Raw genomic sequence first — 115,343 nt, forward strand, 5'->3', positions numbered from 1 at the left:
AGCAACTACGATTAATTTTCTCATCTTATCACCTAAGCCTTTGCATCAGGCAGTCATTGTCCCCGTCGGGTGCAGCTCATCAATCATGGCAAGATATTCTGACATCAGGAAATCCGGGATAGATTAAATATCCTATCCGGTTCAGCCGAATATTAGTTGAGCATTCTGACTCGGTTAAAATAAGAGATGGCATCACACATTATTTATTAACGACACAACGAAATACATACTGCGGACCAACACCATATTTTTCATAGTCACCATCAACTTCTTCTGGGAGTGGTGAAGCAGATTGTCTAAACATAGTCAATGCGTACTGTCTGTCGCCGCCAACATTCCCACGCAACACTTTCTCGGTCCCTTGCTCTGGTCCCTGAGGATTCTTTACCGGAGAGTTGGAGTAATAATCTGCTGCATACCAGTCATTGGTCCATTCTGAACCACTCAATCCCATATCATACAGCCCTAAGGGATTTGATGGGTATTTACCTACTGGATAAATGGGAAGCCCCATCCCGTCAGTGTATTTATTCAGTTCATCCTGGCTTGGGACATTTTTTCCTGGTGAAAACTCACCATTGTTAGTAGCAAACGGAAGATACTGACCTCTGGACCTTGCTGCAAACTCCCATTGCGCCTCTGTCGGCAAATCAATTTTTTTACCGGATTTTTTACCTAACCACTGACAATAATCTTTTGCCTGTTGCCAGATAACACCTGCAGGATAATCCCCCTTTAGCAGAGAAGGATGACGTTTTGCCAGTATATCCACAGGTGGATTTTTTTTATCTGTTACTTTCAAATAAACATTAAAATCATCGTTAGTGACTTTATATTTTGATATCGAAAAACCACTTAAAATAACCTTATGTAAAGTTTTATCATCCTGTTGTATGCTGAAAGGTAATTTTTGACCAACTAATGGACCAAAATCACCCATTAAAAACTCACCACCCTGAACGGGGACCATATTAGAGACCGATTTATCCACAAGTGCTTTAGCTGCTTTTTCACTCCCGGTGGTATTTCCCTGATCGCACCCGGTCAGTAAACCGGCAGCAACGGAAGCAACTACGATTAATTTTCTCATCTTATCACCTCAGCCATTGCATCAGGCAGTCATTGTACCCGACGGATGCTGGTCGTCGATCATGGCAAGATATTCTGACATCAGGATATCCGGAATAGGTCTAAATGGTTCATCCGGGCCAACGGAAACCGGAAGGTTATTATGCAATAAGGTGAGCTTTTCGCCATAATTGGTATAGAAAAACAATTTTCGTTCTCCAATGACTAAAAACTTAATCACATCTTTTTCATTCAATTCTTTAGTACCTTTCTTCTCCCCTGGCGACAACGTCAAATGCTGCATGACATTGTTATAATCTGCCTGACTTTGTATCCACTTCAGCGCCATAAACACCGCTTGTTTTCGTCTCTTTAAAGGACCAAGCTTCCAGCTGTTAATGGAAAAAAAATCATTATTCTGATTGCGAGGGTCAAGCCAGTCCATCCAGTCCCTGTCAATTAATGTGGCAATCACTGCCCCTTTTGTTTCTGGAGGAGTATATTTTAGCTGATCCGGATTAGACAAAATACTGCTCATCAAATCCACACGTTTATTTTCTTCCAGAAGATCTACTCTTAAGCTGTCCAATATATCCACAACTTGATTATATCTTTTCTCCAGTGCTTGTATTCCTTCTGCTGCTATAATTATTGGGATTGCACATAATCCTCTAAAAGCATTCTCTCCCATCATATCTTCTAACTTCTGATAATCCACATTCCTTAGCATAAACATAAAACTCTTCATAAAAGCCGCAAAGCTGCTGCCATCAACTTCAAAACCGACTTCCCCTTTGGCTCCCACTCCCCAACATAAAGCCGCTTTACAGTAAATACGAAAACGTCCCTGAATATAGGTGATATAAAAAACCCCACTTCCCCCAGCGCCTGCCTGCACCGTCATCCCTGCTTCCAGTTTGGCTATCGCGGCAAACTTCTTCTCTTTATTGACAATGGGTTTGTTATCTTTCTCAACACCTTTAGCTACTGGCGTATCATCAGGATGCGGGTCAAACCACTCAATGGCACCACTGATATTACCTCCCGCCTGAGCACCAACAAAAACACCAATTTCATCTCCCCCCTGTGCTTCAGGTATTGTTGAGGTCTTTAAATTCACCTGCTGCTGTCCTGGTAACGGTGGGGCAGTCAGGGTTGCAGGACGGCCTTTAATGCCATAGCCCTTTCCCATTTCTCCACTCCAGTCTACTGTCACCCCTAATTCAATTGCAGCACTGGCACCAACGCTACCTGACAATACCAGTTTCATGGCAAAACGCAGCGCTCCCATATTACAGACACCATCCGGTGTCTGTGGAGTCACTTTTTTCGCCGGAAATAAAAGGCTGACACCTAACCTGTCCGGCAGGTACAGGGCCGTTTCGGCCTTCGCCTCCCCCAGTGCAAAACTGGCATGACCTTCTATTTTGCCCTCCAGTTTTTTTTCTGACGGATTATATTCCGCTGATGCACCCCCTCCATGGCTGTAGCGCATCAGTTGAGCCTGCGCGCTAATATCAACATACTGGTGATAAACAGATTCGTCGACTTTACCATCCCCCTTTGGCCAGGTCAGAGATTTGTTCATTTCCTCTGCCCAGTGACTGACAATAACATTCGTATCGTCAACAAGATCGAATTTCAGTGAAACAGGTACGTTACTTAGTTGTTTTTTTAGTTCCGCTGTATCTATTTTTCCCTGACGTATGGTTTTATTAACCTGATTACCATTCGCATCCTGAGAAACAATAGTTTTGTTTTTATATTTTATGAAACCGGCTTCACCACTTTCTTTATCAACTTCGCTGAGCTTATATGTTCGCCACTGGTGTTTTATTTTATCGGAACGCACATAAGTTTTCTTGAACCCTTTCATTGTGTTATTTTTAAGCGGAATAAGTTCCATTATACCAATGGCAGTATCTTTCATTTTATCATTAAGCAATTCCCCCTCCGGAGGATTCGCTGTTAGTGACATAAGCTCTTTCCGCAAAGCCTGATTTGCTTTGTTTAAGGCTTCATAGGCTTTAGTGATTTCACTTTCAAATTTTCTTGCTGGCACTCTGCCTGCCTGAGTGATTGCTTCAAAATTAATATCATCAAGATTTTTTTGCGCCTGTTTCTGAGTTTCAAGCAAGCCAGACAGAAAATCATGCTCCTGTTCGATAATTTTAGTATCTGAAGCCTCCAGAAAAAGCAATGTTGCGCTACCTGGGTGAAAATAACATTCTGGGCCATATTTTCCTTTTACAACCGTTCCCGTCCCTTGTACCGATGTTTTACTTTTCTCTTCTCCGGTAGCCATATGCTATTCCTTCATTCTTTAAAGTAATTCTATATGCAGGGCATCAGGCAGGGCAGTATAAACTGCAACAGTTTTACCTTCCGCATCGGTCCTGCCTTCAAATACTTTACCTTCACCGGTTGTTATCCTGTACCGGGTAAAAGGTAAAATCTCCCCGGACTCTTCATCTTTTGCAGTAAAAAACTCACTGAAACCGACGGGAAGCTCAGGTTTGTTTGCATCATAATCAGCTGCGCCCATTTTCTGCACATTGGCCGATTTCAGCAGAATATTCCCCGGGCAGCCCAGCTCGATATTGCCACCACTTAGCCTGATATACGCTCCCGCACAGTTCACCACCAGTTCCTCCGCCGCCGTGATTTCCACTCGCCCTTCCACGCTGGTCACGGTGATATCCTTTTTCGCCGTCGCCTCCAGCGCATCATCCTGCGCCTGGATTTCCATCTTTCCCTTCGCCGCAAACAGCTTCATCCCCGCCTTTCGCGCCAGCAGGCTGACGGCTTCTCCCGCCGCCACCGTAAAACGTTTCAGCGCACTGATGTCCGTATTCTGCTGTGACACAATCCCCACGCTGGCGCTACCCGAAGACAACCGTACCGCCTGCGGACTGCTGATGCTCACGCCCTGCGGCGCATTCAGCACTATCCCCGGCTGCGCCAGCTCTTTCAGCGCATCGTTCAGCGTCTGCTGGTTGCCGGTATCCGATGGCAGGGCCTGAGCCGATTCCGCTGCCGACGCCAGGCTTTTCGCAATACCCAGGGCATTTTCAAGCTGCGCAATCGCCTCCTCCATTGCCAGCATCCTGTCGCCTGCCGAAGGCTGTTTATCCGCACTGATAAACACCCCCTCACCGCCCCGGATGCTCACCCATTTATCCGTACGCAGTTCCGCCCCCTCGCCCCGCAACTCCCTCTGCGCATTCACGTTATGCCCCAGGTTCAGCTGCGTCTTGCCGCCGTAATCGGTGCTGAGCTTGATATGCTCCTCGCCGCGCTTATCCTCCATTCGCAGCTTATTATTGGCCGGAGTACGAATCACATTGCGGGTGCTGTTTTTCTCCGTCACAGGATCGACATGCCGCGAGTCGTGCAGCGCATGCGCAATATACGGCCGGTCAGGGTCGCCTTCGTGGAAAGCAATCGCCACCTCCGTGCCCTGGATCAGCGGGAAGTGAAAGCCGTACACGTCGCCGCCGTAGGGTTTGGCGAGACGCACCGGCATGCTTTCCTGACCCTGCCCTTTCTCCTCTCTGTCAGCGTCAAATTTCACCCGGTACAGGCCGGACGCATCCTGCCAGGCGTAGATATCATTCGCCTTCGCGCTGGTCACCCGCGCCGTCATGGTGCCAGTCACCTTCGGGCGCGGCAGCAGCGGCGGACGCCAGCACAATGTTTCGCTGTAGGGCACCGCCAGCAGGGTCACCCGCAGCGCCTCCCGGCGGCTGGCGGTAAAACCGGTGCCGGTGATTAACAGCGGATCCTGCACGGGCGCAGGCAGGGTCGATGGGAGGCTGTCGGTAACGGTCAGCACCTGGGCCGGCGCCAGCCAGGCTGCAGTACTGCTCGCGGTAATAAGCGTCTGGTGAGCCAGAAAACGCTCATGGTCGAGGCGGGCATAGAAGTTGGCGGTCTCCGTCTGCGGGTCGATTTTATCGCCACGCTCCCAGTGGCGAAGCTTATAGTGGTATACCTCACCGTAAGTGATGCCTTCACCATTTCCCCGGGTCATATCCGCTGTCGCCGACTGGAGAACGCTCTGCGCATCGCGGGGGTTATAATCCCGGGTAGTGACGTTCGCCTCTACGACGTTGTGGGTGATGTTCAGACCCCATATCGATTCCGCACCGCTGTCGCTCATCCCGGACGGGCTGTTTACAGGGAGTGTTTTATCGAACATCAGCGCCCGCTGCGCGTCGGCGAAGTGGACCACTTCGCTCTGGGCCTCTTCCTGCAGGGTGAAGAAATAAAATATCCCCACCTCTGCCAGCAGGCGCTGGATAAACGCCAGGTCGCTCTCCTGATACTGATTAATTTGCTCACGCCGCGAATAGTGTTGCTTGAGATTAAACTCATACTCCCAGTCATGCAGGTGATGTTCCTGCAATACCTGCTCCACCACCTCCGGTACCGATTTGTTGACGAAAAAACGGTGGCTGCGAAACTGTTTATCCAGCAGGAAGAGAAACGGCTGGAGGGTTATCTGATAGGTCGACTGATCTTCAGAACGATTGACGCGCCGGAAGGTGGTAATCACACCATGGACGCGTTTGCAGTCCGCCAGCTGCTGCAGTGCGCCGCCGCCCATTGTCAGCATGGCGGGTTTGCTCAGGAGCTGTGCGGCATCGATGTTTTTCTCTGCGCTGGTAAACGTAATGGTGTAATAATAAAGTTCACTCAGCTTTTCTGCACCACTGAATTCTTCCACATCCAGCGATGCGGTACATGAAGGAATATCCAGCTGGTAACGGTTAAGGGTGGTGCCGGTAATCATTGAAAAGGTATCCATTATATTCCTGTTTTACTCCGCAGTAATGACCACCAAAAATCAATTAACAGGACGCCCTGTTTAATTTTGTTTAATGATAATCATCTCATTCATCATAAATATATTTATGTGCATAGCGATACCTCAGATACCCCACCAGGAGTTTCATAACTAAAAGGAAACCCCAGAGATATTTATATTCACTGACTGAGAAATAAAAAAAGCAGCCAGAAACCGGAACCTTCAACGTTTATCGCCGCCAGCATTTCTCTGGCACTGTCCTTAGCGCTATCTATGCTGAGCGCCTTTATCCCCTCTTTCCTGCGCTTCATCCCCGCAGAGGCCCCGCTTTGCCGACAAGATTGACTGGCTGCAGGCACGCTACCGCCCATCGCTGTTTCCTGTTTATCAGGAACCCGTAGCGCACAGGGTCAGGCAGGCATAATGTTGTTGTTCAACCTCCGCGATCGGGGTCGCGGATTACTCGGTTTCGTTTTTTAAGGCGTCAGCCCCGGCTCCTGACGTATTAGCCGTGCCCGGCGTCAGACAGGCGTCCTTCTGCGGGACCAGACTGATCTCCACCCGGCGATTTTGCGCCCGCCCCTCTGGCGTCTCGTTGCTGGCGACAGGACGACTTGCGCCGTAGCCCTGCACCGCAAAACAGCTCTCCGGCACATCGCCGGTATCGCGCATCCAGTCGCGGACCGCCTCGGCACGCTTCAGGGAGAGTTGTTGATTGGATTTATCGTTGCCGATGCTGTCGGTATGGCCTGCCATCACGATCAGCCAGCCGGGTTTGGCCTTAATGCCCAGCAGCGAGTTCACCAGCAGCTTTGTCGAACCCGGTTTCAGCGTCGATTTGCCGGTATCGAACAGCGCCATGCTATCGAGGCGGATCGTCTGCGGCCCCTGCACAACCTGCTTAATGACCGGACGCACCGGCGGGGGCGGCGCCCAGTCATTGATAGCGGCTTCCACGAAGGGGATCAGCCGCATCCCCTGATACAGCCCCAGCCGGTAACGCAACGGCTCTCCCCGGCGCAGCCAGTCATCCAGCTGGCGGCTGTCGGCACGCAGACGCTGCTGCGCCTGCAGCTTCGGCGTCGGCGGCGTGCCGCTGAGGCGGTGATACACCGCCAGATGATCGCCGACGCTGCGCACCAGGCGCTGGTTGTTGATAAAGGAAGCCAGCATCGCCAGCGCCAGAAAGAGGAAGCCCACGCCAGCGGCAAGACCGGCATCGCGCATCCGGCGGCTGACCCCGTGGCGGTGCGGCAGTGACGACAGAAGAAGATCCGGCAGCGGGTGAGGACCTGGCGCCGCGGCGTTGCCCGGGGAGAGCGTGGTGATCCCGGCGATTTGCTGTTGCCAGAGGTTATTTGCCACCGCTACCACCGGTGTCAGGCAGATGCCCGCGGCACACAGGTTCAGCGGAGGAAGTTCCGCCTGCCGGGCGCGGAATGGCCGGAAAAGAGCGTTTTCGGCCAAGGTCAGAATGCTCTCCAGCCACAGCGTCTGATACAGGCGTGAGGCAGGGCTGCCCTCCCGCTGCCACTCGGCAACCGACTGGGGCGCTTGTCCTTTCTGCTGCACCTGGAGACCAGGCCTCTCCGGCGTGACGGTAAACCAGCGGCTTTCCCCTGCCTGGCCGCCAGGCGGCGTCACCCAGAACACGCTCCACACCGGCGGCAGACCGTTTAGCCAGGTTCGGCACTGAACGATACTCCGTCGCCAGTCGCGCAGCGACTGCGCCAGTTGCTCCCCGGTGGGGTGGTGCTCCGGTACCACTGCCAGCAGCACGGAAACCTGCGATACCAGCGCCGGACGCGCCGCCGCCAGGTACTGCGCCAGCAGCGGCAACTGCTCCGCGCTGTCTCCCCGTAGATACCAGCCGTGACGGGTTTCGCAGTGCGCCGAACGCCCGGGAAACAGACTGTCGGTATCCCCGCAGACCAGAACCACCGCCCCCTGAAAATCCTCGGGCGGCAGGACGATTTCCGATCGCTGACGGCTGACTGCCCGGCGACGCTGACGCCAGAGCGCCGCGCCGCCCGCCAGCAGGATGCACAGACTGAAGATCACCTGGTTGCCGATGGACAGCGGCCAGAAGCCCAGCACCAGCCACAGGGCCTGGATGACGGTCAGTAGCGTAAGCAGACGACGGGCGTTATCACGCATCTCTTATCCCTGCCCTGCTATCTTCGCCACCATCTGTGACAGCACGGCGGAGAAGGTCAACCACAGCGCGGCCAGCGCCACAATGCCAACCGCCCAGCCGCACCAGTACATCCGCCGTCCGCTGCGCAGCCGGGAGGCACGAACCACCACCACCGGCGCCTCCTGGGTCAGGCTGAACGGCGGGACCCGCGCGCCAAGCGCATGCGCCACGTCCTCACGCCGTTCGTCATCCTGGGCGCGGTACTGCCCGACAAACCCCAGTTGCAAAGTACGATAGAAACAAGTCAGCACTGCCGCATCCGCCGTGGGCTCTCGCAGCAGCTGGCGGATCCGTTCCCAGAGCTCTTCCCCGGCGTTGAGAGTGCTGAAAAAACGCGCCTGCAGCGGATCCTTGCGCCACCTGCGGTAGCCATCATCCTGACTGGCGCGGTTGAGGACGCTCTCATCCAGCAGCGCGCAGTAGGCATAGAGCATCTGCTCAGCGCTGGTGTCACTGACTCCCGCCGCCGTCAGCGCCTCGCGCGCCTCGGTCACCCATCGACAGGCCTGACGATAGAGCGCCTCGCCATCGGTCACCGGCTGGCCGCAGCGTAACTGGCTGACCATCAGCCAGCCCGGGTAAAAAGTTTTGTTGATCAGATCGCTTTCAGGGGTATTCATGAGCGCAGTACCGCAAAGAGTTCAAGTTTCACGTCGCCAAGCGATTCCGGGGTATAGAAGGTGCAGTTGCCGGCCTCCAGCATCGCGCGGGCGGCATCGGTGGAGAGATCCAGAGCGAAATATTGGTTTTCCAGACGTAGCGGAATGGCCGCCGGCACGTGGCTCAGCGGTTTGATCGCGATGCCGCTGAGGGCAATGTTGACGACCTCGGCGACATCATCATGACTACCCGCCTTACAGAGCTGCGGAAAGCGGCTCTGTAGCTGGTGAGGGGGGAGTGAAGAGCGCACCGACAGATAAAAATCCGCCCCCTCGCGCAGCCGCGCATCGTGCAGCCTGCCCCGCCAGATCTCCCGGTCGGCTCCCTGCTCCAGAGCGATGGCGATCACCCTTGAGGGCAGGCTGACTTCGAGCAGCGTATCCAGCAGGGCAAACAGCGGCGGGAATACCTGCTCCGGCGAGGCATGCCGGTAGCGGGGGATAGCTTCCAGATGATGTTCAAGGGAGAAGGTCATCAGACTGCCGGCCAGCCTGGTCAGTTCGCGATAGAGCAGCTCCGGATGGCGCGAAGGGTCCTGATGCAGCTCGCTGAGCACCGGCTCGGCGCTGTTCAGCGCGTTGAGCAGCCAGAACAGGGAAACATCCGCCACGGCAAAATCAGCCATCCGCGCATTGCTTTCACGGCGCATGGCCATCAGGCGTCTGCGTCGGGCCTGCAGGCGATGTAACAGCTCACCCAGCTCGCTGACCAGCGTCGGGCTTGCCGCCAGCGACAGCAGCGGCGGGATGAATTCCGGGTCAACGATCCACTGCCCCTGGGCATCGCGCACCAGACGCGCTACCGGGCAGGTAAGGAAGGCCGCATTTTCCTCGGTGGAGAGACGCAGCGTCAGCGCGTGCCGCAGAACGGCCAGCTCGCTGCGTTCATGGCCGGCCAGCTCCTGCACGGTCACCTGCTCGGCGCGCCAGCGGCGCGGGCGGGCGCTCTCCTGGCCGTCATCAAGATTGCCGCCGCTGGCGCTGAGCAGCGGCAGAGCAAGCACAACCTCCACGCTGTCCAGCATCACGCCCGAGACATCACGGACCGGTGGCAGAGTATCCGCCAGCTCGGTGTCAATCAGCGTTCCGTCGGCGAAACGCACGATCAGCCGGGTGGCGTTGAGCCGGGAAAGGGTGAGCGCGCTGGCGTCAAACTCCGCGCGCAATACCCCCCACGGGTGGGCGAGCGCCATGCGGGAGACCGTATCGGCGACGTGCGCATCCCAGCGAGCCTGTTGCTGAAACTGCTGCGGGACCAGAAAAGCCCCGTCGCGCCATAATGGGCGGAAAATCTTCATTGCACCTCCTGTGCCTTTCGCTTTCATCTGTTTGCAGACAGGACCAAATGCCGCGGCGGATATCCTTCATCCGCCGTACGTTCGCCTCAGCCTCTGCCTTTGCTCTGGCCTGTTCATCACTAGCGGTTTTTCTCCCGAACGTCGTTCGGCTCGATTTATTGCCTGCCGCTTCAGGGAAAGGAAATATCAACTCTGCCAGCGAGGGTTTAGAAGTCAGATGGTATTCTTTGTACAAGGGAGGTTTATCATAAAGCGAAAAAGCCAGGGGAGGTAACGCCTGGCCCTAAATAATATCTGAATTCAACCTACGGCTGCTTTTATGGCTCTTGTTTAATCCATTGAGAAGGAATATTCCATAAGCTATCGTTTTATTATTTCCCCATTGAATGTTAATTAGCGAATTAGTCTCTCCGTCAGGCTTATTTATATTGATCTTAAATATAAATAATAATAAAAATATCATCGCAATCGATATACCTTCATTAGCGCCGAGGCCAAAGCGTTCCCCAGCATCAGAGAGATGCCCGGAGGAGTGCCCCGCCCCACCCGGCCATTGCCAGGCGCTGAATTACGCCGTATTTTGGTTTTCCGCTCCGCTGTGGGCGGGTATCAGGGCGAACGAGAGAGAGAAAATGAAACCGCTATTTGTCTATGGGACGCTCTGTCCCGGTCGCAGCAATGCGCACATTCTGGAGGCGATCGGGGGCGAGTGGCGTCCCGGCTACGTCACCGGCACCTTTTACGCGCGCGGCTGGGGCGCAGCCGCCGATTTTCCGGGGATCGTCCTCGACGCTCACGGCCCGCGGGTCAACGGCTATCTGTTCCTGTCCGATCGGCTGGCGGCGCACTGGCCCATGCTGGACGACTTTGAGGAGGGGTACGATCGGGTGCCGGTGGAGGTGAGCACCGACGATGGACAACAGGTCAGCGCCTGGATTTATCAGCTTCAGCCCCGGGAGTAATCCCCGCCGCGAACGCGCTGTACAATACAGCAGCCCAGCGCGTTCACGGCTTTGCGGTCAGTCCGCCAGGCTTTCCGCCACTGGAGTCAGCAGCGCCTTCTTCTCAGCCCAGCAGGCAACGTTATCGAGCACCAGTTGCGCCATCGCCGCGCGGGTACTCCAGGTGGCGCTGGCCATATGCGGTGTGACGACCACATTACTGCGCTGCAGCAGCCCGGCCGGTACCGCCGGTTCATGGCTGAAGACATCCAGCCCCGCCCCGGCGATAATCCCGTTCTCCAGCGCGGCAACCAGCGCGGGCTCATCAATCACGCTGCCGCGCGAGATATTGATGAGGATCCCTTTCTCCCCCAGCGCCGCCAGCACCGGCTGGTTAATGAGCTCCTGGTTTGCCGCCGTTCCCGGCGTGCAGATAACCAGAAAATCACTCTCCGCGGCCAGGGTCAGCAGATCTTCCCGCCAGGCATAATTTAGCGCCGGGAGACGCTTGCGGTCATGATAAGCAATCTGCATGGCGAACCCCTCGCAGCGCCGGGCGATGGCCTGGCCGATGCGCCCCATGCCCACGATGCCGACCCGCGAACCGGAGACTTTTTGCGTCCACGGAAAACCGCCCGCCGCCCACTCGCCCGCTTCGATAAACTTGTGGGCGGCGACGATCTGCCGCGAGGTCGCCAGCATCAGGCCCAGCGCCAGATCCGCCACATCGTCGGTTAACACCCCGGCGTATGGCTGACCCGCACCTGGTGCTCAGCGGCCGCCTGCACATCCACGCCGTCATAGCCGACGCCAAAGACGGCGATCAGCTCCAGCGCGGGCAGGCTGGCGATCAGCTCTCGCGTCACGGTGGCTTCGCCGTTGGTGATGAGCATGGTAAAGGTGCCAGCCAGCGCGCGAAAGTCGGCATCGGTGAGTGCTGTCAGCTCCACGAGGTGATAGCGTCGCGCCAGTTCCGCGGTCAGGGCATCCGGGAGCGAAGCCTGTTTTAACACGTTCAGTTTCATAGCTTATCTTCTTTCAGAGTGTGGAAGGCGGAGGGTTTCTGGCCGCTCCGGGAGACGATGATGCCGATAACTCCGCCGAGGGCCAGCGCCACGGCGACGATCAGCAGTCCGGAGTGATAGCTGTTGGTCAGGTCCTTAATCTTCCCGAGCAGCGGCGGCAAGCCTAAGCCGACAAAATTGGCGATGGTGTTGATAAATGCAATGGAGGCCGCGGCCGCCACGCCCGCCAGCTTCTCGGTGGTCACCGCCCAGAACACCGGCGTTAGCGCGAAATTAAAGCCCACGGTGAGCACCAGCAGCAGATAGGCAACCAGCAGGTTGCCGGCATAGATGGCGACAGCCAGCGAGAGACCGGCCAGAATCAGCGGCAGCCCCATATGCCACGCCCGCTCGCCGGTCAGATCCGAATGACGGCCATTGAGGTACATAAACAGGCAGGCGAAAATAAACGGCACCGCGGACAGCAGACTAATAATCACATCGCTCTGCTCGCTGACCATACTTTTGAGGATCAGCGGTAAGAAAAGCGTGATACCAATGGAGCCGAACGCCTGCAGAAACCAGACCAGACTCAGCAGGAGTACCACTTTATTTTTCAGCGCACTGAACCAGGAGGCGTGTTGATTGACTACCGCGCCGCGGTTATCAGCGGCAATCTGCGCCGTCAGCCAGCCTTTCTCCGCCTCAGAGAGCCAGGCCGCCTTTTGCGGGCTGGAAGGTAGCAGCCAGAGCACCAGCGCCCCCAGCACGATGGCGGGAACCCCTTCAATGGCGAACAGCCAGCGCCAGCCGGCAACATCGGCAATGCCATGCATATTTAAAATCAGCCCCGAGACGGGCAGCCCGATGATCGACGCCAGCACCGATCCCATATAAAAGAACGACATCGCCCGCGCCCGGTTGCGCTTCGGAAACCAGCAGGAGATATAGTAAATAATCCCTGGGGTGAATCCCGCCTCCGCCATGCCGAGTAAAAAACGCATAATATAGAGCTGGGTCGGCGTCTGGACGAACGCCATGCCGGCGCTCACCATTCCCCAGGTGATCATTATTCTGGCGATCCAGATCCGCGCCCCCACCCGGGTCATGATCAGGTTGCTGGGAATTTCGAAAATAATATAGGAAATATAAAACATGCCGACCCCAAGGCCGTACATGCTGGCCGTTAATCCCAGATCGGCGTTCATTTGCAGCGCGGCAATGGAAATATTGGTTTTATCAAGATTGGCGACAAAATAGCAGATAATAATAAAGGGGATGATTTTGCTGTTCAGCTTTTTTAATGTAGAAGTACAGAGTTCAATGCTCATAATAATAACCCCATGACTTTGCCTCGGGCAGGGGAAGACCGCCCGCGCCAGGCAAAGATTGATATTAAGAATCGCAGCAGGTATTAACCGGGGACTACCACTCGGCGACCACGCCATCGGCAAGGCGCCAGACGGGGTTCCGCCAGTCAGGAGCGCGTCGGCTCATCTCAATCACTTTCTCTTCGTCGATATCGACCCCCAGCCCCGGCTTCATTAACGGCTTAAAGTACCCCCCCTCCATATTGAAATCGGCTTTGTTTTTCACGAAGTCGAGTAACTCGGCGCCCTGGTTATAGTGGATCCCCATGCTCTGCTCCTGGAAGACAGCGTTGTAGGAAACAAAGTCCACGTGCAGACAGGCGGCCAGCGCGATGGGCCCTAACGGGCAGTGCGGAGCCAGCGACACGTCCGCCGCTTCCGCCATACCGGCGATTTTGAAGCATTCGGTGATGCCGCCAGCGTGAGAGAGATCGGGCTGCAAAATAGCCAGGCCGCCGGCCTCCAGCACCCGCTTGAACTCAAAGCGCGAGAACATGCGCTCGCCGGCGGCCAGCGGGATCGCGGTTTGCGCCGCCAGCCGCGGGTAGTACTCCGCCTGCTCGGCCAGCACCGGCTCTTCGATAAACAGCGGCCGATAGGGTTCCAGCTCTTTAATCAGCAGTTTCGCCATCGGCGCGCTGACGCGGCCATGAAAATCGAGGCCAAATTCAATGTCGTTGCCAAATGCTTCGCGGATTTGCGCCACCGTGTTCACCGCCGCATCCACCGTGCGCGAACTGTCAATCATCCCCATTTCCTGACAGCCGTTGAGTTTGAAGGTATCAAACCCCATCCCGCGCAGCGTCTTAATCCCGGCAATGACCTCGGCAGGCCTGTCTCCTCCTACCCAGCTGTAGGCTTTGATTTTATCGCGCACCAGGCCGCCCAGCAGCTGCCAGACCGGCGCATTTAACGCCTTCCCTTTGATGTCCCACAGCGCCTGGTCAATACCGGCGATCGCGCTCATCAGGATCGGTCCGCCGCGATAAAAGCCGGCGCGGTACATGACCTGCCACAGATCGTTGATCCGCGCCGGATCCTGGCCAATCAGATAGTCCCCCAGCTCATGTACCGCCGCCTCCACGGTGCGCACCCGGCCTTCGACGATCGGCTCGCCCCAGCCGACTATCCCCTCGTCGGTTTCAATCTTGAGGAACATCCAGCGCGGGGGTAAACGCCAGGTGGTCAGTTTGGTTATTTTCATTTCACAGCCTCTTGATACGCCCTAACAAATGCGGCGGCCTGCTCTGCGGTCCGCGTTACCGGCTGACCGGCGCGATAGAGATCGCTGCCCAGCCCTGCGCCCGCACAACCGGCCTCGATCCATTGCGCCAGGTTTTCCGGCGTGACGCCGCCGACGGCAAATACCGGCACCGACGCGGGCAAAACCGCTTTCAGCGCCCTGATATAGTCGGGGCCAAACGCCGAAGAGGGAAAAATCTTCAGCGCCTGCGCCCCGGCTTCCAGCGCGGTAAACGCCTCGCTTGCCGTCGCGCAGCCGGCGCAGACGGTCATCCCGTGCCCAACGGCCCGGCGGATCACCGCCGGCTGCACATTGGGGGTCACCACCAGCCGCGCCCCAAGCTGCGCCAGCCGATCGACCTGCGCTTCCTGCAGCACCGTTCCGGCGCCAATCAGCGCCTGCGCGCCGTAGGCCCCGACCACGGCCGGGATGCTCTGCTGCCATTGCGGTGAATTGAGCGGGATCTCCACGGTGTCGAACCCGGCGGCGATCGCCGCGCCGACGTGCGCCAGCGCCTCGTCAGGGGTGATGCCGCGCAGAATAGCGATCAGCGGAAGTGAGGTTTGCCACTGCATGTACGATGCTCCTTATACCAGCCAGAAAGGCATCGTCGCCCGACACTGTCGTCACCTGGCGGCCCAGCAGCTGAAATGCCTGCTGATAGCGCGCGGAGAGGGACGGGCCGGCAACGATCGCGATAGCCTGTTCGTCGGCAATGAAGGCGCGCATGCTGGCCACCTCCGCGCCAATTAACAGGCCGGATAGATACTCGCTCACCTGCTCCCGGGCCAGCGCCCCCAACAGGTGCGCGGCGCGGGTCTCAAAAAGCTGTGGCAACACCGCGGGCGCGGCCAGGCCGCGCGCCAGCCCGGCGTGAAACGCCGCCGGCGCAGCCTGCTGCTCGGGTAATCCCGCACCGATCAGGGAGTGCGTCAGCAGCAGATGGTGCAGTTCGCCGGTCATCACCGTGCGAAAGTCCTCAATCCGCCGGCCGTCGGTTTTGACCCATTTGCAATGGGTGCCGGGCATGACGTACACCGCCGCAGGGGCCAGCAGGCGTGCGCCGAGGAGCTGTGTCTCTTCGCCGCGCATGACGTTGTGGTGGTCTTCGCGGGAAGTGCAAAGCCCGGGGACAATCCAGATCCCTTCATCTACGGCGGTCAACTGGTTGCCAATGGCCGTGAAATCGGCGGGAAGCGGTAAATAGGGCGCGTTCTTCCAGCCCACGTTGCTGCCTACCATTCCCGCCATGACCACTGGGGTACGCCCCTCGCGCCAGCCATGGATTTGTGTCGCTAACACTGCTGCCGGCGATTGACCGTTCAGGCGGGCGATCCCCGCCGCCGACTGTCGGCTGTCGAGGCAGCGTTCGCCCTCAAACAGCCAGGCGCGAAAATTGGTCGATCCCCAGTCAACAGCGATGTAGCGAGATGTCATGTGATTTCCTTCAGTCTTCGTGTCGAGCTGGCGATCATGGTGAGCGCCGCCTGCTCTGCCGCGTTGCTGTCCTGATGGCGAATCGCATCGAACAGCGTTTTATGTTCCTGGAGCGTTTGCGGCATGTTGGCCTCATCCCCCATCCAGGTCCGTTCAAATATCGCGCGCTGCAGCGAGCTAATCGCCACGCTGAGCTGCTGCAGCACCGGGTTATGCACTGACGCCAGCACCGCTTCGTGATAGCGAATGTCGGCTTCATTAAAGGCATCGCGCTGCTGGTTGTTGGCGATCATGTCATTCAGCGCCGCCTCAATCTGCGCCAGATCGCTGGAGGTGGCCCGCTCTGCCGCCCAGCGGGCTATCGCCGGCTCCACCAGATTACGCACTTCGCTCATCGCCGCGATGAGCCCCGGGTCTTCATCCTGTTCCAGCGCCCATTGCAATACGTCGCTGTCGAGGAAATTCCACTGGCTGCGCGGCGCGACGAAGGCGCCGCGATAGCGTTTCATCTCAATCAAGCGCTTCGCCTCCAGCGAGCGAAAGACTTCGCGGATGATGTTGCGGGAGGTGGCAAACTCCTCGCACAGGTCAGCCTCCGCCGGCAGCGCCGCGCCGGGAAGATATTTGCCGCTCACAATCTGGCGGCCCAGGGTCACCATCAGCCGATCGGTTTTAGTCAGGTTCATAGCGTGTCCTTAACGGGGTTATGCCCGGTTACTTTACTCCGTTCAGCGCGTTTCCACCCAGTCTGGTAGTACAAACGTGAACCTGTTCATCCTTGCCTGTGACACATAGTAGTACTATTAATAAAAATTGTACTACAATCAAGATCACAAAAAAGACAATCCATCACAAAAAAGGATCGTCGACATGCCAAAAATGGTGGCGACGATCCTTCGCCGGGGACGGGAAAGATGGGCCTGCGAGGCTGGGTTAACCCGGCTTCGGCGGGGGGCTGTCAGGCTAATCGGGGTAACGAACAGTGGGTAGTCTGGCGTCGTTTCGGCCAATGCAGGTATACTGGGCAGATGTTTCCTCAGTTTCAGACACGCAGATGACAAAACTCACCTTACAAGAGCAGATGCTCAAAGCCGGCCTGGTCAGCAGCAAAAAAATGGCTAAAGTCCAGAGGACGGCGAAAAAATCCCGCGTTCAGGCCCGTGAGGCCCGGGAAGCGGTGGAAGAAAATAAAAAAGCTCAACTGGAGCGCGATAAGCAGCTCAGCGAGCAGCAAAAGCAGGCGGTGCTGGCGAAAGAGTATAAAGCGCAGGTGAAGCAGCTGATCGAGATGAACCGCATTACGGTCGCCCGGGGCGATATCGGCTTTAACTTCACCGATAATAATCTGATCAAAAAAATCATGGTCGACAAGACCACCCAGACCCAGCTGATTAACGGCCGTCTGGCGATTGCCCGCCTGGCGGTGGATAACAAGCCCGAAGGTGAATACGCGATTATTCCGGCGGTGGTGGCCGAGAAAATCGCCCAGCGCGACGCCAGCAGCATCGTGTTGCACAGCGCCCTGAGTCAGGATGAGCAGGATGAAGACGATCCGTACGCCGACTTTAAGGTGCCCGACGATCTGATGTGGTAACCCCGGGCTTTCTCGCCGCGGGCGATCAGAACGGGCTCGCCTGCTGGATATGCATCGGCTCATGGCTGACGGGGTGGACAAAGCGCAGTTCGCTGGCGTGCAGCATCAGCCGCGGAGCCTGTTCCGTGCCGGGCAGCTCCCGGCCACCGTACAAATCGCAGCCAAGGATCGGATAGCCCAGCAGCTGGCAGTGGATGCGCAGCTGATGGGTGCGCCCGGTCTCCGGGGTAAGCGCCACCCGGGTTAACGCCAGCACCCTCTCCCCATCCCGTGACTGATACAGGCGGTCAATGACCCGATAGCGCGAACGCGCCGGTTTGCCGTGCCGGGCGCAGAGCGACATGCGCGGGAAACGGGCCGGATCTTTGGCGATTGCCGCCTCCACGATCCCCTCGTCTTCCGCCAGGTGGCCGCACAGCAGCGCCGTATAGACCTTTGCCACCGTGCGCTGGCTGAACTGCTGACACAGCAAGGCGTTAACGTCTTTGTTGCGGGCCACCACCATCAGACCGGAGGTACCGAAGTCCAGGCGGTGCACCAGGGTGCAGCCCGGAAAGCGCTGAACCAGCCGGTGATGCACGGAGTCAAGGTTGCGCGAATCTTTGCCCGACAGGCTCAGCAGCCCGGTGGGTTTATTGATCAACAGCAGGTGTTCGTCCTGATACAAGAGGGTGATCTGTTCGCGGCACGGCGGCGCGACAAAGGTATCGATAATGGTGGACATCAGGCGGCCCGAAGAAGGAGTGGCTGGCGATAGTACCCCATTTTGGCCGCCGGCACGATGCTGGCGCACAATCCGCCCTCGCGGCGGCGTCATTTATCACCCACACTTATCGCAAAGGCATGGCCTGCACAGGCAATGTGCTTTACACTGCGCGCTGCAAAATTTGTGTTAACCAACGAGTAATACGGTAATGGCGATGAACGGAACAATCACAACGTGGTTTAAAGATAAAGGTTTTGGATTTATCAAAGATGAAAACGGCGAAAATCGTTATTTTCACGTGATTAAGGTCGCCAATCCTGATCTTATCAAGAAAGACGCGGCGGTGACTTTCGAACCTACCACCAACAATAAAGGGCTGTCGGCCTACGCGGTGAAGGTCATTCCGGAGAGCAAATATATCTATATCGCCGGCGAGCGGCTGAAGCTGACCTCCATCAAATCCTATGTGGTGTACCATGAGGAGGAGCCGGTCGAGACCCGCGTCGATAAAGAAAACGCGGTGCTGTCGGTCGGGCTGCTGATGAACAGCATCCGGCCAAAATCCACAGTGCAGCCGGGAGAGATGCGTTCGGTGAAAAAGCTGGCGATCACCACCTTTCAGGGGACAACCCTGATCTTCTCGGAAGACGAAATCGATATCGATGCCACGGTAAAACTGCTTAAGGTGTAAGCCCCGGCGCGCGGTTTCCCGCGCGCCCGAAGACCTGCCCGATAGACTACCCGCCATCGCCCCTCGCCGGACGGGGCGATGGCGCCAGACAGCCGATAAGGATGCCGCCGCCATGCCCGTGAATTTTGACTTCAACGATCTCTACGCCTTTCGCGCCCTGATGGAATATGGCAGTTTCCGGCTGGCGGCCGAATCCATCTGCCTGTCGCAGTCGGCCCTTAGCCGACGCATCGAAAAGCTGGAGACGGCGCTGGGCAACCGGCTGTTCGAACGTACCACCCGGCGGGTGACCCTCACGCTGTATGGGCAAAATTTTGCCGAACGTTCGGAGCAACTGCTGGCCCATGTCGAGACGGTGCTGGCGGATATCAGCCAGGTCAGCAAGGCGCGCACCGGGCTGGTGACGGTGGCGACGGTGCCCTCCGCCGCCTACTACTTTATGCCGGAAATCATCCGCAGCTTTCAGGCGCGTTATCCCCAGGTGCGCATCCGGTTGATTGACAGCAGCGTCGGGAATGTGATTGAGGCCGTCAGCAGCGGACAGGCTGACTTTGGCCTCTGTTTTGCCAAAAACCTGCCAGCCAGTCTCGAATTCACCCCACTGGCCGACGACCGCTATGTGGCCGCCTGTCGGTACGATCATCCGCTGGCGCGCAAGACGCACCTCAGCTGGCAGGCGTATTTTGAACAGGATTATATTGGCCTGGATCGGGTCTCGGGCAACCGGACGCTGCTCGACCGGGAGCTGGCGCATCTGACGCCGGCGCGGCCAAGTATCTGCGAAACCCGCCACGTCACCACGATGCTGGGGATGGTGGAAGCGGGCATCGGCATTGCCGCCGTGCCCGCGATGTCGATGCCCGCCGGGGAGCATTCCGTTCTCCGCGCTGTGCCGCTCACTGACCCGGTGGTCACGCGCACGGTAGGCCTGATCCGCCTCAGCGGCCGTATTCAGTCCTACGTGGCGGCAGAGCTGGAGAAGCTGATTATTGAACAGTATCCTTCTGGCTGACCGGCGTGGTGGCGGCCACGCTTCGCATGCCGGTGGCGTGGATGGTCTCCTGCGCCGCCGGTGAGGCCAGATACGCCAGCAGCGCCTTGCCTTCCTGCGGGTGGTCGGCGCTGATAGTCACCGCCCCGGCAAAGCGGGTGATGTACTGCAGGTTATCCGGCAGTTCGCCAACGAAGGTCACGCCGGGTACCGGCAGCAGTTCGCTCACCTGCTGAAAACCGATCGCATACCGTCCCTTCGCCACTTCCGAGGCTACCGGAATGCGCTCCACCATCTGCGCTTTGCTCTGCATCGCGTCATCAATGCCCAGGGTGTGGAACAGCGTCGAGCTAACATAGCGTCCGCTGGCGCTGTCGGAGTACGCGACCGACGGCGCCGCCAGCAGCGTCGCCCGCAGCTGGTCTGCGCTATGGATAGCCGGCAGCGGCGCCCCCGCCTTCACCACCACGCCGATCGGCGAGTCGGCCAGCTCCCGACGCGAACCCGGTTGCGTACGGCCCGCTTTTTCGAGGCTGGTTAGCGCATCCCCGACCATAATCACCACGTCCGCGTGTTCGCCCCGCGCCAGGCGGTTAGGGATCGCCTGCGGCGTTTTCCCCATCGACGGGCCGGGGATCACCACGAGGTGGTTGCCGGTTTGTTTTTCCCACGCCGGGGCCAGCTTTTCCAGCGCCGCTTTGAAGCCGCCGGAGATCATCACGGTGACCTCTGCGGCCAGCGCGCTGCCGCCGGTGGCGGCCAGCAGCAGCGTGGCCAGCAGTGTTCCTGTCGTTTTACGCATCATCTTCTCCCTGATTAACGTGCCGTCTGCAGCGCAACGGCGCTACGGCGATAGAGGTAGCAAGTGGCCAGCAGGCCGCAGATGGCGGCAAAGCTCATCCAGTAGCCGGGAGACGCTTTATCACCGGTATACTCGATCAGCGCCGTGGAAATCACCGGCGTGAAGCCGCCAAATACCGCGGTCGCCAGGCTGTAAGCCAGCGAGAAACCTGCCACGCGCACTTCGGCGGGCATAATTTCGGTCAGCGCCGGGATCATCGCCCCGTTGTACATGCCGTAGATAAACGACAGCCACAGCAGCACGCTCAGCATCATCAAAAAGCTCGGCGCGTTCGCCAGCAGGGTCAGTGCAGGCCAGGCGGTAGCCAGCGCCAGCAGGGTCATGGCAATCAGCACCGGCCGGCGGCCAAAGCGGTCAGACAGCGCCCCGCCCACCGGCAGCCAGAAGAAGTTGGAAATCGCCACCAGCAGCGTAACCAGCAGGCTGTCAGAGGCGCTGAGCATCAGCACCTTTTTACCAAAGGTCGGCGCATAGACGGTGATCAAGTAGAACGCGGTGGTGGTCATCGCCACCATCATCATCCCGGCGATAACCACCTGCCAGTTCGCCAGCAGCGTGGCGAACACCTGGCGCATCGCCAGATGATGGCGGCGGGCGGTAAACTCCTGGGTCTCCTCCAGCTTACGGCGCAGGATGAAAATGAACGGAACGATCAGGCAGCCGAAGACGAACGGAATGCGCCAGCCCCAGTCGCTGATGGCGCTCTGCTCCAGCACCGCGTTGAGGGCAAAGCCCATCGCGGCCGCCACCATGATGGCAACCTGCTGACTGCCCGACTGCCAGCTGGTGTAAAAGCCTTTGCGGCCCGGCGTGGCGATCTCGGCCAGATAGACCGACACCCCGCCCAGCTCGGCGCCAGCGGAAAAGCCCTGCAGCAGACGGCCGATCAGCACCAGCAGCGGCGCCCACAGGCCAATGGTCTGGTAAGAGGGGATCAGCACGATCAGGAAGGTGCCGGTGGCCATGATCGACAGGGTGACGATCAGTCCCTTGCGCCGCCCCACCTTGTCGATGTAGGCGCCAAGCACGATAGCGCCGATGGGGCGCATCAAAAAGCCGGCGCCAAAGACCGCGAAGGTCATCATCAGCGAGGCGAATTCACTGCTCGCCGGAAAAAAGGTATGTGCGATGTAGGTGGCATAAAACCCGAACAGGAAAAAGTCGAACTGTTCGAGAAAGTTACCGGACGTGACGCGCAGGATGGCGCCGATCCGGTCACGGGTACTCATCAGTGAGGTTGTCGAATGCATGCAGGTCTCCAGTTTGTTATCCACGCGTTGTCGCGCGCCTGTTGCTGAAGACTGAAACAGAACCGGGAACGAAATAAGCGTAATAAACGCATCCATTAATGCATTTTACGCATGAATAACATTTAACTAATTAACATTACTTTTGCATACAATCATTTAACACATCCCGTGCTAACCACGCCGCGGGTGACGGCGCAAAAGTCAGTTTTCCGTTTTGTGACCGAGGCCAGGGTACGTCGCCGCGGGTTGACGGCATAAAAACCCTGGCCTGAGGTGAGGATACACGCTGCCGGCCGCAAAGCGCGTCAGGAAGCGGAAGCGGCGGACTCCCCCACCAGCGTCTGCAACAGAGCGATCAGCCAGCGGGTAGCCTCGCGTTTCCCGCTGCGTTGGTGGGCGTAAATCTTGACGTCAAACGGCGGAACCGGAAACGGCAGCGGGAAAATGGTCAGCCGGGCGGCGCGGGCCATCGTCTCCGCCGCTCGCCGGGGCAGCGCCATCAACAGGTCGCTCTGCTCAATAATGAAGGGCGCGCTCAGCATCGAGGGGGTTTTCATCGCCACCTGCCGCGAATAGCCCTGCCGCTCCAGCTCACAGTCCAGCACCCCCTGCTGCTCATTCCACGGGGTCACCACCAGATGACGGGCCGCAAGGTAGGCGTCCAGGGTCAGCGCCGTCCGGTCGGCCTGGCTGATGACCACATATTCGTCCCGCAGCCAGTTAATCTCCTCAAGATCGGGATGGGCTGGCTCGTCAGGGGTATTGAACCCGAGGGCCAGGTCGACCTCGCCCGCCAGCAGCTCGGTCAGCGCCGGGCTGTGGGGCAGATAACGGAGTTCAAACCGCAGCCCGGGCGCCTCACGCTGCAGGTGGTGCATCAGCGTCGGAAAGACGCAGAACGCGGTGAAATCGGTGATCGCAATCTGCATGCAGTCGGTGCTGGCGGCCGGCACAAACGCCGCCGGCGGCGTCAGCTCCTGGTTGAGAAACTTCAGCGCCGAAGCAATAGAGGGCGCCAGCTGGCTGGCATAGACGCTGGGACACATCCGGTGGCCTTCGCGATAGAACAGCGGATCGTTGAGGGCGCTGCGCAGCCGGGAAAGCGCATGGCTCAGCGCCGAGGTGCTCATTGCCAGCTCTTCCGCCGCCAGGCGCACCGAGCGGGAGCGATAGACCGCGTCAAAGACTGGCAGCAGGTTGAGGTCAATCCGGCGCAGGACAGGATGCATAATATTCATCGTTTGCTGATTTCATTGCACTTAATTCTTTTCACAATACCGCTTATCCTCAGGGTCAGCAATTTTGCTCTCTTTTGACTATTGATACAGGACGCCCCATGAGCATCACGATCCGCCAGGCCACCCCGGACGACGCCACCGCTATTTACGACATGATTTATGAACTCGCGGTCTACGAGAAAGCCCCTGAAGAGGTGGTGACGACGGCAGAGGAGATCAGAGAGACGCTGTTTGCCAGCGGCAGCAAAACCGAAGCGCTGATCTGCGAGGTGGCGGGCAAAGCGGTGGGCTACGCGGTGTTCTTCACCAGCTATTCCACCTGGCTTGGACGCAATGGTATCTATATGGAGGATCTGTACGTCACCCCCGACTTTCGCGGGATAGGCGCCGGAAAAGCGCTGCTGAAAACCATCGCGCAATATGCTGTACAGCGTCAGTGCGGGCGTCTGGAGTGGAGCGTGCTCGACTGGAACCAGCCGGCGATTGATTTCTATCTGAGCATTGGCGCGCAGCCGCAGGATGAGTGGGTGCGTTATCGACTCACGGGCGATGCGCTGCGGGCCTTTGCGGAGTAAAGCGGCTCGCCAGCAGGTCGGCGCCTAGCGTCGACCTGCTGGCCGCGGATCAGGCTTCGACCGCGCTATTCTGCAGCTGCGGACCGGCCAGCGCCAGACGCGCGCCCGCTTCGGTATCGCTGTACTGCTTAAAGTTATCCATAAACAGCTGAGCCAGGCTCTCGGCCTTCTCTTGCCACTTATCCGCTGAGCTCCAGCCATTACGCGGATCCAGCACCGCGCTGTCTACCCCTGGAATGCTCTGCGGGATCGCAAGACCGAACACCGGGATGGTCTCATCGCGCAGCGGGCCGGTAGTGCCGTTGAGGATCGCGCTAATGATGCTGCGGGTATCGCGCAGCGACAGGCGTTTGCCCTCGCCGTTCCAGCCGGTGTTGACCAGCCAGGCTTCCGCACCGGATTCCGCCATCTTCGCCGCCAGGACGCTGGCGTACTGGGTTGGGTGAAGCAGCAGGAACGCCGCGCCATAGCAGGCGGAGAAGGTCGGCGTCGGCTGGGTAATGCCGCGCTCGGTACCCGCCAGCTTCGAGGTGAAACCCGACAGGAAATGGTACTGCATCTGCTCGGTGGTCAGACGGGAGACCGGCGGCAGGACGCCAAACGCATCGGCGGCAAGGAAAATCACCTTCGACGGATGGCCCGCGCGGGACACCGGCTTGACGATATTGTCGATATGCGACAGCGGATAGGAGACGCGGGTGTTTTCGGTTTTGCTGCCGTCGGCATAATCCACGCTACCGTCGGCGCGCACCACCACGTTTTCCAGCAGCGCATTGCGGCGGATGGCGCCATAAATCTCCGGCTCCGCCTGCGGGTCGAGATTGATGGTCTTGGCGTAGCAGCCGCCTTCAAAGTTAAACACGCCGTCATCGTCCCAGCCGTGCTCGTCATCGCCAATCAGCTGACGATGCGGATCGGTCGACAGGGTGGTTTTACCGGTACCGGAGAGGCCGAAGAACAGCGCCACATCCCCTGCTTCGCCACGGTTGGCCGAGCAGTGCATCGACGCGATGCCTTTCTGCGGCAGCAGGTAGTTCATGACCGAGAACAGCCCTTTCTTCATTTCGCCGCCGTACCAGGTGCCGCCGATGAGCTGAATACGCTCGCTGAGATTAAAGGCGACGAAGTTCTCGGAGTTCATCCCCTGCGCCTGCCAGTTGGCATTGGTGCAGCCCGCGCCGTTGAGCACCACGAAGTCTGGCGTAAAGCTGGCCAGCTCGTCGGCGCTCGGCACGATAAACATGTTTTTGACAAAGTGGGCCTGCCACGCCACCTCGGTGACGAAGCGTACGCCAAGACGGGTGTCCGGGCTGGCGCCGCACCAGGCGTCGATGACGTACAGTTTTTTGCCGCTCAGCTGGCCCGCGACCAGGCTTTTCAGGCTGCGCCACACGTCTGGCGATAACGGTTTGTTGTCATTGCGGCCGAGGCCTGAGTCTGCCCACCAGACGGTATCACGCGTCTGTTCGTCGCGGACGATGTATTTATCGCGCGGTGAACGGCCGGTGAAGATCCCGGTATCAACAGCCACAGCGCCAGAGTCGGTCATCACGCCGCGGGCCGCGCCGGTCAGTTCAGGAGCGGTTTCATGTGCAATAAGCAAATCGTAATCAGGGTTGTAAAAGAATTCGCCGCTTGCATTAATCCCCAGCTCCTGCAGAGCCATTTTAACTGATTCAATTTGTTGTGACATGGAACTCCTGACAAACTATTTAAGGTAAGAGGCCTGGGTTATTCATTGCTTTCGTCATCGTCGCCGGCGATTTAATAAGATAAGTCCTGGACAATAAAATAAAGCAATAAATAACCGTGAGTCGCGATTTCATATCGTGCTCATGTAGGGTCGCCGATATGCATTCATAAATCTCAACTTTCCAAAAAATGTTAACACCTGTCGATAATTATGTTAATTGCATAGTTTCTATGCGCTATGCTAAAATTGCATAGCCTTTATTGCGTTTTTGAGGACTGGATCGGTGTTGGCAAATCTGGAAGTAAAATGGCTGTATGATGTGATTGCCCTTGAGGAGTCGCGCAGCTTTACCCTGGCGGCTAAAGCCCGCAACATCTCTCAGTCCTCGTTCAGTCGACGCATCCAGTCGCTGGAGGCCTCCCTCGGATTCAGCATCTTCGATCGTAGCGCCAACCCCCTGCAATTGACCAACCGCGGGAAAATTTTTGTCGGCTATGCGCGAAATATGCTCGATGACATGGATTTTCAGATCAGTCGTATTAAGGGTTTAAATAACACGACCCAGAAAATAAGAATCGACGCGGCCCCTTCGCTGTCGGTGTTATTACTGCCGGAAATCATCGCCGGTTACACCGACCGTAAAAATAAGACTTTTCATGTTGAATCGATTAACGTCAACGACGCCGTATTTAACCTGAAAGAGGGAAAAAGCGATTTTATCCTCTCCTTCTATAATGAAGAATTAATGAACTATCCGTTTATTAATCATAAAATTTTTGATTCTTACCTGCACCTGGTCTCCCCCTGCGACGAACATGGCCGCCCGCTGTTTCATTTACATCGCGGCGTGCTGCCGCTGATGAAATACGCCAACGACAGCTATATGGGGCGCCAGGTGAACCAGGTGATCGACCGTACGCCGGAGATCACCTTCTCCCTTACGTTTGTCTCTTCCATGAGCGAGTTGCTCAAGCGCATGATCCTCAATGGCGACGGCGTGGGCTGGCTGCCGCAATACTCTATTCAGCGCGAGCTGGACGAAGGCCGACTGACGATCCTCGATGACCGCCTGTCGCTGCCGATCGGCGCCTGGCTCTACCGCTCCGGCTCGCGGCTTAACCAGGCCGCCGAACGTTTCTGGCAGCACATTAAAACCCGTAACGAACCGCGGGAATAACCCCCTCAGCCGCTGATCCCCAGATATGCCTTACGCACCTCCGGGTCGTTGAGCAGCGCCTGGCCGCTGCCGCTCAGGCGGATCTGGCCGTTCACCATCACATAGGCGCGGTCCGACAGGTTAAGGGCATGGCGGGCATTCTGCTCCACCAGAAACAGCGTCATCCCCTGGGCCGTCAGCTCGCGCAGGATCTGAAAAATCTGCTTCACCACCAGCGGCGCCAGCCCCAGGCTTGGCTCATCCAGCAGCAGCAGGCGCGGTCGGCTCATCAGCGCCCGGGCGATGGCCAGCATCTGCTGCTCGCCGCCGGAGAGGGTCATCGCCCGCTGTCCCCGCCGTTCTTCCAGCCGGGGGAACAGCTGATACATCCGCGCCTTGTCTTCGGCCTGATAGCGGTTGCCAATGGCAATGGTCCCCATCAGCAGGTTCTCCTCGACGGTCATATCGGGAAAGATGCGCCGCCCTTCCGGGGCCTGGGCGATGCCGTTGCTGGCGATAAAGTGGGTCGATTTCCGGCTGATCGCCTCCCCGCGATAGAAAATCTCCCCGCCGGCAATGCGCGGCTGGCCGAAGACCGACATCAGCAGCGTTGATTTACCGGCGCCGTTGGCGCCGATCAGCGCCACCGTCTCTCCCTCGTTGACGGTGAGGGAGACCTGCTTCAGGGCCTGGATCGGCCCGTAGAAGACATCCACCTCATTAAAGGCAAGCAATGGCTGGCTCATCGGCGCGTCTCCTCTTCCTCAGCGCCAAGATAGGCGGCAATCACGCTGGCGTTAGCCTGGATCGCCTGCGGCACGCCGCGGGCGATGACGTCCCCGTGATCGAGGACGATGATATGATCCGAAATCTCCATCACCATCCCCATATCATGCTCGATCAGTAGCACCGTGATGCCGTGCTGCTGGCGCAGAAAGCGAATAATCCGGCTCAGCGCCTGGGTTTCCACCGGGTTGAGGCCGGCGGCCGGCTCGTCCAGACAGATCATCTCCGGGCGGGTACACATGGCGCGGGCGATCTCCAGCCGCCGCTGCTGTCCATAGGAGAGGGTCCCCGCCAGACGGTTGGCGCAGTCCACCATCTCCACCACCTCCAGCCAGTAAAAAGCGCGATCCAGCGCCTGACTCTCCGCCTGCCGATACCCACGAGTATTGAGGATCCCGGCCAGCAGATGGCGGTTAACCTGGGTATGCTGGGCCACCAGCAGGTTCTCAATCACCGACATCTCGCGGAATAAACGTATATTCTGGAAGGTGCGCGCCAGGCCAGCGCGGTTCACCAGATGGGTGCCACCGAACATCTTGTAATAGATCCGCCGCCCCAGCTGCGCCGGGTGGAGAAAATCGTCCGGGTGAAGCTTCTGCCCCAGCACCTGAATGACATCGGTAACCTTTTCCCGCGCCCGCAGCACGATGCTCCCCCCCGTCGCCCGGTAAAAACCGGTCAGGCAGTTAAACACCGTGGTCTTGCCCGCGCCGTTGGGGCCGATCAGGGCGGTGATCGACCCCCGCTCCACCTCCAGATTGACATCATTCAGCGCTTTGATGCCGCCGAAATGCATCATCAGATGCTCAACGCGTAAGATGCTGTCGGTCATGGCGCGACTCCTTTTCGCAACGCAACCCCGCTGCGGCTGGTGCGCACCAGGCCGCGCGGCCGCCAGATCATCATCACCACCATCAGCACGCCGAACAGCAGCACCCGATATTCGTCAAAACCGCGCAGCAGCTCCGGGGTGACCGTCAGGACAAACGCCGCCAGCACCACTCCCAGGGTGGAGCCCATTCCCCCGAGCACCACAATCGCCAGGATCAGCGCCGACTCAAAAAAGGTGAACGACGTCGGGTTAACAAACCCCTGATAGCTGGCGAAGAACACCCCGGCGATGCCGGCGGTCGACGCGCCGAGCATAAACGCCGAGAGCTTCACCAGCACGTGGTTGAGCCCCATCGCCCGACAGGCGATCTCATCCTCGCGCAGCGCCTCCCAGGCGCGGCCGATGGGCATCCGCGTCAGACGATGTTTCACCAGCAGCACCAGCATCACCACCAGGCACAGCACGGCGTAGAGAAAGATGAATTTCAGGTTGGGGTTGTAGCTGACGTGGAAAAACTCATGGATGGGGATGCCGCCATCCCTGGCCCGGCGGGTAAACTCGAGGCCAAACAGCGTGGGCGACGGCACCGGTACGCCGTTGGGCCCCCCGGTGAAGCTCACCCAGTTGTTAAGCACCAGGCGAATGATTTCGCCAAAGCCGAGGGTGACGATGGCCAGGTAGTCGCCATGCATGCGCAGCACCGGAAAGCCCAGCAACGCCCCGGCGAGGGCCGCCATCACCGCCCCCAGCGGCAGCATCGCCCAGAAGCCGAGGCCCAGGTACTGGTAGCCCAGCGCCAGGCCGTAGGCGCCGATGGCGTAGAACGCCACATAGCCCAGATCGAGCAGGCCCGCGAGGCCCACCACAATGTTCAGCCCCAGGCCGAGCAGAACGTAGATCAGGCCGAGGATCGCCACGGTCAGCAGGTATTTGCTGGCGAGAAATGGAAAGGCAATGGCCAGGACCGCCAGCAGCGGCATTATCCAGCGCAGCCGCGAGCGGTATCCCGGCGGCCGGACGTACACCCCGTCATCCGCCCCCTCAAAGCGGGCAATAAAGGCTTTTCCCCGACGGCTCTGCAGCAGCAGGCTGAGCGCCAGCCTGCCGGCCATCACCACCGCCACGAGGATCGCCACCCGCCCGGGCGCGAGGGTAAAACCATACCCTTTGAGCACCACGCCGACGATCGGGCCAAAGACAATTAACGCGCAAAGACCGGCCAGCACGCTGTCGATCAGCGCGCTTTTGATATCCCGCGCAGGCTGGCGCGTAAATTCACCCATAAAGCCTCCTTAGACCTTGGCCACCAGCGGACGTCCCAGCAGCCCCTGCGGGCGAAAAATCAGGATCGCCACCAGCAGCGCAAAGGAAAAGACATCTTTGTAATCCGAATTCACCAGCCCGGCGAACTGGGCTTCGGCCACCCCGAGCAGCAGTCCGCCTAGCATCGCGCCAGGCAGCGAGCCGATCCCGCCCAGCACCGCGGCGGTGAAGGCTTTGATGCCGATAATAAATCCGATATAGAAGTCGAAGGTGCCGTAGTTCATGGTCACCAGCACGCCGGCCAGACCGGCCATCGCCGCGCCGATGACAAACACCAGGGAGATCACCCGGTCGGTATTGATGCCAAGGATCGCCGCCATACGCCGGTCCTGCTGGGTAGCGCGACAGATGCGCCCCAGCCGGGTGTACTGGATAATCCAGGTCAGGGTCAGCATCCCCACCAGCGCCGCGACGAGAATAAACACCTTGGTCCAGGTGATCTGCACCACCCCATCGCCCACCGTCATGCGCAGCGCGCCGCTGAGCAGCGTCGGGATCCCCTGCTGGTTCGGCCCCTGGCTCAGCTGGACATAGTTCTGCAGGATCAGCGACATCCCGATAGCCGAGATCAGCGGCGCCAGTCGCGTCGAGTTGCGCAGCGGCCGGTAGGCGATGCGCTCGATCGCCCAGCCGTATACGCCAGTGACCACGATGGTGAACACCAGGGTGGCGAAAATCAGCAGCGGAAAGGAGTGGATCCCGAAGAAAGAGAGCAGCGCCAGGCCGATGGCGCACAGATAGGCGGAGACCATATACACCTCGCCGTGGGCGAAGTTGATCATGCCGATGATCCCATACACCATGGTGTAGCCGATGGCGATTAAGCCGTACACTGCGCCCAGCGTCAGCCCATTGATCAGTTGTTGCAGAAAAAACGCCGTCATAGCCCCTCCAGCCGCCAGGCAGACGGCCGCCGGGTTCCGTTCCCGGTCGACCGCCGTGATGTGACGATTCGCAAGTCAAAAGGACAGAGCGTCCTCAGGTCGTGGCCGATCAGAGCTGATGATATTTGCCCTTGTCGTCCCACTGATAGACCACGTAGTCGGACACCTTGAGGTCGCCTTTGCCATCCCAGGCTTTCTTGCCCATCACCGTATCGACGTCGTGGCTCTTCAGCCAGTCGCTGGCTTTGGCGTTATCGGTACCCACGGCGTTCCAGGCCGCGGCAATGGCCTGAATGGAGGCGTAGGCGTAGAGGGTATAGCCTTCTGGTTCAAAGCCGCTGGCGCGGAACTTCTCGATCACCGCTTTGCCTTCCGGGAGGGTGCGCGGGTCCTGACCAAAGGTCATCAGCACGCCGTTGGTGAACTGCGGCCCGCCGGCGGCCGTCACCAGCTCCTCGGTGACGATACAGTCGCCGGAGAAGAATTTAGCCTGCACCCCCTGCTCGCGCATCTGACGCACCAGCGGGCCCGCTTCCGGATGACAGCCGCCAAAGTAGACCACGTCCGGCTTGAGGGCGCCGATCTTGGTCACCAGGGCGTTAAAGTCTTTTTCACCGCGGGAGAGGCCTTCGTACAACACTTCTTTGGTGCCCCGCTTCGCCAGCGCCGCGCGGGTGGCATCGGCCAGCCCCTGACCATAGGTGTCTTTATCGTGGATGACGGCAATTTTCTTCGCCTTCAGCACATCCAGCATATAGTTGGCGGCAATCGCCCCCTGCTGATCGTCACGACCACACATGCGGAAAAGATCCTTCATGCCGCGCTCGGTGATCTGCGGGTTGGTCGAGCCGGGGGTAATGGTCAGGATCCCGGCTTCGTCATATACCTCGGAGGCCGGCATCGTTGAGGAAGAGCAAAAGTGCCCCACCACGGCGGAGACTTTCGCTTCGTCCACCAGCCGGTTGGCCACCGCCACCGCCTGCTTCGGTTCGCACGCGTCATCCCCCTGCACCAGCACAATCTTTTCGCCTTTGATGCCACCGGCGGCATTGATATCGGCCACCGCCTGTGAAGCCCCCTTCCAGTACTGGGCGCCGTAGGTGGCGTTGGGTCCGGTAAAGGGCCCGGCGACGCCGATCTTCACGTCTGCCTGGGCGTAAAAGGCCATGCTCATACAACCTGCTATCACAACATGAAGCGTCATTGTTTTCAGTTTCAAAGACATTCGGATATTCCTCAGCGATGTAAAGCCTGGCGTCATGGAATGACGCAGAAAATATCACTTACCGTGTGGTGCCGACGTTGGCGCAGCGCCAGGACGGCCAGGGTGGAAGAAGCAAAAATCCCGCCAGGTAGAGAGGTCGCGCCGGAGCGCGGACGCCCCGGTCAGTGCGCACGCGACGGCAACCCGTGCCGCATCCGGCAAGGGCGCATTCCCTTTCAGGTCAGGAGATCGGTTGCCATCACGTGGCGAGCCGGACAACGCGGTATCCGTACCGGCCCGTGAGCTAAACATAGATGCAGTTAGCGGTCGCTGCGCGCCAGCGTGGTGCAAAAATGCGAATATGATCAACAGTGGTGATTATTTTGTTGCGGTAATGTGAAGATGATAACAGGAGAGCCCGTTAAAGGCTCTCCTGTGGCCTGGCGGCCGCTCAGAGTTGACTGGTGAACGTTCGGGAGATCACATCCTGCTGCTGCTCGCGGGTCAGCGCGTTAAAGCGGACCGCATAGCCGGAGACGCGGATCGTCAGATTCGGATACTGCTCCGGGTGTTCTATCGCATCGAGCAGCTTTTCCCGGTTCAGCACATTGACGTTAAGATGCTGTCCCCCCTCCACCGTCTCCTCGTGGTGGAAGTAGCCGTCCAGCAGCCCCACCAGGTTGTTTTCCTGCGCCGACGGGGCTTTGCCGAGAGCCGCCGGCACGATGGAGAAGGTATACGAGATGCCATCTTTGGCGTAGGTAAACGGCAGTTTCGCCACCGAGGTCAGCGACGCCACCGCCCCTTTGCGGTCGCGGCCATGCATCGGATTGGCCCCCGGGGCGAACGGCGTCCCCGCCCGACGTCCGTCCGGCGTATTGCCGGTTTTCTGTCCGTATACCACGTTGGAGGTGATGGTCAGGATCGACTGGGTCGGCACCGCCTGGCGCCAGGTGGGGAGCGCCTGAATTTTGCGCATAAAGCGCTCCACCAGGTCGCAGGCGATGGCATCGACCCGATCGTCGTTGTTGCCGTACTGCGGATAATCGCCCTCAATGACAAAGTCCACCGCCAGCCCGTGGTGATCGCGCACCGGCTTCACCCGGGCGTACTTTATCGCCGACAGCGAATCCGCCGCCACCGACAGGCCGGCGATGCCGCAGGCCATCGTGCGGTAAACGTCGCGGTCGTGCAGGGCCATCAGCGCCGCCTCGTAGCTGTACTTATCATGCATACAATGGATGATGTTCAGCGCGCTGATGTACTGCACCGCCAGCCAGTCCATAAAGTGGTCGAGGCTGGCCATCACGGTGTCATAGTCCAGCACCTCATCACGCAGAGGGTCGGTTTTCGGCCCCACCTGGATCTTCAGTTTCTCATCCACCCCGCCGTTAATCGCGTAGAGCAGCGTTTTGGCGAGATTGGCGCGGGCGCCGAAGAACTGCATCTGCTTGCCGATCACCATCGGGCTGACGCAGCAGGCGATGGCGTAGTCGTCGCTGTGAAAATCGCTGCGCATCAGATCGTCGTTCTCATACTGCAGCGACGAGGTGGCGATAGAGACCCGGGCGGCATATTTTTTAAACGCCACCGGCAGCGCCTGCGACCAGAGCACGGTCAGGTTCGGCTCCGGCGCCGGCCCCATGGTGTGCAGGGTATGCAGGTAACGGAAGGTGGTTTTACTGACCAGGGTGCGGCCATCCAGCCCCATACCGCCCAGCACCTCCGTCGCCCAGATGGGATCCCCGGAGAACAGCGTGTCAAATTCCGGGGTGCGCAGGAAACGCACCATGCGGATCTTCATGATGAAGTGGTCAATGAGCTCCTGGGCCTGCTGTTCATTGAGCCGACCCGCCCGCAGATCGCGTTCGATATAGATGTCGAGGAAGGTGGCCGTGCGCCCCAGCGACATGGCGCCGCCGTTCTGCGACTTCACCGCCGCCAGGTAGGCGAAGTACAGCCACTGCACCGCCTCCCGGGCAGTGCGCGCCGGGTGGGCGATATCGCAGCCGTAGCGGGCCGCCATCTCCTGCATCTGCTGCAGCGCGCGCCGCTGTTCGGCCAGCTCTTCGCGCAGGCGCAGGGTGGCCTCCAGCGCCTCGCCGCGCTCAAGGGCTGGCTGCAGGTCGGCAAACTGCAGCTCACGTTCGCGAATCAGATAGCGGATGCCGTACAGCGCCACGCGGCGGTAATCGCCGATGATCCGTCCGCGGCCATAGCCGTCCGGCAGCCCGGTCAGCACCCCCGACTTGCGACAGCGCAGCATATCCGGGGAATAGACGTCAAATACCCCCTGATTGTGGGTCTTGCGCAGCGCCGTAAACTGATACTCAAAGGCGGGATCCATTTCGCGGCCATAGGCCTCGAAGGCGCTTTTGATCATATTGATGCCGCCAAAAGGATGCAGGGCGCGCTTCAGCGGCTGGTCCGTTTGCAGGCCGACGATCTTTTCCAGCGGCTGGTTGATATAGCCCGCCGCGTGGGCGGTGATGGAGGTGGCGACATTGGTGTCGAAATCCACCGGCGCATGGGTGGCGTTCTCGACGCGGATCCCGGCCATCACCTGCTCCCAGAGGGCGGTGGTCGCTGGCGTCGCGTCGGCGAGGAAAGACTCATCGCCCTCGTAAGGGGTGTAGTTATGCTGAATAAAATCGCGGACGTCGATCTGCGTTTGCCACGCCGTACCGCGAAAGCCCTGCCAGGCGTCGGCGTATTGTGCGTCGTGGGTGTCGATATCTACTTTCATGAACATCGTCTCTCTACAGAATAAAAAGTCAGGCCAGCGCCGCCGCCGTGTGGATCCGACCTAAGCGGATCGCATCGAGGGCAATCATGCGCTCTTCATTGGTAGGAATAACCGCGCAGCGCACCCGGCTGACGTCGGCGGAGATCAGGCGCTCGCCGGCCGAATTCGGCTGCTGGTTGCGGGCGACGTCCATCTCAAGGCCAAAGACCGCCAGCCGCTCGCTCACCAGCCGACGGATCAGCACCGAGTTCTCGCCAATCCCGCCGGTGAAAATAATGCCGTCGAGACGCTGCAGCGCGGCGGCGTGACCGGCAATATGACGGGCGATGCGATGGACAAAGGTTTTAATCGCCAGGCGGGCGCGGGCATGACCCTCATGCCACGCCTGCTCCAGCACCCGCAGGTCGGAGGAAAGGCCGGAGATCCCCAGCAGACCGGAGGCGGTGTTGGCCACCCGCTCCAGGTCGCTGAGGGTCTGCCGGGTTTCCCCGGCAATCCACGCCATGGCGCCGAAGTCGACATCGCCGCTGCGGGTGCCCATCATCAGCCCCTCCAGCGGCGTCATCCCCATCGAGGTGTCCACGCTGCGGCCGTTGCGCACCGCGCAGATCGAGGCGCCATTGCCCAGGTGGGCGATCACCAGGCCGCTCTCCTGCTCCGGCAACCCGAGCAGCGCCAGGGCGCGCCGGGACACATAGCGGTGCGAGGTACCGTGGAAACCGTAGCGGCGTACCCCGAGGTTCTGGTAATACTCCCACGGCAGACCATAGAGAAAGGCTTCCGGGGCCAGGGTCTGGTGAAAGCTGGTATCAAAGACCGCCACCTGCATCACTTGCGGGAACAGCCGCTGCGCCGAGGCGATGCCGCTGAGGCTGGCGTAGTTATGCAGCGGGGCCAGGGATGATACCTGGCGAATGTTATTGATAACCTCCTCGCTAATAATGACCGACTCGGTGAAGAGGTCGCCGCCGTGGGCGACGCGGTGGCCAATCAGGGCCACGCTGTCGATAAGGTCGCGTTGGGCTAATGCTCCGGCAATCGCCTGCAGGGCGCCTTCATAGCCGCGCGGCGCCAGCGCCACCGGCTCGCCGCCGTTGAGCGAGAGAAACGCCCGTTCCGCGTTGATGCCCTCGGCCACGCCGTTCAGCAGGCAGTCGCAGCTGGCGGCGTCCAGTACGGAAAATTTGATCGACGACGAGCCGCAGTTGATCACCAGTACTACCGGAAATTCAGTCATGTTGTACTCCGCGTGGCCTGAGCCGGATTAGAACAGTTTGTAAACGATGTTGAGGATGGTCAGCAGACCAATGGCGGTCACAAAGAGGTTATCGAGACGGCCACGGTATTTGGCCAGCGAAGGCGCTTTACGAATGGCGTACATCGGCAGCAGGCACAGCAGCGAGGCGATAATCGGCGCGCCCATGGCCTCAATCAGGTCGAGGATATTGGGGTTGGCATACGCCACCACCCAGGTCGAGCCCATGATGAACACCATGCTCAGGGTATTGAGCTTGCCGCTGGAGACCCGGGTTTTATCCCCTTTATAGCCGAAGCGCAGGATCAGACCGTTCAGCCCCTCGAGGGTGCCGAGATAGTGGCCGAAGAACGATTTGAAGATGGCCACCAGGGCGATGATCGACGCGCCATACTCCAGCAGGGTGGCAAACGTGGATTTGGTGCCCGACATCGAGGCAAAGTGGTTCGCCAGATAGGAGAGCACCGGGATATTTTGCGCCTTGGCGTCCGCCATGTTCTGCGGCGAGAGGGTAAACAGGCAGCTGAAGGCGAAGAACATCACCACCGCCACCATCAGCATGCTGGCCCGGGAGATGATCTGTGAGCATTTGCGTTCGGTATACTCCCGGCCAAACTGCGCTTCATACTCTTCGCGTTTGGAGACCACAAATGAGGAGACGATCGGCGAGAAGTTAAAGGAGAACACCATGATGGAGATGCCCAGCCATACCGTCACCAGAATGCCGTCGTGACCGGTTAAGGCGATATCGCTGAGGTTGACCTGGTCAATCACCGCGCTATTCCAGTAAGGGATCAGGGACAGGGAGATCACCACCAGGCTGGCGATAAACGGCCACACCAGATAGCTCATCACCTTGACCATCAGGTCTTTACCAAACCAGATGACAAACGCCATCAGCAGCAGCAGGAGCAGCGCCACCACCCCGCGGTTGAGGGCCGGCATCTGCAGCTGGTTCTCCCAGAAGGTCATAAAGGTATTGGTGATCGTGACGCCATAAATCCACAGCAGCGGGCAAATGGCGAAGAAGTACAGAAAGGTGATCACCACCCCGCCGGTTTTGCCAAAATGCTCTTCCACCGTTTCGGTGATATTGCCGGAGGGGTTAGCCCCCGACAGGCATAGCCGGGCCAGCGCCCGATGGCAATAAAAGGCGATGGGATAGGCCAGCACCAGCATCACCAGGATCGGGATCAGCCCGCCGAAGCCAGCGCGAATAGGGAAAAACAGCACCCCGGCGCCGATAGCGGTGCCAAACAGGCCCAGGGTCCAGGTGGTGTCAGATTTACGCCAGGACGAAAGGCTTGTCTGGCTGGATGCAATGCTCTCAGTCGTACTCATATCCTGTCCTCACTTATGTATTGAATTAAGCGTCAACAAAACCCGTAATTTGCGATACCCGCGAGAGATCGATATTGCCCCCGGAAATCAGGCTGACCGTTTTGCGGTTCTGGATATAGCTGTCTAGTTTGCCGCTTAATAACGCGGCGCAGGCCAACGCCCCGGCCCCTTCGGTGATCACTTTATTGCGCTGAATTAAGGCGACCATGCTCTGGCGAATGTCGTCCTCACTGACCAGGACGATGTCATCCACCAGCTGGCGGGCGATTTCATAAGTCAGTTTCCCTGGCCGGGCGACATCGCAACCATCGGCTAAGGTGCCGGCGTGGCGATGGCTGGTGATCTCCCCGGCATACCAGGAGGCGGCCATCCCGTGAACATTTTCTGACTGCACGCCAATAATGCGGATCGTCGGGTTAATGGATTTAATCGCAATCGCGATGCCGGCAATTAATCCCCCGCCGCCAATCGGCACGATGACATTATCCACGTCATACAGATCTTCTAATATTTCGAGACCAATCGTTCCCTGCCCGGCAATAACCTGCGGGTCGTCATAGGGGGGAATAAAAATACGGCCCTCAAGTTCAACAATATCGCTGGCTTTGGCGAGGGTATCGTTAAAGTTATCGCCATGCAGGACTACCTCTGCCGAATAATCGCAGGTGGCGGCGACTTTTGATTTCGGCGCCCCTTTCGGCATCACCACTTTCCCGTCAATGCCGAGCATGGCGCAGGAGAGCGAGACGCCCTGGGCGTGGTTGCCCGCCGAACAGGCCACCACCCCTTTGCGTTTTTCCGCCGCGGTTAAACCGCAGAGCTTATTAAACGCGCCGCGAATTTTAAATGAGCCCGTGCGCTGCATATTTTCGAATTTAAGGAATATTTCCCCCTGGCAGCGTTCGCTAAAATAATTCGAGCGGGGCATGCCCGTTTTATATATTTTTCCCGCCAGGCGTTGCTTCGCCTCGAGAATATCGTCAATGGATACCGGAAGATCGTAGGTAATATGCATGATGGCCTCTGTATCTTAATATAAAGTCAATGACCGGGCGTCATCCTGCTGATAACAGCGAGGACGTGTGTTGGGTTATTTAATCAATATCAGTCAGGCAATTTCTATTGGCTGCCAGTGGCGGTTTCCCTGCCCCGAAGAGTACTGTTTCGCCATCTCCACCAGCGACGCCGCCGCGGTTTTAAGCCGGTAATTCTTCGACCATACCGCCGCATAGCGCGCCACCGGCAAGGCCTCTTTAATGGGGATGGTGACAAACTGGCTCGAGCCGAACGGCGTGGTCATGTCGCAGGGGATCACCGTCAGAAAATCGGCATTGAGTACCAGGTTATAGATCGTCACCACCGAATCGGTATTGACGATATTTTCGCGGCGGATGCCGCTGCGCTGCAGGGTGGCCAGCAGTTCGCTGTAATAGCCCATATTGGTCTCCGGCAGCACCCACTGCTCATGCTGGAGCGAGGCCAGACGGACGGTGCCATTGCCGATCCGCGCCCGGTTCGCCACCAGCACAAACTCAGACTCAAACAGCGGCTCGACGTGCAGGTCCTGCAGTTTCATCTCATCGCTCAGCGTCCCGATGGCGAAGTCGAGACGCCCGTCGCGGATCGCCGGTAAAAAAGCGGAGAGCTGCGCTTCATACATTGAGACCCGCGCCTTCGGGAAGGTCATTTTAAACTGATGCACCATCTCCGACATAAAGGTAAACCCGACCAGCGAAGGGAAACCAAAGGAGACATCCACCACCGCGCTGTTGGTCAGAGCATTCATTTCATTGACCATATTTTTCATTTCACGGGTGATCGCTTCTGACCAGTTGAGAAATACCTGCCCGGCCTCGGTGAGCGAGACGCCGGTATTTCGCCGGACGATTAATTCGCTGCCAAAATAACTTTCCATGTCACCAATGATTTTACTGACCGCCGGCTGAGTGAGTCCTAACGCTTTTGCTCCGGCCCCGATTGACCCACTGCGGATCACTTCCTGGAAAACCACCAGATGCTGTGTTTTAGGCAGAGAAAAAGTATTCATCGCGTCTCACTTTCATTCCTTTGTTGACGGCGGAAAGTGTAACAAATCGCGATCACCGGGTTATGTGAGAGCTCTCACAAAGGCTCCGCCGCGGCGGATGAGCAGGCGTCACAAGTCAGAATAAATAAATTAAAATCAATACATTACAAGCAACATGAACGCTATTTGCACGTCTTTTGCCGTGGCCGAATGCGGGGATAAAAATAATTGATGGCAATAACATCGACGGCAAAATGGCGATAAAAAATACGCCTTTTGCACGCTATTTGACCAACATTGCCAGGGTGAGAAGAAAGCCGAAAATTAAATTAATGCTATAAAGAATAAAAAGCAGACGTAATCAACGCCCTTATTTAGCGACAAGTCGGTTTGGCATCACATTTTATCTGCAGCGAGCGGGAAAAGGGCACAGGCAATATTTACATCAAAGAAACATTATATTCACAATCTGGTTTTTCTTGTGCGGCGGACGGTGCGGCTTTTTCCGCCCTATCGCAGGCGGTCATACTTTGATTAAAATCAACCCTGGTAATTTATCTTTTACGGTGGCCGCTTGAGAGTCATTTGTGTTGCCGATCACAAATCCATAAAACAACCTTCCGGCTTTTCTTCCGCCGCAACTGATTAACCAGCTTTTCACTATGCAAATGCAAATAACGTATTTGCCCTCCCCGCAGGCGCTCTGTAGTTTGAGCCAGGATCCCGGCGCCACTTTATCCGGGTCAGGACTTTATTATTCAGAGTGTTGAATTCCACCATGATTAAATTAACGCATCTTTGCAAAACCTATCCAGGCAGCGCCCAGCCGGCCATTCGCGACCTCAGTCTGGATATTGATCATGGCGAATTCTGCACCTTCGTCGGCCCGAGCGGCTGCGGAAAAACGACTATCCTGCGGATGATTAACCAGCTGGATATTCCCGACAGCGGCGACGTCTATATTCAGGGGGTCCGCCTCGCTGACGCTGATATTATCCAGATCCGCCGCCAGATCGGCTTCGTGATGCAAAGCGCTGCGCTCTTTCCCCATCGTACCGTGGCGCAAAATATCGCGACCGTGCCGCGGCTGGCGGGCTGGAGCAAAGCGCGGATCCGCGCGCGGATTGACGAACTGGTGGCGCTGATGTCGCTCGATAGTCATCTGCTGCATCGCTATCCGCATCAGCTCTCCGGCGGCCAGCAGGGGCGCGTGGCCATCGCCCGCGCTATCGCCGCCGACCCGCCCATTTTACTGATGGATGAGCCCTTCGCCGCCATCGACCCGGTGGTCCGCGAACGCCTCCAGGATGAGCTCTTGCTTCTGCAGCAGCGGCTGCAGAAAACCATTGTATTAGTAACCCACGACATCAATGAAGCGATCCGTCTCGGCGATAAAATCGCCATTTTCCAGGAAGGCGGCGTGCTGGCGCAGTTTGATACTCCCGACCGTATTCTGGCCCACCCGGCGAGCGAGTTCGTGCGCCGCTTTATCGGCCCGGAGCCCAATCTGAAGCGGCTGGGCATGATACAGGTCGGCCAGCTGCCGCGTCACGATGTCCCCCTGCTCGACGAAGCGCTGACACCGATCGCCAGTACCCATCCACCGCTGGCCAGCCCGCTGCGTCTGGTGCTTGACCGCCAGCGACGCCCGCTGCACTGGTTCGATCCGCAGCGGGGCCTCACCCTGCCGGTGGAGCGCCCACTCGCCAGCAGCCACAGCCTGCGTTTTGCCTACAGCGCGCTGCTCGACGTGGCGACCGGCGTGCTGGTGCATGTGGATGACGAAGGCCAATACCAGGGGGCGGTATCCCACACCCTGCTGCAGCAGGTGCTCGACGGCGCGGTGGGGGTGCGATCTCATGATTGACGGGAGCTGGGTTATCGATAACCACGCGATGATCGGCGATCTGCTCTGGCAGCATGCGCGGATGGTCCTGCTGGCCCTGCTGTTCGGCTCCCTGCTCACCGGCGGCCTGTTAGCGGTGACCTTACGCTGGCCCGCGACGGCGCAGCCGCTCATCACCCTGTGCGGCGTGCTCTTTACCATTCCCTCGCTGGCGCTGTTTATTTTATTGCTACCGTTTACCGGGCTGTCGCTGACCACCTCGCTAATTGGCCTGACGCTGTACTCGCTGCTGATCCTGCTGCGCAACGTGCTGGCCGGCATGGAGAAGCTGCCGCAGGCGGCGCTGGAGTCCGCGCGGGCGCTCGGCTACACCCGCGGGTTCCGCTTCTTCGATATCGAGCTGTGGCTGCTGCTGCCCTCTCTGTTTGCCGGGCTGCGCATTGCCTCGGTGACGCTGGTCGGCCTGGTCACCGTCACTGCGCTGATCGGCCAGGGCGGGCTGGGGCAGCTGCTGCTGGCGGGTTTTAATCAGGACTTTCTGACGCCGATAGTCGTTAGCCTGGTCCTGAGCCTGCTCCTGTCGCTGGTCTTTGACGGGCTGATTGCCCGTCTTGGCGACTGGCTAACGCCGTGGACCGAATGATGACTCTGCTTCTCGCCACCTTTCACTGGCTAACCCAACCGGAGCACTGGCTGGGCGACGAGGGCATCTTGCTGCGCCTCGGCCAACACCTTTATTACGTGCTGGTCAGTATGGCCGTGGCCTGCGCCATTGCCCTGCCGCTCGGCATCGCGCTGGGCTACTGGCGCAAAGGGGCCTTTGTGGTGATCAACCTGTTTAATCTCGGCCGCGCCATTCCGTCGTTAGGGCTGATTTTATTATGCATCATCGTTTTTGGCTTTAACGATATCCCGGTGCTGGCGGTGCTTATCGCGCTCTCGATCCCGCCCATCCTCACTAACACCTGGGTGGGGATTTATCACGCCGACCGCCCGCTGTGCGATGCGGCCATCGCGCTGGGCATGACCCCCTGGCAAAGCCTGTGGCAGGTGCGGATCCCCCTGGCGGCGCCGCTGATCCTCGCCGGTGTGCGCACGGCGCTGGTTCAGCTTATCGCCACGGCGGTGGTCGCGGCCTATGCCGGTCTGGGCGGGCTGGGACGTTTTCTGATCGACGGCCTCGGGCAGCGGGATATCCCGCAGGTGATCGGCGGCTCGCTGGTGGTTTCCCTGCTGGCGATAGGCGGTGAACTGCTTTTCGCCCGCTGCGCCGGCCGCCTGGTTCATCGCCGTATTGCCGCGCCTTATTAGCGTGAAACTGACATGACCCCAGCGCCTGGGGCTGATTAACCTGAAAATAAAAGAGGTATTATGAAGCAATTATTTGGCAAGGCCGTCACCGCCCGTCGATTTCGTCTCTCGCTGCTGGCCGCCGGGCTCTTCAGCCTGAGCGTTAGCACCTTTGCCGCCAGCGTCACGGTGGGCGGGGCCAATTTTACCGAAAGCTCCATTCTCGCCAACATCTACGCCAGCGCGTTAAAGAAAAACCATATCGAGGCCAACACCCGTCTCAACCTTGGCAACCGGGAAATTATTATTCCGGCGCTGCAGAGCGGTGAGATCGATATCGTTCCGGAATATCTTGGCGCCCTGCTCAATTTCTATAACGGTAAGACCGAGGCCACCAGCCAGCAGGCCGTTAGCGCTGAGCTGGCCCAGGCCCTGCCCGCCGATTTCACCCTGTTGAACCCGGCCCCGGCCACCTCGATCACCGCCTGGGCGGTACGTGCCGAGACCGCGGAGAAATACCATCTGCGCACCCTCTCCGACCTGAAGCCCGTCGCCCCGCAGTTGGTGATCGGCGGACCACCGGAGCTGGCGGTACGCGCCCTGGGCCTGCCGGGGCTGAAGCGCGTCTATGGACTTGAGTTCAAAGCGGTGAAATCGCTGGACATGGGCGGGCCGCTGACCCGGCTGGCGCTCAATTCGGGCAAAATCGACGTCGCGACGGTCGTCTCCACCCAGGGCAACCTGGCGAAGGAGAAATGGGTGGTCCTCGAGGATGATAAACATGAACAACCGAGTCAGAACGTGGTGCCGCTGGTGCGCAAAGCCAGTCTGACGCCGGAGATCAGCGCCGTGCTCAATGAGGTTTCCGGCAAGCTGGACAATGCCACGCTGATTGCCCTCAACCAGCAGGTGGATCTCCAGCATAAAGATCCGGCAGCCGTCGCCGAGCAATGGGTTAATGCCAACCTCACCCAACACTGACCGTCACCCCGCCACGGATGGCGTTCAGCCGCGAGTCCACGCTATGTCTACCCGACACATGATCCTGAACCTGTTCTTTTATAACCCGCAGGGGGATTACCGTTTCTCCTGGCGTCACCCTGACGCACCAGAAGCGGAAATATTTACCCTCAACTATTACGCCAGTCTGGCGCGCAAGGCCGAAGCGGCGACCCTCGACGCTATCTTTGTCGCCGACCATATCGCGGTGTGGGATACGGTGCCCAGCGGCCTGACCCACTATGCCAACGCCCGGCTTGAACCCCTGACGCTGCTCTCCTCCCTCGCCGCGGTGACGGAGCATATCGGCCTGATGGCCACCGCGTCGACCTCCTATAACGAACCCTATAACCTGGCGCGCTACTTTGCCTCGTTGGATTTCCTCAGCAATGGCCGGGCCAGCTGGAATGTGGTGACGTCGTGGCTGGAAGAAGAGGCGGCAAACTTCGGTCTGGAGCAGCTTCCCCGCCACGGCACCCGCTACCAGCGGGCCAGTGAATTCATCGACGTGGTCACTCGCCTGTGGGATTCCTGGGAAGATGGCGCGGCGATCTTCGATAAAGCGCACGGATTATTCGCCGATGCCGGCAAGGTGCATCACCTCGACTATCAGGGCGAGTACTTTCGCGTGCGCGGCCCGCTCAACGTCCCTCGCCCGCCGCAGGGCCATCCGCTGCTGGTGCAGGCCGGCTCTTCAGAGCCGGGAAAAGCGCTGGCCGCCGCCTGGTCTGATATGCACTTCGTGTTTATTCACTCGATCGCCGAAGGGCTGGCCTATCGCGAAGAGATGAACCAGCGGCTGCGCCAGCACGGGCGCGATCCGGCCCATTTCAAAATTATCGCCGGGGTCCTGCCGGTGGTGGTGAACTCCAGCGAGGAAAAGGCGGCCCGCCAGCAGCTTAACGAGCAGCTGATGAGCGACCAGATGGCTATCGACCTGCTCTCCTCTTATCTTCGGATGGATCTCAGCACCCTGCCACGGGACCAACCCCTGCCGCCGCTCCCCGATGAAGAGAGCTTTGATGGCATCCGCACGGCGCTGAAGCTTATCCGCCAGTACGATCCGCGGCTCACCCTGCTGGAGTTGGGGAAATTGTTATTACAGAGTTCCGATAGCTGGCTGCTGCTGGGCAGCGCCGAGGAGATTGCCGCCGCCTTAACGGAGACCTGGCAGGCGGGCGCCGCCGATGGGTTCAACCTGATGTTCCCGCTGCTGCCGGGAGACTTTGACCGCTTTGTTGACCAGGTGGTGCCGATTCTGCAGCGTAACGGCGTCATGCGCGATCGCTACCCGCCCGGCACCCTGCGTGAAAAGCTCGGTCTGCCCGCGGTGGAAAACCGCTTCACCGCGCCGTAGCCCGACGTGGCCCGCCCCGGCACAGACTGCTGGCCGGGGCATTTTACCTATAGCTGGCTGACTCCCAGCGCCGCGGCCTCATCCCGCCACGCCAGCAGCGGCGCATAGGCCTCCCGCGGCATATCGCTATAGCCGCAGATCAGCAAGGCATCGCACAGGGGACGATAGCGCGCATCGCTCACTAACTGCTGGAGCGCCTCGCGCAGGCTATTCAGCGTCGCCGCCGGAGTGGCGCCGGCGGTGATCAGCGGCAGCCCTGGCGCGGCCGGGCTCCAGCCGATCGCCACCAGGCCTGCCAGGACCTGCGGCTGATGGCGCTGCAGCAGCGCGTAGGTCACGCAGTCGATGGCGGCGATATCGGCGTTTTCCTGCTGCAGCTCGCGCAGCGACTGCCGATGGCTGCCGCTGAACACCACCTCCGAAAAAAATCGCCCCTCTCGGGAGAGCGGCGCGACCATTTTACGCAGCACGTTGTAGCCGGACTGCGAGTGCTCGGCATTGCACGCGGCCCGACGGCCAAAAAAATCCCCCAGCATCCGATGACTATCCGCTTCGCGGGCCACCAACAGGCTGCGGTAGCGGCGCCCTTCACAACCGGGCGCGGCGTAGTGGAAACAGCCCACCGTCTGCACCTCCGGCAGCTGGGTCACCAGCGGGTAGCCGCAGGTCTGGCTCAGCAACAGCGTCGGCTGGCGCCAGTGGTCCAGCAGATCCTCGGGGTCAGCCGTCGGAGGATCTCCCGTCACGGTCACGCCGCGTTCGGCCAGCAGCGACTGCACCGCCTGCCACAGGGCCTGGGTCTGTTGACGGTGGATGGCATACATCGGAAAGGTCATGCGTTCAGCCATGTTCTCCTCCCGCTTGCGCCTGCTCGCCAAAGCCCGGATGGGCGTTCACCGCCACCGCCCGGCGGCCAAAATGGCGTCGCCACTCGCCGTACCCACGCACCAGGAACCCCTGATTACGCTGCAGATAAGCCGTCTGGCGATGCAGATACAGCTGACGTAAAGCGTACCAGGGGACCCCTGGCAGGTCATGATGCACCGCATGGTAGTTGAGATTGAGGAACAGCACCCGCCAGGGGAGCCCGGCCTCGTTGATCACCGAGCGGGCCAGCGGGTCATCCGCGGCGCGGTGTTCGAGAAAAGAGCGCACTTTGGTCAGGGCCAGCGCCGGGTAGCTCACCGCCAGCACAAACCACAGTGGGGAAAAACCCTGCGCCGCCATCCAGGTCAGCAGGCCCGTCAGCAGCAACAGATGCAGACTCCACATGGCGATAGCGCGGCGGTCACCCTCGCGGAAAGCCCGCAGCGCGCGGTTCAGGGTGTGAATAATATCCATCAGCGGCGCCAGCAGCAGACGCCCCCAGAAGGTGTTGCGCAGGTGGATAAGACGGCGCTGCCAGGCTGAGAAGCGCTGCCAGCTTTCCGCCGTCACATAGTACGATTCGGGGTCGTCCTCGGGGTGCGTCAGCAGATGGTTGCGATGGTGCGCCAGGTGGCTGTCGCGGTAGATGCCATAGGGATACCAGACCGCCAGCGGCAGCGTCCCCAACAGCTGGTTAAACCATGCCAGCCGGGTGGGATGCCCATGGATAAGCTCGTGCTGTAAGGACATATACCAGGTGGTAAACCAGATCAGCAGCAGCGTGGCCGGCATCAAACCCAGCGTCTGCCAGCCCGCCACGCAGGCAAACCAGCCGCCGTAAACCGTCACAATCAGCAGCCATGTCGGCAGCTCGCTGCGCCACAGCCAGCTGCGCGCCAGCTGGCGGATCAGGATGCGCTGTTGATCATCCACATAGACAGCCGTCTTCTTTTCCGTCACTTCCGATACCTTGCCGTGTTGCCTCATTCCCTCCGAAGATGTGAGATAACACGTTAAATAACAAAGTATTTAATTTACTTAGCTTTGCCAAAAAGCGCGTTTGTATTCACCGCTTTCATCAACACCTGAAACTGCGGATTAAATTCATCAAAGATTGGCAGCGCAGCGGCGCCCAGCGCGGCGGTATCGGTGCCGGTCATCCCCATTTTGACACGCTGCGCCGGCAGGTAACGCCCGCGCACAGACTGATACAGCGGCGGCAGCCGCGCCAGCACTTTCTCCAGCAAGGGGGCGGGCATCATACCGCCCACCACCACCGTCTCGGCATCGAAGACGCACTCCAGCAAATTGATCGCCTGACGCAACGGCGCCAGGATGCTGGTGATCCACTGGTCGAAAAGCGCAGCGTCCACCGACAGCAGATCTTCCGGCAGCGCGCGATAGGGGTCGAGGCCGCAAAACTCATAGGCCGCCTGCAGCGAAACATAGCGCTCAAGGCATCCCTCATTCCCGCAATAGCAAGGGCGACCGTTCGGCGCGACCACAATATGCCCGACCTCACCGGCGTTATGGGCATGGCCGGTATACACATGACCATCGGTAAAAATACCGGCGCCCAGACCGGTGCCAATATAGAGATAGACAAAAGAGTTGAGCTGCCGCGCCACGCCGTGAAAGCGTTCGCCAATGGCGGCCACCGTGGCGTCGTTTTCGAGAGTCACCGGCAGGCCGCTGAATCGCCCGAGCTCCGCCGCTACATCGACCCCTTCCCAGCCGTTGAGCGTCGTGGGCCCCGTCGACGAGATCCCTTCCACGCCAAAGGGCCCCGGCATCACGACCCCCATCCCCAGCACCCGCGACCAGTCCAGCGTCGGCAGCGCACGGATCTCATTCAGCACCTCAGCGAGGCGGGCAAAGGTCGCACCAGGCTGGGGCTTTTGCACCAGAATGAGTCGGCGAAAATGGACCTCGCCGGCCAGATCCACCAGCACCACAATCAGCGTCTGATGATCAAGATGGATGCCAATTGACCAGGCGCTGGCGGGATTGAGGCTCACCGGCACCGCTGGCTGTCCACGGCCGCTGGCGCGCCGCGGTTGGTGGCTGGTCAGGAGATCCATCTGCTCCAGCTCCGCCACAATATTCGACACGGTCTGCGGGGTCAGCGCGGTCAGCCGCGCCAGCTCGGCGCGGGTCAGCTCGCCATGTAAACGCACCGCCTCAATGATCACCCGGCGGTTATGCACCCGGGCATGTTCAAGGTTTGTACCTGATGTTTTCATCGTTTCCCTTCCAGGCTGGACTGGTGAAATTTTAGCCGGCATCACAGATCTGACAACGACCCGCGCAGGCGGGTCTTCGCGATGGCATACCCTTTGCTACGCTTAGTGCTGGGGCCCCTCGGGAGATGTCGCCGATATTGTCGCCCTGATTAAATCAATCAAATTGATTTAATAAATCATAACCCCTTTCAGTACAGCACAGCGGAGAGCAAAGATGAAATACCACAGCGCACTACGGGTCAACGCCTGTCTGCTGGCGATGCTCGTTATCAGCGGGAGCGTCAGCGCAGCGACCCAGATTAATGCCCTGTTCATGACCCAGGCGGCCTATAGCGAAAACGACATTCGCGCGATGACCAGTGACTTCGAAAAGCAACACCCTGACGTGAAGGTCAATCTCGAATTCGTCCCCTATGAAGCGCTGCACGACAAGATCGTCGCCGCCCGCGGCGCAGGGGGTAACGGCTACGACGTGGTGCTGTTCGACGCGATCTGGCCGGCGGAGTTTAGCCGCTTCGATCTGCTGCAGGATGTCTCCTCACGGATTGCCGCCGACGAGCGCGAGAAGATTTTCCCCGGGGCGATGAATACCGTGGTGTATCAAGGCAAAACCCTCGGCATGCCGTGGATCCTCGACACCAAATATCTGTACTACAACAAAGCCATGCTGGACAAAGCGGGGATCAAAACGCCGCCTGCCAGCTGGCAGAAGGTAATGGACGACGCCAAAGTGCTTAAGGACAAAGGGATTGTTAAATATCCTCTGGTCTGGAGCTGGTCGCAAGCGGAAGCGCTGGTCTGCGATTACACCACCCTCGTCTCCGGCTTCGGCGGGAGCTTCTACCAGAACGGCAAGCTCGATTTTTCGACGCCCGCCTCGCTGAAAGCGGTCACGCTGATGAAAACCTCGCTCGATCAGGGGCTGAGCAACCCGGCATCACGTGAATATCTTGAGGAGGATGTGCGTAAGGCTTTCTCCAATGGCGACGCCGCCTTTGCGCTCAACTGGACCTATATGTACAACATGGCCAACGATCCGAAACAGAGTAAAGTCGCAGGTGATGTTGGCATTGTCCCCGCCCCAGGCGATACCCCGGATAAACCCGGCGCCGTCAACGGTTCTATGGGGCTGGGCATCGCCAAAGCCAGTCAGCATCCGGAAGAGGCCTGGCAGTATATTCACTATCTGACCTCCCAGCCGGTACAGGACAAGTATGCCAAACTGAGCTTGCCGGTGTGGAAAGCCTCGTACCAGGATCCTGCCGTTGCCAAAGGCCAGGAGAGCCTGATCGCCGCCGCCGACAAGTCGTTGAACGTGATGCTCTCTCGTCCCGAAACGGCAGATTACTCGCGCCTGTCAAACACCCTGCAACAGCAGCTTCAGTCGGTACTGCAGGGTAAAGCCACGCCCGACGTCGCCCTCAAGGCGGTCGACACCAGCGCGGCCCGTCTGCGTTAAGGAGGCATGATGCTGAGTCTGCAACGACGCGAGCATCGTCAGGCATGGGTGCTGTTAGCGCCCATGCTTATCGCGATGTTTATCCTCACCGCATGGCCGCTGGCGCGCACGCTGTGGCTGAGTTTTACCGATACCGCGCTGGCGGGAAGCGGCGAGGTGACCCACTACGTCTGGCTGGATAATTATCTTTATGCCCTGACCGACCCGGACTTTCGCGCGGCCTTCGCGCGAACGCTCTATTTCACCGTGGTCTCGGTGGCGATTGAGGGGGCGATCGGCGTACTGGTGGCGCTGTTGTTGAATCAGCGTTTTGTCGGGCGAAATGTCCTGCGGGTGCTGGTGATCCTGCCGTGGGCGTTGCCGACTATCGTCAACGCCATGATGTGGCGGCTTAACTTTAATCCCGACTACGGCAGCGTTAATGCTCTGCTCAGCCAGCTGGGGCTGATTGACAGCTATCGCAGCTGGCTGGGCTCGCCGGATTCTGCGCTGCACGCGGTGATGCTGGCGGATATCTGGAAAAACTACCCGCTGGTCACCCTGCTGGTGCTGGCCGCCCTGCAGTCTGTTCCCGACGATCTGTACGAGGCGGCGCGGCTCGACGGCGCCTCGGCCTGGCGGCGTTTTCGCGCCATTACCTTTCCGGCCATTGTGGGTCCCCTTGGCGTCGCGCTGGTGCTACGCACCATTGATGCCTTCAAAGTGTTCGACATTATCTATGTTATGACCCGCGGCGGCCCGCTCGACAGTACCAAAACGTTGAGCTTTTTTGTCTATCAGGAGTCCTTCAGCTACCTGCGCGCCGGCAGCGGCGCGGCCTACGCCATGCTGATGAGCCTGATGTGCGCCGTGCTGATAGCCCTGTATCTGTTTTTGCTGCTGCGTCAGCGGCGCCGGAGTGTTGATGATGAAGCGTAAAGGGTACATCGTACTGCGTTACCTGGCGGCGCTGGCGGTGGCGATCTCGATCCTCGCCCCGATGCTGTGGCTGTTTTTGATGAGCGTCAGCACCACCGCGGACCTCACCCGCGTCCCGCTGGAGTGGCTCCCGCGGCAGTGGGACTTCAGCCGCTATGGCCATCTGCTGTCGCTGGCCCCTGGCGAACCCGGGGCGCTGTTTCTTCCCGCGCTGGGCAACAGCCTGCTGGTGGCCGCCGGGGCGACGCTGGTGTCGTTGTTGCTGGCGATCCCCGCCGCCTTCAGCTTTTCGCGTTATCCCGGCCGCGACGGCTGGCTGTACGCCGGCCTCGGCATCTATATGGTGCCGCCCGTGGCCTTTGTGCTGCCGCTCTATTTTATTCTTGAACACTTTGGCCTGCTCAACACCCGCAGCGGGCTGGTGCTGGTCTACTGCTCGCTGATCGTGCCGTTTCTGACGTGGATGGTCAAAAACCAGTTCGATACCCTGCCGCAGGATATCGAACAGGCGGCCCGGCTTGACGGTCTGCGCATCTGGCAGGTCCTGCTGCGTATCACTCTGCCGCTGGCGAAACCGATGCTTGGCGCCGCCGCGCTGTTCGGCTGGCTGCTGGCGTGGGACGAGTTTTTCTATGCGCTACTGTTCACCAGCAACCTCGCCGCCCAAACGCTGCCGGTGACCATCGCCGGCTTCACCGCCGGCCGCGCCACCGATGACGGGCTGGTGGCGGCGGTCGGCATACTGGCTTCAGTCCCTCCGCTGTTGATTGCTATCTGGCTGCAAAAATCGCTGGTCAGCGGCCTCACCAACGGGGGAAGTAAAGGATAACTATGGATAACACCAGGACACCTGTGCTCTATATCGTGGGCAATTACAATATTGACTTAGTGATGGGAACCCTGACCCACTGGCCTGCTCAGGGGACTGAGATGATGCTCGAGCACAGCGCGCTGCGGCCCGGCGGCTCTGCCGGCAACTGCGCGCTGGCCGCCGCCGCCATGCAGCTTCCGCACTGCACGGTCGGCTGTCAGGGCGACGACGCGTTTACTCCGTGGCTGGCGGCACAGTTTCCCGGCGGCAGCGCACGCTGGCCGCAGTATCCCTGTGAAACTTCGCTGACGGTGGCGATCACCCATCCCAACAAAGAGCGCTCCTTCCTCAGCAACCATGGACATATTACCCGCCTGACCGCCGGGGATGTGTTGAGCCAGCTGCCGGCCGCCGCTGGCGAGGGCGATATCGTGTTGCTCTGCGGTTCCTTTCTCTGTACCGGGCTGCTGTCCGACTATCCGCAGCTGCTCGCCACGCTCCGCCAGCGCGGTTTTACCCTTGCCGTCGATACCGGCTGGCCGCCTCAGGGCTGGAGCGACCCGCTGCGTCATGAGGTCGACCGCTGGCTGGGCGACTGCGACTGGCTGTTGCTCAACGACGTTGAAACCCTGCAGCTGGCCGGCCACCCGACCCTCGCCGAAGCCGCCGCAGCCCTGGCGGCACGGCTCAGCGGCCGCGGCGGGTGCGTGGTAAAGCGCGGCGCCGACGGCGCGGACTGCTGGACGACCGACGGCCATCACCATGCGCCGACCCGGCCAGTCACCGTGATCGATACCATCGGCGCTGGCGACAGCTTTAACGCAGGATTCCTTGCCGCGCTGCTGAGCGGTAAACCTGCGGCAGCCGCGCTGCGCTGGGGAAATACCGTCGCCGCGCAGGCGATCGGCACCTCCCCGCGCCGCTATCCCGACTGGCATACCCTGCAACATCACCTTGAGGAGGCCACCGATGGCCAGTGTTGAACTGATCGATGTCGCCAAGCGCTACGGCAAACAGACGGTGCTCCAGCCGCTGGACCTCACCATCCCCGACGGCAGCTTTACCGTACTGGTGGGCCCTTCCGGCTGCGGCAAGTCGACCCTGCTGCGCCTGCTGGCCGGTCTCGAAACGCTTTCCGGCGGCACCATTCTGATGAACAAGCGGCCGGTCAACGATCTGGATCCGGCCGACCGCGATGTGGCGATGGTCTTTCAGAGCTACGCGCTCTACCCCCACCTGACGGTGGCGGAAAATCTCGCCTTTCATATGCAGGTCAAAAAGGTGGATAAGCAGTTACAGAAAAGCAAAGTGCAGCAGGTCGCCAGCCTGCTGGGGATTGATAAACTGCTGGCTCGCTATCCGCGAGCGCTCTCCGGCGGCCAGCGCCAGCGGGTGGCGATGGGCCGGGCCATGGTCAGAAACCCCCAGGTTTTCCTGTTCGATGAGCCGCTGTCGAACCTTGACGCCCAGCTGCGGATGGAGCTGCGCGCGGAGATCAAATCCCTTCACCAGCGCATCAATACCACCATGATCTATGTCACCCATGACCAGGTGGAGGCGATGACTCTGGCCGATCAGATTGTGGTGATGCGCGACGGGCAGATCGTCCAGCAGGGGGCGCCGCTGGCCATTTACGACCAGCCCTGCAATACCTTCGTCGCCCGCTTTATCGGCTCCCCGCCGATGAATCTCCTGCCCGGTCAGCGCGCCATGCGCGACGGCCAGCCCGGCGTCGCCTGCGGCGCGCTGTGGTTTCCGCTGGCCGAACGCTGGCATCAGGCCGTGGCGCAGCAGGGCGATGCCCCGCTGATTGTCGGTCTGCGCCCGCAGGATATTCTGCCGGATGCGCATGGCGCGCCGGCAACGGTAAACATCATGGAGGTGACGGGGGAATCCACCCTGCTGCATCTCGACTGGCAGGGTTTTCCGGTGCATGTGCAGGTTGCCGGCAGGGTGGCGGTCGCGGCGCAGCAGACGCTGGGGTTGACTCTCCGCCGCGAAAACCTGCATCTGTTTGATGCCGCCAGCGGCGAGCGGCTGGCGGAGACGCGCTAAGGGCGAAGGGAGCCGGTCATCATCCGTGTGGCCGGGCTCCGGGCGAGCTCGTGTTCCAGGGCTACTCCTCTTCCCGCTCCGCTGGGGTCCAGGTCGGCAGCGTCTGGAAGGTGTGCAACAGCCCTTCGGACCAGGCCTTGCGGATGCGGTTGAAGTAGGGATCGCTGTCGGTGATGCGATGCTGCCCGGCACTGCTCAGGCTGCCGCTGCGGTAGAGCAGCGTATCCAGCGGCAGGCCGACGGACAGATTACTGCGCAGCGTCGAGTCAATGGAGATCAACGCGCAGCACATCGCCTGCTCCAGCGGCGTATCGATGGTCAGCACCCGATCGATGATCGGCTTGCCGTACTTGCTTTCGCCGATCTGGAAATAAGGTGTGTCGCGGGTGGCTTCAATAAAGTTGCCCTCCGGATAAATATGGAACAGACGATGGGTTTCGCCGGCGATCTGGCCGCCAAGCAGCAGGTTGCAGTTGAAGTTGGTGTTACTGCAGTTCTGCTGGTTGCTGCTGTCGCGCTGGATCACCTCCAGCAGCGTTTTACCGATCAGCATCGCGGCGTCGTAGAGGGAGGTGACCTGCATCAGATTCGGCTCCTGCTGGGTACGGATGCGCGCGCTGAGCAGGCTTATCACGCTCTGGGTGGTGGCCAGGTTGCCAGCGGATTGCAGCACCAGCACCCGTTCCCCCTCCTGATGGAAAACGTGCAGCTTTTTAAAAGTGGCAATATGGTCGACGCCCGCGTTGGTGCGGGAGTCGGAAGCAAACACCAGTCCATCCGCCAGGCACATGGCCACACAGTAGGTCATTGCGGTTTTTCCCGTATTATTGCTGCTGCGCCTGCTGGCTGTGTTCGCGCACTTCAGCGTTGGTTAACATAATCTCCCCGCCGCCGCCCAGCCGGGTGCCCCGTACCGGGCAGGCGTCGAGATAATCCAGCCCGGTCGCCAGCCGCAAATGCTGATTCAGGCGACGGGTATTATTGGTGATATCAAACGACAGCCAGCGGCCGTCGAGCCAGACTTCCGCCCAGGCGTGCATCGCCACATGCTGAGCGTTATCGCTGTAAACATAGCCGCTGACGTAGCGCGCCGGGATCTCCAGCGCGCGGCAGCAGGCCAGAAAAACATGGGTATGATCCTGGCACACCCCCTTCGCGCGGGCGAAGGCGTCGGCGGCGGAGTCCTGCACCTGGGTCGCGCCGGGGGAGTATGGCATTCTTAACAGCAGATCCGCCATCAGTTGATTCAGACTTTCTTCCGCCGCATCGGGACGATAGAGGCGCTGGGCAAACTCACGGATCGCCGTATCGGCGCGGGTTAGCGGCGTACAGCGCAGAAAAACCAGCGGCGACAGCAGCTCGGCCTCTTCATCACGCGTCTCCTCCCCTTCATCGGCGATATCGACAATCCCGCTGGCGCGGATAGTGATCTCCTTGTGCGGGTTATCCAGCGTCAGCACATGCAGCACATTGCCCCAGCCGTCGGTAGTGGTCACCGCCGCCCCGTCCGGCAGGGTCAGCGTCCAGGCGGTGATGGTCTGCCGGCCGGTACTGCGCGGCGTCAGGCGCAGATACTGGGTGGAAAACTTCACTTCTTCATCGTAGCCATAGCGGGTGAGATGATCGATGACCAGTTTCATAAGGCCTCCAGATAGGTTTGTCTGATGCTGTCGGACAGCGCGTTAATTCTCGCCAGCAGGCCGTTAAGGGTGGTCTGCAGGTCCGCCTGCGCCAGGTCGTCGCGGGTGCTGAAGCGCAGGTCAACGTTGAGCTGATGGGCCAGGCGCAGCGGTTGATAGGAGCGATCGTTGGCGATCTTCTCCAGCTCGCCGACCAGATCGGCAATGCTGGCGCGCAGCGAACGCGGAATATCGTTACGCAGGATCAGCAGCTCCATCACCGTTTCGCGACTGACTGGCTGGCGATAGAGGCTGTTGTAGGCTTCGCGGGCGCTGACCGCATTGAGCAAGGTATCCAGTCGATAGTATTCCCGCACCGGATCCGGGTCGTTGGTCAGTTGTTGATCCTTAATCAGCAGCAGCTGGGTGGTGGCAAACGCACGCTCTATCAGCGTGCCGATGCCGATAAAGCTCAGCGCGTCGTTGCGCAGCAGCGTGCCAATCACCGCCCCGCGAAACAGATGCACCCGCTCTTTCACCCACTCGAAAAAGCCGTCGCTGCCGAGTTCGCCCAGCCCCTGCTGGCGCAGGGTTCGCAGCTCGATTCGGGTGGCGTTGATGCTCTCCCACACCTCGGCCGACAGACTGCCGCGCACCGCGTGCGCATTGTTCCACGCCATCTCCACGCAGCTGTAAATACTGCAGGGGTTGTTGCCATCGAGGGCAAAAAAGTTGAGCAGGTTGCTCATGGTAAAGCGGGCATGGCGCGCCTGAAACAGCTCGTGGGTCATCGACAAATTCAGCGGCAGCGCCAGATCCCGCGACTGCTGGCTGTGCCGGGGGATCATCGATAATTTCCAGGTCACGTCCAGTACCCGGGCGTAGCTTTCCGCCCGCTCGAGATAGCGGGCCATCCAGAACAATTCACTCGCCGTACGACTTAGCATGATGCGTCATCCTCCATCACCCAGGTATCCTTGGTTCCGCCGCCCTGCGACGAATTGACCACCAGCGACCCTTCGGTCAGCGCCACGCGGGTCAGGCCGCCGGGCACCAGCCGCATCTCCTGCCCGGACAGCACGTAGGGCCGTAAATCGATATGTCGCGGCGACAGACCTTCATCAACGAAGGTGGGGCAGGTCGACAGCGCGAGGGTGTCCTGGGCGATATAGTTGGCCGGATTGGCCAGCAGGCGCTGGCGGAAGGCCTCTCGCTCCTCTTTAGTCGAACGCGGGCCAACCAGCATGCCGTAACCCCCGGCGCCATGGACCTCCTTGACCACCATCAGCTCAAGGTTACTCAGCACATAGCGCAGGTCCTCTGCTTTCCGGCACTGCCAGGTGGGGATATTGCTGAGGATCGGCTGTTCGCCGAGGTAAAAGCGGATCATCTCCGGAACGTACGGGTAGATTGATTTGTCGTCGGCGACGCCGGTGCCGATAGCGTTGGCCAGCACCACGCCGCCGGCGCGATAGACTGACAGCAGCCCCGGTACGCCGAGCATGGAATCGGCGCGGAAGGCCAGCGGGTCGAGCCAGGCGTCGTCGATGCGGCGATAAATCACATCCACTCGCCGCGGCCCCTCGGTGGTCCGCATATACACCGCGCCGTTCTTAATGAACAGGTCGGCGCTCTCCACCAGCTCGACCCCCATCTGCTGCGCCAGGAAGCTGTGCTCAAAGTAGGCGCTGTTGAAGCGCCCCGGGGTCATCACCACGACGCAAGGGTCATCCACCAGCGAGCTTTCGCGCAGGGTCTGCAGGAGGTAGCTCGGGTAACGCTCCACTGGCGCAATGTGATGCTGCTCGAACATCTCCGGATAGAGGCGCATCATCATCTTACGGTTTTCGAGCATGTAGGAGACGCCGGACGGCGTACGCAGGTTATCCTCCAGCACGTAGTATTGACCGTCGTTATTGCGCACCATATCGACGCCGGTGATATGGGCATAGGTGTTGTTTGGCAGGTTGATACCCTGCATGCATGGCTGATACTGCTCGTTGGCCAGCACCTGCTCGGCCGGGATCAGCCCCGCGCGCAGAATATTCTGCTCATGATAGATGTCATAGAGGAAGGCGTTGAGCGCTTTCACCCGCTGGCGAATGCCGCGGTCAATCCGCTGCCACTCCCCGGCGGGTATGATCCGCGGCACGCTATCAAACGGGATCAGCCGCTCGGTTCCCTCATCCTCGCCGTACACGTTAAAGGTGATGCCGATACGGTGAAAAAGCAGTTCCGCTTGCGCTTTTTTCTGCCGGATAGAGAATTGATCGGTGTTGCGAAACCATTGCCACCAGGCATTATAGTGCGGCCGCTGTTCACCCTGCGCGGTCAGCATCTCGTCATAATAATGCCCGTCAGGTAGCGTAATTTTAATCATGGCTATCCCCTCCGGTTGTACTCACTTTGTGGTAATCCCGGTAAGAGATAAGCATTAATTATGCCAGGTCATCTACCGCCGCGGCGTTGTGCAAATCTGTTCTGACCTGCCGTCTGATTGTGCAAAAAATCGCCAGAACAGCCGCCCGCGCCCGGCTGCGGTTGCACCGTCGTGAGGCAGCGCTACGATTTTTGCGCCATCGTGGACGCCAGCGCCTTCAGCCAGGCGGCATAGGCCGTGGGCCAGGCGGTCGTCGGCGTTCCCGGGCGCCCCATACCAAAGCCATGGCCACCGCGGGTATAGCGGAAAAGCTGCACAGGAACCTGATGCTGGCGGCAGGCGTCAGCCATCAACAGCGTATTGTGCGGATTGGAAATCGGATCGTCCTGCGCCTGTACCAGAAAACAGGGCGGTGTGGCCGTTGTCACCCAGGTTTGTACCGACCAGGCGCGGTCGGCCGCCTCGCTCGCCTGCGGCCCCACCAGCAGACGATGGGTCGCCGTATGGCTCCAGGGCGGCAGGAGCGTGATCACCGGATAGATCAGCGCGGCGCCGTCGGCGGTGGCGGGCTGGTGGTCCAGCGCATCCTCCGGCGGGTAGCTGGCAAACGCCGGCCGACAGGCGGCCATCCCCAGCAGATGTCCCCCCGCCGAAAAACCGAGCACGCTGACCTGCGATTCCCGGGCGCGGATCAGCCGCAGGGCCCGCTGCGCATCCTGCAGCGGCGCCAGCGCACCGGCCTGCCAGCCCTCCCCCGGCAAGCGGTAGCTCAGCACATAGGCGGTATAGCCGTGCGCCGTCAGCCAGTGCGCCGCAGGCCAGGCCTCACTGCCCATCTCGATCCGCTGGTATCCGCCGCCGGCCGCCACCAGCACTCCGTGGCCAGTGGCCCGGGCGGGTTGCCAGACCGTCAGCACAGGACGAGGGATATGGCTCAGCGCACCGCGGGCGGATAACCGAGCCTCGCCCCCCGGCCCGCCTCCCCCCGGCGGTTGATCCGGCCACAGCGGCAGCGTCAGCGCCGGAGCAGTGGCCGCCGCGCCCCGCACCGCAGACAGCGCAGCGGCGCTAAACAGCAGAAATTGACGTCGATTCATGACTGGCTCCCGGGCGCGTTGGCTTGCCTGTAAACCTAACCGCTTTGCTGGTGGTTATATCAGAAAACCTGGCAGGTAAATCCTCTGTTTTCGCGCAAAATGTTACCCCTGACACGCGCAGCGGCAGATATTCGTCTAAGGTTTCTGGATGGCCAAACGTCGTGGCCCGCAGTCGATAATGATAAGGAGAACTCCCCATGACGAGTACTGATGCACATCGTCCCGCTGCTTTGCCCTGTACCCTGCGCCTGGCGATCGGCGGCGCCCTGCTCGCCCTGATGAGCCTGAATGTCCAGGCGGAAGACGGCAAAACCGCGCCGCCCCCCTCGCCGGATATTCTGCTGGGCCCGTTGTTCAATGATGTCCAGAGCGCGAAGCTCTTTGCCGATCAAAAAACCTTCGCCGACGCGATCCCTAACAGCGATCCGCTGATGATCCTTGCTGATTACCGGATGCAGAAAAACCAGGCCAGCTTTGACCTGCGCCACTTCGTCGAGCTGAACTTCACGCTGCCGAAAGAAAATGACACCTATGTGCCGCCTAAAGGGCAAACCCTGCGTCAACATATCGATGGCCTGTGGCCGGTCCTGACCCGCAGCACCGTCGAGGTGGAAAAATGGGACTCGCTGCTGCCGCTGCCTAAGCCCTACGTGGTCCCCGGCGGACGCTTTCGCGAAGTCTATTACTGGGACAGCTATTTCACCATGCTGGGTCTTGCCGAAAGCGGTCACTGGGATAAAGTCGAAGATATGGTCGCCAACTTCGCCGCGGAAATTGACACCTGGGGCCATATCCCCAACGGCAACCGCACCTATTACCTCAGCCGTTCGCAGCCCCCCTTCTTCTCCTTTATGGTGAGCCTGCTGGCGACGCACGATGGCGACCAGGTACTGAAAACCTACCAGCCGCAGCTGGAGAAGGAGTATCGCTACTGGATGGCCGGAGCGGACGCGCTGGCCCCCGGCAGCGCTGACAAACGGGCGGTGCGGATGGCGGACGGCGCGCTGCTCAACCGCTACTGGGACGATAACGACACCCCGCGCCCCGAGTCCTGGCTTGACGACGTCAAAACCGCCAAAAGCAACCCGAATCGTCCGGCAACCGAGATCTATCGCGACCTGCGCTCCGCCGCCGCCTCCGGCTGGGATTTCAGCTCCCGCTGGATGGATAATCCGCAGCAGCTCGCCACCATTCGCACCACCTCGATTGTCCCGGTCGATCTCAATGCCCTGATGTTCCATCTGGAGAAAACCCTCGCCCGCGCCAGCAAGGCATCCGGGGACAGCGCCGGCGCTACACAGTACGATGCGCTGGCTAATGCCCGCCAGCAGGCCATCGAGAAATATCTGTGGAATGATAAAGAGGGATGGTACGCCGATTACGATCTGAAAACCCACAAGGTGCGCAATCAGCTGACCGCGGCGGCGCTGTTCCCGCTGTACGTCAATGCGGCGTCACGCGAGCGGGCGACGAAAGTGGCCGCCGCCGCTGAGTCGCGGCTGCTCAAACCCGGCGGGCTGACCACCACCACCGTCAACAGCGGTCAGCAGTGGGACGCCCCGAACGGCTGGGCGCCGCTGCAGTGGGTGGCGGTCGAGGGCCTGCAAAACTACGGCCAACAAAAGATCGCCATGGAGGTCAGCTGGCGCTTCCTGAGCAACGTTCAGCATACCTATGACAGCAAGCAAAAGCTGGTGGAGAAGTATGACGTAAGCTCGACCGGGACCGGCGGCGGCGGTGGCGAATATCCGCTACAGGATGGCTTTGGCTGGACCAACGGTGTCACCCTGAAGATGCTGGATCTGATCTGCCCGCAGGAGAAACCCTGTGACGCCCTGCCCGCCACACGTCCGGCGGCGGCCCCTTCCGCGCAGAGCAAGCCAGCCGCCAACGACCCCGCGCCGGCGGCAGCGCAAAAAACCGGCTCCTGACGCTTTTCCAGCCCGTCTCTCCCCCTACCAAATTCGGTAGGGGGAGGTCATCTCCCTGCTGACAGCAGCCCCGCTCTGCGGCCCGCGGGAAGCACGTCACTCCCCCCATCGCCCTGAACCGGTCACCTTTCGCTTGATCACATAAATACAAACAATAATAATTCGCATTACTTTTTAACGAACAATGACAGATTCGTTTTTCCCGCGGCGGCGTACAGGAGTACCAGACCGCGTTGGTTCAGGATGATCTTATGAACGTGGCTATTTCCCGAAAACGCCCGAGGCTGCTGTACGCCCTCGTGGTCGCCCTTCCCCTCACCGCGCAAGCTGAAGAGACCGTGGTGGTCACTGCCAGCCCGCCGGCGTCCGCCAGCGCGCCGACTGAAGGCTACAGCGCCAGCACTTCGCTCGGGGCGACGAAAACCGACCAGCCGTTAATCACCACCGCCCAGTCGGTGTCGGTGGTCACCCGCCAGCAGATGGCGGACCAGGGGGCGAATACCATCAGCCAGGCGCTGGAATATACCCCGGGGGTCTACTCCAGCTTCGGCGGCGGCGCGACCCGGTTCGACGCCATCTCCCTGCGCGGCTACCACGGCGGCGACGTCGATAACCTGTTCCTCGACGGTATGCGCCTGATGAGCGACGGCGGCAGCCATAACGTTGTGCAAATCGACCCGTGGTTTATCGAACGCGTCGATGTGATCCGCGGCCCCTCCTCCGCGCTCTACGGGCAGAGCGTGCCGGGCGGCGTGGTCAACCTGACCTCCAAACGCCCGCAGTTTAGCCAGCAGGGCCACGTCCGCCTGACCGGCGGTACGCAAAATACCAAAGGCGCGGCCTTCGATTACACCGACGCCATCAACGAGCAGTGGGCATGGCGGCTGATCGGGATGACCCGCAGCAGCGACACGCAGTATGACCATACCCGCGAAGAGCGCTACGCGATTTCGCCTTCCCTGCTGTGGCAGCCGGACAGCGACACCTCGCTGCTGCTGCGCGCCTATCTGCAAAAAGATCCTTCCGGCGGCTACCACGGCTCTTTGCCGCTGGACGGCACCCGCTACGCACATAATGGTCGTAAGCTCTCCCCCAGCACCAACGAGGGCGATCCGGGAGATGGCTATCAGCGCCGCCAGCAGATCTACAGCTATGAGTTTGACCACCAGTTCACCGACGTCTGGTCGGTCTATTCCGCCGGGAGCTACACCCACACCAACGTCTCCCTCGATCAGGTCTACCAGGTCGGCTGGATAGATGACAGCGACATGCTGGCCCGCGGCTACAGCGGTTCGCGCGGTTCGCTGGACGGCTGGTCGACCGATAACCGCCTGCGCGCCGATTTCAATACTGGCGACCTGGCGCATACCCTGATCCTCGGCGCCGAATATCATCGCTTCCGCAACGATCTGTGGACCGGCGCCGGCGGTGCGGCGCCGCTAAACCCGTTTACCGGCTATACCGCGCAGACCGGGCATACCGTCACCTACAGCGATGACAATCATCGCCGCTACTACCAGACCGGGCTGTATCTGCAGGATGAGATGGTCTGGAACCGCTGGCATGTGGATGTTTCCGCACGCTACGACCGCATCGTTTCCCAGCAGGTCAGCGATACCTTCGGCACCTCAAACCGCCGTTCAGACGACCATATCAGCGGCCGCGCCTCGCTGTTGTACGCCCTGGATAATGGCCTTTCGCCTTATCTGAGCTACAGCCAGGCGATCACCCCGGCGATGCTGCCGGGCGCGGACGGCAAACCGCTGAAACCGACCACCGCCGAACAGGTCGAAGCCGGTCTGAAGTTCCAGCCGCCGGGCAGCCGCAACCTCTATAGCATTGCAATTTACGACCTGACGCAAAAGGATGTCGCCACCCGCGACCCGAACATCGCCACCGCCACCTATATTCCGGCGGGTAAGGTCCATTCCCAGGGCGTTGAGCTGGAAGCACACCACCAGATCACCCCGCAGCTGAGTACTATCGCCTCGTATACCTGGAATCGTCTGCGCTTCCAGGACACCAGGGACGGTACCGACAACAACACGCCGCAGCTGGCCCCGGATCAGATGGCCTCCTTCTGGGCGCGCTATCAGTTCCCGGCGGGGATCTCGGTGGGCGCTGGCGTCCGCTACATCGGCAAACAGTGGGCGGATGATGCCAACACCGCGCGGCTGCCGTCGGTCACGCTGATGGATGCCATGATGCGGGCCGACCTCGGTGTCTGGTCGCCAACGCTGAAAGGCGCTTATGTGCAGGTTAACGCCAACAATATCGGCGACCGCGAGTATATTTCCGGCTGCTACGGCACCGGCAACTGCTACTGGGGATCAGAGCGCAGCGTCATGGCCACCGTGGGCTACGATTTCTGAGGACTGCGGACGTGGCCTCCGGGAGACTCCCGGAGGCCAAACGAGGGATTACATGGCGTCCAGCGCTTTCTGCAGTTTCCAGATATAGCGCGGCGCCTGCGGTGCCGGGTGTTTTTTCACCACATGCTCGAAGAACTCATCGGCGTCGAGATCGTTAATCTCATCGATGGCGTCCTGGCGATCCGACGAGAAGGTGCGCAGCAGGGCGCCGGCACCGTTGGCATAGGAGACCACCACCGCGTAGCGCATCACCTGCGGGTCTTTGATCCCCGCCAGCGGACCGTTCTCCAGAATGCTCAGATAGGCGGCCCCCATCGAGATATTACGTTCCGGGTTTTTCAGCTCACTGACCGACGGCTCGCCGCGCCAGCCCATCCGCCGGTAGACATCGCGTCCGGAGGTCGACGGCTTGAGCTGCATCAGCCCGACGGCGCCGGATTTACTCACCACCGCTGGATTACCGCCCGACTCGATGGCGATGATCGCCGTGATCAGCTGCGGGTCCACGCCCCAGGCGGCGCCGGCTTTTTCACTGATCGGCATCCACTGCATCGCCCGCTTCACCGGGACCTCGGGGTTCCACGGCGGGTTAGTGTAATCATGTTTCGAACTACAACCGGCCAGAAAAACGACTAAAATAAGCAACCATCTCAATTTCACACATCTATCCTTATCTACCCAAACGCCATCATGCTGCAGAACGACGGCAGCGGTACGTCCCCCGCCGGCCGACAACCTGAAGGATGACGGGTGCGGACTGAAGTTAGCCACCTGGAGATGACAATCGCCATTCCAGGCGGCATCATAACCCTTTCATTCATAGCAAGGAATTATCATGTCTCAGTTTTATCTGGTCGCGCCATCGGGTTATTGCATCAACCAGCAGGCGGCAGCCCGCGGCGTCGAGCGTCTGCAGCAGGCCGGACATGAGGTGGCCCACCAGCAGGTCATTCCCCGCCGGCAGCAGCGTTTCGCCGGGACTGAACAGGAACGCCTGGCCGATATTAACCAGCTGGCCCAGCTGCCCGGGCGCAACCGTATCGTCCTCGCGGTGCGCGGCGGCTACGGCGCCAGTCGCCTGCTGCCGCATATCGACTGGCAGGGACTGATTGCCCGCCAGCAGCGCGACCCACTGCTGATTTGCGGCCACAGCGATTTCACTGCTATCCAGTCGGGCCTGCTGGCTACGGGCAACGTCATCACCTTCAGCGGGCCAATGCTCGCGGGCAACTTCGGCGCGGAGACCCTCGATCCGTTTACCGAGCACCATTTCTGGCAGGCGCTACGCCAGGCGGAATTTACCCTCGAATGGCCGGGCGAAGGGCCGAACTGCCAGGTGGAAGGCACCCTGTGGGGGGGAAATCTGGCGATGCTGACCTCGCTTATCGGCACGCCGTGGCTACCGTCGATCCGCGACGGCATCCTGGTGGTGGAGGATATCAACGAACACCCGTTCCGCGTCGAGCGCATGCTGCTTCAGCTGCTGCATAGCGGCGTGCTGGCGGCGCAGAAAGCAGTGATCTTCGGCAGCTTCACCGGCAGCGCGCCAAACGACTATGACGCGGGGTACGATTTGCCGCAGGTCTTTGATTACCTGCGCCAGCAGCTTTCCCTGCCGTTGATTAGCGGACTGGAGTTTGGCCACGAGCAGCGCACGGTGACCCTGCCGCTGGGCGCCCGCGCGCGACTGGTGAATCAGGCAGCTACCACCACTCTGACGATCAGCGGCCACCCGGTGCTGACAGAATAAATTTCCCGGACGCATAGGCGGATCCCCTGCGAATTGTTAAAATAGTGTCACTTTTAGCCATTTTTTCACGCCAGTCAGGGAGTACGTGAACATTGGACGCCGCTGCGGTCATTAGTCTGTTTATTCTGGGTTCTGTTTTAGTAACCTGCAGTATCTTATTGAGCTCCTTTTCTTCGCGCCTTGGCATCCCGATTCTGGTCATCTTTCTGGCCATCGGGATGCTGGCAGGCATTGACGGCATCGGTGGCATCCCCTTCGACAACTACCCCTTCGCCTATATGGTGAGTAACCTGGCGCTGGCGGTGATCCTGCTGGACGGCGGGATGCGCACCCAGGCCAGCTCCTTTCGTGTCGCACTGTGGCCTGCGCTGTCGCTGGCGACGGTCGGGGTACTGATCACCTCGGCGCTGACCGGGATGATGGCGGCCTGGCTGTTCAAGCTGGATATGATCGAAGGCCTGCTGATCGGCGCCATTGTCGGCTCCACCGACGCCGCGGCGGTCTTCTCGCTGCTCGGCGGCAAGGGGCTCAACGAGCGCGTCGGCTCAACGCTGGAGATTGAGTCAGGCAGTAACGACCCGATGGCCGTCTTCCTGACCATCACCCTGATCGAAATGATCCAGCAGCACCAGACCGGCCTCAGCTGGATGTTCGCCGTGCATATCATCCAGCAGTTTGGCCTCGGGATCGCCATCGGCCTCGGCGGCGGCTACCTGTTGCTGCAGATGATTAACCGCATCGTGCTGCCCGCCGGGCTCTATCCGCTGCTGGCGCTGAGCGGCGGGATCATGATTTTCGCCGTCACCACCACCCTCGACGGCAGCGGTATCCTCGCCGTCTATCTCTGCGGCTTTCTGCTGGGCAACCGGCCGATCCGCAACCGACACGGCATCCTGCAGAACTTCGACGGCCTGGCGTGGCTGGCGCAGATCGCCATGTTCCTGGTGCTGGGCCTGCTGGTGACGCCCTCCGACCTGCTGCCGATCGCCATCCCGGCGCTGCTGCTGTCGATGTGGATGATTTTCATTGCCCGCCCGCTGTCGGTGTTTGCCGGCCTGCTGCCGTTTCGCGGCTTTAACCTGCGCGAACGGGTGTTTATCAGCTGGGTTGGCCTGCGCGGCGCGGTGCCCATCATTCTCGCGGTGTTCCCGATGATGGCCGGGCTGGACAACGCCCGCTTGTTCTTCAATGTCGCCTTCTTCGTGGTGCTGGTGTCGCTGCTGCTGCAGGGCACTTCGCTGTCGTGGGCGGCGAAGAAAGCCAAAGTTGTGGTGCCGCCCATCAGCTGGCCCATCTCCCGCGTCGGGCTGGATATTCACCCGGAAAACCCGTGGGAGCAGTTTGTCTATCAGCTGGGCGCCGATAAGTGGTGCATCGGCGCGGCGCTGCGCGATCTGCATATGCCGCCGGAGACGCGGATTGCGGCACTGTTTCGCAACAATGCCCTGCTGCACCCCACCGGCAGCACCCGCCTGCGGGAAGGCGATATCCTGTGCGTCATTGGTCGGGAGCACGACCTGCCGGCGCTGGGCAAAATGTTCAGCCAGTCGCCGCCGGTGGCGCTCGATCAGCGCTTTTTCGGCGACTTTATTCTTGATGCCGAGGCCCGCTTCGCCGATGTGGCGCAAATCTACGGCCTCGATGGCGGAGAGGAGTTCCGCGAGCATCAGCAGTCGCTCGGGGAAGTGGTGCAGCAGCTGTTGGGCGCCGCGCCGGTGGTGGGCGACCAGGTGGAGTTCGCCGGGATGGTGTGGACGGTGGCAGAAAAAGAGAACGATCACGTGCTGAAGGTTGGGGTGCGGGTCGCGGAAGACGAGGCGGAGTGATCCGCTTCACAGCTTGAATTAATTTATTGATATTAATATAGTTTTTTAAAATAACGGTCCACAAAATAACCACAGCCAGTTTAATTAAACTTGCATCAATCGCCTTTAAGGCCATAGTGCCCGCCAGTAAACGATGAACTAGCCCCTCTTTTTGGGGCTTTTATTGCGTCTGCATAATGTTAATAAATATGCTATCGACCTCCTCCATATTTAAGTCGGCCATCGGAAAACCATCACAACCGTCACACCTTGCAAAAACCCATGTATAACCATGATTTTAGTGAATAAAATTTGTGACGGTTAAACCATCACAAAACGCAACAGAAACCGTCACACCTCATAAATTCAATGAGTTATAAAACAGACATGTGATGTTTTAAGACCGTCACACTGTGATGGCTTAGTGATGGTTTTAACAATGTTAATTTACCCATAAATATCATATAGATAAGACTAATTTTAAAATCTCGTGACGTTTGTGATGGTTTTCCGATGCCCCCTTAACTTTTGAAAATATCCAGATTGGCTAAAAATCACCCCGATTTGTTGGTGTAATTGTTGTGTATATGTAATATTTATATTTCCTCTGCATGGAGTCGTTGCGGGTGGGAATTACTTACACATCATGCCTGTGCAGAGCGCTTCTCGACTGGCAACATTTTTACGATGGAGGTCGCAATAAAATGCAATACTTCCAGAGCTGAAAACATGACCGCCTCCCTTGCCATGCCTGACATTACATGAATTTTTCATTCCCTGCTGTTTCCCGGGACCAACACCACGCAACCCCACGAAAGGTAATTAATCTGCCGTTAAAACATCAAGTTATGAAATTCTCATTTCTCCGTAACCGCTCCTGTTTTGCAAATTATTGAAAAACAGTGCAGAAATTGCAAAAGTTTACAGGCCGCAGAAGCCCTTCGGTGGCGCTGACTGGCGGTATAATCTGCGCGGAAATTCTTTTGCATAAATAGTGCAGGCGGGTGCGGTGTAGCGCCGTTTCCGTCTGACAAGACTTTGCGTACGCATCCCCAAGTGTATTCAATGCAATCTGAGGATATGTAAAAGTTACGAGTCCATTGCTAGCATGTATGGCGTCATATGACCTCAAGAAGAATTAACGACAAACCAGACACAGAACCCCATCGAAATGTTGAGCCAGACCTCATCTAGCATAACTCTCTGTATGGGCACTTTAATCACCGTGTGATGTAGGTATCGGATTAAAAATAAGGGCAATTTTTCGATAAATTATATCGATTTCAATGATAAGATATTGACAGGTAAACCCTGAGGGCTAAGGTAATGTTAGAGTGTTTGAACCAAATATATGTTATATACACATATATGAATCCATTTTATAGACTAAATCAATCTGCTTAAAAAGGGTCAAGGTATAACTATGGAATTCCATGAGTATCAAGCTGAAATCATTAAGGATATAAAATCTTGCCTTGAAGGGCTCCAAGTGCAGCCCATATTATTCATGGGGGCAGGTATATCACAAAGATACATGAACTCTCCTTGCTGGGAAGACCTTTTAAAGTATTTAGCGGATCTGTGCCCTCTAATAACCCGCCCATATGGTTATTACAACCAAATGCATAATGCAAATAAACCTATGATTGCAAGTGATTTTTCTGAATCATATGCTGAATGGGCGTGGGATGCAGGTAAAGATCGTTTTCCCGAGAAGTATTTCACAGGCAATAATTCTAAAGATATATATATAAAGCATTTGATATCAGAGCATTTAAATAACTTATCGAACAGCGTAAATTTTGATGAACATGAGCATAAAGAGGAAATAAATAAACTAATAAAAATAAGGCCGCATGCAGTTATAACAACAAATTATGACAATATATTAGAAAAGATTTTTGAAAACTACCAACCGATTGTTGGTCAAGATGTCGTCACGGTTAATTACACTTCCTACGGCGAGATAATGAAAATACACGGAAGTAGTAATGAGCCGGAGAGTTTGATAATAACAAATGATGACTATATTAGATTCTACAATAGAAGAAAGTATATCAGTGCAAAGCTGTTAACCTATTTCGCTGAACATCCATTATTCTTTTTTGGCTATAGCGTCAACGATGAAAATATAAAGTCAATCCTTTCGGATATAGATGAAATAATTTCACCAAACAACTCTCTTATCCCTAATATCTACTTAGTTTCTTTTGATGTGGATTGTGAAAAAACCGGATCACATCAGAAAGAGATCCTCATAGGTGTTGGAGAAAACAAATCGATAAGAATCAAGGTAATATATGCCAATAGTTTTGGTTGGGTATATGATGCACTGTCATCAAACTCACCTGAAATCAGTGTCAACCCGAAATTAATCAGAGCACTTTTGGCCAGAACCTACACCTTTGCCTCTCAGTCGCTAGTAAAGCAAGAGTTAGAGTATGATTTTGAAATGCTTAGGCAGATTGCAGAGGAAGGAAGTACCCTTCCGAAATTGTATGGAATTGCTGAGCTTAACAATGGACAAGCATTAAATGCAAACTATCCGTTTACAATGTCCGAGGTTGCAAAACTTTTAGGCCGTCAATCGTGGCATGCAGTACAAAACATAATTGATATAATCGAAGAGGAAAAAGGCTTCGATATAAAATCGAGCGATAACAACTATCACATAACAATCATGACTGGTAAGACAGGATTCCATAAATATTCACCTTTAGCACTTGAATTAATGAAAAAAGTCCTTAATGGTGATGATTACCAACTGAATCTATAAGAAATAAAATGGTTTTATGCTAAACCTGCCTAAAAATATAATTAAGCTATGTAAGGTGCATATTTCTCGTGTAATTTTCGGCTTTAGCACCTGCTGCTGCAAAAGCATTTTTGTTGGTGGGTGTACCGGTGCTGTTGTGGGTGTGCAGTGCGGTCTGTACGGCCAGTTGCCGCAGCACATCCAGCGTATCGGTAAGCAGGCTTAACACATTCAAGTCCTCGCTCCCCAGGCGGATGGAGGGCGCGAGTAATTCCTGAGCCGCCGCCACACTGCGCCGTATGCCCTGGATTTTCTCTGTAAGCGAGCCGCCCACCGCCAGATTGTCATTCTGCCCAACACTGGCGGATCTGTCTTTGCCGCAGTGGCTGGCTATGTTGCCGGTTGCCCCAGTGGTGTAATCTCCATCGGCCAGCTGCACCACGGCACCGGCCATGAGTTTAGCTGTACCCAACACGGTTGCTGTGTCGTTCGCTTTAACAACCCTTGTGCGTTCGGTTACAGATCGGTTCTCCTGTTCACTGCTGACCTTACGCTGGCTGCTTGTCTCTTCAATCGCCTAGTCAGTTTCTCTTTGCCACGATCCCGCCTGCGTTACGCGCTGGCTCACCCCGGCGCGCTGCTGTTGAAGCTGTTCACCGGGTTTGATATCAGGCAACACCTAGCCCTCTGGTAATGTCTGACATATTAGTGACTTATCAGGTCTGCCATCGGCAAAACCAATGTCAACCAGCGCCCCTTCCGGCGGGTACAGAAATACCCCCCTTCGGCCCCGGCCATCGGCACTGGCACTGGCAAAGATCGGCGGAGTGATCCGCCCCGGAATAAGTTACAGGGTCACAACCGGCACCCGCGGCGCCAGGGCGCACATCAGCTCATAGCCGACGGTGCCGCTGCTGGCCGCCACGTCGTCGATTTTAATCTCTTTGCCCCACAGCTCGACCGGCGCGCCGATCCCGGCCTGCGGACAAGGCGTTAAATCGACCGCCAGCATATCCATCGATACGCGTCCAACGGTAGTGGTGCGTACGCCATCCACCAGCACCGGCGTGCCGCTCGGCGCCACCCGCGGATAGCCATCGGCATAGCCGCAGGCGACGATGCCGATCCGCTGCTCCTGGCTGGTGCGGTACAGGCCGCCATAGCCAATCGCCTCGCCGGGGCGCAGGTTCTGCACGCCGATGATTTCGCTGCGCAGCGTCATGACCGGCTTCAGCCCGGTGTTCGCGATGTCCTGCCACTGCCCGGAAGGCGACGCGCCATACAGCACGATGCCCGGACGCACCCAGTCAAAATGCGCTTCCGGATGCCAGAGGGTCGCCGCCGAGTTGGCCAGCGAGCGCGGGCAATCCAGCCCCTCCGCCGCCTGTTCGATACGGCGCATCGGCTCGACAATCCCCTGCGGGTTCTCCGCCTCCGCGAAGTGCGACATCAGCGTCATTTCGCCGACGTTGCTTATCGCCCGCAGCTGCTGCCAGACGGTATGCACCCGCTCCGGCATAAAGCCCAGCCGGTTCATACCGCTGTTCACCTTGAGATAGATATCCAGCGGCGCGCGCAGCTTCGCCTGCTGCAGCGCCTTAATCTGCCAGTTGCTGTGGACGCTGGTGGTTAAGCGATATTGATCGAGCACCGCCAGCTCATCGGCATGGAAGAAGCCCTCCAGCAGCAGGATCGGACCTTTCCAGCCCTGCTCGCGCAGCAGGATCGCCTCTTCCAGGTTGAGCAAGGCGAAACCATCCGCCCCGCTTAACGCACTCCATACGCGCGCCACGCCGTGGCCGTAGGCGTTGGCTTTGACCACCGCCCACAGGCGCGACCCAGGGGCCGCGCGACGCACTATCTGTAAATTCTGCCGCAAGGCCAGCAGGTCGATGCTGGCCACTACCGGACGGGTCATGCAAGCTCCTTAGTTGTGTGCGCCATGCAGATGCTGCGGACGCGCCGGGGTGAACCCGGGGCTGTAGCGGGCGACCGCCAGATCGTCGTAAGGGATCGCCGGCGTGCGCCCGGAGATCAGATCGCTGATAAGCTGCCCGGAGCCGCAGGCCATGGTCCAGCCAAGCGTGCCGTGGCCGGTGTTGAGCCACAGATTTTTATACGCCGTGCGGCCGACCACCGGCGTGCCGTCCGGTGTCATCGGCCGCAGGCCGGTCCAGAACGTCGCCTGCTCCACGTGGCCGCCGCGCGGGAACAGATCGCGCACCACCATCTCCAGGGTTTCGCGACGCGGCTGCAGCAGCGCTTTGTTAAAACCGACGATCTCGGCCATGCCGCCGACGCGAATGCGCTGATCGAAGCGGGTAATAGCGATTTTGTATGTTTCATCAAGGATAGTGGAAACCGGCGCGCCGTCCTCCTGGGCAATCGGAATGGTCAATGAGTAGCCTTTCAGGGGATAGACCGGTATATCCACCAGCCCTTTAAGCATCGCCGTTGAGTAGGAGCCGAAGGCCATCACATAGGCATCGCCCTTGATAATCTCATCGCCGCATTTCACCCCGGCAATGCGATCGCCCTCCTGTAGCAGGGCGTCCACTGCGGTGTTGAAGCGGAAAGTGACCCCGGCCTGTTCCGCCATTGCCGCCAGCCGGGTGGTAAACAGCTGGCAGTCGCCGGTTTCATCATTGGGCAGGCGCAGGCCGCCGGTCAGTTTATGGCTGACTTCCGCCAGCGCCGGCTCCACCTCCGCCAGCCGCTTCGCTTCCAGCAGCTGGTACGGCACGCCGGCGTCTTCCAGCACCGCGATGTCGCGGGTGGCATTTTCATACTGTTTGGCGGTCCGGAACAGCTGCAGCGTCCCGCCCTGACGCCCTTCATACTGAATGCCGGTGGTGTCGCGCAGCGCTTTCAGGCAGTCGCGGCTGTACTCCGCCAGGCGCACCATACGGCCTTTGTTCTCCATATAGTGGCGGGTGTCGCAGTTACGCAGCATCTGCCACATCCACTTCAGCTGGAACGACGTGCCGTCAAGACCGATCGCCAGCGGCGCATGGCGCTGAAACATCCATTTGATCGCCTTCAGCGGCACCCCCGGCGCCGCCCAGGGCGCCGCATAGCCGGGAGAAATCTGCCCGGCGTTGGCCGCGCTGGTCTCCTCTGCCGGACCAGGCTGACGGTCGATAACCGTCACCTCATGACCCGCCTGACTCAAATACCACGCGCTGGCTACCCCAACCACCCCACTTCCCAGTATGACGACACGCATAGCGACTCCGTAACAGTTAAAGAACAATCATCTAATTACAAATTGATAACTCAGTTGAAAATATTATTCAACATATGCTTTATTTATGGTGACTTAACTCACAGCAAACCGCACCAGCCCTGCGCTGCGAGATTTACGATCTCATGCTGCGCTTTATTTTTACCCAGCATTAAATTCTGTAAATAAGCGCAAAAAACGGCTTTGAGATGGGGAAATCGCGAAGAAAAGAAATTGTCTGACGATACAGTTTGCCATCCGGTGTTCTATGCTTGTTTAGAGGTTTTCCGTTCAGAGAAAACCAACAACAACGAGGGCGCGCTAATGGCTACGATTGACTCCATGAACAGGGACACCACCCGTTTAAGCGATGGACCCGACTGGACGTTCGAGTTACTGGAGACCTACCTGGCCGAAGTGGACCGGGTCGCCAAGCTCTATCGTCTTGACACCTACCCGCACCAGATCGAAGTCATTACTTCCGAGCAGATGATGGACGCCTACTCCAGCGTCGGCATGCCCATCAACTATCCGCACTGGTCGTTCGGCAAGAAATTCATTGAGACCGAGCAGGCCTATAAGCACGGCCAGCAGGGCCTGGCGTATGAGATAGTCATCAACTCCAACCCCTGTATCGCCTACCTGATGGAAGAAAACACCATCACCATGCAGGCGCTGGTCATGGCGCACGCCTGCTATGGGCACAACTCATTCTTTAAAAATAACTATTTGTTTCGCAGCTGGACCGACGCCAGCTCGATCATCGATTACCTGATCTTCGCCCGCAAATACATTACCGAGTGTGAAGAGCGCTATGGTGTCGACGAAGTGGAGAAACTCCTCGACTCCTGCCACGCGCTGATGAACTACGGCGTCGACCGCTATAAACGTCCGCAAAAAATCTCCTTGCAGGAAGAGAAAGCGCGGCAGAAAAGCCGGGAAGAGTATCTGCAAAGCCAGGTGAATATGCTGTGGCGCACCCTGCCGAAGCGCGAGGAAGAAAAAGCGATTGAGTCCGCCCGTCGCTACCCTTCCGAACCGCAGGAGAACCTGCTGTACTTTATGGAGAAGAACGCCCCGCTGCTCGAATCGTGGCAGCGCGAGATCCTGCGCATCGTGCGTAAAGTCAGCCAGTATTTCTACCCGCAGAAACAGACCCAGGTGATGAACGAGGGGTGGGCCACCTTCTGGCACTACACCATCCTCAACCATCTCTATGATGAAGGGAAAGTGACGGAGCGCTTTATGCTGGAGTTTCTCCATAGTCACACTAACGTGGTGTTCCAGCCGCCGTACAACAGTCCGTGGTATAGCGGGATTAACCCCTACGCGCTGGGCTTCGCCATGTTCCAGGACATCAAGCGCATCTGTCAGTCGCCCACCGAAGAGGACAAGTACTGGTTCCCGGATATCGCCGGTTCTGACTGGCTGGAAACGTTGCATTTCGCGATGCGTGATTTCAAGGACGAGAGCTTTATCAGCCAGTTCCTGTCGCCGAAGATCATGCGCGATTTCCGCTTCTTTACCGTGCTCGACGACGATCACAACAATTATCTCGAGATCTCGGCGATCCACAACGAAGAGGGCTATCGCGAGATCCGCAACAAGCTCTCGGCGCAGTATAACCTCAGCAATCTTGAGCCGAACATCCAGGTGTGGAACGTTGACCTGCGCGGCGACCGCTCGCTAACCTTGCGCTATGTGCCGCACAACCGCGTCCCACTGGACAAAGGCCGGCGCGAAGTGCTGAAACATGTGCATCGTCTGTGGGGATTCGATGTGCTGCTGGAGCAGCAGAACGCCGACGGCAGCATTGAGCTGCTGGACCGCTGCCCGGCGCGCCCGAACGCGCTATAACATTGCGGGACGATGAAAACGACGAAGGGGGCCACTGGCCCCCTTATGTTGTTTATCGATCGCTAATATCCGGCTTAACGCATATTCATGGCTAAATCGCCGGGCAGCGATTTCTGCATCCGATGCCAGATCTCCCCGCTGTCATGGCCGTAGCGACGGACCAGCTCATACACCTGATCGTGCAGACCGCCTTCGCACACCTTCGCCAGCTGATGATAAAAGCCCAGCGCCAGGCTGCGCGCTTCCGGGCTGGAGAAATAGTGGCGGCCGATGCGGGTATACAGCCCCTTCATGCCGTTGAGGATCAGGCCGTAAATCGGGTTGCCGGAGGCAAACGCCAGACCACGGAAAATGTTGTAATCGAGGTCGGCAAAGGCGTCGGCGTGATCTTCCACTTCCCGGGCGCTGTCCAGTACCGCCAGCGCTTTATCCGGATGCTGACGGAACGCGGTGCGAATAAAAATCGTGGAAATATTGGTGCGTACGGAGAGCAGGTTATCAATCAGCTGCGGCACGCTGTCGTGATCGAGGCGCGCCAGCGTTTCGAGAATATTCAGCCCGGAGGTCTCCCAGAAGTTATTCACTTTGGTGGGCTTGCCATGCTGAATGGTCAACCAGCCGTCACGCGCCAGACGCTGCAACACTTCGCGCAGAGTGGTGCGGGTGACACCGATCAGCTCAGAAAGCTCGCGTTCAGCGGGGAGAATCGATCCAGGTGGGAAGCGGTTATTCCAGATGCTCTCAATGATATACTCTTCCGCGAAACCCGCAGGGCTCTGCGCCTTAATGACCATAATAATATTTCCATTACACATTGTTGCAATTGCACTCATCATACCAGAGCCGCTATAGCGCAGATAGCATCGCAAGTGAATTAAAAAGGGATCGCCGTTTCATTTTCCGCTTTTACTTTGCGCTTTTCCTTATCACCCGTCACCGCCGCCGCGGTGCGAAGAAAGTTGCTTCTCATTTTGCTCAACTGATACTCTTGCCAATAGTTACGCACAAAATCATGTACTAATTGACGGGGAAGGATTCTGTCGTGGAAATTTCATATGGCCGCGCGCTGTGGCGCAATTTTCTTGGCCAGTCGCCGGACTGGTACAAGCTGGCATTAATCATTTTCTTAATCGTAAACCCGCTGGTGTTTGCCGTGGCGCCGTTTGTCGCCGGCTGGCTGCTGGTGGTTGAGTTTATCTTTACCCTCGCCATGGCGCTGAAGTGCTATCCGCTGCTGCCGGGCGGCCTGCTGGCCATTGAGGCGCTGCTGATCGGCATGACCAGCCCGGCGCATGTGCGGGAAGAGATCGCCGGCAACCTTGAAGTGCTGCTCCTGCTGATCTTCATGGTCGCGGGCATCTACTTTATGAAACAACTGCTGCTGTTCGTCTTCACGCGCCTGCTGCTGGGGATCCGCAGCAAGATGCTGCTGTCGCTGGCCTTCTGCCTGGCGGCCGCTTTCCTCTCCGCCTTTCTCGATGCGCTTACCGTGGTGGCGGTGGTGATTAGCGTCGCCGTTGGGTTCTACGGCATCTACCACCGCGTCGCTTCAGCTCGCCCTGATGATAACGATCTGCTGGACGACAGCCATATCGAGCAGCACTACCGCGAGGTGCTGGAGCAATTCCGCGGCTTTCTGCGCAGCCTGATGATGCACGCCGGCGTCGGGACCGCCCTCGGCGGAGTCATGACCATGGTTGGCGAACCGCAAAATCTGATTATCGCCAAAGCGGCGGGCTGGCATTTTGGCGAGTTCTTTATCCGCATGGCGCCCGTCACCGTGCCGGTGATGGTGTGTGGGCTGTTGACCTGCCTGCTGGTCGAAAAGTATCGCCTGTTTGGCTACGGCGAACCGCTGCCGCCCACGGTACGGAAGGTGCTGCAGGACTTTGACGACCGCAGCCGCGCCCAGCGCAGCCGTCAGGAGCAGCTGCGGCTGCTGGCCCAGGCGGTGATTGGTGTCTGGCTGATCGTCGCCCTCGCCTTTCATCTGGCCGAAGTCGGGCTCATTGGCCTGTCGGTGATCATCCTCGCCACCACGTTTTCCGGGGTGACCGATGAGCACGCCATTGGCAAGGCGTTCACCGAGGCGCTGCCCTTCACCGCGCTGCTGACGGTGTTCTTTGCCATTGTGGCGGTGATCATCGACCAGCGGCTGTTCACCCCGGTCATTGAATTTGTGCTGCAGGCCTCGCCGCACGCGCAGCTGTCGCTCTTTTACCTGTTTAACGGCCTGCTGTCGTCCATTTCGGATAACGTTTTTGTCGGCACGGTCTACATTAACGAAGCGAAAACCGCCCTCGAACATGGCGTTATCAGCCTGCCGCAGTTTGAGATGCTGGCGGTGGCGATCAATACCGGCACCAACCTGCCGTCGATCGCCACCCCCAACGGCCAGGCGGCATTCCTGTTCCTGCTGACCTCCGCGCTGGCGCCGCTTATCCGACTCTCCTATGGCCGCATGGTATGGATGGCGCTGCCCTACACTCTCGTACTGACGCTGGTCGGCCTGCTGTGCGTCGAGTTCACCTTGATGCCGGTCACCAACTGGCTACTGGCGCACGGCTGGGTGACCACGCCCACGCTGCCCTGACCCGATCCTGGCCCGGATTCATCCGGGCCATTCAATAACCCGTTACGTAATATTTTCTGCCGGGCCGCTGGCGTCGGTTCGGTTTTCGTTTACACTGCCATGATTTAGCATCTTCCAGGGAAATGATTATGTTGCAATATTTAAACCAGTGCTCAAGGGGACGCGGTGCCTGGCTCCTGATGGCATTAACCGCTTTTATTCTCGAACTCGTTGCGCTGTGGTTCCAGCATGTGATGCTGCTGCAGCCGTGTGTGATGTGTATTTACGAACGCTGCGCGCTGTTCGGCATCATGGGCGCGGGGCTGGTCGGCGCCATCGCCCCCAAAACGCCGCTGCGCTATGTCGCCATGGTGATCTGGTTGTACAGCGCAATACGTGGACTGCAGCTGGCGTGGGAGCATACGATGATCCAGCTGCACCCTTCGCCGTTCCAGACCTGTGATTTCGCCGCCCGCTTCCCAACCTGGCTGCCGCTGGATAAATGGCTGCCGCAGGTTTTCGTCGCGTCCGGCGACTGTTCAGTGCGTCAGTGGCAATTCCTGTCGCTGGAGATGCCGCAATGGCTGGTCGGTATTTTTGCTGCCTATCTGCTGGTCGCCATCCTGGTGATCATTGCTCAGCCTTTCAAAGCGAAAAAACGCGATCTGTTTGGCCGCTAAGCCGCTGCGAGTACCGCACACAATGAAACGCCCTGCGGGGCGTTTTTTTATGTCTGCTGCGCATCGTTGCATCGTTTCCTGCCTGTGGTTGACCACAGCCCCTAAAAGGTGCATATTAAATACATCTTTTAAAGCCCCACAGGAGCTCACATGTCATCTTTACTGATCCCCGCAGACTGGAAAGTTAAACGCTCCACCCCGTTCTTTACTAAAGAGAACGTCCCCGCCGCCCTGCTGAGCCATCACAACACCGCGGCCGGCGTCTTCGGTCAGCTGTGCGTCATGGAGGGAACGGTCACCTATTACGGTTTTGCCAATGCGCAGGCGACGGAGCCGGAAAAGAAAGTGGTCATTCATGCCGGACAGTTTGCCACCAGTCCGCCGCAGTACTGGCACCGCGTCGAACTCAGTGACGACGCCCGCTTCAATATTCACTTCTGGGTGGCCGAAGAAACCGACGGTGAAAACGGGCTGTTTCACGCGAAGAAAGCGTGATCCGGCGCTTAACGCGCCCTGTCAGGCAGATTGAGGATATGATCCTGCCAGTCGACGACGGTGGACTCGGGCACCGCAATATGGCGAACAGAGATGCGTTCGCCATGCATCGCCGCTTTTGAGCCGGTCAGCAGCGGATGCCAGGCCGGCAGCGATTTGCCCTCCGCCAGCAGGCGATAGGCGCAGGTCGGCGGCAGCCATTCGAAGGTTGGCAGGTTTTCGCGGGTAAGCTTGATGCAGTCTGGCTCGTACTCGAAGCGACGTTCGTAGTTACGGCACTGGCAGGTTTTGATATTAAGCTGACGGCAGGCGACGTTGGTGAAGTAGATCTCATCGGTGTCTTCATCCATCAGCTTGTGCAGGCAACACTGGCCGCAGCCGTCACACAGCGATTCCCACTCCGCGTCGGTCATTTCATCCAGTGTTTTTTGTTGCCAGAAAGGTTGTTCGCTCATCGGAGTGTCCGTCGTTGCCAGTTAAGGGTGCACCTTATAACCAGTCTGGCACGCCGATGCAAGTTTTGCCGCCCCAAGAGGCGGCAAGCAGCGCTTACAGCACGCGGGTGGTGAGCGACAGGCCGTTGAAGCCAACTTCCAGTTCGTCACCGCTATGCAGCGGCCCCACCCCTTCCGGGGTGCCGGTGAGGATCACATCCCCGGCTTTGAGGGTAAAGAAGCGCGACATATAGGCGATCAGCGGCACAATCTTATGGATCATGTCGGCTGTGGTTCCCTGCTGGCGCACTTCACCGTTAATCTTCAGGCTTAACGGCGTATTCTGCGGGTCGCCGTGGAACTCAGCGGCCGGGATAAAGCCGGAGATCGGGCTGGCGTTATCGAAGCCTTTCGCCTTCTCCCACGGTTGCCCGGCCTTTTTCATCTTAGCCTGCAGGTCGCGCAGGGTGAGATCCAGCGCGACGCCATAGCCGGCGATCCCTTTCTGCACATGCTCTTCCGTCGCCTGACGCAGCGTGCTGCCGATCAGCACCGCCAGCTCGACTTCGTGGTGCACTGAGCCCAGCCCTTCAGGAAGCACCAACGGCTGACGGAGATCGCACAGCGCGGTCTCAGGTTTAATAAACAGCACCGGCTCTTCCGGCGTCGCACTGCCCATTTCCTTGATGTGTTTTGCATAATTACTGCCGACGCAAACCACTTTGCTCACTGGATAATCCAGAAGCGCACCGTGCCAGTTATGATGTTGGTACATTATTTTCCCTCGTGGGTTAATCGGATTGTTTCCCCTGTTCCGCCAGGTGTTTCTTTAGTAGATTTTCAGATGGCGGGGGAAGTTGCAGGTAATAGCCCTGCTCGCTCAACGCCTGTTTCACTTTTTCCAGGTCGGCGTTAACCAGCTTTTTGCGCCCATCCAGCGGCAGCAGCATCGCCATTTGCGGCGTGCCGAAGCCGCGCATTAGCTCGTCAGGAACGCGTGAGAAATCGTCTTTTTTTTCGACGTATAAATAGGTTTGTTCACGTTTAGTACTTCGATAGATCACACAAAACATAGTTTTACTCGGAATTAGACCCGTGGTCACTTGCCTCAATATATGAGTGACTATAACATGCCTTTTAGTCTTCGGAATATCACCGCACTTCTGCGGTTGATAAACAGCAAATTGAGTAAGGCCAGGATGTCAAATACGCCAATCGAACTTAAAGGCAGTAGCTTCACGTTATCTGTCGTTCATTTGCACGATGCAAATCCCGAGGTTATTCGTCAGGCGTTAGAAGACAAAATCGCCCAGGCTCCCGCCTTTTTACGCCATGCGCCGGTGGTGGTGAATATCGCCAGCGTGGAGGAGGAGGTCGAATGGCGCGCCATTAACGAGGCCATCGCCGCGACCGGTTTACGCATTATGGGCGTCAGCGGATGCAAAATCCCGCGCCTGAAAACCGAAATCGATCGCGCCGGGATCCCGTTATTAACCGAAGGGAAAGAGAAAGCCCCTCGTCCGGCACCGTCCGAACCCACCCCTCCGCCGCCGCCAGTTGCTAACCAGATCACAAAAACGCGTTTGATTGATCAGCCGGTACGTTCCGGTCAGCGCATTTATGCGCCACACTGTGATCTTATTGTTACAAATCATGTGAGTGCCGGTGCGGAACTTATCGCTGACGGCAATATCCATGTATATGGCATGATGCGAGGACGCGCGCTGGCAGGCGCCGGTGGCGACAGAGACGCCCAGATATTTTGTACCCACCTTGCGGCGGAGCTGGTCTCCATCGCCGGGGAATATTGGCTGAGCGATAACATCCCGGCCGAATTTTATGGCAAAGCGGCACGCCTGCGTTTAGGTGAAAGCGCTTTGACAGTTCAACCGTTGAATTAATCCCTTTTTAACAAGGAATTTCTATGGCACGCATTATTGTTGTGACTTCGGGTAAAGGGGGCGTTGGCAAGACCACCTCCAGCGCGGCCATCGCTACAGGTTTGGCCCAGAAGGGAAAGAAAACCGTCGTTATCGACTTCGACATCGGCCTGCGTAACCTCGATCTGATTATGGGCTGCGAACGTCGCGTCGTTTATGATTTCGTCAACGTCATCCAGGGCGATGCCACGTTGAACCAGGCGCTGATCAAAGATAAGCGCACGGAAAATCTCTACATTCTCCCGGCCTCTCAGACCCGGGATAAAGACGCCCTGACCCGCGAAGGCGTCGACAAAGTTCTCGAAGAACTGAAGAAAATGGACTTCGATTTCATCGTCTGTGATTCACCGGCAGGTATCGAAACCGGTGCGCTGATGGCGCTCTATTTTGCTGATGAAGCCATCATCACCACCAACCCGGAAGTCTCCTCCGTTCGCGACTCCGACCGTATCCTTGGCATTCTCGCTTCGAAATCCCGTCGTGCGGAAAATGGCGAAGAGCCGATCAAAGAGCATTTACTGCTGACCCGCTACAATCCAGGCCGCGTCAATAAAGGCGATATGCTGAGCATGGAAGACGTGCTGGAAATTCTGCGCATTAATCTGGTGGGCGTGATCCCGGAAGACCAGTCAGTTCTGCGCGCATCCAACCAGGGTGAGCCCGTGATTCTGGATGCCGCGTCGGACGCAGGCAAAGCCTATGCCGATACCGTTGAACGTCTGCTCGGAGAAGAACGCCCTTTCCGCTTCATTGAAGAAGAGAAGAAAGGATTCCTCAAACGCCTGTTCGGAGGATAAATTATGGCTTTACTCGACTTTTTTCTCTCGCGAAAAAAGAACACGGCTAATATTGCGAAAGAACGCCTGCAAATCATCGTCGCCGAGCGTCGCCGCGGCGACGCGGAGCCGCACTACCTGCCGCAGTTGCGCAAAGATATTCTGGAAGTGATCTGTAAATACGTGCAGATCGACCCGGAGATGGTCAGCGTGCAGCTGGAGCAGCGGGATGGTGATATTTCGATTCTTGAGCTGAACGTGACCCTACCCGAAACGGAAGAGTCGAAACCCTGACCTGCTGTTCCATCCCGAAAAAAAACCGGCTACGCCCTGCGCTGCCGGTTTTTTAATGGCCTGAACCAGACCGCCCGCTAGCGCGGATAGTCGTTTAACAGCGACTTCAGCCGCCCGGCCATCAGTTCGCCACGCCAGCCGGAAATCAGCTCAGGCTCACCGGCTTGCGTTTTCAACTGCCAGTGCCAGTTCAGCAACTGGTTGATCTGCCGACGCGAGGCCAGCAGTTCCGCGCTCACGCCCTTATCGGCGCTCACTTCCTGCACCAGCGCTTTAATATCTTTAAAGGCTTTACGGTAACCCGGCATGTCAATGAGGTTCTGCAGCGGCGCCGGCAGGGCCGACTCCGGCAGCGCCTGGGCTTTCTCGACCAGGCTAATCAACGTTTTGCCGTGGAAGCGAATTTCACTGCCGGACAACCCGAGGCTGTCGAGCTCGCCGAGGCTGGTGGGCATATAGCGCGCCACGCTCCACAGATGCTCTTCCCGCACCACAAAGTTCACCGCCAGGTCGCGCTCACGCGCTTTGCGCAGACGCCACTCTGCCAGCAGCTGCAGGCAGCCCAGCTGGCGGGTACGCAGCTGCCAGGCGTTGCCGATGTCGCGCCAGGCCTCGGCCGGGTCAACCACCTCCTGACGACGCTGCTGCATCAGACGACATTCGTCCAGCGCCGCCGATAGCCAGCCTGCGCGGTCGGTCTCCGCCATTAATTGGCTGGCGATCGGCAACAGGTACCAGACGTCAGCTGCGGCGTATTCACACTGACGCTCGGTCAGCGGGCGCGCCAGCCAGTCGGTGCGGGATTCACTTTTATCCAGCGCCACTCCGGAATACTCTTCCACCATGGAGGCAAAGCCCCAGGACATCGGGCGGCCGCAGAACGCCGCCAGGATCTGGGTGTCGATCAGCGGCTGCGGCATCAGGCTGAACGCGTTGAGGAAGACTTCTAAATCCTCGCTACCGGCATGCAGATATTTAGTCACATCCTGGTTGAGCAGCAGCTCACGCATCGGCGCCCAGTTGCTAATCGTCAAGGGATCGATCAGAGAGACCTGGGTGCCGTCGAACAGCTGCAGCAGGCCCAGCTGCGGATAGTAGGTACGGGTACGGACAAATTCCGTATCCAGAGCGACGGCGGAGGCCGCGCTTGCCGCTTCGCAGACAGCGCGCAGGCCATCGTCGGTGGTGATCATCTGATAGTTCAAAGCATACTCTCTTAACTTGCGCCCATAAAAAACGCCGGCGTAGCCGGCGTCAGGCGACTCATTCGTTACTTAGCCTTTATTGTCCACTTTAGCGCGCGCTTCGTCACGCAGTTCTCGCCGCAAAATTTTCCCGACGTTGGATTTCGGCAGTTCGTCACGGAATTCCACCAGCTTCGGCACTTTGTAGCCGGTGAGATGGCGGCGGCAGAACGTAATCAGCGCGTCTTCGGTTAATGCGGCCTCTTTCTTGACCACGAAAATCTTCACCGCTTCGCCGCTGCTGCCGGACGGCACGCCGATGGCCGCCACTTCGAGGACGCCGCTGTGCTGCATAACCACATCTTCGATTTCATTCGGATAGACGTTAAACCCCGACACCAGGATCATATCTTTTTTCCGGTCAACGATGCGCAGGAATCCCTCTTCATCCATCACCGCGATATCCCCGGTGTGCAACCAGCCGTCTTTGATAATCTCATCCGTCGCGTCAGGACGCTGCCAGTAGCCCAGCATCACCTGCGGCCCCTTGATACAGAGCTCGCCCGGCTGACCCGGCGCCACTTCGTTATCGTCGTCGTCCACCAGTTTGGCTTCTGTGGAAGGCACCGGCAGGCCAATACTGCCGCTGTGGTAGTCGATATCGTGCGGGTTGACGCTGACCAGCGGCGAACATTCTGTCAGGCCGTAGCCCTCCAGCAGATATTGTCCGGTCAGTTTTACCCAGCGCTCGGCCACCGCCTGCTGCACCGGCATCCCACCGCCGGCGGAGAGGTGCAGCGAGGAGAAATCAAGCTGCTGGAACTCTTTGTTGTTCAGCAAGGCGTTGAACAGGGTATTGACCCCGGTCATGGCGGTAAAGGGATATTTCGCCAGCTCCTTCACCAGCCCGGGAATGTCGCGTGGGTTGGTGATCAGCAAATTTTGCCCGCCCAGTTCGATAAACAGCAGGCAGTTCATGGTCAGGGCGAAAATGTGATACAGCGGCAGCGCCGTCACCACGAACTCTTTGCCGCGATGCAGCAGCGGGCCGTAGGTGGCATTGACCTGCTCGAGGTTCGCCAGCATGTTGCGGTGGGTCAGCATCGCCCCTTTGGCCACGCCGGTGGTGCCCCCGGTGTACTGCAGAAACGCCAGATCTTCCGCAACGATCTCCGGCTTCACGTACTGCATGCGGTAGCCATGCTGCAGCGCGCTGCGAAACGAGATGGCATCCGGCAGGTGGTACTTCGGCACCAGGCGCTTGATGTACTTGACCACGAAGTTCACAAGCGTGCCTTTGGCGGTGGAGAGCTGATCGCCCATGCGCGTCAGGATCACGTGCTTAACCTGAGTTTTCGCCACCACTTTTTCCAGGGTATGGGCAAAGTTGGAGACGATGACGATCGCCGCCGCGCCGCTGTCGTTGAGCTGATGCTCCAGTTCACGCGGGGTATACAAGGGGTTGACGTTAACCACGATCATCCCGGCGCGCAGGATGCCAAACAGAGCCACCGGATACTGCAGCAGGTTAGGCATCATCAGGGCCACGCGATCGCCCTTCTGTAATCCTAACCCCTCCTGAAGGTAAGCGGCAAAGGCGCGACTACGCTCTTCAAGCTTACGGTAGGTCATCACTTCACCCATATTGATAAACGCCGGTTGGTCGGCGTAGCGGGTGGTGGCATGCTCAAACAGTTCAACCAGGGATTGATAGCGGTCAGGGTTTATCTCCGCAGGAACATCTGCGGGATAACGGTTTAGCCAAACCTTTTTCACTGCATCACCTCTGAAATAGTTATTCGTCGTCATCACAGCCCCTGGTAAATACATTTTGTTAACATTATATTAACTCAGCGTACCAGTTTATTAATTAGGCAATGAGCAGGTTGCGAAGCGCGTCACTATTTTTTTTCTTATTCGACTGAAAACAAAGAAACAGCGGACCGGCCGCTGTTTCTTTGAACTAACATAAACAACAAAATCATTCGGTTACGACGTTTCTCACCTCAGCAGGGCCGGGGTTGTACCAGCCCCAGCCGCCATAGCCGTAACCCCAGGGGCGCGGACCCAGCATCCACGGATCGATGGGCTGCGGGGGCATCACCACCTGCTGCACCACGTTCCAGCGTTTGTAACCGATGGCGTTCATCAGCATAAATTTATACGGCGTGCTGCCCACTTTGCCGTCGACCACGCCGGCAATCGGCCCGACCACGGTGACCAGCTGGCCGCGGTAGTCGACCGGATCGAGGAAGCCGTTAACGTCGGCATAGATCCGCCCACGAGACGGTTCGCCCAGCACAGGCCGTGCGCCGCTGTCCAGCGGTACGGTGGCGATTTCTAAGCGGGTTTTACCCTGCTGGTTCTGCACATTGACCACTTTGCCGCCAAAGCGTGCTTCCTGGCCAACGTACAGCTGCGGGGCGTTCATCACCCGCACTAAATCCTGCTGCGGCGTAGGGCTGGTGCCTTTGATGGCATCCGGCACTGACACGCAGCCGCTTAGCGCAACGGCAACCGCCGCGGCTAACAGCCAGCGAACGCCCTGTTTTTGACCCGCCATGATGCGACTCCTTTTCTCAGTCTTCTTGTTACTGAGATTCACTCGCGGCCTGGAAGTTTCTTCCACGCCACCTCGTTTCGCAAATAAACCGGCTCCGCTTTCTCCACGGCCACGATTTTCCCCGCCGCCAGCAGGTAACAGGCTAACGGCAGCATATCCTCCGCCGCCGGCAGTGCAATTTCGCCGCTGCTTAAGGTCAGTCCGCTCGCTTTCGCCAGATCCGGCCACGCCTGCCAGCCGGTGCCGACGGTGGCCCATTCGCCGGAAAGCTGTGCCAGCCGTTCGGCTACCGCTTCCGGTTTGAGCACCGCTTCCGTCTCTTCGCCATGCCAGACGCCCTGCTCATCACGCTGGTACTCGGCCCAGTAGACTTCGCCCATTCGTGCGTCAATGGCCGCCAGCACGCGGGTGGCGCCGGTTTTGCGCCAGGCGCCCTGCGCCATGGTGGCCAGCGTCGAAACGCCGATCATTGGCAGCTCAGCGCCCAGCGCCAACCCCTGAGCGATACCGATGCCGATGCGCACGCCGGTAAAGCTACCCGGACCGCGGCCAAAGGCCAGCGCGTCCAGCTCGGTCAGCGTGGCGCCGCTCTCGGTGAGGACCTCCTGCACCAGCGGCAGGATACGTTGGGTATGTTCGCGGGGACAAATTTCGAAATGAGCACTAAGGGTGCCATCATTCCACAGCGCCGCGGAGCAGGCCTCTGTGGCGGTATCGATAGCCAAAATTCGCATGGGTGGTCACGCTCTCGTTACATAGTTCAGGCCTTCAGGCAGCCTGTTTTCCGGCAAACGGCCAACCCGCCGCCATACCGCCCGAAGTCTATTGGGAACCGCTAATTAACAAAATGGCGCGCAGCTTAACACATTTTAGTGCGGATTACCTTGCCGGCGGCACGGCGAGGAAGCGCACCGCCCGGCGGATATCGCGGGTCCGCGGCGCGGGCGGCAGGCTGGCCAGGAACACCGCGCCGTAGGGGCGCATCACCAGCCGGTTGTCACAGATCACCAGCACCCCGCGATCGTCGATATCGCGGATCAGGCGTCCCACCCCCTGTTTGAGGGTGATGACGGCTTCCGGCAATTGCACTTCATCGAACGGATCGCCGCCGCGCAGCCGGCAATCTTCCATGCGCGCTTTTAGCAGCGGGTCGTCCGGCGAAGTAAACGGTAGCTTATCGATGATCACCAGTGACAGCGCATCGCCGCGCACGTCGACCCCTTCCCAGAAGCTGCTGGTGGCCACCAGCAGGGCGTTGCCGGCGCTGACGAATTGCTGCAGCAGCTGGCCTTTGCTGGTTTCCCCCTGCAGCAGCACCGGTAGCGTCATGGTGGCGCGGAACTGCTCCGCCAGATCGCGCATCATGGCGTGCGAGGTACACAGCATAAAGCAGCGACCGTCGTTGGCCTCGATCAGCGGCTTGAGCATCGCCGCCAGGTGGCGCGCCGCGCCAGGCTGGTTCGGCAGCGGCAGATTGCGCGGCACGCAGAGCAGCGCCTGATGTTGATAATCAAAGGGGCTCGGCAGCAACAGGGACTGCGCCTCGTCGATCCCCAGCCGGGTAGTGAAGTGATGCAGATCGTCGTTCACTGACAGCGTCGCCGAGGTAAAGATCCAGCTCCCCGACTTCTGCGCCATCACCTCTTTAAACTTCTCGGCCACGGTCAACGGCGTCAGGGCGAGAGTAAAGTGGCGCGAGGTGCACTCATACCAGTAGCTGTAGCCCGGCTGGTTAATCTCTTTCAGCCGCTTTAAGCGCCCGCGATAGAGGGTGGCGCGCTCAAAGGCGGCATCGAGCAGCGCCGAGCGGCCCAGCGAAAGTTTGGCGACGTCATAGCATAGCTCGAGCGCGTCATCGAGCAGCAGCAGCGCGCGCTGAATGTGGCTATCCGCCAGCAGTTCGCGCAGGTTGCCGCGATAGCCGGGATCCCCCAGCTGCAGGCGAAAATCCTGCGCGCTTTGCGCCAGGCGGTCGGCGCATTTTTGCAACTGCTGGGTGTCTTTCAGTTCGGTGCGGTAGGCAATGGTGATGTCTTTCGCCAGATCCAGCAGCTGGCGGCTGGAGAGCGACTGACCAAAGTACTGACTGGCGATATCCGGCAACTGATGGGCTTCATCGAAGATCATCACTTCCGCCTCGGGGATCAGCTCGGCAAAGCCGCTCTCTTTGACCACCATATCGGCCAGGAACAGGTGATGGTTGACCACCACCACGTCGGCGTCCATCGCTTTTTTACGCGCCTTCACCACGAAGCAATCTTTATACAGTGGGCAGTCGCTGCCGAGACAGTTATCGTTGGTGCTGGTGACCAGCGGCCAGGCCTGGGAGTCTTCCGCGACGCTGGCGCAGGTGCTGATATCGCCATCCTGGGTTTGATTCGACCAGGAGCGCAGGAGGATCACATCGCTGAGGGTTTGCACCGGCAGATCGCCGCCCGCCAGCGCCTGCTGCTCAAGACGTTCGAGGCACAGGTAGTTGGAGCGCCCTTTGAGCAGCGCCAGTTTCCCGGTGAATTTGAGCGCTTTGGCGACGGTGGGCAGATCGCGGCTGTAGAGCTGATCCTGCAGCGCTTTCGAGCCGGTGGAGATAATCACCTTTTTTTTCGCCCGCAGCGCAGGCGCCAGGTAAGCGTAGGTTTTACCGGTTCCGGTCCCCGCTTCCACCACCAGCGGTCGGGAGGCCTCAATCGCTTCGCTCACCGCTTTCGCCATCTGGCGCTGCGGCTCGCGCGGCTTAAATCCCGGTATGGCTTTGGCTAGCTGGCCGTCTGCTGCAAAATCGTCGATCACATTGCCCCCTGGTTATTTGGACAGTGATTATGTCAGGGAGGACGGCGTTTCGCCAGTCCAGGTAGTGACGCGAGCGGAACATTATGGCAGTCTTGCCGCAGCCGAATGGAATGCTCAAAGAGGAAAAAGAAATGACAATTACGCGTATTGATGCCGAAGCCCGTTGGTCAGACGTGGTGATCCACAACCAGACCCTGTACTACACCGGCGTGCCGGCAAATCTTGATGCCGACGCCTTCGAGCAGACCGCCAATACCCTGGCGCAGATTGACGCGGTGCTGGAAAAACAGGGCAGCGACAAGTCGCGTATTCTTGACGCCACCATCTTCCTCGCCGATAAAAGCGACTTTGCGGCGATGAATAAAGCCTGGGACGCGTGGGTGGTGGCCGGTCACGCCCCGGTGCGCTGCACGGTGGAAGCGACGCTGATGAACCCGCAGTATAAAGTTGAGATCAAAATTATCGCCGCGGTGTAATTAGTCGTCCTCATCTTCGTCTTGATCTTCATCCTCATCTTCAAAGCGCGCGACGATCTGCTCGCCGGTATGCGTTGCGCGCAGTTCTTCCGCCACCAGGGCAATCGCCTGGCCGCTGCTCATCCCCTGGGCCATTAGCTCATGGATACGTTCGACCGCTTTTTGCTGTTGCTCGTGGCTCAGCGAAGGTAAACCTGCAAACATCTTTTACTCCTGCTACATTGTGGGGCGTAATTATTTCACGCCGTCCCCGCCTACGCCAGAGGGACGGCAACGTTCAGGATCGAGAAAGATGTTGTCCCCCGCGATTATTACCCTGCCCTGGCGCCCGGATGCGGCCGAACACTATTTTGCGCCGTTAAGCGCCCTGCCCTGGGCGATGCTGCTGCATTCCGGCTTTGCCGACCATCCGCATAACCGCTTTGATATTCTGGTAGCTGCCCCGCGCGCCACGCTGCTGACGCGCGGTGAACAGACGTGGGTCGATGACGGCGAAACCGCTTTTGTCTCCGCGGAAGATCCGCTGCAACTGCTTCAACAGCAGTTGGATCGTCAGCCGTTCACGCCGCAGCCCCATGACGATCTGCCGTTTCTTGGCGGCGCGCTGGGACTATTCGGGTACGATCTGGGCCGTCGCTTTGAGCGTCTCCCTTCGCACGCCCAGGCCGATATCGCGCTGCCGGATATGGCGGTGGGGATCTATGACTGGGCGCTGATTGTCGACCATCAGCGCCAGCAAATTTCGCTGCTCAGCTATGACGATCCGCAGCAGCGCCTGCAGTGGCTGCAGGCGCAATCCCGTCCGGCGATGAAACCTTTCGCCCTGACCTCTGCCTGGCAGTCAAATATGAGCCGCCAGCAGTACGGCGAGAAATTTCGCCAGGTGCAGGCCTATCTGCACAGCGGCGACTGCTATCAGGTCAACCTCGCCCAGCGTTTTCAGGCCCGCTACGTCGGTGATGAATGGCAGGCCTTCCGCCAGCTGAACGTTGCCAACCGCGCCCCCTTTAGCGCCTTTATTCGCCTCGAGGAAGGGGCGATTTTAAGCCTGTCGCCGGAGCGATTTATTCAGTTGCGCCAGGGAGAGATCCAGACGCGCCCGATAAAAGGTACTCTGCCGCGGCTCGATTCGCCGCAGGAAGATGCGCGGCAGGCTGAGAAGCTGGCGAACTCCCCGAAAGACCGCGCCGAGAATTTAATGATTGTCGACCTGATGCGCAACGACATCGGCCGCGTCGCCGTGCCGGGCAGCGTGCGGGTCCCCGAGCTGTTCGTGGTGGAGCCGTTCCCGGCGGTCCATCATCTGGTCAGCACCGTCACCGCCCGCTTACCGGCGACGCTGCATGCCAGCGATCTGCTGCGCGCCGCCTTCCCCGGGGGATCTATCACTGGCGCCCCGAAGGTCCGGGCGATGGAGATTATCGATGAACTGGAACCTCAGCGACGTAACGCCTGGTGCGGGAGCATTGGCTACCTGAGCTATTGCGGCAATATGGATACCAGCATCACCATTCGCACCCTGACGGCCTGGCAGGGGCAACTGTATTGCTCCGCTGGAGGCGGTATCGTCGCGGACAGCGAGGAAGATGCGGAATATCAGGAAACTTTTGATAAAGTTAATCGTATCCTGCACCAACTGGAGAACTAGACCATGGCGGACCACGCCCTCAATCTGGATGATTTTCTGTCCCGCTTCCAGCTGCTGCGCCCCCAGCCTTCGCGCCATGCGCTCAATCAGCGGCAGGCGGCGGTGCTGGTGCCGATCGTGCGCCGGCCGCAGCCCGGCCTGCTGCTGACCCAGCGTTCGCCGTTGCTGCGCAAGCACGCCGGTCAGGTCGCCTTTCCCGGCGGCGCGGTAGATAATACCGATGCGACGCTTATCGCCGCCGCCCTGCGCGAAGCCCAGGAAGAAGTCGCGATCCCCCCGGAAGCCGTCGAGGTGATCGGCGTTCTGCCGCCAGTGGACAGCGTCACCGGTTTTCAGGTGACGCCGGTGGTGGGTATTATCCCCCCCAATCTGCACTATCATGCCAGCCAGGACGAAGTCTCCGCAGTATTTGAGATGCCCCTCGCCGAAGCCCTGCGTCTGGGGCGCTACCATCCGCTCGACATCCACCGTCGGGGCAACGATCACCGCGTCTGGCTCTCCTGGTACCAGCATTATTTTGTCTGGGGAATGACCGCCGGGATCATTCGCGAGCTGGCGTTGCAGATAGGCGCTCGACCTTAGCTATACTGATTATGAGAGGGCGCTCTCACTATTAGTAAAATCGCGGTTATCCATTAGTTTAATTCATGTGAATAGTTCAACTGGCAGCGCGCTTCCCTCTTACACTATGCGCAGTTATTACATCGTTACCGCACCCGCGGTAACCCTGTCAGGAGTATTATCGTGATTAGTCTATTCGACATGTTCAAGGTGGGGATTGGTCCCTCATCTTCCCACACTGTTGGCCCGATGAAGGCCGGTAAACAGTTCGTCGATGACCTGGTCGAAAAAGGATTGCTTAATGCGGTGACCCGTGTGGCGGTTGACGTCTACGGCTCGCTGTCATTAACCGGCAAAGGCCACCATACGGACATCGCCATTATCATGGGACTGGCGGGCAATCAGCCCGATACGGTCGATATTGACGCGATCCCGGCATTTATCCGTGACGTCGAGGCGCGCGGCCGACTGCTGCTGGCCAACGGCCAGCACGAGGTCGACTTCCCGGCGGATGACGGCATGCGTTTTCGCAGCGACAACCTGCCGCTGCACGAAAACGGCATGACCATTCATGCCTGGGCCGGCGAGAAAGAGATCTACTGCAAGACCTATTACTCGATTGGCGGCGGCTTTATCGTCGATGAAGAGCACTTCGGCAAAGAAAACGCCAACGAATTGCAGGTGCCCTACCCGTTTAAATCGGCGCAGGAAATGCTGGCGTATTGTAAAGAGACCGGCCTGTCGCTCTCCGGGATGGTGATGCAAAACGAGCTGGCGCTGCACAGCAAAAAAGAGATCGAGGACTATTTCGCCAACGTCTGGCAGACCATGCGCGCCTGTATCGACCGCGGGATGAACACCGAAGGCGTGCTGCCTGGTCCGCTGCGCGTGCCGCGTCGCGCCTCGGCGCTGCGTCGTCTGCTGGTGGCCAGCGATAAGCTCTCCAGCGATCCAATGAATGTCGTTGACTGGGTCAATATGTTCGCACTGGCGGTCAATGAAGAGAACGCCGCCGGCGGTCGCGTGGTGACCGCGCCGACCAACGGCGCCTGCGGCATCGTTCCGGCGGTACTCGCCTATTACGACCACTTTATCGAATCCGTCAGCCCGGAAATTTATATCCGCTACTTTATGGCCTGCGGGGCGATCGGCGCGCTGTACAAGATGAATGCCTCCATTTCCGGGGCGGAAGTCGGCTGTCAGGGTGAAGTGGGCGTTGCCTGCTCGATGGCGGCGGCGGGCCTGGCTGAACTGCTCGGCGCCAGCCCGGAACAGGTTTGCGTGGCGGCGGAGATCGGCATGGAACACAACCTCGGCCTGACCTGCGACCCGGTCGCCGGCCAGGTGCAGGTGCCATGCATTGAACGTAACGCCATCGCCTCCGTCAAGGCAATCAACGCCGCGCGAATGGCGATGCGCCGTACCAGCGAACCGCGCGTCTCGCTCGACAAAGTGATCGAGACCATGTACGAAACCGGTAAAGACATGAACGCCAAGTACCGCGAAACCTCCCGCGGCGGCCTGGCGATTAAAGTTCAGTGTGACTAAACTGTTCGTCCCCCCCTGCGCCCGCAAAGCGCGCAGGGGGATAACCCTGGTGACTGAAATCTCCCTGATGCGCCTTCAACGGCGCATTTTCTTTTTTCTATACCTGGCGATATTCTGCCACTACAATTGCTCTATTAAATAAGCCACGCTTAACCACTCGTCCTGTCGACAGGGTGTCGCACATGCAGACTGCACAAAAAGTCATTACGGCCTATCGTCGCAAACGCATTATTGTCTGCCTGCTGGTAGCCCTGCTAACCCTGGGTACCACCTTAGCTATCCGATTTATTTCACAGCGTAGCGTAAATGAAGAGTACATTCGCACTGTCGCCAGCCAGCGGGTCACGGCGCTGGATAACATCCTGCGTCCACTGAGCGCAGAGCGGGCGACGCTACTCTCCCTGGTCGACAAACCCTGCATGGATATTCATCTCACACTGCGCAAAATGGCGGCCTCGTTGCAGACGGTCCGCTCCGTCGCGCTGGTGGCGTCAGGGATGATCTACTGTTCCAGTATCTTTGGGCAACGGCAGGCGGATCTGCACCAGCTGCAGCCCGCGCTTCCGGCTCACCACCCCTTACTGCTCTTTTCTACCGACAACTCACTGCTCAAAGGCACACCGGTGCTGATCCAGTGGTATCCAGCCTCGGAAAGCGGCTTCGACGGCGTGATGTTAATTGTCAATATCGAACTGCTGGGGACCTTAATTCTCAAAGAAAAATCGCCCCTGATCAGCGACGTCAGCCTGCAGGTCGGCGACCATTATTTTATCAGCGGCCTCGGCCTGATTGACAAAGCGCACGCCCCGCAGGCGTCAGTGATTTATCGCCAGCGCTCCACAGAATTTCCCTTTACCATCAACATTAACGGTCCGGGTGCCGCGACTATCGCGCTGGAGGAGCTGCCCGGTGAGCTGCCGCTGGCCCTCATCTTCAGCCTGTTGATGACCGGCATCGCCTGGCTGGCCACCGCCGGCAGAATGAGTTTCTCGCGAGAGATAAGTCTCGGCATCACGGCCCGGGAATTTACCCTCTGGTGCCAGCCGCTGCAGGATGCGCGCAGCGGACGCTGCTGCGGGGTTGAGATCCTGCTGCGCTGGAACAACCCCCGCCGCGGCGAGATTTCGCCCGAGGTATTTATTCCCATCGCCGAAGGGGACAATCTGATTATTCCCCTCACCCGCTATGTGATCGCCGAAACCGCCCGCCGCCTGGATGCCTTCCCCAGCGAGCCGCATTTTCATATCGCGATTAATGTCGCTGCCCGTCACTTTGCCCACGGTTTGCTGCTGCATGACCTGCACAATTACTGGTTTAGCGTCAATCCGGTACAACAGCTGGTGGTTGAACTCACCGAACGCGATGTCCTGCAGGATGGCGACCAGCACATGGCCGAACATTTGCATTTAAAAGGGGTCCAGCTGGCGATAGATGATTTTGGCACCGGTAACAGCTCGCTCTCGTGGCTGGAAAAACTGCGGCCGGACGTGCTGAAGATCGACCGCTCGTTTACCAGTTCCGTCGGGATAGACAGCGTCAATGCCACGGTGACGGATATTATTATAGCCCTCGCCGACCGTCTGAATATCGTTACCGTGGCCGAAGGGGTGGAGACGCTGGAGCAGGAAAGCTATCTCCGGGGCCACGGCGTCGATGTGCTGCAGGGATTTTATTATGCCCGGCCGATGCCGATAGAGGCGTTTCCGGCGTGGCTGGCAGACAGAGAGGGGCAGAAAAGCGAGGGGGGAGAATAGCTCGCCGGCCACAGGGGCCGACGAGCAGGGCAATTACTCTTCTTCGTCGCTCAGCGGACGGGTGACCACCGCGCGGACCAGGTCGACCCGGTAATCATTCGCTTCCACCACGGTAAACTGCAGCGGCGGTAGCGACACGGTGTCGCCAATGCGCGGGATATGGCCATTGACGGCGATCACCAACCCGGCCACCGTGGCAATATCCTCATCTTCATTGACCAGCGCATCCAGTCCAAGCGCCTGCTGCAGCGCATGCAGGTCGGTCGAGCCTTTGATCAGCCAGCCATCGCCGTCAATGACGATCTCCGGCGTCTCATCGGCATCCGGGAATTCACCGGCGATGGCTTCCAGGACGTCCAGCGGCGTCACCAGCCCCTGTACCATGCCAAACTCGTTGGTCACGATGACAAAGCTGCCGCGCGCGCGGCGCAGAACGCCGAGCAGATTGATCGGGTCCAGCGTTTCCGGGACGACAATCGCCGGGGAGGCAGAGGCCAGCGCCGCAACGTTTTCGCCCGCCTCAAGGGCCACCAGCAACTCTTTCGCCCGCACGATACCGATGATTTCATCCAGCTCTCCGCGGCAGACCGGGAACAGACTGTGCGGCGACGAGAGCAGCTGACGACGAATTTCGTCATCACTCTGTTCGGCGTCGACCCAGCTGATTTCACCGCGCGGGGTCATAATACCGCGCAGGGAGCGCTGGGCCAGCGTCAGCACGCCGTTAATCATGTAACGTTCTTCTTCGGCAAACGCCCCTTCCGGCACAGGTATGGCTGCCGGGCTGTCGGCGTCATGGCTGACGGAGGTCTGTTTCCGGCCGCCCATCAGGCGCAGGATCGCATCCGCGGTACGGGCACGCAGCGGCAGCGTCGACTGATGTCGGACAAAGTTGCGTCGCGCCACCTGGTTAAAGAACTCGATGATGATCGAGAAACCGATCGCCGCGTACAGATACCCTTTCGGAATATGGAAGCCAAACCCTTCCGCCACCAGGCTCAGGCCGATCATCAACAGGAAGCTCAGACAGAGCACCACCACCGTCGGGTGCTGGTTGACAAAGCGCGTCAATGGCTTCGACGCCAGCAGCATCATGATCATGGCGATCACCACCGCCGCCATCATCACCGGCAGATGGTTAACCATCCCGACCGCCGTGATCACCGCATCCAGAGAGAAGACGGCGTCCAGCACCACGATCTGCAGTACCACCACCCAGAAACTGGCATACCCTTTACCGTGACCGCTATCGTGCTGGCGGTTTTCCAGCCGCTCATGCAGTTCAGTCGTCGCCTTAAACAGCAAGAAGATCCCGCCGAGCAGCATGATAAGGTCGCGCCCGGAAAAGGAGAAATCAGCGATAGTAATCAGCGGCTTCGTCAGGGTCACCATCCAGGAGATCACCGACAGCAGCCCCAGGCGCATCACCAGCGCCAGCGACAGGCCGATCAGTCGCGCTTTATCGCGCTGCTTCGGCGGCAGTTTGTCCGCCAGGATGGCAATAAACACCAGGTTGTCGATACCGAGCACAATCTCCAGAACGATAAGCGTCAACAGGCCAGCCCAGATTGAGGGATCCATTAACAATTCCATGTACGACTCCGGTTAGCGGCAAGCTGAGTCATCGCCATGTCATGCATGGGCGCGACAATAGGTGCTGAGAGAAAAGCGTGATGCGTGGAGGTGGCAACCAGGTGCCAGAAAGTGAAAAGACGTCGATGACGGTCCATACTGCGGGCTATGCCCTATACTCCTGAGTAATTAAACGGAAGTTAAACATAGCAAAATATAGATCGAAATTGGAAAAAATTTACCTGAATTTGCAATAACTAAGGCTATTTTTTGCGCTGCAAAATTATTACCAGGCGATGCCTGATTAACGGATCTTCATCACATTAATTATTTTTTCACTGTCTAAAATAATTCGCGGTAGTAACTATTTTCTATCTTACACCCTAACTGAATCGATTTTGTCCTCAAGAGTGATTCAGGATGTATCAAAGCAGATGATGCATTCACGATAATAAAGGAGGTAGCAAGTGACGATTGCTATTGTAATAGGCACACATGGTTGGGCTGCAGAACAGCTGCTGAAAACAGCAGAGATGCTGTTGGGCGAGCAGGAAAACGTTGGCTGGATCGATTTCGTTCCGGGTGAAAACGCCGAAACGCTGATCGAGAAATACAAGGCCCAGTTGGCAAAACTGGATACCAGTAAAGGCGTGCTATTTCTCGTCGATACATGGGGAGGCAGCCCGTTCAACGCTGCGAGCCGCATTGTCGTCGATAAAGAGCATTACGAAGTTATCGCTGGCGTCAACATCCCGATGCTGGTGGAAACCTTCATGGCCCGCGATGATGACCCTTCGTTTGATGAACTGGTCGCCTTAGCGGTGGAGACCGGTAGCGAAGGCGTGAAAGCGCTGAAGGCCAAACCGGTGGAAAAAGCGGCTCCCGCGCCAGCCCCTGCCGCGGCGCCAAAAGCCGCCGCGCCGGCCAAACCAATGGGCCCGAACGACTACATGGTGATTGGCCTCGCGCGCATTGACGACCGCCTGATCCATGGTCAGGTCGCCACCCGCTGGACCAAAGAGACCAACGTCACCCGCATCATCGTCGTCAGCGACGAAGTGGCCGCGGATACGGTGCGCAAAACCCTGCTGACCCAGGTTGCACCACCGGGCGTCACCGCCCACGTGGTGGACGTCGCCAAAATGATCCGCGTTTACAACAACCCGATGTACGCCGGGCAGCGCGTCATGCTGCTGTTTACTAACCCGACCGACGTTGAGCGTATCGTCGAGGGCGGCGTGAAAATCACCAGCGTCAACATCGGTGGTATGGCGTTCCGCCAGGGCAAAACCCAGGTTAACAACGCGATTTCGGTCGATGCCAAAGATATTGAGGCGTTTAACAAGCTGAACGCACGCGGTATCGAGCTGGAGGCACGTAAAGTGTCCACCGACCCGAAACTGAAAATGATGGATCTGATCGCCAAGGTTGATAAATAACCCGGCCGATCGCGCCCCAGTTTTCACTTTAAGACTTAATCAACAGGAGAAGTACAATGGAGATTACCCTTCTTCAGATTGTGCTGGTGTTCATCGTCGCGTGTATTGCGGGTATGGAGTCGGTGCTTGATGAATTTCAGTTCCACCGTCCTCTGGTCGCTTGTACGCTGATCGGTGCCGTTCTCGGCGATATGAAAACCGGTATTATCATCGGCGGTACGCTGGAAATGATCGCTCTGGGTTGGATGAACATCGGTGCGGCGGTTGCACCTGATGCCGCGCTGGCGTCCATTATTTCCACCGTTCTGGTTATTGCCGGCCATCAGAGCATCGGTGCCGGTATCGCGCTGGCTATCCCGCTGGCGGCGGCAGGCCAGGTGCTGACCATTATCGTTCGTACCATCACCGTAGCCTTCCAGCACGCGGCAGATAAAGCGGCGGAGAATGGCAACCTGACCGCCCTGTCGTGGTTGCACGTCTCGTCCTTGTTCCTGCAGGCGATGCGTATCGCTATCCCGGCCGTCATCGTCGCCATTTCCGTCGGTACCAGCGAAGTCCAGGGCCTGCTGAACGCGATCCCTGAAGTGGTCACCAGCGGTCTGAACATCGCCGGCGGTATGATCGTGGTTGTCGGTTATGCGATGGTCATCAACATGATGCGCGCAGGCTACCTGATGCCGTTCTTCTACCTCGGCTTCGTCACCGCCGCCTTCACCAACTTCAACCTGGTAGCCCTGGGTGTGATTGGTGCGGTCATGGCTATCCTCTACATCCAGCTGAGCCCGAAATATAACCGCGTCGCCGGTGCGCCGGCTCAGGCGGCTGGTAACAACGATCTCGATAACGAATTGGACTAACAGGTGAGCGAAATGGTTGATATGACTAAAAATACCACCGAGAAAAAACTCACTCAGAGTGATATTCGTGGCGTGTTCATTCGTTCTAACCTGTTCCAGGGGTCATGGAACTTCGAACGTATGCAGGCGCTGGGCTTCTGCTTCTCTATGGTTCCGGCAATCCGTCGCCTGTACCCGGAGAACAATGATGCGCGTAAGCAGGCGATTAAACGTCACCTTGAGTTCTTCAACACCCATCCTTACGTTGCCGCTCCGGTACTGGGCGTAACCCTGGCGATGGAAGAGCAGCGCGCCAATGGCGCAGAGATTGACGATGGCGCCATCAACGGCATCAAAGTCGGTCTGATGGGGCCGCTGGCCGGCGTCGGCGACCCGATCTTCTGGGGTACCGTGCGTCCGGTGTTCGCGGCCTTAGGCGCTGGGATCGCGATGAGCGGTAGCCTGCTCGGTCCTCTGCTGTTCTTTATCCTGTTCAACGCAGTGCGTCTGCTGACCCGTTACTATGGCGTCGCCTATGGTTACCGCAAAGGCGTGGACATCGTTAAAGATATGGGCGGCGGTTTCCTGCAGAAACTGACTGAGGGGGCGTCAATCCTCGGCCTGTTTGTCATGGGGGCGCTGGTTAACAAGTGGACGCACGTGAATATTCCGATGGTGGTGTCAAAAATCACCGGTTCTGACGGACAGGTTCACGTCACCACGGTGCAAACCATCCTCGACCAGTTGATGCCGGGCCTGGTACCGCTGCTGTTGACCTTCGCCTGTATGTGGCTGCTGCGCAAGAAAGTTAACCCACTGTGGATCATCGTTGGCTTCTTCGTCATCGGTATCGCGGGCTACGCTGTCGGCCTGCTGGGTCTGTAATTTCCAGGTTGTACGCCGGGGGCTTGCCCCCGGCTTTTTTTTATCAGGAGGAACGCAAAGCAATGACATTCACGGACCTGGTGATCATACTGTTTATCCTTGCGCTACTGGCCTACGCGGTGTATGACCAGTTCATTATGCCGAGGCGGAACGGCCCGGTGCTGCTGGCCATTCCCCTGCTTCGCCGCAGCCGCGTTGACGGTCTGATCTTTGTCGGCCTCACCGCCATTCTGATCTATAACAACATTACCCAGCACGGCACCCCGATCACCACCTGGCTATTATCTGCCCTGGCGCTGATGGGTCTCTATTTATTCTGGATCCGTACGCCGAAAATCATTTTTAAACCGCGCGGTTTTTTCTTCGCCAACGTGTGGATAGAATATCAGCGAATTAAAGAGATGAATTTATCCGAGGACGGCGTGCTGGTGATGCAATTAGAGCAACGGCGGCTGCTTATTCGCGTACGAAATATCGACGACCTGGAGAAAATCTACAAACTTCTCGTTTCAACTCAATGAGTTATAAATATAGCCAGCGCTATATTTTCCAGTTTTTCTCTGGAAAAACATATAGCCATGGCTATATTTCCCCTGCCTCCTCTTCCCTTTTTTATTAACTATTTATTTACTTATAAATTTAAATGAAAATCGTTATCATTTGGTTATTAAAATAGCCGTCTTCTGTTATTGTTTTATATTCTAAAAATATGTTAAGGTTGCGCCCGTCGTTGGGGAGTAGCCGATTTCCTGTTTGCCAGGAAATGTACGTGTCAACATACTCGTTGCAAAACGTGGCACGTACGGGTTGAAGTGATTCAATCAGGCGAGACCATAGATACATCACTGCTGTACGTATTGCTCAGCCATTGAGCGGCTCCGCGTATATTTACTGGGGGCAGCGATGTGTCATATGGATTATCCCCGGTCAGGACACGCACATGAATTTATCCGCTACCATTCTTCTCGCCTTCGGCATGTCTATGGACGCCTTTGCAGCCTCTATCGGCAAGGGTGCCACCCTGCACAAACCTAAATTCTCAGAAGCCGTCCGCACCGGGCTGATTTTTGGCGTGATTGAAACCCTGACCCCGCTGGTCGGCTGGGGACTCGGCATGTTGGCCAGCCAGTTTGTCCTCGAGTGGAACCACTGGATTGCCTTTATTCTGCTGGTGTTTCTCGGCGGGCGAATGATCGTGGAAGGTGTTCGCGGCGACAGCGACGAGGCGTGCGACGCGCCTCGCCGTCATGGTTTCTGGCTGCTGGTCACCACCGCCTTCGCCACCAGCCTTGACGCGATGGCCGTTGGTGTGGGTCTGGCCTTCCTGCAGGTCAGCATTGTGACCACCGCACTGGCGATCGGCTGCGCGACGTTTCTTATGTCGACGCTGGGGATCATGGTCGGTCGCTTTATTGGCCCGCTGTTGGGCAAACGGGCCGAAATCCTCGGCGGTATTGTGCTGATTGGCATCGGCAGCGAAATCCTCTGGAGCCATTTCGCCGGTTAAGCCTTACGCCTCGCGCTGCCAGCAATGGATCATGAAGTCGGTCTGGCAGCCAAACGTCGCCTGCTGACGCAGCGCGGCGTGCACCTCAGGCTTAGCCCGCCACGCGAACGGCGTCATCTGCAGCAGCGCCTGCGCTTCACTTCCCGTCAGGGTCATCGGATAGGCCAGCTGCTGCTGAGCGTCCAGGCGGAATCCCGGCATCGCTTCCGTCTTCAGCTCATGCAGGCGTACCTCATCGTAAATCAGCCCTTTTAGCTCCAGCAGATGGCGGGGTCCCGGCGTGGCGGTGATCACCCATCCGCCAGGCCGCACCACCCGCGCCAGCTCTTCGGCGTTGCAGGGGGCGTAAATGCGCACTACCGCATCGAAGCTGTTATCAGAGAACGGCAGACGCTGGCTGGAGGCGACGCAAAAACTGACCTGCGGGTAGCGTTTTGCCGCCGCGCGGATCGCTGGCTTCGACACGTCCAGCCCCCAGCTATGGCTGGCGATGGTGGCAAACGCGTGGGTGTAATACCCTTCGCCACAGCCGATATCCAGTAAATCCGCAGGGGCGTAGTGCCGCAGCCGTTCGGCGATCGCCTCCCGTAGCGGCTGATAATGACCCGCATCCAGAAACGCCCGCCGGGCCTGCATCATCTCAGCGCTATCGCCGGGATCGCGCGACCGCTTGAACTGCACCGGTAGCAGATTGACGTACCCCTCTTTCGCCAGATCGAACTGGTGCCGCTGCGGGCAGGAATAGTAGTTGTCGCCGCGGCTTAACGGCGCGTGGCAAAGGGGGCAACTGTATGACATGACGGCTCCGGTGTTGCTAAAGGGCGAAAGTGTAGCGCTATTCGCCCCTGCAGACCACTGTTACAGCGCCGGCGCCAGCGGATGGCTGTCGTGCATCACGATCAGATTCTCCGCCCCTTGCGGCATGCCGTCCGGCATGACGTTCTCCAGCCGCAGGACATCCCCCATGATCTGGCTGAAGACCGGCGCGGACACCGCCCCGCCGTAATAGGAGCCATTACTCGGATCGTTCATCACCACCACCAGCGCAAACTGTGGACGACTGGCGGGCGCCACGCCGGCGGTGTAGGCCACATATTTATCGATATATTTGCCGTCCGGACCGATTTTCTTCGCCGTCCCGGTTTTTACCGCCACCCGGTAGTCGCGCACTGCCGCTTTAGTACCGCCTCCCCCCGGGAGCGCCACGCTCTCCATCATATGCTCTACGCTGTGAACGATGTTCTCCGGCATCACCCGCGTACCTATCACCGGCGGATCGATGCGGGTTATCGACAACGGTCGTTCAATACCGAAACCGCCGATAGTCGCGTAGACGTGCGCCAGCTGGAGCGGCGTCACCATTAACCCATAGCCGAAAGCGAAGGTAGCGCGATCCAGCTGCCCCCAGTAGCGACGATGCGGCATCAGCCCGGCGCTTTCCCCGGTCAATCCCAATCCGGTCGGCTCGCCGAACCCAAATGCCTGATAGGTATCAAGCAGATGCTGCACCGGCATAGCGAGCGAGAGATGCGACACGCCGGTATCACTGGATTTTTGCAGGATCCCGGTCAGACTCAGCTCCGGATAATAGCCCACATCGCGGATGCGGTGGCCGTCGAGGACAAACGGATGGGTGTCCACCACGCTATCCGGCTGGACAATCCCCTGCTGGAGCGCGGTCATGATCACCAGCGGTTTGACGGTCGACCCGGGTTCGAAGGTGTCGCTGATGGCGCGGTTGCGGAAATCATCCAGCGTCGCGCTGTCGCGATTGTTCGGATTGAAGTCCGGGTAGCTGGCCATCGCCAGAATCTCACCGGTATCAATTTTGATCAATACCGCCGCCCCGGATTCCGCCTTATTCCAGCGAACGGCATTATCCAGCGCATCTTCGGTCACCGTCTGCAGACGTTCATCAATACTCAGCTGCAAATTATGCGCCGGGACTGGCGGCACTTCGGTAATATTTTCAATAACATTGCCATGTTTATCTTTGCGCACCAGGCGTCGTCCGGGTTTGCCGGTCAGCTGGGCATTAAAGCTTTTCTCCACCCCTTCGATGCCCTGATTATCGACGTTGGTAAAGCCCAGCAGATTGGCAGCCACATGACCAGCCGGATAGAAACGTCGCGATTCATCGCGCAGATAGACGCCCGGGAGATGCAGTTTATCAATCCACTCCGCCTGCTCCGGATTGATCTGACGCGCCAGATAGAGAAAACGGGCGTGAGGATGACTTTGTACCCGTTGGGCCAGCTCCCCGAGGTTGAGATGCAGTGCTTCGGCCATTGCCTGCCAGCGAGGACCATAACCAACCCCACCCTTCTCCATGGTGGTCTGCGGGTCGATCCAGATAGCGCTGACCGGTACGCTCACCGCCAGCGGTCGTCCTTCGCGGTCGCTAATCATGCCGCGCTCCACCGCCACAGGCTCTTCGCGCAGAGAACGCATGTCTTCTTGTTTTACCAGGTTATCGGGAGAGACAATTTGCAGCCAGCCCACGCGGGCCAACAGCAGTCCCAGACAACCAAGAATGGCCACACAGAGTAACCCGAAGCGAATCGGGGTAAAGCTGGCGGCGGACTTCATTTTTTTCTTTAGCACCATAGCTCCGGCATCATTTTGCAACCATCTGATTTAACAGAAAATTAGCAAAACAGACTGCTACACAATGCTAATAAAGTTGACTATTTGCAACAAGACGCGACGGAAGGGGGTAAAATGACATGCTTTGCAATAAAAACGCAAAAGCCCCGCGCAGGCGAGGCTTTTATACAAGAAGAGTGGTCTTGTATCAGATAGCAGTTACGTTAACTGCAGCCGGACCTTTCTGGCCGTCCTGAATTTCGAACTCAACGTTCTGGCCTTCAGCCAGAGTTTTGAAGCCGTTACCCTGGATAGCGGAGAAGTGTACGAACACGTCTTTGCTGCCATCAGCCGGAGTAATGAAACCAAAACCTTTAGACTCGTTGAACCACTTAACTTGACCTTTAATCTTTGCCATTTGCAAAATTCCTTAGACTGTTTTCTTCGCCTGCTGGCGTTTACATAGATAAAACTGACACATAACTGCATGAGGCACTAATTTAAGGTTCGGCAGAGAAGCGGTATTCAACGACAACGTGTTTACTCAGGACTTCTTTACTGAAAATGCCACACATAAACAGAACTGTACCTCGTTTAACCCGAAACGTGTTATCACATACTACGTAAATAATGGCAAGCCATTTTTAAACGTGTCACGATCGTTCGCACAAATTATAAGGTAATCATTTGATCGCCTGCACATTTATGCGTCTTTGCCGCTCCTGGCAAGGCGTTATAGCATTCGCTAATATCACCTGGTTGCTGCCTCATTACTGCAACTTTTTTACCATAGCTCAACAACTTCGCTTCGTCCAGGTATGTACGTATACGAACCGCCATGCTGACGGCGCTTCGCTGAAGGCGATGAATATTGATGCGCATAATTACTCATAACAGCAGACGAAAAATCGCTAAAGCCGTACCAGTGTAGTGATAATAAAACCTGTTAGTCGTCACGCTAAAAATAGAGCTAATTCTGCACCTTAATAATGAAAAAATGATGACAGTGTCACATTCCAGGGCAATAAACGCGGCGGGAATGACTTTATTTACAGCGTGTAAAAAAGGGAATAATGCACGGGGAAAGGAATAATGGAATAAGAATAAGCTATTACTGCCAGTTATCATGCAGGTGCGCATCTTATGATGCACACCTGTGGAGGTACTTAGCGCTCTGCCACCAGGCGGATAAACTCATCCTCTCCTTTCGCCTTGCCTGCGACGGTCGGCTCGGCCACGTCCTCTTTTTCCGGCGCATTAGCTTCGCAAAGGCGACGTAACAGCGCATTCTGCCGCTTTTGCTGATCCAGCAGCGCTTGCAGCAGTTCTATCTGCTCGTTCGCCCGCGAACTGGCGCGGTTGACGAAGAACCATAACAACAGACCGACAAGCAGCAACGCGACGGATACAGCCAGCGAAGCCAGATTTAAGATCCCAGGATTTAGTAACTCACTCATTTCACCACCTCAAAGAGAAGGCGTTCATTCTACCACCCACACCGCAGAAGGAAATCAGTCGTCAGAAAAATGTCTTACCACGGGATGAATTTATTGATAGTGCAAATGCCGCTGAAAAACTGAACATCCTGGTCGCACATTACGTTAAGCATCTGAGTCCACAGCAACAGGCAGCCTGCTATGATGACTATCAGTAAAACCCACCGTAATTTTTTCACTCCACTCTCCGCATTAGTACTTTATCTCACCAGGATAACACGGCCTTCTTAAACCGCGGCTAACTGTAATACGAACGGCAAGTTTAGGAATCATCGACTTGTTTCAAAACGTGTTCGTGTCAAAATCACGGCAAGGATCATACAAATAATGAGGCATCAATGCGATTAATCATTCGTACTATTGTCGTCGTGGCTATCTTATGGATTGGCGTATTATTAAGCGGCTATGGCGTATTATTCCACAGTGAAGAAAACGTCGGTGGTCTGGGTCTTAAGTGTCAGTATCTCACCGCCCGCGGGGTCAGTACCGCACTTTATGTGCATTCCAACAGCGGTGTGATCGGCGTCAGTAACTGTCCCATTCTGCGCAAAAGCGCAACCGTGGTTGATAACGGTTAAAATCACTCCGGCGAGCGCGACAATAGCACCGCGCTCGCCGGATGTTTCAGCTACCGCGTCAGAACGGGTAGTCGTTGTATCCCATTTGCTCAGAAATCTTGCGCGCCGCCTGATGCAGCATCGCCACATACTCATGCAAACGTTCTTCTGAGAAACGTAGCGTCGGGAAAGAGATGCTCAGTCCGGCGATAACCACGCCGAAACGATCGAACACCGGTACCCCGATGCAGCGTAGTCCCTCTTCCTGCTCTTCGTTATCTTCGCCATATCCCTGCTCGCGTACGCCATCCAGCACCTTCAGCAGCGCTTCCGTGCTGGTGATGGTCCGCTCGGTGCTGCGTTTATACTCCACGCCCTCGAGGATCTGCTCCACTTCGCTGCGATCGCGCCACGCCAGCAGTACCTTACCAATCGCGGTACTGTACAGCGGATTGCGACGGCCGATACGCGAGTACATCCGCAGATTGTACATCGAGTCAATCTTGTGGATGTAGACGATGCTGTCTTCATCCAGCGCCCCGAGGTGAATAGTCTCTTTCGTCAGCCGGGAGAGTTCGCGCATCTGAATATCGGCGCTGCGTACCAGGTCGACGTTCTGCAGCGCACGAGCGCCCAGCTCGAACAGCTTGAGCGTGAGGGAGTATTTCTCTGACTCGCCTTCCTGCGCCACATAGCCCAGTGATTTCATGGTCTGTAAAAAGCGATAAACGGTGCTTTTCGACATCATGACGCGCTGGGACAGTTCGGTAATGCCAATTTCACGCTCTTCACCCAGCGCCTGTAAGATGCCAAAAACCTTCAATACCGAAGAGACAGAATCTGGCTGTTTATCCAAATCTGCACCTGCCATTTATCACCTCGCCGTAACTGTTTTATAAAATTTAGAACCGGTTTTTATTATAAATTCGCCGCCTCTGCGCCGCAATCATTCTTCTGCCACTTCGTTACAAATCTGCGACATACTGCGGAATAATCAATGCTAAACTCATCATTCAAAAAACCGTTTCATTTAAGACTTATATTCACCATGGATAAAAATTCTTCCGATGGCGTGCCGCTGCCGCAACGCTATGGCGCCATTCTGACCATCGTGCTGGGGCTGACCATGGCCGTGCTCGACGGGGCTATCGCCAACGTCGCGCTCCCGACCATCGCCAGCGATCTTAACGCCTCGCCGGCGGCGTCAATCTGGATCGTTAACGCCTACCAAATCGCCATTGTCATCGCCCTGCTACCGCTCTCTTTCCTCGGCGATATGGTCGGCTATCGCCGCATCTATAAGATAGGCCTGGTGGTGTTTATCTTTACCTCGCTGGCCTGCGCCCTGTCGCGCAGTCTCGACATGCTGACCTTCGCCCGCGTCGCCCAGGGGCTGGGCGGCGCCGCGCTGATGAGCGTGAACACCGCGTTGATCCGCCTGATTTATCCGCAGCGCTTTCTCGGCCGCGGCATGGGCATCAACTCCTTTGTCGTCGCCGTCTCTTCGGCAGCAGGCCCGACGATCGCCGCGGCGATCCTCTCCCTTGCCTCATGGCAATGGCTGTTTTTAATTAACGTTCCCCTCGGGATCGTCGCTTTTGTTCTGGCCATGCGCTTTCTGCCACCCAACAGCGCGCGCAGCAAAATCATCCGCTTCGATCTGCCGAGCGCCATCATGAACGCCCTCACCTTCGGGCTGCTGATCACTGCGCTCAGCGGGTTCGCCCAGGGACAGTCTGTTCAGCTGGTGCTGGCGGAAGTGGCCGCCATGCTGGTGGTGGGCCTTTTCTTCGTTCGCCGCCAGCTCAGCATGCCCGTCCCCCTGCTGCCGGTCGACCTGCTGCGCATCCCGCTCTTCTCACTCTCTATCTGCACCTCCATCTGCTCCTTCTGTGCGCAGATGCTGGCGATGGTCTCCCTGCCCTTCTTCCTGCAGACGATGATGGGGCGCAGCGAAGTGGAGACCGGCCTGCTGCTGACGCCGTGGCCGCTGGCGACCATGGTGATGGCGCCGCTGGCCGGTTATTTGATTGAGAAATGCCATGCAGGGCTGCTGGGGGCCATTGGGCTGCTGGTTATGGCCTGCGGCCTGTTCGGCCTGGCGCTGCTGCCCGAGTCGCCTTCCGATCTGGATATTATCTGGCGTATGGCGCTGTGCGGCGCCGGTTTCGGGCTGTTTCAGTCGCCGAATAACCACACCATTGTCGCCTCAGCTCCGAGCCATCGTAGCGGTGGCGCCAGCGGGATGCTGGGTACCGCTCGCCTGCTCGGTCAGAGCACTGGCGCGGCGCTGGTCGCCCTGCTGTTCAACCTGCTCGGCAACAGCGGCACCCATACCGCCCTGCTGCTGGCCGGCATTCTGGCGACCGTTGCCGCACTGATTAGCGGTCTGCGCGTCACCCAGCCGCGCGCGGCCTGATAAACGGCGGCAAAAAAAATCCGCAGCTTTCGGGCTGCGGATTTTTTATTTTTAGCGTCGAACCGACGGATTACTTCAGATACTCACCGCTACGCAGGGCTTCAATACGTTTATCCAGCGGCGGGTGAGTCATAAACAGCTCGCTCATGGATTTCGCTTTACCATTGATGCAGAACGCCATCATGCTGCTGGCTTCCTGTGGCTCATAGCTGGTTTTCAGACGCTGCAGGGCAGCAATCATCTTCTCGCGGCCCACCAGTCGCGCCGAGCCGGCGTCAGCGTGGAACTCGCGATGACGAGAGAACCACATGGTAATAATGCTGGCCAGAATACCGAACACCAGTTCCAGCACCGTGGCGACAGCGAAGTAGATCAGCGGGTTACCATTGCTGCTCTCCCCTTCATCTTCCCGGTTGCCGCCGAGGAAACCGGCCGCAATCTGGGCAATCACGCGCGAGATAAAGATAACGAAGGTGTTCACCACCCCCTGAATCAGCGTCATGGTCACCATATCGCCATTAGCGATATGGCTGATTTCATGGGCAATGACCGCTTCCGCTTCATCACGGCTCATGTTTTGTAGCAGCCCGGTGCTGACGGCGACCAGCGAGGCGTCGCGACGCGCGCCGGTAGCAAAAGCGTTAATATCAGGCGCGTGATAGATAGCCACCTGCGGCATGGCAATGCCCGCCTGCTGCGCCTGTTGGGCGACGGTGTGCATCAGCCAGCGTTCCGTTTCGTTGCGCGGCTGCTCGATCACTTCCCCACCCACAGACTTCAGGGCCATCCATTTCGACATCATCAGCGAAACGATAGAACCACCGAAGCCGAACAGCAGGGCCATAATCAACAGACCGGTCATGCTGCTGGATTGGATCCCCGTGAGGCTTAACACCAGCCCGAACACGACCATTACTGCCAGGTTCGTCAGCAGGAAAAGCGCGATTCGCATCATAATTTTCTTTTTACCTCAATTTAACAAAACGCACTATGCGATTACCCACATCGTATGGGTCAGGCTGCAATTTTCAACCATCAACCCCCGCTAAGTCACGATAAAAACACAACTTTACATTTTGTAGCATCTTGCTGACAGCGGCCGGGCAGGTTGACATTTTGTTAGTTGAGCTGAAAGGTGATGACAAAAGCACAAAATAAAACGGGCACCCTCTGAGGTGCCCGTTTGTTATTTATTTACTGGCTGGCGGTTCCACCGCCGGGCGCGCTTTTTCAAGATGCGCCAGGTCTACCGCGATATGGACCGTTTCATCAAGATACGGATCCGGCTCCTGGTAATCCTTCGGCAGGTCATCCAGTTTTTTCAGCAGCGGTTTGCCTTCGCGTTTCAGGCGATCGTTAATCCGCGCCAGACGAATCGCATCATCCTCTTCGTTCTCTTTCTCACGCTGGGCGTAGTTCAGAGAGACGATGTTACGCTTGTCCTTCATCGCGTTATAACGGGCAATATCCTTCATGATGTACTGGAACTCTGGATCCTGCGCGATACGCTCATCATGGCGCTTGAGCAGTTCCGGTCCAAACGGGGTCAGATCCCCGGACTTCACGTAGGTGGCTGCGTTGATGCTATCCCACGGCAGCGCGTTGTCTTCATACTGCTCGCCGGTCTCACGATCTTCATTACCGGTTGGCATCATGATATCCGGCGTCACGCCTTTACGCTGCGTACTGCCGCCGTTAATACGGTAGAACTTCTGGATGGTGTACTGGACGGAACCTAACGCCGGCCAGTCCGGACGCAGCATCTGATCGTAGATACGATTCAACGAGCGATACTGCTGTACCGTCCCTTTACCGAAGGTCGGCTCGCCAACGATCAGCGCGCGGCCATAATCCTGCATCGCCGCGGCGAAGATTTCAGACGCCGAGGCGCTAAAGCGGTCAACCAGCACCACCAGCGGCCCTTTGTAATAGACCACGCCATCGTTGTCGCTGTCTTCGCGGACCTTGCCATTGTTATCACGGACCTGCACTACCGGGCCGGACGGAATAAACAGACCCGAGAGCGATACCGCCTCGGTCAGCGCCCCGCCGCCGTTGCTGCGCAGATCAATGACGATGCTGCTGACGTTCTGTTTTTCCAGCTTCTGCAGTTGCACCTTCACATCATCGGTGAGACCAACGTAAAAGCCCGGAATATCCAGCACGCCGACTTTTTCTTTACCAACGGTTTTCACCGACATCTTCACCGCACGGTCTTCCAGACGGATCCGCTCGCGGGTCAGGGTCACGATACGCGTCTTGGCCCCTTTGCCTGCCGGCAGGATCTCAAGGCGCACTTTGCTGCCCTTCGGTCCTTTAATCAGCGCGACCACGTCATCCAGACGCCAGCCGATGACATCAACCATCGGCTTCCCGGTCTGGCCAACGCCAACGATACGGTCGCCGACGCTGATCGCTTTGCTCTTCGCGGCCGGGCCGCCCGCCACCAGCGAATTGATGACGGTGTAGTCATCATCCATTTGCAGGACAGCGCCGATCCCCTCAAGAGAGAGGCTCATCTCAGTGTTGAACTGCTCGGTATTACGTGGAGACAGGTAGTTGGTGTGCGGGTCGATTTCGCGAGCGAAGGCGGTCATCGCCAGCGAGAAGACATCTTCGCTGTTGGTTTGCGCCAGACGACGGATCGCGAACTTATAGCGACGCGTTAAGGTGTCGCGGATCTCTTTATCGTCTTTACCCGCCAGCTTCAGGCTTAACTGGTCAAACTTCACCTTGGCGTCCCACAGCGTGTTCAGCTCGGCCTCATCTTTTGGCCACGGCGCTTTGGAGCGATCAAGGTTAAAATTATCGTTGCCGGTAAAGTCCATCGGACGTTCCAGCACCTTCAGCGCATACTGATAGCGCTCAAAGCGACGCTGCTGCGCCAGGTTGTAGAGGTCGTAGAAGACGTCCAGTTTCCCGGTGCGCAGTTCGTCGCCGATTTGGTCTTTTTTGGCCGCGAACTTCGCCACATCGCTGGCCAGCAGCACATTGTGGCTGTAGTCCAGCAGGTTCAGATAACGGTCAAAAATCTTTGCCGAGAAGGCGTTGTCGAGATCAAACTGACGGTAGTGAGAACGGGTAAAGCGCGACGTCACGCGCTCGCTCACCGTCGCGTGCTGCGGCTCTTCTTTCAGCACGGGTATTTGATCTGCACGGGTTATTTCATCAACAGCGAAAGCATGGCTTGCTATTGCCAGCAGGCCCGCAAGCGCGGTGATTTTAAAAAATGTGTTCATGCCTGGCCCGGCCTCCGTTTCAGAACACCAGGTGTTCTGCGCGTACAATCATTGACATACCAGAAGTCAGCTGTACACGAACGCCATCTTTGGTGATTTCCAGAACGGTGGCGTCCATTGCGTTATTGCCTGCTTTTACCTTCAGCGCCTGGCCGACGGTCAGAACGGAAACATCCGAAACCGGAGTATGACGCTCTTCACGCGGGGCTTTGGCCGCAACAGGACGCGGTTTACGCTGTTCAGCGCCTTCTTTACGACGCGGCTGCTGAGGACGCGGTTTACGCTCGCGGCGAACCCCTTCATCCTGCTGACCTGCGGCGGCGGCGGCTTCGCGTTTTTTCGCCTGCTGGGCAGCGCGCTGCGTCTGAACGCGAGCTTTCGCTTCTTCCAGCTGCTGGCGCGCATGGGCAATGTGCTGTTCTTCCAGTTCGCCGCACGGGTTGCCGTCCAGGTCAACGCGGATAGCGCCGGCTTTCACGCCGTACAGATAACGCCAGCTGGACGTGTAGAGACGTAATGCAGCGCGAAGCTGGGTTTTGCTGAGATTCATCTCACCACCCACTCGCTCAACGAGATCCTGAAAAATACCAATTTTCAGGGGGCGCGCTTCGCCTTCAGCGCTAAAGCACTGCGGGAAACGTTCGGCCAGAAAGGCGATAACTTCTTTACTGCTATTCAACTTAGGTTGATTTTCCATGAAATTTCCTGATTACAACGGACGTAGCCAACAAGCCGCAGGCATGAACAGGCGACATTATAATGACGTCCTCGCTAAATGCTACGTTATCCGTTGATTATCCCACGACACGGGTAAAGATTTTTTGATAATCAGTGGCCGCGATAAGTTTTTCCAGTTGCTCGACCAGCGTGCGCAACCCCTGCTCATCTTCAGCTGTGAAGCGGCCATACGCCGTGCTGTCGATATCCAGCACGCCGATAATCTGGTCGTTCACGCGCAGGGGAAAGACAATTTCTGAATTACTGGCCGCATCGCAGGCAATGTGACCATCAAACGCATGCACGTCCTCTACGCGCTGGACCTGGGCTTGCGCCACCGCGGCGCCGCAGACGCCGCGGCCAACCGGAATGCGCACACAGGCCAGTTTGCCCTGGAACGGCCCCAGTACCAGGGTATCGCCTTCCAGAAGATAGAAACCGGCCCAGTTGACCTCGCTCAGCCGCTCGAACAGCAGCGCGCTGGTATTGGCGATCATCGCCAGAAAACTGGTTTCACCTGCCATTAATGCCTGGAAATCGCGGTTCAGATCCGCGTAAAATTCTGTTTTGCTCATTATATCTTCACTTGGTTGTCTTACTGCCTGATACGTACAGCCTACTAAAATAAGCATTAAATGCGCTTAGGCTCAAGATGAATTCATTCATAGGTTAAGATAGTGGGATACATTCATTCCTGTACGTAATAAATGCCGATAAAAACACCAACGATTAAACCTGCGAAGAAGTTGGTCGTGCATGCCGTCAGCACACCGCTTCCCTATGCGCATTATCAGCGCTGTACGCAGTGTGACATGCTCTTTCGCTTACCGGTGCTTAAACGCAACCAAAGCGCCTGGTGCCCACGCTGCAACGCCAAGGTGCGCGATGGGCGCGACTGGTCGCTGACGCGTTTGGGCAGCATGGCCGTTGCGATGCTGCTGCTCATGCCTTTTGCCTGGTCGGAGCCTCTGCTGCGCCTGCACCTGCTGGGCGTGCGCATCGACGCCAACGTCCTGCAAGGGATCTGGCAGATGACCGCGCAGGGTGACCCGCTTACCGCCGCCATGGTGCTGTTTTGCGCGGTGGTCGCCCCGGTGCTGCTGGTGGTCTCGATTAGCTATCTCTGGCTGGGCAACGTGCTGGGGATGAACCTGCGCCCGGTGCTGCTGATGCTCGGCAAGCTCAAAGAGTGGGTGATGCTGGATATCTATCTGGTGGGTATTGGCGTCGCCTCCATCAAGGTGCAGGATTACGCCTTTCTGCAGCCCGGCATCGGCCTGGTGGCGTTTATCTCGCTGACGCTACTGAGCATCCTGACGCTTATTCACATGAACGTCGAAGAGCTGTGGGAGCGTTTCTATCCTGAACGGCCAGCGACCCGCGCCGATAACAATTTACAGGTGTGCACCGGCTGCCACTACACCGGCTACCGCGACGCGCGTGGCCGCTGCCGACGCTGCCACTCCCCGCTGCATCATCGCCGGCCGCAGAGCCTGCAGCGCAGCTGGGCGGCGCTGATTGCCTCGCTGATATTTCTCTTACCAGCCAACCTGCTGCCGATCTCGATCATCTATGTTAACGGTGCGCGCCAGGACGATACGATCCTTTCCGGGATCATCTCCCTTGCCAGCAGCAATATCGCCATCGCCGGAGTGGTATTTATCGCCAGTATTTTGGTGCCATTCACCAAAGTTATAGTGTTATTTACCCTATTGGTCAGCATACAATTCAAGTGCGAGCAAGGCTTGCGCACCCGCATCCTGCTGCTGCGGCTGATAACCTGGATTGGCCGCTGGTCGATGTTGGATCTGTTTGTTATTTCACTCACCATGTCGCTAATCAATCGCGATCAGCTCCTCGCTTTCACCATGGGGCCGGCGGCGATTTACTTCGGCGGTGCGGTAATTTTAACTATTCTTGCAGTTGAATGGCTGGACAGCCGCTTACTTTGGGACGCACATGAGTCAGGAATCGCCCGCTTCGCAGACTGAAGCCAGAATAAAAACTAAACGCCGTATTTCGCCATTCTGGCTGTTGCCGGTTATCGCGCTGCTGATTGCCGCCTGGCTCATCTGGACCAGCTTTGACGACCGCGGATCGACGATTACCATCGATTTCCAGTCCGCTAACGGCATTGTGCCGGGGCGGACGCCTATCCGTTATCAGGGGGTCGAGGTCGGCACCGTCCAGGATATTAGCCTCAGTAAAGATCTGAGTAAGATTGAGGTTTCCGCCAGCATCAAACGCGATATGAAAGATGCGCTGCGCAAAGAGACCCAGTTCTGGCTGGTCACCCCAAAAGCCTCTCTGGCGGGGGTCTCCGGGCTGGATGCGCTGGTGGGCGGGAACTACATTGGCATGATGCCTGGCAAGGGTGAGCCCGAAGATCACTTCGTGGCCCTCGACACTCAGCCGAAATACCGCATCAACAACGGCGAGCTGATGATCCACCTGCAGGCGCCGGACCTTGGCTCCCTGAACAGCGGCTCGCTGGTCTATTTCCGCAAGATCCCGGTCGGGCGCGTGTATGATTTCACCCTGAATGCCAATAATCAGGGGGTCACCATCGATGTCCTGATCGAGCGCCGGTTTACCAACCTGGTGAAAAAAGGCAGCCGATTCTGGAACGTCTCCGGGATCAAAGCCGACGTCGGCCTGAGTGGGGCAAAAGTGCAGCTGGAGAACCTTTCTGCGCTGGTGAACGGCGCTATCGCCTTCGATTCACCTGCCGATTCGCAGGTTGCGGCGCAAAACGATGACTATCATCTGTACGAAGATCTGGCGCATAGCCAGCGCGGTGTGCTGGTCACCCTCGACCTGCCCGACGGCGATGGGCTGAAAGCAGGCTCGACGCCGCTGATGTATCAGGGGCTGGAAGTGGGTCAGTTAAGTAAGCTGAATCTTAACCCCGGCGGCAAAGTGACCGGCGAGATGACCGTCGACCCGAGCGTGGTGACGCTGCTGCGTGAGAAGACGCTGATTCAGATGAAGAAGCCGAAAATTTCCCTCGATAACCCCAGCGTCAGCGCCCTGCTCACCGGCAATACCTTTGAACTGGTACCCGGTGAAGGCGAGCCGCGCAACCACTTCTCCGTCATGCCAGCAGATAAAGCGCTGCTGGAGGAGCCCAACGTCGCCACCGTCACGCTCTCGGCGCCGGAAAGCTACGGGATTGACGGCGGCCAACCGCTGGTGCTGCACGGAGTAAAAGTCGGCCAGGTGCTGGAGCGCAAACTGACGGCCAAAGGGGTGACCTTCCAGGTCGCGATTGCCCCCGAATACCGCGATCTCATTCGCGGTGACAGTAAGTTTGTGGTTAACAGCCGTCTGGATGTCAAAGTCGGACTCGATGGCGTGCAGGTGCTGGGGGCCAGCGCCAGCGAATGGGTTAATGGCGGGATCCGGGTCATTCCGGGAGAAAAAGGCGAAATGCAGAGCAGCTACCCGCTGTACGCCAACCTCGAAAAGGCCCAGGAAAACAGCCTGAGCGAAGTGCCGACCACGACCTTAAGCCTCTCAGCCGAGACCCTGCCTGACGTTCAGGCCGGCTCGGTGGTGCTGTATCGTAAATTCGCCGTCGGCGAGATCATCGCCGTCAAACCGCGCAAAGACGCTTTCGATATCGATTTGCATATCAAGCCGGAGTACCGCTACCTGCTGAGCAACAACAGCGTCTTCTGGGCCGAAGGGGGGGCGAAGGTCAAACTTGACGGCAACGGACTCACCGTTCAGGCCTCGCCGCTGGCGCGCGCCATTAAAGGGGCGATCAGTTTCGATAACCTCAATGGCAGCAGCGCCAACGCGCGGCTGAATAACAAACGTATCCTTTACGCTTCGGAAACGGCGGCGCGCGCCGTGGGCGGCCAGATCACCCTGCACGCGTTTGACGCCGGGAAGATGGCGGCCGGGATGCCGATTCGTTATCTCGGCATCGATATCGGTCAGATCCAGTCCCTGGAGCTGATCACCGCCAAAAACGAAGTGCAGGCGAAAGCGGTGCTCTACCCGGAATACGTCGGTACCTTCGCCCGGGCCGGGACCCGCTTCTCGGTGATCACCCCGCAAATCTCCGCCGCGGGCGTCGAGCATCTGGACACCCTGTTCCAGTCCTATATTAACGTTGAGCCCGGACGCGGGCCGGCGCGCCGCGACTTTGAGATCCAGGATACGACGATCAGCGACTCACGTTATATCGACGGCCTGAACATCGTGGTGGAAGCGCCGGAGGCGGGGTCGCTTGGCATCGGTACGCCGGTCCTGTTCCGCGGCCTTGAGGTGGGGACGGTCACTGGCCTGTCGCTGGGGTCAATGTCCGATCGGGTGATGGTGAAACTGCGCATCAGCAAGCGCTACCAGTATCTGGTACGCAATAACTCGGTGTTCTGGCTGGCCTCAGGTTACAGCCTCGACTTCGGCCTGATTGGCGGCGTGGTGAAAACCGGGACCTTCAACCAGTTTATCCGCGGCGGGATCGCCTTCGCCACGCCGCCGGGGACACCGCTGGCGCCGAAGGCCCAGGATGGCAAGCACTTCCTGCTGCAGGAGAGCGAGCCGAAAGAGT

At 58.2% G+C, this 115,343-nt stretch carries 102 protein-coding genes, 8 pseudogenes and 1 riboswitch (1 of these 111 only partly in view); of the genes and pseudogenes, 44 read left to right on the forward strand and 66 right to left on the reverse strand.

The window, feature by feature from the left end; all coding sequences use genetic code 11:
* Positions 1-45: 45 nt before the first annotated feature.
* The 9 genes and pseudogenes from A1WC_RS28535 to tssK all read right to left on the reverse strand — a co-directional run.
* Positions 46-120 (reverse strand): annotated as a pseudogene (locus A1WC_RS28535) (hypothetical protein); the annotation flags it as partial.
* A gap of 79 nt (positions 121-199) precedes the next feature.
* Positions 200-1,090, reverse strand: a complete 891-nt coding sequence (locus tag A1WC_RS10085) for a formylglycine-generating enzyme family protein (RefSeq protein WP_016161339.1) — start codon at positions 1,088-1,090, stop codon at positions 200-202.
* 21 nt (positions 1,091-1,111) lie between these two features.
* A pseudogene (locus tag A1WC_RS28540) lies at positions 1,112-1,189 on the reverse strand (hypothetical protein); the annotation flags it as partial.
* Positions 1,190-1,440: 251 nt separating this feature from the next.
* Positions 1,441-2,470: pseudogene (locus A1WC_RS0125225) on the reverse strand (hypothetical protein).
* A 921-nt stretch (positions 2,471-3,391) separates the two neighbouring features.
* A complete protein-coding gene (locus A1WC_RS10080; RefSeq protein ID WP_016161341.1) occupies positions 3,392-5,878 on the reverse strand; it encodes a DUF2345 domain-containing protein in 2,487 nt (828 codons plus the stop codon).
* 150 nt (positions 5,879-6,028) lie between these two features.
* A pseudogene (locus A1WC_RS27995) lies at positions 6,029-6,153 on the reverse strand (hypothetical protein).
* 184 nt (positions 6,154-6,337) lie between these two features.
* Positions 6,338-8,035 (reverse strand): OmpA family protein, encoded by a 1,698-nt coding sequence (locus A1WC_RS10070; RefSeq protein WP_016161343.1) that lies wholly within the window; start codon positions 8,033-8,035, stop codon positions 6,338-6,340.
* A 3-nt stretch (positions 8,036-8,038) separates the two neighbouring features.
* Positions 8,039-8,695: a type VI secretion system protein TssL, short form gene (tssL, locus tag A1WC_RS10065; protein ID WP_016161344.1), complete on the reverse strand. Its 657-nt coding sequence runs from the start codon at positions 8,693-8,695 to the stop codon at positions 8,039-8,041.
* Positions 8,692-10,032 (reverse strand): type VI secretion system baseplate subunit TssK, encoded by a 1,341-nt coding sequence (gene tssK / locus A1WC_RS10060; RefSeq protein ID WP_016161345.1) that lies wholly within the window; start codon positions 10,030-10,032, stop codon positions 8,692-8,694. The genes tssL and tssK overlap by 4 nt, the downstream gene beginning before the upstream one ends.
* A 632-nt stretch (positions 10,033-10,664) precedes the next feature.
* On the opposite strand from tssK, the gene A1WC_RS10055 reads away from it, so the two are divergent.
* A complete protein-coding gene (locus A1WC_RS10055) occupies positions 10,665-10,994 on the forward strand; it encodes a gamma-glutamylcyclotransferase family protein (protein ID WP_016161346.1) in 330 nt (109 codons plus the stop codon).
* A gap of 57 nt (positions 10,995-11,051) precedes the next feature.
* On the opposite strand, the pseudogene A1WC_RS0125230 reads toward A1WC_RS10055, so the two are convergent.
* The 6 genes and pseudogenes from A1WC_RS0125230 to dgoR form a co-directional block, all read right to left on the reverse strand.
* Positions 11,052-11,998, reverse strand: a pseudogene (locus A1WC_RS0125230) (2-hydroxyacid dehydrogenase).
* Entirely contained in the window at positions 11,995-13,308 is a 1,314-nt protein-coding gene (locus A1WC_RS10050; RefSeq protein WP_016161349.1) for an MFS transporter, read from the reverse strand. The pseudogene A1WC_RS0125230 and the gene A1WC_RS10050 overlap by 4 nt, the downstream one beginning before the upstream one ends.
* 94 nt (positions 13,309-13,402) lie before the next feature.
* The gene (dgoD, locus tag A1WC_RS10045) at positions 13,403-14,551 is read right to left on the reverse strand and encodes a galactonate dehydratase (RefSeq protein ID WP_016161350.1); all 1,149 of its coding nucleotides are present in this window, start codon (positions 14,549-14,551) and stop codon (positions 13,403-13,405) included.
* A complete protein-coding gene (locus A1WC_RS10040; protein ID WP_016161351.1) occupies positions 14,548-15,165 on the reverse strand; it encodes a 2-dehydro-3-deoxy-6-phosphogalactonate aldolase in 618 nt (205 codons plus the stop codon). Before A1WC_RS10040 ends, dgoD begins: the two co-directional genes overlap by 4 nt.
* A complete protein-coding gene (locus tag A1WC_RS10035; protein ID WP_012541312.1) occupies positions 15,110-16,027 on the reverse strand; it encodes a 2-dehydro-3-deoxygalactonokinase in 918 nt (305 codons plus the stop codon). The genes A1WC_RS10040 and A1WC_RS10035 overlap by 56 nt, the downstream gene beginning before the upstream one ends.
* Positions 16,024-16,713, reverse strand: a complete 690-nt coding sequence (gene dgoR, locus A1WC_RS10030; RefSeq protein ID WP_012967805.1) for a D-galactonate utilization transcriptional regulator DgoR — start codon at positions 16,711-16,713, stop codon at positions 16,024-16,026. The genes A1WC_RS10035 and dgoR overlap by 4 nt, the downstream gene beginning before the upstream one ends.
* A 368-nt stretch (positions 16,714-17,081) precedes the next feature.
* Here dgoR and A1WC_RS10025 point away from each other — a divergent pair, with 368 nt between their 5' ends.
* The gene (locus A1WC_RS10025) at positions 17,082-17,621 is read left to right on the forward strand and encodes a DUF2058 domain-containing protein (protein ID WP_012967804.1); all 540 of its coding nucleotides are present in this window, start codon (positions 17,082-17,084) and stop codon (positions 17,619-17,621) included.
* A gap of 25 nt (positions 17,622-17,646) precedes the next feature.
* Here A1WC_RS10025 and A1WC_RS10020 read toward each other — a convergent pair whose 3' ends face one another.
* Entirely contained in the window at positions 17,647-18,345 is a 699-nt protein-coding gene (locus A1WC_RS10020) for an RluA family pseudouridine synthase (protein WP_032691208.1), read from the reverse strand.
* Between the two features lie 190 nt (positions 18,346-18,535).
* Here A1WC_RS10020 and A1WC_RS10015 point away from each other — a divergent pair, with 190 nt between their 5' ends.
* Positions 18,536-19,018: a cold-shock protein gene (locus A1WC_RS10015; RefSeq protein WP_012541308.1), complete on the forward strand. Its 483-nt coding sequence runs from the start codon at positions 18,536-18,538 to the stop codon at positions 19,016-19,018.
* 112 nt (positions 19,019-19,130) lie between these two features.
* Positions 19,131-20,030 (forward strand): LysR family transcriptional regulator, encoded by a 900-nt coding sequence (locus A1WC_RS10010; RefSeq protein WP_008804348.1) that lies wholly within the window; start codon positions 19,131-19,133, stop codon positions 20,028-20,030.
* Here A1WC_RS10010 and A1WC_RS10005 read toward each other — a convergent pair.
* The 3 genes from A1WC_RS10005 to A1WC_RS09995 all read right to left on the reverse strand — a co-directional run bounded on the left by A1WC_RS10005 (position 20,005) and on the right by A1WC_RS09995 (position 23,359).
* On the reverse strand, positions 20,005-20,814 hold the full coding sequence (locus A1WC_RS10005) for a substrate-binding domain-containing protein (RefSeq protein ID WP_008804347.1): 810 nt from the start codon (positions 20,812-20,814) through the stop codon (positions 20,005-20,007). The genes A1WC_RS10010 and A1WC_RS10005 overlap by 26 nt on opposite strands.
* Before the next feature lie 11 nt (positions 20,815-20,825).
* Positions 20,826-22,121 carry an MFS transporter gene (locus tag A1WC_RS10000; protein ID WP_032432118.1) on the reverse strand — a complete coding sequence of 432 codons (1,296 nt, stop codon included), beginning with the start codon at positions 22,119-22,121 and terminating at the stop codon, positions 20,826-20,828.
* A gap of 305 nt (positions 22,122-22,426) precedes the next feature.
* A complete protein-coding gene (locus tag A1WC_RS09995) occupies positions 22,427-23,359 on the reverse strand; it encodes a LysR family transcriptional regulator (protein WP_012541307.1) in 933 nt (310 codons plus the stop codon).
* 98 nt (positions 23,360-23,457) lie between these two features.
* On the opposite strand from A1WC_RS09995, the gene A1WC_RS09990 reads away from it, so the two are divergent.
* Entirely contained in the window at positions 23,458-23,934 is a 477-nt protein-coding gene (locus A1WC_RS09990; protein ID WP_012541306.1) for a GNAT family N-acetyltransferase, read from the forward strand.
* 49 nt (positions 23,935-23,983) lie between these two features.
* On the opposite strand, the gene pckA is transcribed toward A1WC_RS09990, so the two are convergent.
* On the reverse strand, positions 23,984-25,627 hold the full coding sequence (gene pckA, locus A1WC_RS09985; RefSeq protein WP_012967799.1) for a phosphoenolpyruvate carboxykinase (ATP): 1,644 nt from the start codon (positions 25,625-25,627) through the stop codon (positions 23,984-23,986).
* A 283-nt stretch (positions 25,628-25,910) separates the two neighbouring features.
* Here pckA and A1WC_RS09980 point away from each other — a divergent pair, with 283 nt between their 5' ends.
* Positions 25,911-26,804: a LysR substrate-binding domain-containing protein gene (locus A1WC_RS09980; protein ID WP_008804342.1), complete on the forward strand. Its 894-nt coding sequence runs from the start codon at positions 25,911-25,913 to the stop codon at positions 26,802-26,804.
* A gap of 5 nt (positions 26,805-26,809) precedes the next feature.
* Here the strand turns inward: A1WC_RS09980 and A1WC_RS09975 are convergent, their stop codons facing one another.
* From A1WC_RS09975 to A1WC_RS09955, 5 genes are all read right to left on the reverse strand, one after another.
* Complete coding sequence (locus A1WC_RS09975; RefSeq protein WP_008804341.1) at positions 26,810-27,529, reverse strand: ABC transporter ATP-binding protein; 720 nt, start codon at positions 27,527-27,529, stop codon at positions 26,810-26,812.
* Positions 27,526-28,401 carry an ABC transporter ATP-binding protein gene (locus A1WC_RS09970; RefSeq protein ID WP_008804340.1) on the reverse strand — a complete coding sequence of 292 codons (876 nt, stop codon included), beginning with the start codon at positions 28,399-28,401 and terminating at the stop codon, positions 27,526-27,528. Before A1WC_RS09970 ends, A1WC_RS09975 begins: the two co-directional genes overlap by 4 nt.
* Positions 28,398-29,684 carry a high-affinity branched-chain amino acid ABC transporter permease LivM gene (livM, locus tag A1WC_RS09965; protein ID WP_016161354.1) on the reverse strand — a complete coding sequence of 429 codons (1,287 nt, stop codon included), beginning with the start codon at positions 29,682-29,684 and terminating at the stop codon, positions 28,398-28,400. Before livM ends, A1WC_RS09970 begins: the two co-directional genes overlap by 4 nt.
* A gap of 9 nt (positions 29,685-29,693) precedes the next feature.
* Positions 29,694-30,608, reverse strand: a complete 915-nt coding sequence (locus tag A1WC_RS09960) for an ABC transporter permease subunit (protein ID WP_008804338.1) — start codon at positions 30,606-30,608, stop codon at positions 29,694-29,696.
* 109 nt (positions 30,609-30,717) lie between these two features.
* Positions 30,718-31,776: a branched-chain amino acid ABC transporter substrate-binding protein gene (locus A1WC_RS09955; protein WP_162494489.1), complete on the reverse strand. Its 1,059-nt coding sequence runs from the start codon at positions 31,774-31,776 to the stop codon at positions 30,718-30,720.
* A 289-nt stretch (positions 31,777-32,065) separates the two neighbouring features.
* Between A1WC_RS09955 and A1WC_RS28000 the strand changes: the two genes are divergently transcribed.
* On the forward strand, positions 32,066-32,212 hold the full coding sequence (locus A1WC_RS28000) for a hypothetical protein (RefSeq protein ID WP_004225356.1): 147 nt from the start codon (positions 32,066-32,068) through the stop codon (positions 32,210-32,212).
* A gap of 51 nt (positions 32,213-32,263) precedes the next feature.
* On the opposite strand, the gene pflB is transcribed toward A1WC_RS28000, so the two are convergent.
* The 5 genes from pflB to tdcA all read right to left on the reverse strand — a co-directional run bounded on the left by pflB (position 32,264) and on the right by tdcA (position 39,201).
* Positions 32,264-34,558 carry a formate C-acetyltransferase gene (pflB, locus tag A1WC_RS09950; RefSeq protein WP_016161356.1) on the reverse strand — a complete coding sequence of 765 codons (2,295 nt, stop codon included), beginning with the start codon at positions 34,556-34,558 and terminating at the stop codon, positions 32,264-32,266.
* A 28-nt stretch (positions 34,559-34,586) separates the two neighbouring features.
* Complete coding sequence (gene tdcD, locus A1WC_RS09945; protein WP_016161357.1) at positions 34,587-35,795, reverse strand: propionate kinase; 1,209 nt, start codon at positions 35,793-35,795, stop codon at positions 34,587-34,589.
* A 27-nt stretch (positions 35,796-35,822) separates the two neighbouring features.
* On the reverse strand, positions 35,823-37,154 hold the full coding sequence (gene tdcC, locus A1WC_RS09940) for a threonine/serine transporter TdcC (RefSeq protein WP_004200322.1): 1,332 nt from the start codon (positions 37,152-37,154) through the stop codon (positions 35,823-35,825).
* A gap of 25 nt (positions 37,155-37,179) precedes the next feature.
* Complete coding sequence (gene tdcB, locus A1WC_RS09935) at positions 37,180-38,169, reverse strand: bifunctional threonine ammonia-lyase/L-serine ammonia-lyase TdcB (RefSeq protein ID WP_002910762.1); 990 nt, start codon at positions 38,167-38,169, stop codon at positions 37,180-37,182.
* 93 nt (positions 38,170-38,262) lie between these two features.
* Complete coding sequence (gene tdcA, locus A1WC_RS09930) at positions 38,263-39,201, reverse strand: transcriptional regulator TdcA (protein WP_008804334.1); 939 nt, start codon at positions 39,199-39,201, stop codon at positions 38,263-38,265.
* Between the two features lie 176 nt (positions 39,202-39,377).
* On the opposite strand from tdcA, the gene A1WC_RS28005 reads away from it, so the two are divergent.
* From A1WC_RS28005 to A1WC_RS09905, 6 genes are all read left to right on the forward strand, one after another.
* The gene (locus A1WC_RS28005) at positions 39,378-39,521 is read left to right on the forward strand and encodes a hypothetical protein (RefSeq protein WP_165451769.1); all 144 of its coding nucleotides are present in this window, start codon (positions 39,378-39,380) and stop codon (positions 39,519-39,521) included.
* Between the two features lie 437 nt (positions 39,522-39,958).
* Positions 39,959-41,047, forward strand: a complete 1,089-nt coding sequence (locus A1WC_RS09925; RefSeq protein WP_016161358.1) for an ABC transporter ATP-binding protein — start codon at positions 39,959-39,961, stop codon at positions 41,045-41,047.
* Positions 41,040-41,669 carry an ABC transporter permease gene (locus A1WC_RS09920; RefSeq protein WP_016161359.1) on the forward strand — a complete coding sequence of 210 codons (630 nt, stop codon included), beginning with the start codon at positions 41,040-41,042 and terminating at the stop codon, positions 41,667-41,669. The genes A1WC_RS09925 and A1WC_RS09920 overlap by 8 nt, the downstream gene beginning before the upstream one ends.
* Complete coding sequence (locus A1WC_RS09915; protein ID WP_016161360.1) at positions 41,669-42,337, forward strand: ABC transporter permease; 669 nt, start codon at positions 41,669-41,671, stop codon at positions 42,335-42,337. Before A1WC_RS09920 ends, A1WC_RS09915 begins: the two co-directional genes overlap by 1 nt.
* A gap of 60 nt (positions 42,338-42,397) precedes the next feature.
* Entirely contained in the window at positions 42,398-43,297 is a 900-nt protein-coding gene (locus tag A1WC_RS09910) for an ABC transporter substrate-binding protein (RefSeq protein ID WP_012541295.1), read from the forward strand.
* Positions 43,298-43,355: 58 nt separating this feature from the next.
* Positions 43,356-44,672 (forward strand): NtaA/DmoA family FMN-dependent monooxygenase, encoded by a 1,317-nt coding sequence (locus A1WC_RS09905; RefSeq protein WP_228691842.1) that lies wholly within the window; start codon positions 43,356-43,358, stop codon positions 44,670-44,672.
* 47 nt (positions 44,673-44,719) lie between these two features.
* On the opposite strand, the gene A1WC_RS09900 is transcribed toward A1WC_RS09905, so the two are convergent.
* The 3 genes from A1WC_RS09900 to A1WC_RS09890 form a co-directional block, all read right to left on the reverse strand.
* Entirely contained in the window at positions 44,720-45,520 is an 801-nt protein-coding gene (locus A1WC_RS09900) for a phosphate/phosphite/phosphonate ABC transporter substrate-binding protein (RefSeq protein WP_016161362.1), read from the reverse strand.
* Positions 45,513-46,499 carry a fatty acid desaturase gene (locus tag A1WC_RS09895; RefSeq protein ID WP_008804327.1) on the reverse strand — a complete coding sequence of 329 codons (987 nt, stop codon included), beginning with the start codon at positions 46,497-46,499 and terminating at the stop codon, positions 45,513-45,515. The genes A1WC_RS09900 and A1WC_RS09895 overlap by 8 nt, the downstream gene beginning before the upstream one ends.
* A gap of 74 nt (positions 46,500-46,573) precedes the next feature.
* On the reverse strand, positions 46,574-47,782 hold the full coding sequence (locus tag A1WC_RS09890; RefSeq protein ID WP_016161363.1) for an ROK family transcriptional regulator: 1,209 nt from the start codon (positions 47,780-47,782) through the stop codon (positions 46,574-46,576).
* A gap of 214 nt (positions 47,783-47,996) precedes the next feature.
* Here A1WC_RS09890 and A1WC_RS09885 point away from each other — a divergent pair, with 214 nt between their 5' ends.
* Genes A1WC_RS09885 through A1WC_RS09865 form a run of 5 tightly spaced genes read left to right on the forward strand, consistent with a single transcriptional unit; the run spans position 47,997 to position 53,025 of the window.
* Positions 47,997-49,241: an extracellular solute-binding protein gene (locus A1WC_RS09885; RefSeq protein WP_016161364.1), complete on the forward strand. Its 1,245-nt coding sequence runs from the start codon at positions 47,997-47,999 to the stop codon at positions 49,239-49,241.
* Positions 49,242-49,250: 9 nt separating this feature from the next.
* A complete protein-coding gene (locus A1WC_RS09880) occupies positions 49,251-50,159 on the forward strand; it encodes a carbohydrate ABC transporter permease (RefSeq protein WP_012967786.1) in 909 nt (302 codons plus the stop codon).
* Complete coding sequence (locus A1WC_RS09875; protein WP_008804323.1) at positions 50,149-50,988, forward strand: carbohydrate ABC transporter permease; 840 nt, start codon at positions 50,149-50,151, stop codon at positions 50,986-50,988. Before A1WC_RS09880 ends, A1WC_RS09875 begins: the two co-directional genes overlap by 11 nt.
* A 2-nt stretch (positions 50,989-50,990) precedes the next feature.
* A complete protein-coding gene (locus A1WC_RS09870; protein WP_016161366.1) occupies positions 50,991-51,953 on the forward strand; it encodes a carbohydrate kinase family protein in 963 nt (320 codons plus the stop codon).
* Positions 51,940-53,025: an ABC transporter ATP-binding protein gene (locus A1WC_RS09865; RefSeq protein ID WP_016161367.1), complete on the forward strand. Its 1,086-nt coding sequence runs from the start codon at positions 51,940-51,942 to the stop codon at positions 53,023-53,025. Before A1WC_RS09870 ends, A1WC_RS09865 begins: the two co-directional genes overlap by 14 nt.
* 61 nt (positions 53,026-53,086) lie before the next feature.
* Here the strand turns inward: A1WC_RS09865 and A1WC_RS09860 are convergent, their stop codons facing one another.
* The 5 genes from A1WC_RS09860 to A1WC_RS09840 form a co-directional block, all read right to left on the reverse strand.
* The gene (locus tag A1WC_RS09860) at positions 53,087-53,833 is read right to left on the reverse strand and encodes a proteasome-type protease (protein WP_008804320.1); all 747 of its coding nucleotides are present in this window, start codon (positions 53,831-53,833) and stop codon (positions 53,087-53,089) included.
* 16 nt (positions 53,834-53,849) lie between these two features.
* Entirely contained in the window at positions 53,850-54,665 is an 816-nt protein-coding gene (locus A1WC_RS09855) for a transglutaminase family protein (RefSeq protein ID WP_008804319.1), read from the reverse strand.
* Complete coding sequence (locus A1WC_RS09850; protein WP_002910835.1) at positions 54,662-55,591, reverse strand: alpha-E domain-containing protein; 930 nt, start codon at positions 55,589-55,591, stop codon at positions 54,662-54,664. The genes A1WC_RS09855 and A1WC_RS09850 overlap by 4 nt, the downstream gene beginning before the upstream one ends.
* On the reverse strand, positions 55,585-57,024 hold the full coding sequence (locus A1WC_RS09845) for a circularly permuted type 2 ATP-grasp protein (RefSeq protein WP_004180417.1): 1,440 nt from the start codon (positions 57,022-57,024) through the stop codon (positions 55,585-55,587). The genes A1WC_RS09850 and A1WC_RS09845 overlap by 7 nt, the downstream gene beginning before the upstream one ends.
* Before the next feature lie 182 nt (positions 57,025-57,206).
* Positions 57,207-58,121: an alpha/beta hydrolase gene (locus tag A1WC_RS09840; RefSeq protein ID WP_016161368.1), complete on the reverse strand. Its 915-nt coding sequence runs from the start codon at positions 58,119-58,121 to the stop codon at positions 57,207-57,209.
* Positions 58,122-58,318: 197 nt separating this feature from the next.
* On the opposite strand from A1WC_RS09840, the gene A1WC_RS09835 reads away from it, so the two are divergent.
* Together A1WC_RS09835 and A1WC_RS09830 are read left to right on the forward strand one after the other, a co-directional pair.
* Positions 58,319-60,052, forward strand: coding sequence for an alpha,alpha-trehalase (locus A1WC_RS09835; protein ID WP_016161369.1), 1,734 nt, complete (start codon positions 58,319-58,321; stop codon positions 60,050-60,052).
* Between the two features lie 251 nt (positions 60,053-60,303).
* The gene (locus A1WC_RS09830; protein WP_016161370.1) at positions 60,304-62,424 is read left to right on the forward strand and encodes a TonB-dependent siderophore receptor; all 2,121 of its coding nucleotides are present in this window, start codon (positions 60,304-60,306) and stop codon (positions 62,422-62,424) included.
* A gap of 48 nt (positions 62,425-62,472) precedes the next feature.
* Here the strand turns inward: A1WC_RS09830 and emtA are convergent, their stop codons facing one another.
* The gene (gene emtA / locus A1WC_RS09825) at positions 62,473-63,084 is read right to left on the reverse strand and encodes a membrane-bound lytic murein transglycosylase EmtA (RefSeq protein ID WP_008804313.1); all 612 of its coding nucleotides are present in this window, start codon (positions 63,082-63,084) and stop codon (positions 62,473-62,475) included.
* Between the two features lie 175 nt (positions 63,085-63,259).
* Here emtA and ldcA point away from each other — a divergent pair, with 175 nt between their 5' ends.
* From ldcA to A1WC_RS09810, 3 genes are all read left to right on the forward strand, one after another.
* Positions 63,260-64,174, forward strand: coding sequence for a muramoyltetrapeptide carboxypeptidase (gene ldcA / locus A1WC_RS09820; RefSeq protein ID WP_016161371.1), 915 nt, complete (start codon positions 63,260-63,262; stop codon positions 64,172-64,174).
* A 92-nt stretch (positions 64,175-64,266) separates the two neighbouring features.
* Positions 64,267-66,000, forward strand: a complete 1,734-nt coding sequence (locus A1WC_RS09815; protein ID WP_008804311.1) for a potassium/proton antiporter — start codon at positions 64,267-64,269, stop codon at positions 65,998-66,000.
* A 1,402-nt stretch (positions 66,001-67,402) separates the two neighbouring features.
* Positions 67,403-68,755 (forward strand): SIR2 family NAD-dependent protein deacylase, encoded by a 1,353-nt coding sequence (locus A1WC_RS09810; RefSeq protein WP_016161372.1) that lies wholly within the window; start codon positions 67,403-67,405, stop codon positions 68,753-68,755.
* 46 nt (positions 68,756-68,801) lie between these two features.
* On the opposite strand, the gene A1WC_RS28320 is transcribed toward A1WC_RS09810, so the two are convergent.
* The 4 genes and pseudogenes from A1WC_RS28320 to A1WC_RS28010 all read right to left on the reverse strand — a co-directional run.
* Complete coding sequence (locus A1WC_RS28320) at positions 68,802-69,188, reverse strand: hypothetical protein (RefSeq protein ID WP_016161373.1); 387 nt, start codon at positions 69,186-69,188, stop codon at positions 68,802-68,804.
* 393 nt (positions 69,189-69,581) lie between these two features.
* Positions 69,582-70,652 (reverse strand): catabolic alanine racemase DadX, encoded by a 1,071-nt coding sequence (gene dadX / locus A1WC_RS09805; RefSeq protein ID WP_012967778.1) that lies wholly within the window; start codon positions 70,650-70,652, stop codon positions 69,582-69,584.
* Positions 70,653-70,661: 9 nt separating this feature from the next.
* Positions 70,662-71,960 carry a D-amino acid dehydrogenase gene (locus tag A1WC_RS09800; RefSeq protein ID WP_008804309.1) on the reverse strand — a complete coding sequence of 433 codons (1,299 nt, stop codon included), beginning with the start codon at positions 71,958-71,960 and terminating at the stop codon, positions 70,662-70,664.
* Positions 71,961-72,058: 98 nt separating this feature from the next.
* A pseudogene (locus A1WC_RS28010) lies at positions 72,059-72,193 on the reverse strand (hypothetical protein); the annotation flags it as partial.
* 88 nt (positions 72,194-72,281) lie between these two features.
* Here A1WC_RS28010 and A1WC_RS09795 point away from each other — a divergent pair.
* Positions 72,282-73,814 (forward strand): SpoVR family protein, encoded by a 1,533-nt coding sequence (locus A1WC_RS09795; RefSeq protein ID WP_004203310.1) that lies wholly within the window; start codon positions 72,282-72,284, stop codon positions 73,812-73,814.
* A 74-nt stretch (positions 73,815-73,888) separates the two neighbouring features.
* Here the strand turns inward: A1WC_RS09795 and fadR are convergent, their stop codons facing one another.
* A complete protein-coding gene (gene fadR, locus A1WC_RS09790; RefSeq protein ID WP_012541278.1) occupies positions 73,889-74,608 on the reverse strand; it encodes a fatty acid metabolism transcriptional regulator FadR in 720 nt (239 codons plus the stop codon).
* Positions 74,609-74,856: 248 nt separating this feature from the next.
* Between fadR and nhaB the strand changes: the two genes are divergently transcribed.
* From nhaB to A1WC_RS09775, 3 genes are all read left to right on the forward strand, one after another.
* Positions 74,857-76,407: a sodium/proton antiporter NhaB gene (gene nhaB, locus A1WC_RS09785; RefSeq protein WP_016161374.1), complete on the forward strand. Its 1,551-nt coding sequence runs from the start codon at positions 74,857-74,859 to the stop codon at positions 76,405-76,407.
* Between the two features lie 128 nt (positions 76,408-76,535).
* On the forward strand, positions 76,536-77,066 hold the full coding sequence (gene dsbB / locus A1WC_RS09780; protein WP_008804305.1) for a disulfide bond formation protein DsbB: 531 nt from the start codon (positions 76,536-76,538) through the stop codon (positions 77,064-77,066).
* A 150-nt stretch (positions 77,067-77,216) separates the two neighbouring features.
* Complete coding sequence (locus A1WC_RS09775) at positions 77,217-77,561, forward strand: DUF1971 domain-containing protein (RefSeq protein ID WP_012541275.1); 345 nt, start codon at positions 77,217-77,219, stop codon at positions 77,559-77,561.
* 8 nt (positions 77,562-77,569) lie between these two features.
* Here the strand turns inward: A1WC_RS09775 and A1WC_RS09770 are convergent, their stop codons facing one another.
* The 3 genes from A1WC_RS09770 to A1WC_RS09760 form a co-directional block, all read right to left on the reverse strand.
* Positions 77,570-78,016 (reverse strand): YcgN family cysteine cluster protein, encoded by a 447-nt coding sequence (locus tag A1WC_RS09770; RefSeq protein ID WP_008804304.1) that lies wholly within the window; start codon positions 78,014-78,016, stop codon positions 77,570-77,572.
* A gap of 94 nt (positions 78,017-78,110) precedes the next feature.
* Positions 78,111-78,770, reverse strand: coding sequence for a fumarylacetoacetate hydrolase family protein (locus A1WC_RS09765; RefSeq protein WP_016161375.1), 660 nt, complete (start codon positions 78,768-78,770; stop codon positions 78,111-78,113).
* 16 nt (positions 78,771-78,786) lie between these two features.
* On the reverse strand, positions 78,787-79,068 hold the full coding sequence (locus tag A1WC_RS09760; RefSeq protein ID WP_004203320.1) for a YcgL domain-containing protein: 282 nt from the start codon (positions 79,066-79,068) through the stop codon (positions 78,787-78,789).
* 126 nt (positions 79,069-79,194) lie between these two features.
* Here A1WC_RS09760 and minC point away from each other — a divergent pair, with 126 nt between their 5' ends.
* From minC to minE, 3 genes are read left to right on the forward strand one after another with little or no spacing between them, the layout of a single operon-like run.
* Complete coding sequence (gene minC, locus A1WC_RS09755; RefSeq protein ID WP_008804301.1) at positions 79,195-79,896, forward strand: septum site-determining protein MinC; 702 nt, start codon at positions 79,195-79,197, stop codon at positions 79,894-79,896.
* Between the two features lie 23 nt (positions 79,897-79,919).
* A complete protein-coding gene (gene minD / locus A1WC_RS09750) occupies positions 79,920-80,732 on the forward strand; it encodes a septum site-determining protein MinD (RefSeq protein WP_008804300.1) in 813 nt (270 codons plus the stop codon).
* Between the two features lie 3 nt (positions 80,733-80,735).
* The gene (gene minE / locus A1WC_RS09745) at positions 80,736-81,005 is read left to right on the forward strand and encodes a cell division topological specificity factor MinE (protein WP_004103270.1); all 270 of its coding nucleotides are present in this window, start codon (positions 80,736-80,738) and stop codon (positions 81,003-81,005) included.
* Between the two features lie 77 nt (positions 81,006-81,082).
* On the opposite strand, the gene rnd is transcribed toward minE, so the two are convergent.
* The 5 genes from rnd to A1WC_RS09720 all read right to left on the reverse strand — a co-directional run bounded on the left by rnd (position 81,083) and on the right by A1WC_RS09720 (position 87,542).
* Positions 81,083-82,198, reverse strand: a complete 1,116-nt coding sequence (rnd, locus tag A1WC_RS09740) for a ribonuclease D (protein ID WP_016161376.1) — start codon at positions 82,196-82,198, stop codon at positions 81,083-81,085.
* Between the two features lie 81 nt (positions 82,199-82,279).
* Positions 82,280-83,965 carry a long-chain-fatty-acid--CoA ligase FadD gene (gene fadD, locus A1WC_RS09735; RefSeq protein ID WP_032691419.1) on the reverse strand — a complete coding sequence of 562 codons (1,686 nt, stop codon included), beginning with the start codon at positions 83,963-83,965 and terminating at the stop codon, positions 82,280-82,282.
* 205 nt (positions 83,966-84,170) lie between these two features.
* Positions 84,171-84,752 (reverse strand): Slp family lipoprotein, encoded by a 582-nt coding sequence (locus A1WC_RS09730; RefSeq protein ID WP_008804297.1) that lies wholly within the window; start codon positions 84,750-84,752, stop codon positions 84,171-84,173.
* 38 nt (positions 84,753-84,790) lie between these two features.
* A complete protein-coding gene (gene tsaB / locus A1WC_RS09725; protein WP_016161378.1) occupies positions 84,791-85,486 on the reverse strand; it encodes a tRNA (adenosine(37)-N6)-threonylcarbamoyltransferase complex dimerization subunit type 1 TsaB in 696 nt (231 codons plus the stop codon).
* A gap of 145 nt (positions 85,487-85,631) precedes the next feature.
* A complete protein-coding gene (locus A1WC_RS09720; protein WP_016161379.1) occupies positions 85,632-87,542 on the reverse strand; it encodes an ATP-dependent DNA helicase in 1,911 nt (636 codons plus the stop codon).
* A 131-nt stretch (positions 87,543-87,673) separates the two neighbouring features.
* Here A1WC_RS09720 and A1WC_RS09715 point away from each other — a divergent pair, with 131 nt between their 5' ends.
* Entirely contained in the window at positions 87,674-88,018 is a 345-nt protein-coding gene (locus tag A1WC_RS09715) for a RidA family protein (RefSeq protein WP_002910910.1), read from the forward strand.
* Here the strand turns inward: A1WC_RS09715 and A1WC_RS09710 are convergent, their stop codons facing one another.
* Entirely contained in the window at positions 88,019-88,222 is a 204-nt protein-coding gene (locus tag A1WC_RS09710) for a YoaH family protein (protein ID WP_008804294.1), read from the reverse strand.
* Positions 88,223-88,310: 88 nt separating this feature from the next.
* On the opposite strand from A1WC_RS09710, the gene pabB reads away from it, so the two are divergent.
* From pabB to A1WC_RS09690, 4 genes are all read left to right on the forward strand, one after another.
* The gene (pabB, locus tag A1WC_RS09705) at positions 88,311-89,666 is read left to right on the forward strand and encodes an aminodeoxychorismate synthase component 1 (protein WP_016161380.1); all 1,356 of its coding nucleotides are present in this window, start codon (positions 88,311-88,313) and stop codon (positions 89,664-89,666) included.
* A 3-nt stretch (positions 89,667-89,669) separates the two neighbouring features.
* Positions 89,670-90,248, forward strand: coding sequence for a CoA pyrophosphatase (locus A1WC_RS09700; protein ID WP_008804292.1), 579 nt, complete (start codon positions 89,670-89,672; stop codon positions 90,246-90,248).
* A gap of 162 nt (positions 90,249-90,410) precedes the next feature.
* Positions 90,411-91,775, forward strand: coding sequence for an L-serine ammonia-lyase (gene sdaA / locus A1WC_RS09695; RefSeq protein ID WP_004151445.1), 1,365 nt, complete (start codon positions 90,411-90,413; stop codon positions 91,773-91,775).
* A 182-nt stretch (positions 91,776-91,957) separates the two neighbouring features.
* Positions 91,958-93,529, forward strand: a complete 1,572-nt coding sequence (locus tag A1WC_RS09690; RefSeq protein ID WP_016161381.1) for an EAL domain-containing protein — start codon at positions 91,958-91,960, stop codon at positions 93,527-93,529.
* Between the two features lie 33 nt (positions 93,530-93,562).
* On the opposite strand, the gene yoaE is transcribed toward A1WC_RS09690, so the two are convergent.
* On the reverse strand, positions 93,563-95,122 hold the full coding sequence (gene yoaE, locus A1WC_RS09685; RefSeq protein ID WP_008804290.1) for a CNNM family cation transport protein YoaE: 1,560 nt from the start codon (positions 95,120-95,122) through the stop codon (positions 93,563-93,565).
* Between the two features lie 446 nt (positions 95,123-95,568).
* Here yoaE and manX point away from each other — a divergent pair, with 446 nt between their 5' ends.
* The 5 genes from manX to mntP all read left to right on the forward strand — a co-directional run bounded on the left by manX (position 95,569) and on the right by mntP (position 99,768).
* Positions 95,569-96,540, forward strand: a complete 972-nt coding sequence (manX, locus tag A1WC_RS09680) for a PTS mannose transporter subunit IIAB (protein WP_012967760.1) — start codon at positions 95,569-95,571, stop codon at positions 96,538-96,540.
* A gap of 56 nt (positions 96,541-96,596) precedes the next feature.
* Positions 96,597-97,397, forward strand: a complete 801-nt coding sequence (locus A1WC_RS09675; protein WP_004203359.1) for a PTS mannose/fructose/sorbose transporter subunit IIC — start codon at positions 96,597-96,599, stop codon at positions 97,395-97,397.
* A gap of 12 nt (positions 97,398-97,409) precedes the next feature.
* Positions 97,410-98,261 (forward strand): PTS mannose transporter subunit IID, encoded by an 852-nt coding sequence (locus tag A1WC_RS09670; protein ID WP_004145526.1) that lies wholly within the window; start codon positions 97,410-97,412, stop codon positions 98,259-98,261.
* Positions 98,262-98,323: 62 nt separating this feature from the next.
* Positions 98,324-98,782, forward strand: a complete 459-nt coding sequence (locus A1WC_RS09665) for a DUF986 family protein (protein WP_008804288.1) — start codon at positions 98,324-98,326, stop codon at positions 98,780-98,782.
* Between the two features lie 199 nt (positions 98,783-98,981).
* Positions 98,982-99,084: riboswitch (yybP-ykoY riboswitch) on the forward strand.
* 117 nt (positions 99,085-99,201) lie between these two features.
* On the forward strand, positions 99,202-99,768 hold the full coding sequence (gene mntP / locus A1WC_RS09660) for a manganese efflux pump MntP (RefSeq protein WP_008804287.1): 567 nt from the start codon (positions 99,202-99,204) through the stop codon (positions 99,766-99,768).
* A 3-nt stretch (positions 99,769-99,771) separates the two neighbouring features.
* On the opposite strand, the gene rlmA is transcribed toward mntP, so the two are convergent.
* The 7 genes and pseudogenes from rlmA to mgrB form a co-directional block, all read right to left on the reverse strand.
* On the reverse strand, positions 99,772-100,566 hold the full coding sequence (gene rlmA, locus A1WC_RS09655; RefSeq protein WP_016161382.1) for a 23S rRNA (guanine(745)-N(1))-methyltransferase: 795 nt from the start codon (positions 100,564-100,566) through the stop codon (positions 99,772-99,774).
* Between the two features lie 60 nt (positions 100,567-100,626).
* Entirely contained in the window at positions 100,627-102,375 is a 1,749-nt protein-coding gene (gene ftsI, locus A1WC_RS09650; RefSeq protein WP_008804285.1) for a peptidoglycan glycosyltransferase FtsI, read from the reverse strand.
* A 187-nt stretch (positions 102,376-102,562) separates the two neighbouring features.
* Positions 102,563-102,772: a transcription antiterminator/RNA stability regulator CspE gene (cspE, locus tag A1WC_RS09645; RefSeq protein ID WP_001062678.1), complete on the reverse strand. Its 210-nt coding sequence runs from the start codon at positions 102,770-102,772 to the stop codon at positions 102,563-102,565.
* Between the two features lie 85 nt (positions 102,773-102,857).
* Positions 102,858-102,929 (reverse strand): annotated as a pseudogene (locus A1WC_RS26425) (DUF2627 domain-containing protein); the annotation flags it as partial.
* Between the two features lie 97 nt (positions 102,930-103,026).
* The gene (locus A1WC_RS28015; protein WP_153242727.1) at positions 103,027-103,236 is read right to left on the reverse strand and encodes a hypothetical protein; all 210 of its coding nucleotides are present in this window, start codon (positions 103,234-103,236) and stop codon (positions 103,027-103,029) included.
* Between the two features lie 284 nt (positions 103,237-103,520).
* A complete protein-coding gene (locus A1WC_RS09640; RefSeq protein ID WP_002911374.1) occupies positions 103,521-103,811 on the reverse strand; it encodes a YebO family protein in 291 nt (96 codons plus the stop codon).
* Positions 103,812-103,885: 74 nt separating this feature from the next.
* Entirely contained in the window at positions 103,886-104,029 is a 144-nt protein-coding gene (gene mgrB / locus A1WC_RS0125240) for a PhoP/PhoQ regulator MgrB (RefSeq protein ID WP_002911375.1), read from the reverse strand.
* Between the two features lie 159 nt (positions 104,030-104,188).
* On the opposite strand from mgrB, the gene A1WC_RS09635 reads away from it, so the two are divergent.
* A complete protein-coding gene (locus A1WC_RS09635) occupies positions 104,189-104,428 on the forward strand; it encodes a YobH family protein (RefSeq protein WP_008804283.1) in 240 nt (79 codons plus the stop codon).
* A 58-nt stretch (positions 104,429-104,486) separates the two neighbouring features.
* On the opposite strand, the gene kdgR is transcribed toward A1WC_RS09635, so the two are convergent.
* Positions 104,487-105,278 carry a DNA-binding transcriptional regulator KdgR gene (gene kdgR, locus A1WC_RS09630; protein WP_008804282.1) on the reverse strand — a complete coding sequence of 264 codons (792 nt, stop codon included), beginning with the start codon at positions 105,276-105,278 and terminating at the stop codon, positions 104,487-104,489.
* Between the two features lie 177 nt (positions 105,279-105,455).
* Between kdgR and A1WC_RS09625 the strand changes: the two genes are divergently transcribed.
* Positions 105,456-106,826 carry an MFS transporter gene (locus A1WC_RS09625; protein ID WP_032691420.1) on the forward strand — a complete coding sequence of 457 codons (1,371 nt, stop codon included), beginning with the start codon at positions 105,456-105,458 and terminating at the stop codon, positions 106,824-106,826.
* Between the two features lie 70 nt (positions 106,827-106,896).
* Here A1WC_RS09625 and htpX read toward each other — a convergent pair whose 3' ends face one another.
* From htpX to A1WC_RS09605, 4 genes and pseudogenes are all read right to left on the reverse strand, one after another.
* Positions 106,897-107,781 (reverse strand): protease HtpX, encoded by an 885-nt coding sequence (gene htpX, locus A1WC_RS09620; RefSeq protein WP_008804280.1) that lies wholly within the window; start codon positions 107,779-107,781, stop codon positions 106,897-106,899.
* A 235-nt stretch (positions 107,782-108,016) separates the two neighbouring features.
* Positions 108,017-110,065, reverse strand: coding sequence for a carboxy terminal-processing peptidase (gene prc, locus A1WC_RS09615; protein WP_016161384.1), 2,049 nt, complete (start codon positions 110,063-110,065; stop codon positions 108,017-108,019).
* A 19-nt stretch (positions 110,066-110,084) separates the two neighbouring features.
* Complete coding sequence (gene proQ / locus A1WC_RS09610) at positions 110,085-110,762, reverse strand: RNA chaperone ProQ (protein ID WP_008804278.1); 678 nt, start codon at positions 110,760-110,762, stop codon at positions 110,085-110,087.
* Between the two features lie 81 nt (positions 110,763-110,843).
* Positions 110,844-111,357, reverse strand: a pseudogene (locus tag A1WC_RS09605) (GAF domain-containing protein).
* 132 nt (positions 111,358-111,489) lie between these two features.
* Here A1WC_RS09605 and yebS point away from each other — a divergent pair.
* Both yebS and A1WC_RS09595 read left to right on the forward strand, forming a co-directional pair.
* On the forward strand, positions 111,490-112,773 hold the full coding sequence (gene yebS, locus A1WC_RS09600; RefSeq protein WP_016161385.1) for a membrane integrity lipid transport subunit YebS: 1,284 nt from the start codon (positions 111,490-111,492) through the stop codon (positions 112,771-112,773).
* Positions 112,742-115,343 carry the 5' portion of a PqiB family protein gene (locus A1WC_RS09595; protein WP_016161386.1) on the forward strand. Its footprint extends 32 nt past the window's final position, so 2,602 of the gene's 2,634 nt are visible here — the first part of the coding sequence; the start codon lies at positions 112,742-112,744; its stop codon lies off the right edge, out of view. Before yebS ends, A1WC_RS09595 begins: the two co-directional genes overlap by 32 nt.

The sequence above is a fragment of the Klebsiella sp. KTE92 genome (assembly GCF_000398905.1).
GTDB lineage: Bacteria > Pseudomonadota > Gammaproteobacteria > Enterobacterales > Enterobacteriaceae > Klebsiella > Klebsiella variicola.

Excerpts from the sequence above, each read along its gene's own strand:
- A1WC_RS10085 (WP_016161339.1), bottom strand. The coding sequence starts at position 1,090 with ATGAGAAAATTAATCGTAGTTGCTTCCGTTGCTGCCGGTTTACTGACC.
- A1WC_RS10080 (WP_016161341.1), bottom strand. The coding sequence starts at position 5,878 with ATGGATACCTTTTCAATGATTACCGGCACCACCCTTAACCGTTACCAG.
- A1WC_RS10070 (WP_016161343.1), bottom strand. The coding sequence starts at position 8,035 with ATGCGTGATAACGCCCGTCGTCTGCTTACGCTACTGACCGTCATCCAG.
- tssL (WP_016161344.1), bottom strand. The coding sequence starts at position 8,695 with ATGAATACCCCTGAAAGCGATCTGATCAACAAAACTTTTTACCCGGGC.
- tssK (WP_016161345.1), bottom strand. The coding sequence starts at position 10,032 with ATGAAGATTTTCCGCCCATTATGGCGCGACGGGGCTTTTCTGGTCCCG.
- A1WC_RS10055 (WP_016161346.1), top strand. The coding sequence starts at position 10,665 with ATGAAACCGCTATTTGTCTATGGGACGCTCTGTCCCGGTCGCAGCAAT.
- A1WC_RS10050 (WP_016161349.1), bottom strand. The coding sequence starts at position 13,308 with ATGAGCATTGAACTCTGTACTTCTACATTAAAAAAGCTGAACAGCAAA.
- dgoD (WP_016161350.1), bottom strand. The coding sequence starts at position 14,551 with ATGAAAATAACCAAACTGACCACCTGGCGTTTACCCCCGCGCTGGATG.
- A1WC_RS10040 (WP_016161351.1), bottom strand. The coding sequence starts at position 15,165 with ATGCAGTGGCAAACCTCACTTCCGCTGATCGCTATTCTGCGCGGCATC.
- A1WC_RS10035 (WP_012541312.1), bottom strand. The coding sequence starts at position 16,027 with ATGACATCTCGCTACATCGCTGTTGACTGGGGATCGACCAATTTTCGC.
- dgoR (WP_012967805.1), bottom strand. The coding sequence starts at position 16,713 with ATGAACCTGACTAAAACCGATCGGCTGATGGTGACCCTGGGCCGCCAG.
- A1WC_RS10025 (WP_012967804.1), top strand. The coding sequence starts at position 17,082 with ATGACAAAACTCACCTTACAAGAGCAGATGCTCAAAGCCGGCCTGGTC.
- A1WC_RS10020 (WP_032691208.1), bottom strand. The coding sequence starts at position 18,345 with ATGTCCACCATTATCGATACCTTTGTCGCGCCGCCGTGCCGCGAACAG.
- A1WC_RS10015 (WP_012541308.1), top strand. The coding sequence starts at position 18,536 with ATGGCGATGAACGGAACAATCACAACGTGGTTTAAAGATAAAGGTTTT.
- A1WC_RS10010 (WP_008804348.1), top strand. The coding sequence starts at position 19,131 with ATGCCCGTGAATTTTGACTTCAACGATCTCTACGCCTTTCGCGCCCTG.
- A1WC_RS10005 (WP_008804347.1), bottom strand. The coding sequence starts at position 20,814 with ATGATGCGTAAAACGACAGGAACACTGCTGGCCACGCTGCTGCTGGCC.
- A1WC_RS10000 (WP_032432118.1), bottom strand. The coding sequence starts at position 22,121 with ATGCATTCGACAACCTCACTGATGAGTACCCGTGACCGGATCGGCGCC.
- A1WC_RS09995 (WP_012541307.1), bottom strand. The coding sequence starts at position 23,359 with ATGAATATTATGCATCCTGTCCTGCGCCGGATTGACCTCAACCTGCTG.
- A1WC_RS09990 (WP_012541306.1), top strand. The coding sequence starts at position 23,458 with ATGAGCATCACGATCCGCCAGGCCACCCCGGACGACGCCACCGCTATT.
- pckA (WP_012967799.1), bottom strand. The coding sequence starts at position 25,627 with ATGTCACAACAAATTGAATCAGTTAAAATGGCTCTGCAGGAGCTGGGG.
- A1WC_RS09975 (WP_008804341.1), bottom strand. The coding sequence starts at position 27,529 with ATGAGCCAGCCATTGCTTGCCTTTAATGAGGTGGATGTCTTCTACGGG.
- A1WC_RS09970 (WP_008804340.1), bottom strand. The coding sequence starts at position 28,401 with ATGACCGACAGCATCTTACGCGTTGAGCATCTGATGATGCATTTCGGC.
- livM (WP_016161354.1), bottom strand. The coding sequence starts at position 29,684 with ATGGGTGAATTTACGCGCCAGCCTGCGCGGGATATCAAAAGCGCGCTG.
- A1WC_RS09960 (WP_008804338.1), bottom strand. The coding sequence starts at position 30,608 with ATGACGGCGTTTTTTCTGCAACAACTGATCAATGGGCTGACGCTGGGC.
- A1WC_RS09955 (WP_162494489.1), bottom strand. The coding sequence starts at position 31,776 with ATGGCCTTTTACGCCCAGGCAGACGTGAAGATCGGCGTCGCCGGGCCC.
- pflB (WP_016161356.1), bottom strand. The coding sequence starts at position 34,558 with ATGAAAGTAGATATCGACACCCACGACGCACAATACGCCGACGCCTGG.
- tdcD (WP_016161357.1), bottom strand. The coding sequence starts at position 35,795 with ATGACTGAATTTCCGGTAGTACTGGTGATCAACTGCGGCTCGTCGTCG.
- tdcC (WP_004200322.1), bottom strand. The coding sequence starts at position 37,154 with ATGAGTACGACTGAGAGCATTGCATCCAGCCAGACAAGCCTTTCGTCC.
- tdcB (WP_002910762.1), bottom strand. The coding sequence starts at position 38,169 with ATGCATATTACCTACGATCTTCCGGTATCCATTGACGATATTCTCGAG.
- tdcA (WP_008804334.1), bottom strand. The coding sequence starts at position 39,201 with ATGAATACTTTTTCTCTGCCTAAAACACAGCATCTGGTGGTTTTCCAG.
- A1WC_RS09925 (WP_016161358.1), top strand. The coding sequence starts at position 39,959 with ATGATTAAATTAACGCATCTTTGCAAAACCTATCCAGGCAGCGCCCAG.
- A1WC_RS09920 (WP_016161359.1), top strand. The coding sequence starts at position 41,040 with ATGATTGACGGGAGCTGGGTTATCGATAACCACGCGATGATCGGCGAT.
- A1WC_RS09915 (WP_016161360.1), top strand. The coding sequence starts at position 41,669 with ATGACTCTGCTTCTCGCCACCTTTCACTGGCTAACCCAACCGGAGCAC.
- A1WC_RS09910 (WP_012541295.1), top strand. The coding sequence starts at position 42,398 with ATGAAGCAATTATTTGGCAAGGCCGTCACCGCCCGTCGATTTCGTCTC.
- A1WC_RS09905 (WP_228691842.1), top strand. The coding sequence starts at position 43,356 with ATGATCCTGAACCTGTTCTTTTATAACCCGCAGGGGGATTACCGTTTC.
- A1WC_RS09900 (WP_016161362.1), bottom strand. The coding sequence starts at position 45,520 with ATGGCTGAACGCATGACCTTTCCGATGTATGCCATCCACCGTCAACAG.
- A1WC_RS09890 (WP_016161363.1), bottom strand. The coding sequence starts at position 47,782 with ATGAAAACATCAGGTACAAACCTTGAACATGCCCGGGTGCATAACCGC.
- A1WC_RS09885 (WP_016161364.1), top strand. The coding sequence starts at position 47,997 with ATGAAATACCACAGCGCACTACGGGTCAACGCCTGTCTGCTGGCGATG.
- A1WC_RS09880 (WP_012967786.1), top strand. The coding sequence starts at position 49,251 with ATGCTGAGTCTGCAACGACGCGAGCATCGTCAGGCATGGGTGCTGTTA.
- A1WC_RS09875 (WP_008804323.1), top strand. The coding sequence starts at position 50,149 with ATGAAGCGTAAAGGGTACATCGTACTGCGTTACCTGGCGGCGCTGGCG.
- A1WC_RS09870 (WP_016161366.1), top strand. The coding sequence starts at position 50,991 with ATGGATAACACCAGGACACCTGTGCTCTATATCGTGGGCAATTACAAT.
- A1WC_RS09865 (WP_016161367.1), top strand. The coding sequence starts at position 51,940 with ATGGCCAGTGTTGAACTGATCGATGTCGCCAAGCGCTACGGCAAACAG.
- A1WC_RS09860 (WP_008804320.1), bottom strand. The coding sequence starts at position 53,833 with ATGACCTACTGTGTGGCCATGTGCCTGGCGGATGGACTGGTGTTTGCT.
- A1WC_RS09855 (WP_008804319.1), bottom strand. The coding sequence starts at position 54,665 with ATGAAACTGGTCATCGATCATCTCACCCGCTATGGCTACGATGAAGAA.
- A1WC_RS09850 (WP_002910835.1), bottom strand. The coding sequence starts at position 55,591 with ATGCTAAGTCGTACGGCGAGTGAATTGTTCTGGATGGCCCGCTATCTC.
- A1WC_RS09845 (WP_004180417.1), bottom strand. The coding sequence starts at position 57,024 with ATGATTAAAATTACGCTACCTGACGGGCATTATTATGACGAGATGCTG.
- A1WC_RS09840 (WP_016161368.1), bottom strand. The coding sequence starts at position 58,121 with ATGAATCGACGTCAATTTCTGCTGTTTAGCGCCGCTGCGCTGTCTGCG.
- A1WC_RS09835 (WP_016161369.1), top strand. The coding sequence starts at position 58,319 with ATGACGAGTACTGATGCACATCGTCCCGCTGCTTTGCCCTGTACCCTG.
- A1WC_RS09830 (WP_016161370.1), top strand. The coding sequence starts at position 60,304 with ATGAACGTGGCTATTTCCCGAAAACGCCCGAGGCTGCTGTACGCCCTC.
- ldcA (WP_016161371.1), top strand. The coding sequence starts at position 63,260 with ATGTCTCAGTTTTATCTGGTCGCGCCATCGGGTTATTGCATCAACCAG.
- A1WC_RS09810 (WP_016161372.1), top strand. The coding sequence starts at position 67,403 with ATGGAATTCCATGAGTATCAAGCTGAAATCATTAAGGATATAAAATCT.
- A1WC_RS28320 (WP_016161373.1), bottom strand. The coding sequence starts at position 69,188 with ATGGCCGGTGCCGTGGTGCAGCTGGCCGATGGAGATTACACCACTGGG.
- dadX (WP_012967778.1), bottom strand. The coding sequence starts at position 70,652 with ATGACCCGTCCGGTAGTGGCCAGCATCGACCTGCTGGCCTTGCGGCAG.
- A1WC_RS09800 (WP_008804309.1), bottom strand. The coding sequence starts at position 71,960 with ATGCGTGTCGTCATACTGGGAAGTGGGGTGGTTGGGGTAGCCAGCGCG.
- A1WC_RS09795 (WP_004203310.1), top strand. The coding sequence starts at position 72,282 with ATGGCTACGATTGACTCCATGAACAGGGACACCACCCGTTTAAGCGAT.
- fadR (WP_012541278.1), bottom strand. The coding sequence starts at position 74,608 with ATGGTCATTAAGGCGCAGAGCCCTGCGGGTTTCGCGGAAGAGTATATC.
- dsbB (WP_008804305.1), top strand. The coding sequence starts at position 76,536 with ATGTTGCAATATTTAAACCAGTGCTCAAGGGGACGCGGTGCCTGGCTC.
- A1WC_RS09775 (WP_012541275.1), top strand. The coding sequence starts at position 77,217 with ATGTCATCTTTACTGATCCCCGCAGACTGGAAAGTTAAACGCTCCACC.
- A1WC_RS09770 (WP_008804304.1), bottom strand. The coding sequence starts at position 78,016 with ATGAGCGAACAACCTTTCTGGCAACAAAAAACACTGGATGAAATGACC.
- A1WC_RS09765 (WP_016161375.1), bottom strand. The coding sequence starts at position 78,770 with ATGTACCAACATCATAACTGGCACGGTGCGCTTCTGGATTATCCAGTG.
- A1WC_RS09760 (WP_004203320.1), bottom strand. The coding sequence starts at position 79,068 with ATGTTTTGTGTGATCTATCGAAGTACTAAACGTGAACAAACCTATTTA.
- minC (WP_008804301.1), top strand. The coding sequence starts at position 79,195 with ATGTCAAATACGCCAATCGAACTTAAAGGCAGTAGCTTCACGTTATCT.
- minD (WP_008804300.1), top strand. The coding sequence starts at position 79,920 with ATGGCACGCATTATTGTTGTGACTTCGGGTAAAGGGGGCGTTGGCAAG.
- minE (WP_004103270.1), top strand. The coding sequence starts at position 80,736 with ATGGCTTTACTCGACTTTTTTCTCTCGCGAAAAAAGAACACGGCTAAT.
- rnd (WP_016161376.1), bottom strand. The coding sequence starts at position 82,198 with ATGATCACCACCGACGATGGCCTGCGCGCTGTCTGCGAAGCGGCAAGC.
- A1WC_RS09730 (WP_008804297.1), bottom strand. The coding sequence starts at position 84,752 with ATGGCGGGTCAAAAACAGGGCGTTCGCTGGCTGTTAGCCGCGGCGGTT.
- tsaB (WP_016161378.1), bottom strand. The coding sequence starts at position 85,486 with ATGCGAATTTTGGCTATCGATACCGCCACAGAGGCCTGCTCCGCGGCG.
- A1WC_RS09715 (WP_002910910.1), top strand. The coding sequence starts at position 87,674 with ATGACAATTACGCGTATTGATGCCGAAGCCCGTTGGTCAGACGTGGTG.
- A1WC_RS09710 (WP_008804294.1), bottom strand. The coding sequence starts at position 88,222 with ATGTTTGCAGGTTTACCTTCGCTGAGCCACGAGCAACAGCAAAAAGCG.
- pabB (WP_016161380.1), top strand. The coding sequence starts at position 88,311 with ATGTTGTCCCCCGCGATTATTACCCTGCCCTGGCGCCCGGATGCGGCC.
- A1WC_RS09700 (WP_008804292.1), top strand. The coding sequence starts at position 89,670 with ATGGCGGACCACGCCCTCAATCTGGATGATTTTCTGTCCCGCTTCCAG.
- A1WC_RS09690 (WP_016161381.1), top strand. The coding sequence starts at position 91,958 with ATGCAGACTGCACAAAAAGTCATTACGGCCTATCGTCGCAAACGCATT.
- yoaE (WP_008804290.1), bottom strand. The coding sequence starts at position 95,122 with ATGGAATTGTTAATGGATCCCTCAATCTGGGCTGGCCTGTTGACGCTT.
- A1WC_RS09675 (WP_004203359.1), top strand. The coding sequence starts at position 96,597 with ATGGAGATTACCCTTCTTCAGATTGTGCTGGTGTTCATCGTCGCGTGT.
- A1WC_RS09670 (WP_004145526.1), top strand. The coding sequence starts at position 97,410 with ATGGTTGATATGACTAAAAATACCACCGAGAAAAAACTCACTCAGAGT.
- A1WC_RS09665 (WP_008804288.1), top strand. The coding sequence starts at position 98,324 with ATGACATTCACGGACCTGGTGATCATACTGTTTATCCTTGCGCTACTG.
- mntP (WP_008804287.1), top strand. The coding sequence starts at position 99,202 with ATGAATTTATCCGCTACCATTCTTCTCGCCTTCGGCATGTCTATGGAC.
- rlmA (WP_016161382.1), bottom strand. The coding sequence starts at position 100,566 with ATGTCATACAGTTGCCCCCTTTGCCACGCGCCGTTAAGCCGCGGCGAC.
- ftsI (WP_008804285.1), bottom strand. The coding sequence starts at position 102,375 with ATGGTGCTAAAGAAAAAAATGAAGTCCGCCGCCAGCTTTACCCCGATT.
- cspE (WP_001062678.1), bottom strand. The coding sequence starts at position 102,772 with ATGGCAAAGATTAAAGGTCAAGTTAAGTGGTTCAACGAGTCTAAAGGT.
- A1WC_RS28015 (WP_153242727.1), bottom strand. The coding sequence starts at position 103,236 with ATGCGCATCAATATTCATCGCCTTCAGCGAAGCGCCGTCAGCATGGCG.
- A1WC_RS09640 (WP_002911374.1), bottom strand. The coding sequence starts at position 103,811 with ATGAGTGAGTTACTAAATCCTGGGATCTTAAATCTGGCTTCGCTGGCT.
- A1WC_RS09635 (WP_008804283.1), top strand. The coding sequence starts at position 104,189 with ATGCGATTAATCATTCGTACTATTGTCGTCGTGGCTATCTTATGGATT.
- kdgR (WP_008804282.1), bottom strand. The coding sequence starts at position 105,278 with ATGGCAGGTGCAGATTTGGATAAACAGCCAGATTCTGTCTCTTCGGTA.
- A1WC_RS09625 (WP_032691420.1), top strand. The coding sequence starts at position 105,456 with ATGGATAAAAATTCTTCCGATGGCGTGCCGCTGCCGCAACGCTATGGC.
- htpX (WP_008804280.1), bottom strand. The coding sequence starts at position 107,781 with ATGATGCGAATCGCGCTTTTCCTGCTGACGAACCTGGCAGTAATGGTC.
- prc (WP_016161384.1), bottom strand. The coding sequence starts at position 110,065 with ATGAACACATTTTTTAAAATCACCGCGCTTGCGGGCCTGCTGGCAATA.
- proQ (WP_008804278.1), bottom strand. The coding sequence starts at position 110,762 with ATGGAAAATCAACCTAAGTTGAATAGCAGTAAAGAAGTTATCGCCTTT.
- yebS (WP_016161385.1), top strand. The coding sequence starts at position 111,490 with ATGCCGATAAAAACACCAACGATTAAACCTGCGAAGAAGTTGGTCGTG.